The sequence below is a fragment of the Promicromonospora sp. NPDC052451 genome, assembly GCF_044547525.1.
Taxonomy (GTDB): Bacteria; Actinomycetota; Actinomycetes; order Actinomycetales; family Cellulomonadaceae; genus Promicromonospora.
Genome location: NZ_JBIUAP010000012.1, coordinates 87,341 through 189,867 on the forward strand (window position 1 = coordinate 87,341; position 102,527 = coordinate 189,867).

The window sequence follows — 102,527 nt, forward strand, 5'->3', positions numbered from 1 at the left end:
GGGTGTGGCCGCGCCCCCCCGGGCGGGGGGCCCCCCGCGCGGCCCCCCCCCGGCGGGGGGGCCCCCCCCCCCCGGGGCCCCCCCCCACGTCTCGTAGGGTCGTCCCATGACGTCGACTGAACTGCCCGCCCCCGAGCCCGTGACGCCGCCGGAGCGCGAGGTGCTCACCTGGGAGACCTTCCCCGACGCGGTCCGCGACCTGGCCCACCAGGTGGTGGACAGCGGATTCGTACCGGACGTGGTGATCGCCGTGGCGCGCGGCGGCCTGGTACCCGGCGGTGCGATGGCGTACGCGCTCGGCACCAAGGGTGTCGGCACGCTGAACATCGAGTTCTACACCGACATCGGCAAGACGCTCGACGACCCGCGCGTGCTGCCGCCCCTCATGGACACCTCCGACCTCCCCGGCGCGAAGGTCCTGGTGGTCGACGACGTCGCCGACTCCGGCCGCACCCTGGCGCTGGTCATGGACCTCCTGGCCAAGCAGGGCGCCGAGGCCCGCTCGGCCGTGCTGTTCACCAAGCCGCGCACGATCATCCAGCCCGACTACTCGTGGAAGGACACCGATCTGTGGATCACCTTCCCGTGGTCCGCCGAGCCGCCCGTGACGGGCGCGCGGTCGATCGAGGCGTGACGGGTGTGGCCGGCCCCGCCGGGGTCGGCCACCTCCGGGACACGAGGCGCCGACCGGCGGCATGAACCGCCAGGCTCACCAGGACGGTGAGGAGGACCGCGAGGGCCAGACCGGACGCGACGTCGTGCACGTAGTGGACGCCCGCGGCCACCCGGGCCCCGGCGACGGCCAGTGCGAGCGGTACGACAGCGGGCCACAGACGCGGCGCCACCAGCAGGCAGGCGACCGCGAGCGCCCCCGCGATCGTCGCGTGGTTGCTGGGCCAGGACCAGTCGCCCGGCACGGGACAGTCCAGCACGGTGGCGACGTCGACCGTGCGGCACGGTCGCTCCTCTGCGACGAGGACCTTCACCACCTCGCTCGTCGCGTATGCGGTGACGGTGCCGGCTCCGGCGGCGGCGAGCAGCCAGAAGGCGGGCCGGTCGCGGCGCCAGGTGACGAGCGCGAGGCAGGCCGTGACTCCGACGAGGAGCAGCAGCCCCTTGTCTGCGACAAGGCCCGCGAGGCCGGCGAGAGGTGAGGCGGCAGTCGCACCGGCGACGACCTCGAAGAGACGTTCGCGTGCGGGCCAGGTCAGCGTGGCGACGGTGGCCAGCACCACGAAGGTGCCCAGCGAGAAGGGCAGCACGGACCGCGGGACCGGACCTGGGACCGACACCGCGGAGCGGACCGGGGCATGGCGTGTTGTGGACATGTCGAGAACGCTAGGAATCGGCGGCGCCGTGCGGATCTGGCCTGGGTCAGGAACCAGCTATGACCTTGGTGGTAGTGGGCCGGCCCGAAGATCAGACCGGGGCCGGAGGCGGAGGATGCGGGGCGTCGGCGACGATGGTGCGGTGACCCACGAGCCCTGGACGCGCGACGTCGAGCACTCCCCCGCGCACCTGCCCGTGCGGCGCCTCGCCCTGCTCGTCGCGGCGGCAGCCTTCGCCGCGCTGCTGGTCCTCGCCGGGGTGAGTCCCTGGTGGATGGTCCCGCTGGCCGCGGTCGCCGCCCTCCTCGGGCTGCTGCGCGGCGGGGGACGGCTGGGGGTCGTGGCCATGGCTGTCGGGGCCGCCGCGGGCGCAGGCGCCGTGCTGGCCGGGTGGGCCGACCTCCGTGACGCGCTGGTCGCCACGGCCCGTGGCGTCGTGACCGGTGTGCTCCCGTGGGCGGTGGCCCTGGCATGGCGCGCACGCCGGAACGCCGAGGCCGACGCGGCGTTGGCCCTCGTGCGCGAGCAGGACATGGAACGGCTGCGCGCCGAGACCGACCTCGCCCGGCAACGCCTGCAGCTCGCCGAGAGCCTGCACGACGACCTCGGGCACGCGCTCAGCCTGGTTGCCGTCAACCTGGGCCGGCTGGAGCTGGAGCTGGAGCGTGGCACGAGCGCCCCTCGGCCGTCGGGTGCTGCCGGCCCGGCCACCTCCGTGCAGGAGTCGGTCTCGCTCGCGCGGCGTCAGGTCTCCGATGCCGTCGCCCGGCTGGGCGCGTCCGTCCAGACGCTGCGCACGGGGCGGGCCGACGCGCGACCTTCGCCGGGCGGGCAGGCCGACGTGGAGACGCTCGTGCAGGAGGCGCGCCGGGCCGGCGCCGACGTCGTGCTCACCGCGCCGCCCGGCGACGATCTCGTCTCGGCCTACGGCCCGGCGGTGACCCGTGTGGTCCGGGAAGGGCTGACCAATGCCCTCAGGCACGCCCCGGGCCGGCCGGTCCGGGTCACGCTGGTACCCGGGGCGTCGCAGGCCTCCCCCGCGCCCGGCGAGCCGGAGGCGGGGGCACGTCGGCTCGTCGTGACCGTGAGCAACCCGCTGCCGCCGTCCACCGGCCCGGTGGAGCGCGATCACGAGCGAGCGGCGTCCGACGGCGGCACCGGGCTCCGCTCGCTCGCCGAGCAGGTGCGCAGGACCGGTGGATCTTTCGAGGCCGGCCCCCGGTCGGGCACCTATGTGCTGACCGCCGAGCTGCACCCCGTGCCGGAGGGGCGGTCGTCCGGCGGCGTGCCTGAGGACGGCGCGCGGCCGACAGACCACGAGCCCAGCCCCCGAGCCAGGTCGCCGCGGGACGCCCGCGCGGTCACCGACGGCCTGGCCCGCGCCCGGCGGCGAGGCGGAGCGCTGCTGCTGGCCGCGGTGCTGGTGCCGTCGGTCGCACTGGTGGCGGTCGCGACAGCGATCCAGCTCGCGGACAACCTCGACGCCCGGCGTGCGATGCTCGGCCCGGCGGCGTTCGCCAGGATCGACGTCGGCGACGCCCGGGCCGACGTCCAGCCGCTGTTGCCTGGTACGACCCTCGATCCGCCGCCCGGTGCCGACCCGGCCTGCGACTACTACGCCGTGACCGCCGACCCGCTCGACGATGCGTCGGGTGACGCCTATCGGATCTGCTGGGCGGAGCACCACGTCACGTCGGCCGACGTCGTGGTCGGAGTCGCGCGGTGAGTGCGGCACCCCGGACCGCACCGCTCCGGGTCCTCCTCGCTGACGACGAGCCCCTGGTGCGCGCAGGCCTCGCCGGAATCCTCGGGACCGATGACTCGGTCCGTGTCGTCGCGGAGGTTTCCTCCGGCGAGGAGACGCTGGCGGCTGTCCGGGCGAACCGTCCGGACGTCGTGCTCCTGGACGTCCGCATGGGACCGATGAGCGGTCTGGACACTCTGGCGGAGATCCGGCGCACCACCGGCTCTCCGTCGTGCCTCATGGTCACCACGTTCGGTGAGGACGAGTACGTCGCCGAGGCGATCCGGCTGGGCGCCGACGGGTTCGTGCTGAAGTCCGGCGACCCCCGCGAACTGCTGCTCGCAGTACACGCGGCTGCGGAGGGCGGCGCCTACTTCTCCCCGGCGGTCTCGCGTCGCCTGCTGCAGACCGGTATGGGCACCCGTTTCATCGCACGGCAGCATGCCCGGGAGCGCTTCGAGCGGCTGACGCCGCGTGAGCAGGAGGTCCTGGCTCTGGTCGGTGACGGTCTCTCGAACGCCGAGATCGCTCGGCGGCTCCACCTCGCCGAGGGCACCGTGAAGGTGCACGTCACCTCGATCCTGCGGACCACCGGTGCGCGGAACCGGGTGGAGGCGGCACTCATCGCGGCCCAGGCTGCCGCCTGGTAGCGGCGGCCCTGCAGCCGGGTCAGTACGCGTACCGGCGCACCCGCTCCGGGTGGATGACGACGCGCAGCAGCTCCCCGGCCAGGATCGAGGCGAGGTCGCGGGCCCGGTCCCGGTCGTCGAGGTCCCAGTACCGCGCGGCCAGGCGGGAGGCGAGGTCGTGCGCGCCGTCGGCCTCGACGGTGGCCGGGCCGGCGACGGACACCCACCGTTCGCGCTCCCCCACGGGGGCCGCGACGACCAGCGAGGCGCGCGGGTCGCGCGCCAGGCGTCGCACCTTCACCGAGCCCGCCTCGGTGAAGAGCTGGACGGTGCCCTCGGCGGTGGCCTCGAACCACACCGGCCGGGGTTCCGGCGGCTCCGCCGCACCGGCCACGGACAGGAAGCCGTACAGCGGGCGCCCGAGGAACTCGAGGTCGGTGGCGGTCAACGGGCTGGTCTCTGCGCTCATGCGCACGATTCAACGGCACACCCCCGGCCGGTTCAACCACGCCCGGGCTCGCCTGCCCCGCCGGACGGGGACGCGGTCGGGCACCGTCGTGTGCAGCGGCTGCAGCGGCCCGGGCGCGATCTCCAGGGCACCCTGCGCCAGCGTGCAGACGGCGAGGAGCACGCCGATGGTCGGCGAGTACCGGGCCGCGACCAGGAGAGCTGCGCCGAGCACGACACTCGCGACGATCCACGGCGCGTGCCGGCCCCACCCGGACCTGGTCCGGTCGGACAGCGCACCCGCCAGGGGCGCCAATGCGCGGCATCGTCCAGGCGCACGGCGGCGAGGTGCACGCCGAGCACGCGCCGCAGGGCTTCCGGCTGAACGTCGCCCTCCCGGCACGACGCCCGCCCGTGCATGACAGAGGCCCGGAACCGCAGGAATCTGCGGTTCCGGGCCTCTGGTCAGCCGCTGTGCGCGACCGGCTCCCGACGGGGCGTCAGAAGTCCCAGTCGTCGTCCTCGGTCTCCACGGCCTTGCCGATCACGTACGACGAGCCAGACCCCGAGAAGAAGTCGTGGTTCTCGTCCGCGTTCGGCGACAGCGCCGCGAGGATCGCCGGGTTGACGTCGGTGTCCTCCTTGGGGAACAGCGCCTCGTAGCCCAGGTTCATCAGGGCCTTGTTGCCGTTGTACCGCAGGAACTTCTTGACGTCCTCGGTCAGCCCCAGCTCGCCGTAGAGCGAGTCGGTGTACTCGACCTCGTTCTCGTACAGCTCGAAGAGCAGGTCGAACGTGTACGCCTTGAGGTCGTCCTGCTCGGGCTGCGTCAGCTTCGCGAGGCCCTTCTGGTACTTGTAGCCGATGTAGTACCCGTGCACTGCCTCGTCACGGATGATGAGGCGGATCAGGTCTGCCGTGTTCGTGAGCTTGGCCCGCGAGGACCAGTACATCGGCGCGTAGAAGCCGGAGTAGAACAGGAACGACTCGAGCATCGTCGAGGCGACCTTGCGCTTCAGCGGGTCGTCGCCCCGGTAGTAGTCGAGGACGATCTCCGCCTTCTTCTGCAGGTGCTCGTTGTTCTCGGACCACTCGAAGGCCGCGTCGATCTCCGGCGTCGACAGGAGCGTCGAGAAGATCGAGGAGTAGCTCTTCGCGTGCACGCTCTCCATGAAGGCGATGTTGGTGTACACCGCCTCCTCGTGCGGGGTGAGCGCGTCCGGGATCAGCGACACCGCGCCGACCGTGCCCTGGATGGTGTCCAGGAGGGTCAGGCCGGTGAAGACCCGCGAGGTCATCGTCTTCTCGTGCTCCGAGAGCGTGTTCCACGACTGGATGTCGTTGGACACCGGCACCTTCTCCGGCAGCCAGAAGTTACCGACCAGACGGTCCCAGACCTCGAGGTCCTTCTCGTCCTCGAGGCGGTTCCAGTTGATCGCCGTCACGCGATCGATGAGCTTGAGCTTGCCGGTTGGCGACATGGGAGTTCCTTCAGAGACTACGGTCGGCGGGGATCTGGCAGAGGGTGCGCGTCACAGCATGCAGGAGACGCAGTTGTCCACCTCGGTACCCTCCAGCGCGAGCTGGCGCAGGCGGATGTAGTAGAGCGTCTTGATGCCCTTGCGCCAGGCGTAGATCTGCGCCTTGTTCACGTCGCGCGTGGTCACCGTGTCCGGGAAGAACAGGGTCAGCGAGAGGCCCTGGTCGACGTGCTGCGTCGCCGCGGCGTACGTGTCGATGATCTTCTCGTAGCCGATCTCGTACGCGTCCTGGTAGTAGTCCAGGTTGTCGTTCGTCATGTACGGCGCCGGGTAGTAGACGCGGCCGAGCTTGCCTTCCTTGCGGATCTCGATCTTGGCCGGCACCGGGTGGATCGACGACGTCGAGTTGTTGATGTAGCTGATCGAACCCGTGGGCGGCACGGCCTGGAGGTTCTGGTTGTAGATGCCGTGCTCCATGACCGAGGCCTTGAGCGCACGCCAGTCGTCCTGCGTCGGGATCGCCACGCCGGCGTCCGCGAAGAGCTGCGCGACCCGCGCCGTGGCCGGCTTCCACTCCTGCTGGACGTACTTGTCGAAGTACTCGCCCGTCGCGTACTTCGAGTCCTCGAACCCGCCGAACTTCTGCTTGCGCTCGATCGAGAGACGGTTGGACGCCGCGATCGCGTGGTAGGCCACGGTGTAGAAGTAGATGTTCGTGAAGTCGACACCCTCCTCCGAGCCGTAGTAGATGTGCTCGCGGGCGAGGTAGCCGTGCAGGTTCATCTGGCCCAGGCCGATGGCGTGCCCCTGCTCGTTGGCCAGCTTGATCGACGGCACCGACTCGATCGAGGTCTGGTCGCTCACCGCCGTCAGCGCGCGGATCGCCGTGTCGATGGTGCGGCCGAAGTCCGGCGAGTCCATCGCCTTGGCGATGTTCAGCGAGCCCAGGTTGCAGGAGATGTCCCGGCCGACCGTGTCGTAGGAGAGGTCCTCGTTGAACGTCGACGGGGTCGAGACCTGGAGGATCTCGGAGCACAGGTTCGAGTGGGTGATGCGGCCCTTGATCGGGTTCGCCTTGTTCACCGTGTCCTCGAACATGATGTACGGGTAGCCCGACTCGAACTGCAGCTCCGCGAGCGTCTGGAAGAAGTCGCGGGCGCTGATCGTGGTCTTGCGGATGCGGTCGTCGGCGACGAGCTCGTCGTACTTCTCGGTGATCGAGATGTCGGCGAACGGCTTGCCGTAGACACGCTCGACGTCGTACGGGCTGAACAGGTGCATGTCCGCGTTCTTCTTGGCCAGCTCGAACGTGATGTCCGGGATGACCACGCCCAGCGAGAGGGTCTTGATGCGGATCTTCTCGTCCGCGTTCTCCCGCTTGGTGTCGAGGAACCGCATGATGTCGGGGTGGTGGGCGTGCAGGTACACCGCGCCCGCACCCTGGCGCGCACCGAGCTGGTTCGCGTAGGAGAAGGAGTCCTCCAGGAGCTTCATCACGGGGATGACGCCCGAGGACTGGTTCTCGATGTGCTTGATCGGCGCGCCGTGCTCGCGGATGTTGCTCAGCAGCAGCGCCACGCCGCCACCGCGCTTGGAGAGCTGCAGTGCGGAGTTGATGCCGCGCGCGATGGACTCCATGTTGTCCTCGATGCGCAGCAGGAAGCAGGACACGGGCTCGCCGCGCTGCGCCTTGCCGACGTTGAGGAAGGTCGGCGTCGCCGGCTGGAAGCGCCCGGAGATGACCTCCTCGACGATGTCGCGCGCCGTCTGCTCGTCACCGTCGGCCAGGCCGAGGGCGACCATCGCGACGCGGTCCTCGAAGCGCTCCAGGTACTTCTTGCCGTCGAACGTCTTGAGCGTGTACGACGTGTAGTACTTGAAGGCGCCGAGGAACGTCTCGAAGCGGAACTTCTTCGAGTACGCGAGCTGGAACAGCTCCTTGACGAACGCGCGGGAGTACTTCGCCAGCACGGTCGGGTCGTAGTACTGGGCCTCGACGAGGTGGTCGAGCTTCGCGTCCAGCGTGTCGAACTCGACGGTGTTCGGGTTGACGTGCTGCAGGAAGTACTGGCGGGCCGCCTCACGGTCCTTCTCGAACTGGATCTTCCCGTCCGGACCGTAGAGGTTGAGCATGGCGTTGAGCGCGTGGTAGTCGAGCTGGAGAGACTCCAGCGGGATCTCGCTCAGGCCCTCAGTCAGGCTGAGAGACTCAGTGGTTGTTGCTGCCAAAATCGTCCCAATCCGTTGCGGACGCGCGTGACGTCCTGCGCCGTTCCCAGTAGTTCGAAGGCGTAAAGATAGGGGACATCACACTTCGCAGCGATGATGTCCCCGGTGATGCAGTACGCAGCCCCGAAGTTGGTGTTCCCCGCGGCGATGACGCCGCGGATGAGCGACCGGTTGTGTTCGTCGTTGAGGAACTTCCTCACCTGCCGCGGGACGGCCCCGCCCTCGTTGCCGCCACCGTAGGTGGGGGCCATGAGGACGTAGGGCTCGTCCACGCGCAGGAAGCCGTCGGCCGGGCGGAGCGGTATCCGGTGCACCGGCATCCCCAGCTCGTCGAGCGCGAGCTTCTGGACGAACCGGTGCGTGTTCTCGGACACGCTGGAGAAGTAGACGAGAGAACCCACGTCACGCCCCCTTGCCGACGTAGCTGTGGTGCTGGTCAGGCCGAAGCGGCCTGGAGCGCGGCGACCGCGCTGATCTGGTCGGGGCGAAAGCCCGACCAGTGAGTGTCACCGGCCACGACGACCGGTGCCTGGAGGTAGCCGAGGCCGCGAACCATCTCGAGCGCCTCGGCGTCCTGCGTGATGTCCACGACCGTGTACTCGACACCCTTGCGATCCAGTGCCCGGTACGTCGCGTCGCACTGCACGCATGCCGGCTTGCTGTAGACCGTGACGCTCATGTCCGCCTCCTCTGACCTCGAAGAACACCCGTGAACTTACGTCGGTGTGCTTTGTTCGCGGGTCTGCGTCTCCCGCTGAACCAAACACTACACCTAGTGTCTGACGCTCGCTCGCTTACGACATGTTGTGGTTGGTGACGAACGGCGCACTACGGCACAGCCGCCCGGAACGCTCAGGGACCATGCTGCCACGAGCCTCTGACACTGCACGGCAGGCGGCACGCCGGGCTTTCCCGGGCGGTTCCGGGAGGCACCTCCGGGGCGCGCGAAGACGCACCTCGCGGGGCTCGGAGGGGTCCGAAAATCAGATCCGGACGACGGCGTGTCGCGACCGCTTGGGCGTGTCGCGCCGGCCCGCGCGGCACGCGGTGCGAAATGTCACAGCGCGTGCCAGCCCGCCTCGTCGTGACCACCCGGGAGGTCCGCGTCCGCGGCGTACGGCGTGCGCGTCAGGCAGAACGTCCCCACGTCCAACGCGACCACACGTCCCTCCCGTTCCACGCCGCGGAGCGTCTCTCCCTGCCAGTACCCGGCCGTCACGCCCACCCAGGTGCCGGGCTCGGCACCGGGCTCGAACTCGGTACCGCGCCCGCTGGACACACCGGCCAGGGCCAGCCGCCCGCCCACGGCGGTCAGCGTGTACGGCACGGGCCCCCAGTACCAGTCGCCCGCGAGCGCCGCGGCGCCCGGCACCGAAGCGGCAGCGGCACGCCCGGCACCCGCACCGGCGCGCCCGGCACCCGCGCCGGCTCCGCCGTCGTCCGACGCCCGGGAGCCCAGGCCGCGCCACGCGGCCAGGAGCCCGGTCCCATCGCCGAACCCGGCGGTGCTCGACCCGACCACCGCCACGGCGTGGCCCGTCGCGAGGTCCACCCGCAGGTCGGCGGTAAAGCCCGGGACCGACCCGGAGTGGCCCACGGTGCGCACGAGCTCCCCGTCCAGCACGTCCTTGCGCACCCGGACGCCCAGGCCGTACGCACCGGTCCAGGCCGTGCCGGGCTCGTCCACCACCACGCGCGGCGTCGTCATGAGCCGGCGGGCGGCCACGGGCAGCACGGCGTCGCCCGCGGCGCCCAGCGTGTCGTGGCAGGCCAGCCACATCCCGAAGCGCACCAGGTCCGACGGCGTGGACCACAGCTCGCCGGCCGGCCCCATGGCCAGGTAGGCGGGCACGGGCTCGGCGTGCACCAGGTCGGCGTGGGGGTGCACGGCGTAGCCCGTGACGTGCGGCCCCACGGGCACGCGACCGGTCGAGGTCATGCCGAGCGGCGTCCACACCTCGTCGCGGAGCACCTCGTCCCAGGCCCGGCCGCGCACGTCCTCCACGAGGCGGCCGAGCACCGCGTAGCCGACGTTCGAGTAGTGGTACCGGGTGCCCGGTGCGGCGAGCCGTGGCAGGCCCGAGGCCACGATCTGCCCCCAGGTCGAGCCCCCGGCCCGTTCCCACCAGGGACCCGCGGGCTCGGCGGGCAGGCCGGCACTGTGGCTGAGCAGCTCGGCCACGGTGGCGTCCGCTGCCGGGGCGTCGGGCACGTGCGCGCCGACGGCGTCGTGCAGCGTGATCTCGCCGTCCTCGACGAGTCGCAGCACCGCCACGGCGAGCATCGTCTTGGTCACGGAACCGATGCGGAAGGCGTGGTCCGGCGTCGGCCCGTCGCCCGGTGCGCGTCCTGCCGAGGCGGGCGCCGCGACGGCGTCCGCCCACAGCACCTCGCCCCCGCGCCCGACGGCCGCCGACAGTGCCGGCACCCGCCCGGCCGCCCGCGTCCGCTCCAGCCAGCCGGTCAGCACGTCACGGAGCTCGTTCATGGCCAGAAGGTATCCCGTCGCCGGCGCCGTCATCACCGGTGCCCGCGGGCCTCCTGCACGAACGCAGGGATCGTCGGCGCACACGCACGCGTGCACCGACGATCCCTGCGTTCGACGGACCGGACCGGCGGCGCCGGGTCAGGTCAGGGCGTCAGGCCGGGGCCACCTCGTCGACGGACGGCAGCACGTTCGTCGTGGCCAGCCGGCGGTACCAGTGCGCCGAGTCCTTCCACGTGCGCACATGCGTCTCGTAGTCCACGCGGATGATGCCGAACCGGCGGTCGTACCCGTAGGCCCACTCGAAGTTGTCGAGCAGCGACCACGCGAAGTACCCGCGCACGTCCACGCCCTGGTCCCGGGCGAGCCCGAGCGCCTCGACGTGGTCGTGCAGGTAGGAGACGCGCTCCACGTCGTGCACGCGCGCCACGCCGTCCTCGACCACGACGGTGTCCGCGAACGCGGCGCCGTTCTCGGTGACCATGAGCGGCTGGTCGGGGTAGGTGTCCCGGAGCGAGACCAGCAGGTCCGTGAGACCGGCGGGCTCGATGTTCCAGCCCATGGCGGTGTACGGGCCGGGCTGCGGCAGGAACTCGACGTCGTCGGCCGCGATCCACGGGGTGCCCGCGGAGTCCTTGTGCCCGTCGGCCTGCTGGCGCTCCCCCTCGCCGGAGTAGTGCCGCACGCGTGCCGTCGAGTAGTAGTTCACGCCCAGGACGTCGAGCGGCTGCCGGGCGATCTCCAGGTCGCCGTCCTGCACGAACGACCAGTCGGTCACCGAGGCGGTGTTCTCCAGCAGGTCGGCCGGGTAGGCGCCGTCCAGCACCGGCCCGAGGAAGGCCCGGTTGGCCAGCGCGTCGACCTGGCGGACGGCGGCCTGGTCGGCCTCCGACGACGGGTCGTCCGGCCGGAAGACGTGCAGGTTCAGCGTGATCGAGGTCTTGGCGGCGTCGCCGAGCACCTCGCGGATCTGCTGCACGGCGAGGCCGTGCGCCAGGTTCAGGTGGTGCACCGCCTGGAGCGCGGCCAGGGGCTCGGTGCGGCCCGGCGCGTGCACGCCGGAGCCGTAGCCCAGGTACGCCGTGCACCACGGCTCGTTGAGCGTGGTCCAGACGTCGATGCGGTCGCCGAGCTCCTCGGCCATCCTGCGCGCGTACCTCGCGAACGCGTACGCGGTCTCGCGGTTGGTCCAGCCGCCGGCGTCCTCCAGCTCCTGCGGGAGGTCCCAGTGGTAGAGCGTGACGACGGGCTTGACGCCCGCGGCGATCAGGCCGTCCACGAGGTCCGAGTAGAAGCGGATGCCCTCGGCGTTGAACTCGCCGGAGCCGCCCGGCTGCACCCGCGGCCACGCGATCGAGAACCGGTAGGCGCCCAGGCCCAGGTTCTTGATGTGCTCGACGTCCTCCTGCCAGCGGTGGAAGTGGTCGTCCGCGACGTCTCCCGTGTCACCGTTCAGCGTCTTGCCGGGGGTGTGCGAGAACGTGTCCCAGATGGACGGCCCGCGCCCTCCCTCGGTCGCGCCACCCTCGATCTGGTACGACGCGGTCGCCGATCCCCAGAGGAAGTCAGCAGGGAAACTCCGTGCACTCACAGTGCCACCTCTCCCGGGCCGGTGGCCCGAACGGTCTTGCCTTCGTTCTCGACGCTCCATTCGCCAGGAGCGTCAGCGCTGGTCACGTGCACGACGCCGGCCTCGTACCGCACACGGAACGTCGCCGGGGCGCCGGTGCCACCGGGGACCAGGATCTCTTCGTCGAACCCTTCGGGCAGACGGGTGCAGCGTAACGTCACGCCCTCGGCCCACGCGTAGTCGGGCCGGTCGTCGCGCGCGCCGACCGGCAGCACGGTGCCCGGTCGCACGAGCACGGGCAGGGTGTCGAAGCCGTGCTCCTCGGTGACCCAGCGCGACCCGGTGACGGTCGAGGCCAGGCCGGGCGCGGCGACGTCGGGCAGCCGGGTCCACTCCCCCTCCGGGAGGTAGTACTCCGCGCGGGACTCGCCGAACACGGGCGCGACCAGCAGCGACGGCCCGAGCATGTACTGCGTGTCCACGGTGGCGGCGGTCCGGTCGGCCGGGAACTCCAGCACCATGGGCCGCATCACGGGAAGCCCCGCTCCGGCGGCCTGGGAACCGGCCTGCCCGAGGTACGGCATCAGCCGCATCTTCAGCCGGGTGAACTTGCGCGTCACGTCGACGGCCTCGTCGTCGAACGCCCACGGCACGCGGTACGAGCTGGACCCGTGCAGGCGGGAGTGCGAGGACAGCAGGCCGAACGCCGTCCACCGCTTGAAGACGGCCGGGTCGGGCGTGCCCTCGAAGCCGCCGATGTCGTGGCTCCAGTAGCCGAACCCGGACAGCGACAACGACAGGCCGCCGCGCAGCGACTCGGCCATGGACACGAACGTGGACTCGCAGTCGCCGCCCCAGTGCACCGGGAACTGCTGCGTGCCCGCCGTCGCCGACCGGGCGAACAGCACTGCCTCGCCGGTGCCCCGCTCCTGCTCCAGCAGGTCGAACACCGTCTTGTTGTACAGGGAGGCGTAGAAGTTGTGCATGCGCTGCGGGTCGGACCCGTCGTGCCAGACGACGTCGGTGGGGATGCGCTCCCCGAAGTCCGTCTTGAAGCAGTCCACGCCCTGGTCCAGCAGCACGCGCAGCTTGTCCTGGTACCAGGCGGCGGCCTCGGGGTTGGTGAAGTCCACCAGCGCCATGCCGGCCTGCCACTTGTCCCACTGCCAGACGTCGCCGTCGGCCGTGGTGACGAGGTAGCCCTTCTCGGCACCCTCCTTGAACAGGTGGGACCGCTGGGCGATGTACGGGTTGATCCACACGCAGACCTTCAGGTCCCGCTCGTGCAGCCGGGTCAGCATGCCCTCGGGGTCCGGGAACGTGGCCGGGTCCCACACGAAGTCGCACCAGTGGAACTGCCGCATCCAGAAGCAGTCGAAGTGGAACACCGACAGCGGGAGGTCCCGCTCGGCCATGCCGTCCACGAAGCTCATCACCGTGGACTCGGAGTAGTCCGTGGTGAACGACGTGGACAGCCACAGCCCGTACGACCACGCGGGGACGACGGCGGGCCGCCCCGTCAGGGCCGTGTACCGGCGCAGGATCTCGGCCGGCGTCGGCCCGTGGATCACGTAGTACTGGAGCGACTGCCCCGGCACGGAGAACTGGGTGCGGCTGACCACCTCGGACCCCACCTCGAACGAGACGTGCTCGGGGTGTGCCACGAAGACTCCGTAGCCACGGTCGGTGAGGTAGAACGGCACGTTCTTGTAGGCCTGCTCGCTGGCGGTGCCGCCGTCCTCGTTCCAGATGTCGACGCTCTGGCCGTTCTTGACGAACGCGCCGAACCGCTCGCCCAGCCCGTAGACGTGCTCGCCCACGGAGAGCCCGAGCTGCTCGTGCACGAAGTCGCCGTCGGGCGTGCTCGCCAGCCCGACGCTCCGGGCGGACGACGTGGTGAGCACCTCGCCGCCGGCCACGAAGTCGACGCGCCACTCGCCGTCCGTCGACACGCGCGCGGTGAGGCCGCCCGAGGTGAGCTCGGCGGGGCCCTCGCCCGGGGCGGCCGGCGTCACGACCTTGACCACGCCCGGCTCCCGGTTGACCGCGAAGTGCGGCCCGGGGTCGCGGCGGCCCTGGTGGTGCTCGATGCGCACCCCGATCACGTCGTCCGCAGGAGCGTCGAACGTGACGGTCACGACCGGGCGGTTCAGGGTGTCGCCGCGCTTGGTGATGGGCGCGGTGGGCGCGTACACGGTGAGCGTCCCGTCGCCCGCCTCGACGGAGTCGATGTCGCGGGGGCGCAGCACCTCGACGCCGGGGCGGAACTGCCAGTAACCGTCGGTGAATCTCATGCGTGGGACCTCGTCGCTGCTCGGTGGGGCGTCGTCACTTGACCGCCCCGGCGGTCACGCCCCGGGTCAGGGTGCGCTGGAAGATCAGGAAGAAGATGACGGCCGGCACCAGCGACACGAGCGAGCCCGCGTTGATCGTCGGTGCATCCATCATGCGGTCGCCCTGCAGGGATGCCAGGGCGATGGGGATGGTCTGGGTGTCGTTGCTGGTCAGCATGACCAGCGGGATGAAGAACTCGTTCCAGGTCCAGATGAAGAAGAAGATCATCAGCACCGAGAGCGTGGGCCGCACGATCGGGAACACGACCTGCCAGAGGATGCGCCAGCGGCTCGCGCCGTCCAGCGCGGCCGCCTCCAGCAGCGCGGGCGGGAACGTGCCGAGCACGGACGACAGCAGGTACGTGCCGAACGCCGACTGGATGACGGTGAAGATGATGATCACCGACCACTGCGAGTTCGACAGGCCCACCGACTGGGCCATCGTGAACAGCGGGTAGATCAGGGCCTCCTGCGGCAGCATGTTCGCCAGCAGGAACAGCGCGATGATCCACAGCCGGCCCTTCACCCGGCCGATGCCGATCGCGTACGCGTTCAGCAGCGACAGCAGCGCTCCGCCCACGGCCACGAGGGCCGAGATGAACACCGAGTTCCACAGCTTGACCGGGAAGTCGGTGCGCTCCCAGAACGCGACCACGCCGTCCAGGTACAGCGAGGACGGCCACGACAGCGGTCCGTTGGCCGCGTAGTCCTGCGGCGACTTGAACGCGTTGAGCAGCATGATCCCGAACGGCGCGAGCACCGCGAGCCCCACGAGGACCGCGGCGGCCAGGACGAGCCAGCGGCCGGCGCCCCGGCGGTACCGGGAGTCGACGGCGGTGGCGCGCACCTGCGCGGGCCGCGGGTCCGTAGCGACAGCCATGTCAGATGCCCTCCCTCTCACGTCGTTCGGCCCGGTTCTGCAGGCCGAGGATCACCAGCGCGACGACCACGATCACGAGCGTGAGCACCGTGGCGATCGCGGACCCGTAGCCCACCTGGGACTTGTCGAAGAAGTTCAGGTACGAGTAGTAGCTCGGCACCAGGGTCGAGCTCTCGGGTCCGCCGCGCGTCAGCACGTAGATGGGTCCGAACACCTTGAGCGCCGCCACGGTGCAGGTCAGCGTCACCACGAACGTCTCCGGGCGGATCTGCGGCACGGTGATGGCCCGGAACCGGTCCCACCAGCCGGCGCCGTCCAGCTCGGCCGCCTCGTAGAGCTCCGGGTCCACACGCTGCAGGGCCGCCATGAAGATGACCACCGGGTAGCCCATCTGCACCCAGATGAGCACGAGCATCACCGAGGGCAGGGCCGTGTCGGGATCGCCCAGCCAGTTGGGCGGCGTCTCGACGCCGAGCCCGCGCAGGATCACGTTGAGCGCGCCGGTCTGGGAGTTCAGGATCCAGTTCCACAGCACGCCCGCCACGGCGACGGGCAGGATCTGCGGCAGGTAGTACGTGGCGCGCAGCACGGAGGAGACGCGCTCGCCGAACCGCCGCCCGAGGTAGTCGAACAGGACCGCCGCGAGCACCAGGCCCAGCAGCGTGGGCACGAGCACCATCGCGACGATCATCGCCAGCGAGTTGCCGAACGACGTCCAGAACTTGTCGTCGCCCAGCAGGTCCACGTAGTTGCCCAGCCCGTTCCACCGCAGCGGCGCCATCCCGCCGCGCCACTTGAACAGGCTGAAGTACACGTTGGTCAGCAGCGGGTAGCCGATCACCACGCCGAACGCGATCGCGCCGGGCAGCAGGTAGGGCAGGTACGCCACCCACTCCGCCCGACGGCGGCGCGTCCCGCGCGGCGCGCGCGGGCGGAGGTCCGCCCGCGCGCGCCGGTCGGTCAGGGCGGTGTCAGCCATCGAGCAGGTCGGCCTTGCCCTCGTCGTACGAGCTCTGCAGCCCGTCGAGCACCTCGGCCGGCGTCTTGGACCGGTTGACCAGGGACTGCAGCTCGCTGACGATCACGTCGTAGTAGCCGGCCACGGGCCAGTCGGGGTAGTACGCGAGGCCGTCCTCGTCGAGGATCGCCTGGAAGTTCTCGGTGAGCTCGCGAGTGCGCTCGTCCTCGATGACGGAGGCGTCACCGGCCACGGGCAGGCCGCCCTCGGTGGCCAGCACGTTCTGCACCTCGGGGCGCAGCGTGATGTCGATGAACTCCTCGGCCAGGCTCGGGGAGTCGGCGTTGGCGGGGACCACCCAGAGGTTGCCCGACGAGCCGGTGTGCAGCGAGTTGCCCGGGAAGTTGAACTGGCCCCAGTCGGCCTCGACCTCGGTGGCGAGGCGGCCGAACCACCAGGAGCCGCTGACCATGAGCGGGTAGGTGCCGTCGATGAACGAGACGCCCATGTCCTCGGCCGTGAGGGCCGCGGAGTCGGAGGCGATGTAGCCCTTCTCGATCCACTCGTCGAGCTTCTCCGTGGCCTGGGTCATCGCGTCGTTGTGGAAGTCGACGTCGTTCGCGAAGAGCTGGTAGTCGTCCACGAGCTGACGGTCGCCGTAGGCGAGCACGAGCTCGTACCAGAGCTGGCCCAGCGGGTACTCGGCCCCCGCCTCGGCCAGGGGCGTGATGCCCTCCTCCTTGAAGGCGGCCAGGACGTCCTCGAACTCGTCGAGGGTGGTCGGCACCTCCAGGTCGTGCTCGGCGAACATGTCCTTGTTGTAGTAGACGCCCACGAACTCGCCGTAGTTGGGCACGCCGTACCACTCGCCGGAGCCCATGAGGCCCTGCTCGTCGTAGGTGGCCGTGGTGGCGAGCGAGCCGGACAGCTTCTCGTCCCAGCCGCGCTCGGTGGCGGCGTCGGTCAGCGGGTTCAGCAGGCCCTGCGCGGCGAGCTGCCCCGCGGTGGCGTTGCCCTTGTTGAACTCCATGACGTCGGGCACGTCGTCGCCCGTGAGCACGATCTTGGCGTTCTTCTGGATCTGCTCGAACGTCTGCTTCTGGACGTCGACGGTGACGTCGGGGTTCTCCTCCTCGAAGATCTCGATGGCCTTGGCCCAGGCCTTGCCCATCGCCGAGTCGTCGTTCTCGTAGTGCCAGATGGTGAGCGTGCTGTCGTCGGTGTCGCCGCCGCCGGCGCTCTGGCCGGTACATCCGGTCAGAGCCAGGGCTCCGGTGAGCACGGCCGCCGCGACGGCCGTCGTCCGCTGGTGCTTCATCGCATCTCCTCGATGTTCGGTGCTCGACGCCGGCCGGCCCAGCGTCGTCACGGGCCGCCCCCGAACCTCTGCGATCGGGTTGTCGAAGCGGTTCAACACGCTAGCTCGTTGGTATCACTAATGTCTAGCCCCTCGGTTGGGGCCACTATGGGCTATGTTGTCGAAGCGCTTGCTCCCGTGAGGCACACTGCTACCAGACCGAGTGAGAGGCACCATGGCAACGATCGACGACGTGGCAAAGGCGGCAGGGGTCTCGGTCTCGACCGTCTCCTACGTGCTGTCCGGCAAGCGACCCATCTCCGCGCCCACCCGGGCGCGGGTCGAGCGGGCGATCGACAGGCTGGGCTACCGGCCGCACGCGGGCGCGCGGGCGCTGGCATCCGCCCGCACCACCGTGATCGCCCTCATGGCACCGCTCCGCGTCGGCGTGAACGTGCCCGTGATCATGCAGTTCGTCGCGGGCGTGGTCACACGGGCCCGGGACTTCGAGCACGACGTGCTGCTCCTGACGCAGGACGACGTCAGCGGCCTCGACCGGGTGCTCAGCGGCTCCATGGTCGACGCCCTGGTGATGATGGACATCGAGGCGGACGACCCGCGCGTCCCCCTGGTCGCGGCCGCCAAGCAGCCCACCGTGCTCATCGGCCTGCCGCAGGACCCGGAGGGGCTGAGCTGCGTGGACCTCGACTTCGAGGCCGCGGGCCGGCTCGCGGTGCGGCACCTGGCGCAGGCCGGGCACACCGACGTCGCACTCATCGGCTCCCCGCCCGAGGTGCTGCGGCGGCACACGTCCTACGCCGAGCGGCTGATGCGGGGGCTGCGTGACCAGGCCCGGGGCTCCGGCGTGACGGTCACGGTCGAGCCGTGCGACGCCACGCCGTCGGGGGCGGTGCAGGCCGTGGACACCCTGCTGGCGACCGCGCCGGAGACCACCGGGATCATCGTGCACAACGAGGCCGCCCTGCCCCACGTGCTCGCCCGCCTGGCCGAGCGCGGTGCGACCGTGGGCACCGACATGTCGGTCGTGGCGGTGTGCCCCACGGACGTCGCGCTGGCGCAGCGGATCCCGATGACCAGCATCGACCTGCCCGCCGAGGACATCGGCAAGGTGGCCGTCGACATGGTGATGGCCCGGCTCGGAGGCGAGCAGCCCTCCGAGACCAGGCTGCTCGCCCCGGTCCTCACCGAGCGGGAGAGCTCGGCCCCCGGACCGGGGCCGGGCGCGGCACGCTAGGCGTCGAACTCCCGGTCGAGGATCGCGTAGACCACCTCGGTGGACCACTCGCCGTCGCGCACGTCGCTCTCGACCAGGCGGGCCTCCTGCCGCATGCCCAGCCGCTGCGCCACCCGGACCGAGGCGCCGTTCTCCTCGTCGATGCGCGCGTAGACGCGGTGGAAGCCGTACGTGCCGAAGGCGAGGGCGAGGGTCGCGCGCGCGGCCTCGGTGGCCAGGCCACGACCTGCGGTGTCGGGCCGCAGGGCGTAGCCGAGCTCGGCCTGCCGCGGCCCGGCGGCCCACTTCAGCATCGTCTCGCCGACGACGGCGCCGTCCAGCTCGACGGCCAGCACGATGACGTCGCCCACGTCGTCGAACGGGGCCCGTGACCAGGCCCGGAGCTTCTGCTCGGCCGCGGCGCGGTCCCACGGCGGCTGGTACATGTAGCGCACGACGTCGGGGCGGGAGCGCCAGACGAAGAACGCCTCGGCGTCCTCCGGCCGGACCGGACGGAGCAGCAGACGGTCGGTGGTCAGGGGCCAGGCCGGTTCGGCGCGGAGGCCGGTACCGGCGGGACGGGAGCCAGGTGCGGCAGGTCTGGGGACGGACGCGGAAGAAGGCACGCTCCGACCGTAGCGCCCGGCGACCCGGCTGCCACCAGAATTGCGCGATATCGCCGGGCCGACGCCGCCACCCGGGGCCGGCCGCTCAGCGCACCTCGAACGGCACGCCCTCCCAGCCCTCGGGCACCTCGCGCGGCTGCCACGCCGGGTCGGGCGTCCAGTCGGCCCAGGCCTTGTCCCACCAGAGCTCGCCGGCATCCAGCAGCCCGGCGATCCGGGCACCCTCCGCGCGGATCTGCTCCATCCGGCCGGGGTAGCGCGCGGGGCCCGTCTCCTCGAACTCGGCGACGTCCTTGAACTCGTAGGTCTCGGCGTCGGCTCCCCACCAGACGTCCAGCTCGTGGTCGAGCGTGTCGAACCCCATCGGCGTCCGGCGGGGCGCGTCCTCGAGGTTGAAGTACCAGCCCTGGAAGGCACGCTGCGGGCCGTCCCAGAACAGGAAGAGGGAGTGCTCCACGCCGGCCCAGTGCAGCTCCAGCCGCCCGTGGCCCCGCCAGTGGGTGCTGCCCGCGAGCTTCCAGGGGTGCTCCCCCACCGGGAACGTGCCGGAGCCCGGGTACACCATCGGGGTGCCACCGGGCGTGTAGGTGACCAGCAGGTCGCCGTCGTCCTGGACGCAGACCTGCGGGATCGCGATCCACGGCTCGCCCCGCATGATCTCGCGGCGCACGACGGTCTGGCCGGGCTGGAACACGGGAGGCGTCATACCTCCGAACGCTAACAGCGCGGCGTTACGCGCCGGCGACATCGATGTCAACAGCGTCCGACCCGACGGCGACGTCGACGCCGTGCCGCAGCACCCGTACCGGACGCAGATCGGCGTCCGTGACCAGTACGTCGGCGCGGGCGCCCGGCACCAGGGTGCCGACCTCGCCGGCCAGCCCCAGCACACCGGCGGGCACCACGGTGGCGGACCGCACGGCGTCCACCAGCGGGACGCCACCCCGCACGGCGCACCGCACCACGTCGACCAGGTGGGCGGTGCCGCCCGCGATCGGCCCCTCCCCGGGAGCCGCCTGGGCCTCCGTGACGACGCGGGCGACGCCCTCGCGCACCTCCACCGACATCGGCCCCAGCTCGTACCGGCCGTCGGCCACCCCGGCCGCCGCCATCGCGTCGGTGACGAGCGCCACGTGGTCCGCACCCACCATGTCGAACACCGAGCGCACGGTGGCGGCGTCGAGGTGCACGCCGTCACCGATGAGCTCGACCACCATGTCGCCCCGGGCCGCCGCCGCCAGGCACGCGGCGATCGGTCCCGGCACCCGGTGGTGCAGGGGGCGCATGCCGTTGAACAGGTGCGTGGCCGTCATCGGGCCCCGGGTACCGCCCGCGAGCGCCGCCGTCACCTGCTCGATCAGCGCCTCGGCCTGCTCGGTGCTGCCGTCGGTGTGCCCGAGGGACGGCAGCACACCGGCCGCGGTCAGCGCCTCGGCCACGCCGCCGGGGCCGGTCACCCCGGGTACCTCGGGTGCCACGGTCATGGTGCGCAGGCTGCCGCGGGCCGCCCGGACCAGGTCGCGGACCAGGTCGGCGCTGCCTTCTTGCAGGTCAGCCGGGTTGTGCGCGCCTCGGCGCCGGTGCGAGAGGAACGGCCCTTCGGCGTGGATCCCCTCGATCTCACCGGCCGTGGCCAGCTCGGCCAGCACCGCCGCGCGGCGCAGCAGCACGTCCGGCTGGGCCGTCACGAGCGACGCGAGCAGCGTCGTGGTGCCGTGGCGCCGGTGTTCCAGCACGCCCACCATCGCCTCGTCGGCGGAGCCTGCGTCAGGGAACGAGGCGCCGCCACCGCCGTGGTTGTGCAGGTCCACGAGCCCCGGCAGCACGTACGTCCCGGGGGCGGGCGGCACCCGGTCGACGTCGGGCCCGAGGCCCGCAGCCGCGGCCTCGGCCATCGAGCCGGCGAACGTGACGCGTCCGCCCGAGGCGACGACGACGCCGTCGTCCACCACCGCGGACGGCTGGACCAGGCGGCCACGTACGACGAGGGGTTCAGTCATGCGGAACATCCTGCCAGCGTCCGGCGGGTGCTCCCCAGCCGCCCCGATCTGCGGCGGGACGCCCCTGCCGGGCGGAACCGCTTCGACTGAACCGGCCTGCAATAGTCACACCTGAAGCAAGGCCCGGATGCCCACCACCCGGGTTCCCCTGTTTTACCAAGCCTTGACAGGCCGAGTTTCGTCCGGAAATGATGACGACCATCATCGAAGCGCTTCGCCATGACGGCGCGGTGGTTCGTCGGACACGTCAAGGAAGATGTGAATGATGCGAAGGACTGTCTCGCTCGCGGCCACCGTCTCGGCCCTCGCCCTCACCCTCGCCGCCTGCTCGTCGGGCGCGGCCTCCGGCGGCGACGCCGGTGACGACGGCCCCGTCACTCTCGAGTACTGGGCGTGGGGCACCGCACAGCAACCCATGGTCGACGCCTGGAACGCCGCCCACCCCGACATCCAGGTGAAGCGGACCGACGCAGGCGGCGGGACCGACTCCTCCGCCAAGCTCGTGACCGCGACCCGCGGCGGCAACGCCCCCGACGTCGCCATCGTCGAGTACAACACCCTGCCGGCGATGATCGTCGCGGGCGTCGCCGCCGACATCTCCGAGCACGTGGACGGGCTCGACCAGGAGTTCGCCCCGGGCGTGTGGAGCCAGGTCACGTTCGACGGCGCCACCTACGGGGTGCCGCAGGACGCAGGCCCGCAGGCTCTCACCTACAACAAGGCACGGTTCGAGGAGCTCGGCATCGAGGTGCCGACCACGTGGGACGAGTTCGCCGAGGCCGCCGAGCAGGTCCACGAGGCCGACCCCGACACGTACCTCACGACGTTCGCCCCGGCGGAGTTCGGCGGGTTCGCCGGGCTGGCGCAGCAGGCCGGCGCCGAGTGGTGGTCGGTCGACGGCGACGCATGGACCGTGGACTTCGACGACGAGGCCTCGGTGGCGGTCGCCGACTACTGGCAGGACCTGATCGACCGGGACCTCGTGCTGGCCGAGCCGCTCCTGACCCCCGAGTGGAACGCCCAGGTCAACAAGGGTCAGGTGCTCTCCTGGCCGGCCGGCCTGTGGGCCGCCGGGGTGCTCTACGGCGTCGCCGAGGAGAGCGCGGGCGACTGGGCGATGGCCCCGCTGCCGCAGTGGACGGAGGGCGACCCGGCCGTCGGGTTCCAGGGCGGGTCCGCGGTCGTGGTGACGACGTCCACCGAGCACGCCGAGGCGGCCGCCGAGTTCGCCCGGTGGATGGGCACCGCCGACGAGGCCTCCGCGGCGCAGATCGAGCAGGGCCAGTACCCGGCGTCCCTGGCCGGGCAGGAGCTGACGCTGGAGAGCGACCCGCCGCTGCTCATGCCCGAGCAGGACGACTACTGGCAGACCGCCGCCCAGATCACGCAGGACACGATCCCGGAGATCAGCTGGGGGCCCAACGTGAACGTCGCCTCCAGCGCCTTCCAGGACGCGATGTCGGCGGCTGTCACGGGCGGCACGCCGCTGCGCGACGCCCTGACCGCGACCGAGGCCGAGGTGGTCGACGACATGACCACCACCGGCTTCGAGGTCACGCAGAAGTGACCGCCGTGCGCAGGCGCTGGGGAGCCCCGGTCCTCTTCCTCCTGCCCGCGGCGGTGCTGTTCGTCGCGTTCCTCGCGATCCCGATCGGCTATGCCGTCTACCTGAGCTTCCGCGGCATGCGGGTCTCGGGCGGCGGGCCCTTCGGCGTCCGCCAGGAGTCCTGGGTGGGGCTGGACAACTACGTCACCGCGTTCACCGACCCCGAGCTCCTCGCGGGGTTCGGCCGGCTCGGGATCTACGGGATCATCGCCGTGCCCCTCACCCTCGGGCTCGCGCTCACGTTCGCGCTGCTGCTCGACCTGCCCCGCGTGCGGGGCGCGCGGTTCAGCCGTACCGCGATCTTCATCCCGTACGCCGTGCCGGGTGTCGTGGCGACGCTCCTGTGGGGCTTCCTCTACCTGCCCTCCACGAGTCCCGGCAACTGGATCCTCGACCGGCTCGGCCTGCCGGGCGTGGACGCGCTGCACGGCGGGATGCTGTTCCCCTCGATCGCGAACATCGCGATCTGGGGCGGGGTGGGGTTCAACATGATCATCCTGTACACGTCCCTGCGGGGGATCCCCGCGGACGTGTACGAGGCCGCCCGGCTCGACGGTGCCGGCGAGTGGGACATCGCCTTCCGGATCAAGATCCCGCTCGTCGGGCCGGCCCTGGTCCTGACCGGTCTGTTCGCCCTCATCGGCACGCTCCAGGTGTACGGCGAGCCCACCACGCTGCGGCCGATGACGAGCGAGATCTCGCAGACCTGGGTGCCGCTCATGCTGATCTACCGCGACGCCTTCACCCGGGACGACCTGTCGCTGGCCGCGGCGTCGTCGGTCGCCCTCGCCCTCGGCACGCTGGTCGTGTCGCTCGTCCTGCTGCGCATGACGCAGAAGCGTTCGTTCGGGGAGTCCTGATGAGCACCGTCACCGCACCCCGGCCCGTGGGCACCCGGCCGCTCGCCGCCGACCGTCCGCGTGCCCGACGCCGCGGGGCCGTGCTGCCCGGCATCGCCCTGTTCCTCGGCGCGCTGTACTGCCTCGTGCCCGTGGTCTGGGTGCTGGTCGCCTCGACCAAGTCGAGCTCCGAGCTCTTCTCGACCTTCACCTTCCTGCCGGGCACCGGGCTGCTCGACAACCTGCGCGACCTGTTCGCCTACGGCGACGGCCAGTACGCGCAGTGGGCCCTGAACAGCCTCCTGTTCGCGGGGGTCGGCGCCGCTGCCTGCACGCTGGTCTCGACGATGGCGGGGTACGCGCTCGCCAAGTACGACTTCCCGGGGCGGCAGGCCGCGTTCTACGCGATCCTCGGCGGCGTGCTGCTGCCGGGCATCACGCTGGCCGTGCCGCAGTACCTGCTGATGTCGAAGATCGGCCTGGCCGGCACCTACTGGTCGGTGCTCCTGCCGTGCCTCATCTCCCCCTTCGGCATCTTCCTCGCCCGCGTCTACGCCGCGTCGGCGGTGCCCACGGAGACGATGGAGGCGGCCCGGATCGACGGCGCCGGAGACGCCCGGATCTTCGTCTCCGTGGCCCTGCCGATGATGGTCCCGGGCATGGTGACGGTCTTCCTGCTGCAGTTCGTCGGCATCTGGAACAACTTCCTGCTGCCGTTCATCATGCTGTCCGACGAGCGGATGTACCCGCTGACGGTGGGCCTGTACACGCTGCTGTCCAAGGGGTCCGGGACGCCGTCGCTCTACACCCTCGCGATCATCGGCTCGGCCGTGGCGATCATCCCGCTGGTGGTGATGATGCTCGTGCTGCAGCGCTACTGGCGTCTCGACCTGATCAGCGGCGGGCTCAAGGGATGAGCACCGCCGCGCACCACCGACCCGAGGAGCGACCATGACGGCCCCCTTCGACCCCGCGCGCCTGCTGTTCGGCGGCGACTACAACCCCGAGCAGTGGCCGCGGGACGTCTGGGCGCAGGACATGGCCCTGATGCGCCGGGCGGGCGTGAACACGGTGACCATCGGGGTGTTCTCCTGGGCCGCCCTGGAGCCCCGGGAGGGCGAGTTCGAGCCCGGCTGGCTGGACGACGTGGTGGCGCTCCTGGACGCGAACGAGATCGGGTTCTTCCTGGCCACGCCCACCGCCTCCCCGCCGCCGTGGTTCACCCGCGCCCACCCCGACGCGCTGCCGGTGCGCGCCGACGGCACGCGGCTCTGGCACGGGTCGCGCGACACCTACGCGATCAGTGCCCCCGCCTACCGTGCGGCCGCACGGCGCGTGGCCCGGTTCCTCGCGGAGCGGTACGGCGACCACCCGCGGCTGCGGGGCTGGCACGTGCACAACGAGTACGGCACGATCGACCACGGCCCGCACGCGGCAGCCGCCTTCCGGCGCTGGCTGCGCGCCCGGTACGGCACGCTGGAGGCCCTGAACGACGCCTGGTACACGGCCTTCTGGTCCCAGCGGTACGACGACTGGGACGAGATCGTGCCGCCCCGCGCCACGCAGTACCTGCACAACCCGGCCCAGCTCGTGGACTTCAAGCGGTTCTGCTCCGCCGAGATGCTCGCCGCCTTCACCGAGCAGCGCGACGAGATCCGTGCGGCCGGCTCCACCGCACCCGTCACGACGAACTTCATGCTGCCCACGTGGAACCACCTCGACCAGTGGGACTGGAGCGACCGGCTCGACCTCGTCTCCGTGGACCACTACCTCGACACACCGGGCCCCGACGGCGAGGCGCACGTCGCCTACGGCGCCGACCTGACCCGGTCCTGGGGCGGGGGGCCGTGGCTGCTGATGGAGCAGAGCGCCTCCGGTATCCGGCAGGGGCGGCGGCAGGTGTTCAAGGACCCCGACCGCATGATCCGCAACTCGCTCGGCTACGTCGCGCGCGGGTCCCAGGGCGCGCTGTTCTTCCAGTGGCGGGCGTCTGCCGGTGGCTCCGAGACGTGGCACAGCGCGATGGTGCCGCACGCCGGGCCGCGCAGCCGCACGTACGAGGGCGTCGTCGAGCTGGGCACCGTGCTGGGCCGCCTCCAGGAGATCGCGACGCCGCCCGACGACGGGCCGGTCGTGGCCGCCGACGTCGCGATCCTGTGGGACGCCGAGGGCTGGTGGTCGCTCGAGACGCCGCACCTGCCGAACGACGACCTCGACTACGCAGCGGAGGTCCGGGCCACCCACCGGGCGCTCTGGCGCGCCGGGGTGGCCGTGGACTTCGTGCGGTCCGGGGCCGACGTCGCGCGGTACCGGGTGCTGTTCGTACCGACCCTCATGGCGCTGGACGCCGCGACCGCGGCCTGGCTGACCCGGTACGCCGAGAACGGCGGGCACCTGGTCGTCGGCCGGTTCACCGGCGTCGCGGACGAGTACCAGCGCGTGGTCCCCGGCGGCTACCCCGGGCTGCTGCGGGACCTGCTGGGCGTCCGAGTCACCGAGCACCTGCCGCTGGCGCCCGGAGACACCCAGGAGCTGGACGACGGCTCGGTCGTCGCCCAGTGGACCGAGCGTCTGGAAGCGACCGGCGCGGACGTCGTGGCACGGTACGCCGAGGGCCCGCTCGCCGGCTCGCCCGCGGTCACCCGGCACGCCGTCGGGGACGGGGCCGCCGTGTACGTCTCGGCGGGGCTCGTCCAGGAGTCGTGGGACACGTTCGTCGCGGCGGTGCTGGCCGAGCGGGACGTGCGCGCGGTCGTACCCGAGGCGGTCGGCACCGGGCTGGAGGCCGTCCGGCGGCGCGGCGCGGCGGCCACCTACCTCTTCCTGCTGCACCACGGGGAGCGGCCGCTACGGGTCACGGGGGCGGGGCACGACCTCGTGTCCGGTACCTCAACCGAGCAGGGTGTCGTCGTCACGCCGGGCGGGTACGCCGTCGTCCGCGAGGCGCCGGGCGCCACGTGGACGGTGGAACCGCTGCCCGGGGGCTGACCGACACGGTTCCGTGCGGGATCGTCCCCGTGCCGGTCACGGTGCCCGGTTCGGGGAGGCCTCGCCTCGCCAGCCGTCCCGGGCCGAAGCCAGGCCGGGGCCGGGCCGAAGCCAGGCCGGGCCGGGGCCAGGCCTGAGCCAGGCCGGGCCGGGGCCAGGCGGAAGCCAGGCCGGGCCGGGCCGGGCCGGGGCTGGCGAGAAGGTGCCCCGCGGAGGCGTGTTGCCCCGTGTAGACGTTGTCTACTGCCTGCAACACACCTCCGCGGGGCACCTTCGGGCTCCCCTCACCTCAGGCCTCCGGCCGCACGTCCGGCCGCGGTCGCGAGTCAGAAACCGCCGGCACGAGTCAGAAGCCGCGGTCGCGGATCAGGAGCGGCGGGCACGGATCAGGTGCCGCCGGCACGGATCAGGAGCGCCCGGCACGGGTCAGAAGAGGCGCGAGGTCGGGTCGTCGACGCCGCGCATGGCGTCGTAGTCCAGCAGGAGGGTCGCGATACCGCGGTCCTTGGCCAGGACCCGCGCCTGCGGCTTGATCTCCTGGGCCGCGTAGACGCCGCGGACCGGCGCCAGCAGCGGGTCGCGGTTCAGCAGGTCCAGGTAGCGCGTGAGCTGCTCGACGCCGTCGATGTCGCCGCGGCGCTTGATCTCCACCGCGACCGTGGCGCCGTCGGCGTCGCGCGCGAGGATGTCCACGGGACCGATGGCGGTCGGGTACTCGCGGCGCACCAGGGTGTGGCCGTCGCCGAGCAGCGCGATCTGCTCGGCGAGCAGCTCCTGGAGGTGCGCCTCCACGCCGTCCTTCACGAGGCCCGGGTCGATACCCAGGTCGTGGGCCGAGTCGTGGTGCACGGTGAAGAGCTCCACCTCGAGGCGGTCGTCCGACTTCGCGTGCTGGACGGTCCACACCTCGGTGACGCCGCGCTCGGCGGCCTCCGCGGAGGGCTCGCGCACCGCGAGCGTGCAGGGCGGGCTCATCCAGTTCAGCGGCTTGTACGAGCCGCCGTCGGAGTGGATGAGCACGCTTCCGTCGGCCTTGACCACGAGCAGGCGCGTCGCCTGCGGCAGCATCGCGGTCAGGCGGCCCGTGTAGAGGGCGGAGCAGTCGGCGACGACCAGCCGCATCAGAGAACCAGATCCTGTCGTCCGGGAGGGGCGGCCTCGAGCCAGGAGGCGAGGCCGAAGTAGTCGCCGGCGGCGAGGTCGAGCTCGAAGTCGAGCCCGTCGTACCGGCACTGCACGAGGTAGTGGTCGCCCTGACCACGCTCGTCGGGGTCCAGCGGGGTGCGGCCCGTGACCGTCAGCCGCTCGCGGTACCACGTGCGGGCCGGACGGGGCGCCAGCGACCAGCACCGCCACCACTCGATCCGGCCCACCGCGTACTGGGCGATGCCCGGCGTCCAGGAACCCTCGGGGTTACCGGCCGGCCGGGCGTTGCAGCTGAACGAGCCCACCCTGCGGGAGAGCGCCCGCAGCCGGGAGATGCCCGCCGCGAGCACGAGCGCGAGCGCGCCGAGCACCGCTATCGCGATCCATATGACGCCCGGCACTCGCGCCCCTCCCTCAGACCAGGGAGATCTCGTCGACCACGAGGGTGACGAGGTTGTCGTCCACGGAGACGAAACCGCCGGTGACCTGGGCCTCCAGGGCCGTCCCCGACGTCGTCTCCACCTTGACCGTGCCCGGGCGCAGCACGGCGAGCAGCGGCGTGTGGTTCGCCAGGATGCCCACCTGACCGTCCGCGGACGGTGCGCTCACCTGGACCGCCGCACCGCTCCAGACCTTACGGTCGCGGGACACGAGGTCCACGCTCAGCTCTGCCACGAGAGCTCCTTCCGATGTAGCGGGCGTGACGCCGCCCCCGCGAGGGTGCCCCGGAGGGCGGCGTCACGCACCGGGAACGTCCGAGGCGTCAGGCCCCGTACTCCTTCTGGATACGGGCCCAGTTCTCCTCGAGCATCTCGAGTCCACCGATGTTGTAGAAGGCCTGCTCGGCGATGTGGTCGAACTCGCCGTCCGCGATCTTCTTGAATGCCTCGATGGTCTCCGACAGAGGCACCGTCGAGCCCACCACACCCGTGAACTTCTCGGCCATGTAGGTGTTCTGGGAGAGGAACTGCTCGATGCGGCGCGCACGCGCGACGACCGTCTTGTCCTCTTCCGAGAGCTCGTCCACACCGAGGATGGCGATGATGTCCTGCAGCTCCTTGTTGCGCTGCAGGATCGACTTCACGCGGGTCGCGACGTCGTAGTGCTCCTGGCCCACGTAGCGCGGGTCGAGGATGCGGGACGTCGAGGCCAGCGGGTCGATCGCCGGGTACAGACCCTTGGACGCGATCTCGCGCGAGAGCTCGGTCGTGGCGTCCAGGTGGGCGAACGTCGTGGCCGGGGCCGGGTCGGTGTAGTCGTCGGCGGGCACGTAGATGGCCTGCAGCGACGTGATGGAGTGACCACGCGTCGAGGTGATGCGCTCCTGGAGGAGGCCCATCTCGTCGGCCAGGTTCGGCTGGTAGCCCACGGCGGACGGCATGCGGCCGAGCAGCGTGGAGACCTCGGAACCGGCCTGCGTGAAGCGGAAGATGTTGTCGATGAACAGCAGCACGTCCTGCTGCTGCACGTCGCGGAAGTACTCCGCCATCGTCAGCGCCGACAGGGCGACGCGCAGACGCGTCCCCGGCGGCTCGTCCATCTGGCCGAACACGAGCGCCGTCTTGTCGAAGACGCCCGCCTCCTCCATCTCGCCGATGAGGTCGTTGCCCTCACGGGTGCGCTCGCCGACACCGGCGAACACCGACACACCACCGTGGTCCTGCGCCACGCGCTGGATCATCTCCTGGATGAGGACCGTCTTGCCGACGCCCGCACCACCGAAGAGGCCGATCTTGCCACCCTGCACGTACGGGGTCAGCAGGTCGATCGACTTGATGCCCGTCTCGAACATCTGGGTCTTCGACTCGAGCTGGTCGAAGGCCGGCGGCTTGCGGTGGATCGGCCAGCGCTCGGTGACCTCGAAGCGCTCGCCCTCGGCGAGGTTCAGCACCTCACCGGTGACGTTGAAGACCTTGCCCTTGGTGATGTCACCGACGGGCACGGAGATGGGAGCGCCCGTGTCGGTCACCACGGCGCCGCGGACCAGGCCGTCGGTCGGCTTGAGCGCGATGGCGCGCACCAGGGAGTCACCCAGGTGCTGCTCGACCTCGAGGGTCAGCGTGAACTTGTTCTCGCTCTCGCCCTGGTTCGACAGGTCGATCTCGACGGTGAGCGCGTTGTAGATGTCGGGGATCGCGTCCTCGGGGAACTCGATGTCCACGACAGGGCCGATCACCCGGGCGACCCGGCCGGTGCCGGGGCCGCTCGTGTGCTCGACCGTGGCTTCCACGGTGGTGGCGGTCATACTTGCCTCGCTTCGGTGGGCCGGAGGGTCCTCCGGCGGGGAGTCTGTTCGGTCTGTTCAGGACGCCAGGGCGTCGGCACCGGAGACGATCTCGCTGATCTCCTGGGTGATGTCGGCCTGGCGGGCCTGGTTGGCCAGTCGGGTGTACGTGCGGATCAGGTCCTCGGCGTTGTCCGTCGCCGTGTGCATGGCACGCTGGCGGGCGGCGAGCTCGGAGGCCGCGGCGTCGAGCAGCATCGCGTAGATGCGCTGCTGCACGTACCGCGGGAGCAGCTCGTCGAGGACCGCCTCGGGAGACGGCTCGAAGTCGTAGAGCGGCAGGGCCTCGTGCTCGTCGGCCTCGCTCACACCCTCGACCACCTCGAGCGGCAGCATGCGCACCACCCGGGTCCGCTGGGTCACCATGTTGACGAACTGCGTGGAGACCACATGCAGCTCGCTGACGCCACCCTCCGGCTCGTCCGCGAGGAACACCTCCAGCAGCGTCTCGGCGATGTCCTCGGCGGCCTCCGGCGTCGGCTTCTCCGACCCGTAGGACCAGGTCTTGGTCAGCTCCCGCCCACGGAAGGCGTAGTACGCGATGGCACGGCGGCCGGCCACGTAGAGCAGGACCTCCTTGCCCTCGGACGTGAGCTGCCCGACGAGCTTCTCGGCCTCACGGACGATCGCCATCGGGTACGAGCCGGCCATGCCGGAGTCCGAGGACACCACGAGCACGGCGACGCGGTTGCCGCCCTCCTCCCGCGTGAGCGGGTGGTCGACGTCGGTGTGCGACGCCACGGCGGACACCGCACGGGTGATCGCCTGCGCGTACGGTGCCGCCGCCGCGGCCGCCGCCCGGGCCTTGCCGATGCGGGAAGCCGCGATCAGCTCGCGCGCGCGGAAGATCTTCTTCAGCGACTGCGTCGACTTGATCCGCGCCTTGTAGACGCGCTGAGCTCCACCGGCCACGGTCAGGCCTTCTTCTTGACGACGATCTGCTCCTGCTGGACGTCCACATCGCCCTCGACGTCGCCGCCGACGAGCGCCGTGCCGTCACCGCGCTGGAATCCGGCCCGGAAGTCGTCCACGGCGGCGCCGAGCGCCTCCTCCGTGTCCGCCTCCAGCTTGCCCGTCTCCAGGATGGTCGGCAGCACGTCGGTCTTGCGCCGCAGGTGGTCCAGCAGCTCGGACTCGAAGCGCCGCACGTCCTCGACCGGGACGTCGTCGAGCTTGCCCTTGGTCCCGGCCCACACCATGGCGACCTGGTCCTCGACCGCGTACGGCGTGTACTGCGGCTGCTTGAGCAGCTCGGTCAGCACGGCACCGCGCTGCAGCTGGGCACGCGAGGACGCGTCCAGGTCGGACGCGAACATCGCGAACGCCTCGAGCGACCGGAACTGCGCCAGCTCCAGCTTCAGCGTGCCGGAGACCTTCTTCATCGCCTTGATCTGCGCGTCACCACCGACTCGCGACACCGAGATACCGACGTCCACGGCGGGACGCTGGTCGGCGTTGAACAGGTCGGACTGCAGGAAGATCTGACCGTCGGTGATGGAGATGACGTTCGTCGGGATGTACGCCGACACGTCGTTCGCCTTGGTCTCGATGATCGGCAGACCGGTCATCGAACCCGCACCCAGCTCGTCGCTCAGCTTGGCGCAACGCTCCAGCAGGCGGGAGTGCAGGTAGAAGACGTCACCCGGGTAGGCCTCGCGGCCCGGCGGACGGCGCAGCAGCAGCGACACGGCACGGTAGGCCTCGGCCTGCTTCGACAGGTCGTCGAAGATGATCAGGACGTGCTTGCCCGAGTACATCCAGTGCTGGCCGATGGCCGAGCCGGTGTACGGGGCCAGGTACTTGAAGCCGGCCGGGTCGGACGCCGGAGCCGCGACGATCGTCGTGTACTCCAGGGCGCCGGCCTCCTCGAGCGCGCCACGCACCGAGGCGATGGTCGAGCCCTTCTGGCCGACGGCGACGTAGATGCAGCGGACCTGCTTGGTCGGGTCGCCGCTCTCCCAGTTCGCCTTCTGGTTGATGATGGTGTCGACCGCGATCGCCGTCTTGCCGGTCTGGCGGTCGCCGATGATCAGCTGACGCTGACCACGGCCGATCGGGATCATCGAGTCGATCGCCTTGATGCCCGTCTGCAGGGGCTCGTGCACCGACTTGCGCTGCATGACGCCCGGCGCCTGCAGCTCCAGGGCACGCGTGCCCTCGGTCTCGATGGCGCCGAGGCCGTCCACCGGGTTGCCCAGCGGGTCGACGACGCGGCCGAGGTAGCCCTCGCCCACCGGCACCGACAGCACGTCACCCGTGCGGCGGACCTCCTGGCCCTCCTCGATACCGGTGAACTCGCCGAGGACGACGACACCGATCTCCCGGACGTCCAGGTTCTGCGCGAGGCCGAGCGTGCCGTCCTCGAAGCGCAGCAGCTCGTTGGCCATCACGCCCGGGAGGCCCTCGACGCGGGCGATGCCGTCCGCGGCGTACGCGACGCGGCCCACCTCCTCGGCGGCAGCTTCCTGGGGCTCGTAGGCCTTCACGAAGCTGTCCAGTGCGGCGCGGACCTCGTCCGGCCGGATCGTCAGCTCAGCCATTGCTCTTCTCCTGTCGTGGCCGCGAGAGCCGCGGCGGAAGGTTCTTGTTCACGTTTTCAGCCGGCCAGACGACGCGACGCGTCAGCAAGGCGCGACAGGACGGTGGAGTCGACGACGTCCGCGCCGACCTGGATGCGCATGCCCCCGACGATGGCCGGGTCCACCGTGACGTTCAGCTGCACCGGCCGGCCGTACGAGCGCTCGAGCACCGCGCCGAGGCGCTGCTCCTGCTCGCGGGTCAGGACCGTCGCGCTGGTCACGGTGGCGACGAGCCGCTTGCGGCGTTCCGCCGCGATGTCGCCGAACCAGCCGAGCGTCTGCACGAAGCGCCGGCCGCGCAGCGACGAGGTCGCCCGCCGAGCCAGGCTCTGGGTCACGGTGTCCACCTTGCCGGCGACCAGCGCGTCCACGAGAGCCACCCGGCGGTCGGGCGCCGTGGTGCCGTCCGAGAGGATCTGCTTGGCCTCCCGCTGGCCGTCCAGGGCCCGCGTGAGGCGGAACAGCTCGTCCTCCACGGTCTCCAGCGCGCCGCGCGCCTCGGCGGACGCCAGCACGGCGTCCACGCCGAGGCGCTCGACGGCGTCGGCCAGGTCCGCGTCGCCCGCCCAGCGGGCCCGGACCATGCCGGACACCAGGTCCACCACGCGCTCGTCGAAGCCGTTCAGCAGGTTGGCCACCAGGCCGGCCTTGGCCTCGCCCTCACGCGACGGATCGGCGAGCGAGCGGCGCAGCGCGGCCGAGTCGTCCAGCGCGGACACCAGGGTGAGCAGCTGCTCGCCCAGGCTCAGCGCGTCCGCACCCGCGGCACGCAGCACCGGCTCGAAGCGCTCCTGCGCCTCCTTCAGCGATGCCCCGCTCGTTCCCCGCATCACGCCTCCTTGCTTGCCGGGCTGCTGCTCGCGACGGACTGGCTCGCCTCGAGCTCGTCGAGGAAGCGGTCCACCACACGGGACTGCCGGGCCGAGTCCTCGAGGGACTCGCCCACGATCTTCGACGCGAGCTCGGTCGCGAGCGACCCGACCTCGGTGCGCAGGGAGACCACGGCGGACTGCCGCTCGGCCTCGATCTGGCGGTGCGCCGTCTCCGTGATGCGCTCCGCCTCCTCGTTCGCCTTGGCCCGCAGCTCCTTGACGATGGCCGTGCCCTCGGCACGCGCCTCCTCACGGACCTGCGCGGCGTCGGCCCGAGCCTCGGCGAGCAGCTGCTGCTGCTGCGCCAGCGCCTCGTCGGCCTGCTTCTGCGCGGCCTCGGCCTTCTCGATGCCACCCTCGATGAGGGCGGCACGCTCGTCGAGCACCGCGTTCATGCGGGGCAGCACGAGCTTGTAGAACACGGCGGCGATGACCACGAGGATCACGGCCGACCAGAGCAGGTCGTAGCCGGCGGGCAGGAACAGGTCGATGCCCGCGGGCTCCTCTTCTGCTGCCATGACGGCGGCAGCGCTCGGGAGCGCAGCCATCACGCGGCGGGGAAGAGGAAGCCGGCAACCAGGCCGAGAAGCGCGAGCACCTCGACGAAGGCGACACCGAGGAACATGGTGGCGCGGAGCTGGCCGGCGACCTCGGGCTGGCGAGCCATGCCCTCGATGGTCTTGCCGATCAGGATGCCGAGACCGATACCCGGGCCGGTGGCGGCGAGGCCGTAGCCGACAGCGTTCAGGTTACCGGTGACCTCGGCGAGAGTGATGGCGTCCACGTACGTCTTCCTTCCGTTGGGCGCCGGACCGGTGTGGTCCGGCGTCGCGTGGTGTGCGAAGGCGCTGGTGCGCCCGTCGCGGGTTTTCCAGGTGAAGCTATGCAGCGCCGCCCGGAGGAACGAGCACCGTCAGTGCTCCTCCTCCAGCGACATGTTGATGTAGACCGCGGCCAGCAGGGCGAAGATGTACGCCTGCAGGAACGCGACCAGAAGTTCGAACAGCGTCACGAAGATGCCTGCCGGGAGGGTCAGCACCCCGAACGCCATCAGGCCGGAGCCGGCCGAGTCGATCAGGAAGAACTGGGTGGCGGCGAAGCAGAGCACGAGCATGATGTGGCCCGCGACCATGTTGGCCACCAGTCGGACCGCCAGCGAACCCGGCCGGATGACCAGGAGCTGCAGCAGCTCGATCGGCGTCAGGATGAAGTAGATCGGCCACGGCACCCCCGGCGGGAAGAGGTTCGCCTTGAGGTACCCGCCCAGACCGTGCTTGCGGATGCCGACCGCCCAGTAGGTGACGAACACCCAGAGCGCGAGGAGCAGCGGGACGCCGATCCGGGAGGTACCGGCCAGGTTCAGGCCCGGTATCACGCTCGTGACGTTGAACGCCAGGATGGTCAGGAAGATAGTGGTGAGCATGGGCACGAAACGCCGGGCGTTCTCCTTGCCCAGGATCTCCTCGCCGATCTGCACCCGGACGAAGTCCAGGAGGAACTCGACACCGGCCTGGAAGCGGCCCGGCACCACCTTGGCGCGGCGCGCGGCGATCACGAAGACCGACAGCAGCACCAGCGTGGCGATGATGCGGATGATCCAGATGCGGTCGATCTGGAAGATGGTGCCCTCGAAGAGGATGCCCGACGGGAAGAAGTCGGCGATCGACGGCGTGTGGAAGCCGCCCTCACCCTCGTGGCCTTCTGTGGCGGCGAGGATTACGGACGTCGCATACGTGGACAGGAGGACTCCCAGGTGGTCATTAGGCCCTGCGCGCGTCACCGCAAAGGGGCGGAACGGGCGCGCCATCGGGCCTGGCCGTCATGGATTCGTCGTAAGCCTAACCTATGTCCCGCGTGAATCTGGCCGCGGAACGGCATGGCACGGCCCCTTGTGACTTATTGCGCAACCTCGGGACCGGTCCGCTGCGCCCCACGACGGCCCGTCAGGCGCCCGCGCCCGGCTCGACGTAGGGGACGCGGGCGTTCCTGACTGCCCGGTAGTCGAGCAGCGCCGAGCCGACGGCGCCCAGCAGCAGCACCACGAACAGGACGATGCGGTCGTAGAAGTCGAAGCGCGTCAGCACCGCCATGACCACGACGAGCACGACCATCTTGGCGATCCACCCGCCCATCACGACGGCGCCCATCGTGACCGCGCCCTTGCCCACGGTCCAGAGCATCGACAGCACCGTGGCGCCGCAGAAGAACGCGGCCAGGGCGGCACCGATCAGGCCGCCCCAGAGACCCGGCAGGCCCGCGATCAGCAGCCCCGCGAGCGACCCCAGCACGGCGAGCCCGGCCACCAGGACGAGGCTGTCGCGCAGGGCGGTGCGCAGCATCGCCTGCTCGGCGCCGCGTGCGGCGTGGGGGGCGTCGGGTACGTGCTCGGTCATTCGATGGTCTCCTTGATGGTGGTGGCACCGGGGCGGACGCCGCCCTGCGGTGCGGACTGCGCGGTCACGGGGGTCCCGGCCCCGACCCCGGCCGGGACCTTGGGGACCTGGCCGGACAGCGCGACGTCGTCGTCCAGGAAGCGGCCCCGGTGGCGCAGCGGGCCGAGCGTGGCCAGCAGCGCCAGCACCACGAACACGCCGGTCCAGACGAGCACGATCTCCCAGTCCCACAGCACCAGCGCCGCGGCGCTGAACGCGAACACGGCGGTCCAGACGTACAGGATCACCACGGCGCGGCGGTGCGAGTGGCCGAGGGCCAGCATGCGGTGGTGCAGGTGCATGCGGTCGGGTGCCATGGGCGACTTGCCCGCGGCCAGCCGCCGGATCACGGCCAGCCCCATGTCGAGCAGCGGGAGCATGAGCACCGCCACCGGCAGCAGCAGCGGGATGAACGCCGGCAGGGCCTGCGCGCCGGTCATGACCTCCGGCTGGACGTTGCCCGTCACGGTGATCGCGGCGCCGGCCATGACGAGGCCGATGAGCATGGAGCCGGCGTCGCCCATGAAGATGCGTGACGGGAAGAAGTTGTGGGGCAGGAACCCGACACAGGCACCGACGAGCACGGCCAGCATGAGCGAGGCGAGGCTCGCGAAGTCGTCCGGCGTGGCCTCCGCCGTCAGCCGGTAGGTGTAGAGGAAGAAGGCGGTCCCGCCGATGGCGATGATGCCGGCGGCCAGCCCGTCGAGCCCGTCCACGAAGTTCACGGCGTTCATCGCGACCACGACCACGAGGACGGTCGCGGCGAGCGACATGCGCGAGGAGGGGATGGTCGTCCCCGCGATCGGCAGCGTGATGAGCTGCACGCCCTGCAGCGCCATGAACCCCGCCGCCAGCACCTGGCCGGCCAGCTTGGTCACCCAGTCGAGGTCCCACTTGTCGTCGGCCCAGCCCAGGGCGCACACGATCGCCGCGCCGCCCACGATGCCCCACACCTGCGAGACCTGCCGGGCGTCGAACACCCCCGAGAGGAACGGCATCTGGGAGGCCAGCAGCACCGCGACCACGATGCCGATCAGCATGGCCAGCCCGCCCAGGCGCGGGGTGGGCACGAGGTGCACGTCACGGGCCCGGACGGCCGAGATGGCCGAGGTCTTCAGCGCCACCCACCGGGCAAAGGGCGTCGTCAGGAACGTGACCGCGGCGGCCACGAGCATCAGGAGCAGGTACACCCTCACTCGTCGTCCTCCGGCTCACCCGCCGCGGCAGGCTCCGGTCCCTCCTCGGGCGTCGCCTGAAGACCCTCGACGTCGGCCACCCGGCGCAGCTCGTCGAGCGAGACCGCGCCCTCGCGCACGACGCGCAGCGTGGGGCCGGTGGCGTCCACGATCGTAGAGGCGACGCCGCCGGGCGCTTCGCCGCCGTCCAGGTAGACCGCCACGGACGCACCGAGCTGGCGCTCCGCGTCCGCCACGTCCTGCGCGGCCGGGCTGCCGGACTTGTTGGCGCTGGAGACGGCCAGCGGGCCGGTGCGCTTGAGCAGGGCCAGCGCCGCCGGGTGGTCCGGCATGCGCAGCGCCACCGTGCCACCCGTGTCGCCGAGGTCCCACTGCAGCGAGGGCTGCGCGCGCAGGATCACGGTGAACCCGCCGGGCCAGAAGGCGTCGACGAGGCGGCGGGCGTCCTCGGGCACGTCGGTGGCCAGGCCGTCGAGGGTGGCCACCTCCCCCACCAGCACGGGCGGCGGCATCTGCCGGCCGCGGCCCTTGGCCGCCAGGAGCGCGGCCACCGCCTCCTTGTCGAACGCGTCGGCACCGATGCCGTACACGGTGTCGGTGGGCAGGACCACGAGGCCGCCCCGGGAGATCGCATTCACTGCCTCGTCGATCGCGGGGCCCCAGGTCTGGGGGTCGGTGGCGTCGAGCACGGGCTGCACAGGCACACTCACGCGGGCCAGTCTTTCACGATCCTGGACTCCGGTGGAGCCGCACGGCGTGCGACCACCATCCGGGGCCGTCCCGTCAGGTCCTTGCGGGTCTCGGGCTCCTCGAAGGCCGGCCGTCCTTCGGCGTCCGTCGTCGCCGCGACCATGGCACGGGCCGCCTCCGCCTGGACCTCGGCGTGCTCCATGACGTAGAGCCCGCCCGGTCGCAGCAGGCGCGCGGCGGCCGCCGTGATGCCGCGGGGCACCTCCAGGCCGTCGGGGCCGAGCCCGTACAGCGCGACGGCCGGATCGTGCTCCGCGACCTCCGGGTCCACCGGCACGGCGTCCGAGGGCACGTACGGCGGGTTCGAGACGACGACGTCGGCCGTCCCGTCGATCCCGTACAGCGCGGTGCGGGCATCGCCCTTGACCAGGCGGACGATCCGCTCGGGCGGGTCGTCCGGTGTCGTGCCGGCTCCGGGCGCACCGCCGTCCCCAGGCGTCCGGCCGGCGGCGGCCGCGCTCAGCGCGTCGACGTTGCGCTCCGCCCAGGCGTGCGCGTCCTTGTCCAGCTCGACGGCGTGCACGCGCGCCCCGGGCACCTCGGTGGCCACGGCCAGGGCGATCGCCCCGGACCCGGTGCACAGGTCCACGACGACGGCGCCCGCACCCGCGCGCTCGGCCGTGACCTTGGCCGCCTCGTCGACGGCGACCTGGGCCACCTCCTCGGTCTCGGGGCGGGGCACGAACACGCCGGGGCCCACCGCGAGCTCCAGGTGCCGGAACGCGGCACGCCCGGTGAGGTGCTGCAGGGGTTCGCGGGCGGCCCGGCGCGCGACGAGGGCCTCGAACGCACGCACCGCGTCGTCGGGCACCTCGCGGCCCAGCACCGCCAGCCGGCGCACCTCGGACCGGTCCACGCCGAGCGCGTGCGCCAGCAGCGCCTCGGCATCGGCGCGCGGCGACGCGACCCCGGCGTCGGCCAGCTCCTCCTGCGCCCACTTCAGCAGCTGCGCGCTCATCGCACTCCTCCGGCCACGGCACGAGCCTGCCCGACCGCACCGGACGGCGCCAGACCCGCCGTGATCCGTCCGGCGGGGACGGCCGTCGTGCCCCGGCCTCCGGGCTCAGGCACCTGCCGCCTCCGCGAGCCGTGCCGCCTCGTCGGCGTCGATCGCGGACCGCACCACCGGGCCCAGGTCGCCGTCCAGCACCTGGTCGAGGTTGTAGGCCTTGTAGCCGGTGCGGTGGTCGGCGATGCGGTTCTCGGGGAAGTTGTACGTGCGGATCCGCTCGGAGCGGTCCACGGTGCGCACCTGCGAGCGGCGCAGCTCGGCGGACTCGGCGGCGGCGGCCTCCGCCTGCGCCGCCAGGAGGCGGGCGCGCAGCACGCGCATGGCCTGCTCCCGGTTCTGCAGCTGCGACTTCTCGTTCTGCATCGAGACCACGATGCCGGTGGGCAGGTGGGTGATGCGCACCGCGGAGTCCGTGGTGTTGACGGACTGGCCGCCCGGCCCGGAGGAGCGGTAGACGTCGATGCGCAGGTCGTTCTGGTCGATCTCGAGCTCACCCGGGTCGTCCACCTCGGGGAACACGAGCACGCCCGCGGCCGAGGTGTGGATGCGGCCCTGCGACTCCGTGACGGGCACCCGCTGCACGCGGTGCACGCCGCCCTCGTACTTGAGGCTGTGCCAGACGCCGTCCTCGGGGCCCTGCACGCTCTTGGCCTTGATCGCCACCTGGACGTCCTTGTAGCCGCCCAGGTCGGACTCGGTGGCCTCCAGGACCTGCGTGGACCAGCCGCGCTGCTCCGCGTACCGCAGGTACATGCGCAGCAGGTCGCCCGCGAACAGCGCGGACTCCTCCCCGCCCTCGCCCGCCTTGATCTCGAGGATGACGTCGCGGCCGTCGTCGGGGTCGCGCGGGACGAGCACACGGCGCAGCCGCTCCTCGGCCGCGGCCTCCGCCTCGCGCAGGCCCGGCAGCTCCTCGGCGAACGACGCGTCCTCGGCGGCCAGCTCGGCGGCGGCCTCGGCGTCGTCGTGGGCCTGCTCCCACGCCTTGTAGGCGCCCACCACCTGGTTCAGCTCGGCGTAGCGCCGGCCGAGGGTCCGGGCGCGGCCGGGGTCGGCGTGCACGGCGGGGTCCGCCAGTGCCGTCTCGATCTCGGCGTGCTCGCTGAGCAGCGGCCCGACACCGGCAAACGCTTCGGTCACGATCTCTCCTCGGTACTACGGCTGGGGTCCGGGCAAAGCAACAGCGCCGGTGGTCCGGTGCCCGACTGCCCCTGGAGAGGTTGTCGGACCGGACCACCGGCGCTGCGGAGTCGCTACTTGTCGGCGGCCTTCTTGCCGTAGCGCGCCTGGAACCGGGCCACGCGGCCACCGGTGTCCATGATCTTCTGCTTGCCCGTGTAGAACGGGTGGCAGGCGCTGCAGACGTCGGCGCTGATCTTGCCGGACGTCTCGGTGCTACGCGTCGTGAAGGTGTTGCCACAGGTGCAGGTGACCTGGGTGACGACGTACTCGGGGTGGATTCCAGCCCTCATGGTGCTCCTTGGTTGTGATGCCGCTGGGTCGCCCTGCAGAACCGCAGGCGCGTGAACCAGCGAGCCAGCCAGTCATTCTGCCACTACCTCGCCCGGATGGGCGAGGCAGCGGGGTGTGACGTGGACCGTCCGGATCAGACGGTCTCGCCGACGTTCTCGTCCTCGGTCAGACCACCCGGCGTCGTCTTCTGCACGTGCAGCAGGAACTCGACGTTGGTCTTGGTCTTCTTGAGCTGACCGAGCAGCAGCTCGGCGGCCTGCGTCTGGTCGAGCGCGCCCATGACGCGGCGCAGCTTGTAGACGATCGCGAGCTCGTCCTTCGACATGAGGATCTCCTCGCGTCGCGTGCTCGAGCCGTTGACGTCGATCGCCGGGAAGATGCGCTTCTCGGCCAGGGACCGCGACAGGCGCAGCTCCATGTTGCCGGTGCCCTTGAACTCCTCGAAGATCACCTCGTCCATCTTCGAGCCGGTCTCCACCAGCGCGGTGGCGAGGATGGTCAGCGAGCCGCCGTCCTCGATGTTGCGGGCGGCACCGAAGAACTTCTTGGGCGGGTAGAGCGCCGCGGCGTCCACACCACCCGACAGGATGCGGCCCGACGCCGGGGCGGCCAGGTTGTAGGCGCGCGACAGGCGGGTGATGCCGTCGAGCAGCACCACGACGTCCTGACCCAGCTCCACGAGGCGCTTGGCCCGCTCGATGGCGAGCTCGGCGACCAGCGTGTGGTCGGAGGCGTGGCGGTCGAAGGTCGAGGAGATGACCTCGCCCTTGACCGAGCGCTCGAAGTCGGTGACCTCTTCCGGGCGCTCGTCCACCAGCACGACCATGAGGTGGACCTCAGGGTTGTTGGTGGTGATCGCGTTGGCGATCTGCTGCATCATCAGCGTCTTGCCGGCCTTGGGCGGCGCGACGATGAGGCCGCGCTGGCCCTTGCCGATCGGCGCGACGATGTCGATCACGCGCGGCGTCAGCTTGGTCGCCTCGGGGTTCTCCAGGCGCAGACGCTCCTGCGGGTACAGCGGCGTCAGCTTGGTGAACTCGGGGCGCTCCCGCGCCTCCTCCGGCGTCATGCCGTTCACGGTGTCCAGGCGGACCAGGGCGTTGAACTTGTTCACCTTGGCGTTGCGCCCGGTGGGCTGCTGCGGCGGCTCCTCGCCCTCGCGCGGCTGGCGGACGGCGCCGACGACGGCGTCACCGCGGCGCAGACCGGCCTTCTTGACCTGGTTCAGCGACACGTACACGTCGTTGTTGCCCGGCAGGTAGCCCGACGTCCGCACGAACGCGTAGTTGTCGAGGATGTCGAGGATGCCGGCGACGGGCAGCAGCACGTCGTCCTCGCGCACCTCGACGTTCTCGAGGCCCGCGACGTCCGGACCCTGGCGGCCGCGGCCGCGCTTGCGGTCCCGGCCCCGGTCCCGGCCGCGGCGGCGGCGCGAACCGCGCTCGTCGTCGAGGTCGTTGTTCCGGTCGGCGTTGCGGTCGTTGTTCCGCTCGCCGCCACGGTTGCTGCCGCGCTCGTTCCGGTCGGCACCGCGCTCGCCGCCACGCTCACCGGAGCGGTCGTTGCGGGAGCCCTGCCGGCCGCTGCCGGACTGGCCGTTACGGGTCTCGGAAGTCTTGTCGCCGTTCTGCTCGGCGGCACCCTGGCCGCGGCCGGAACGACGGCCGCCCTGCTCGCGCGGAGCGGCCACGGCCTCGGCGAGCTGGGCCAGGCGGGCGGCCTTCTCGGCCTCCGTGCTGGCGTCGGCGCGCACACCCGAGGTGGCGACCTCGGCGGCGGCGACCGGCGTCTCGGCGCGGGCGGGCTTGTCGGTGGTGGGCTGCTCCACGGTGGCAGCGGCACGGCTCGGACGCTTCGTCGCGCCGCCCGTCTTCTCGCGGATGGTCTCCACGAGGTCGCTCTTGCGCATCCTGGAGGTGCCCTTCACGCCCAGGTCTCCGGCGAGTGCCTGGAGCTCGGCGAGGCGCATGCTGCTCAGCGCTCCGGCGGTACGGCCGGCGGCTTCCTGAGCGTTATCGGTGGTGTCTGTCACGAAGGACCCTTCCCCCTCGAACTGCGGCTGATCGCGTGATCGCGGGCCGCGGGATAGTGGGCGTCCGGCACGAGATGGCCGAGGCGCGAAAAACCTCGCATCAGTGGTACGACGACGACGGCGGACGGGGGCGTTGTCTGCCTTCTCGCGAGATGCGGTAGCCGTGGGTCACGGCCTGCAACGGGCACGGCTGAGCAGCCGAGGTTCACTGGATCAGAACTCTGCCGATCAGGCGGTGAGGAACCGAGAAGATTCCGGGCTCCCGCCACCATGGCTCAGGACGTGCGATCCCGAAGGTTCACTGCATACTACCACCCCGTACTGCCCGTGATCATGGCCCGACACGGTGCGTTCCCGGACGACCCGTCGCACCCGCCGAGCCGGACGATAGCGCACCCGTGTTTCCGGAAACTCTCCGTGCGCGTGCACCGGTCATGTCGATTCCCGGACTCAACCGTCGCCAACCCGCCGACTCGTCCACCAGCTCCGCCAGGACCGCGTCACGACGGGCCCTGTGCTCCGGCCCGGCGAGCACCAGGACGGTGGGCCCGGCGCCCGAGACCGTGGCCGGCACGCCGGCCTCCCGCAGCGCCCGCAGCAGCTCGCTGGACGCCCCCAGGACGGCCGCGCGGTAGGACTGGTGCAGCCGGTCCTCCGTGGCGTCGAACAGCAGCTCCGGCCGCCGGGCGAGCGCCTCGACGAGGAGTGCCGCCCGGCCCGCGGTGAACGCGGCGTCGCCGTGCGACACGCGGGCCGGCAGGGCCGCGCGGGCCCGGGCCGTCGCCAGCCGGGCGTCCGGCACCAGCACGGTGGCCTCGATCGTGGGATCCACGTCCAGGCCGACGGCGCGCGGACCGTCGTCCGTGGTCCAGGCGACCGTGGCCCCGCCCTGGATGGCCGGGGCCGCGTTGTCGGGGTGCCCCTCGAACTCGGTGGCCAGCGCGAGCACCGTGGTGGCGTCGATCGCGCGCGGGTCGGCCAGCAGCGCACGCGCCGCGACGATCCCGGCCACGACCGCGGCCGACGACGAGCCGAGCCCCCGTCCGTGCGGGATCACGTTGTGGCACGTCATGTGGATGCCGGTCGGGACGGCCCCGGCCAGGTCCATGGTGCGGCGCAGCGCACGGACCACCAGGTGGTCCTCCCCCAGCGTGACCTCGCCCGCCCCCTCGCCCTCGACCTCGACGAGCACCTCGTCGCTCGCGACGAGCCGTACCTCGACCTCGTCGTACAGCGCGAGGGCCAGGCCCAGCGCGTCGAACCCCGGGCCGAGGTTCGCGCTGGTGGCGGGCACCCGGACCCGCACGTGGTCGGCGCCGAGCTGCATCAGAGCGACAGGGCGTCGGCGATCGACACGACGTCGGCGGAGACCCGCACGGGCTCCACCTCGCCGCCGTCGGGCGTGCGCAGCGCCCAGCCCGGGTCCTTGAGCCCGTGACCGGTCACCGTGATGGTGATGCGCGCCCCCGCGGGCACCAGGCCGCGCTCGTGGCGTGCCAGGAGGCCCGCGACGCCGGCCGCGGAGGCCGGCTCGACGAACACGCCGACCTCGGCCGAGAGGATGCGGTGCGCCGCGAGGATCTGCTCGTCGGTCACCGCCTCGATGACGCCGCCGGACGTGTCGCGGGCCTGCTCGGCCTGCTCCCACGAGGCGGGGTTGCCGATCCGGATGGCGGTCGCGATGGTGTCCGGCTCGTCGACCGGGTGCCCCTTGACGATCGGGGCGGCGCCGGCGGCCTGGAAGCCCCACATGGCCGGCGTACGGCTCGCGACACCCGCCTCGGCGTACTCGGTGAAACCCTTCCAGTAGGCCGTGATATTCCCGGCGTTGCCGACGGGCAGCACGTGGATGTCCGGGGCGTCGCCGAGCGCGTCCACGATCTCGAACGCGGCCGTCTTCTGGCCCTCGATCCGGTCGGGGTTCACCGAGTTCACGAGCTCGACCGGGTGGGTGTCGGCGAGCTTGCGCGCGGCCACCAGGCAGTCGTCGAAGTTGCCGTCCACCTGGAGCAGGCGCGCGCCGTGCGCCACGGCCTGGCTCAGCTTGCCCATCGCGATCTTGCCGTCCGGCACGAGCACGGCGCAGACCATCCCGGCCCGCGTCGCGTACGCGGCGGCCGACGCCGACGTGTTGCCGGTCGACGCGCACACCACGACCCGGGCGCCGCGCCCGGCGGCCGCCGAGATCGCGGTGGTCATCCCCCGGTCCTTGAAGGAGCCGGTGGGGTTCATGCCCTCGACCTTGACGTACACGTCGGCGCCCGTGCGCTCCGACAGCGCGTGAGCGGGGACGAGCGGCGTGCCGCCCTCGCCGAGCGTCACGATCTTCTGCTGCAGGTGGGCGGGCAGGCGGTCGGCGTACTCGGCGATCACGCCGCGCCACAGGCGTGAGGTGGGTGCGCCGGGAGCGGCGGACGGGAGGTTCGGTTCAGCGGGCAGCACGGGCACGGTTCAGCCTTCGACTCTCAGGACGGACGTGATCTCGCGGACCGGTTCGAGCGTGCGGACCGCCGCGATGGTGGCGGCCAGCGACGCCTCGCGGGCCGCGTGGGTGGTCAGGAGCAGCTCGGCGGTGCCCTCGGAGGGGCCGGTCTGGCGCACGGTGTCGATCGACACGCCGTGGTCGCCCACGACGCCGGCGACCTGTGCCAGCACCCCCGGCAGGTCGGCCACCAGCAGGCGGACCTGGTAACGCGTCACCGCGGCGTCGGGCGGGAGCAGCGGGCGGGCCGCATAGGTGGACTCCTGGGGGCCCTTGCCGCCGAGCACACGGTGGCGCGCCGCCGAGACGACGTCGCCGACGACGGCCGACGCCGTGGGGCGGCCCCCGGCGCCCTGCCCGTAGAACATGAGCGGGCCTGCGGCGTCCGCCTCGACGAAGACCGCGTTGAAGGCACCCTTCACACCCGCCAGCGGGTGGTCCAGCGGGACGAGCGCCGGGTGCACCCGGACGGAGACACCCTCACCGGTCTGCTCGGCGATGGCCAGCAGCTTCACGGCGTGCCCGGTCCGGGCCGCCCACGCCACGTCGTCGGACGTGATGCCGCGGATGCCCTCGCGGGCCACGTCGTCCGCCGAGACCCGGGTGTGGAAGGCCAGGCTGGCGAGGATCGCGGCCTTCGCCGCGGCGTCGTACCCGTCCACGTCGGCCGTCGGGTCCGCCTCGGCGTAGCCGAGCTCCTGGGCCTGCTTCACCGCCGCGTCGAGGTCCAGCCCGCTCGTGGCCATCTGGTCCAGCACGTAGTTGGTGGTGCCGTTGACGATGCCGAGCACGCGGCGCACGTGGTCGCCCGCCAGGGACTCCCGCACGGGCCGCACGATGGGGATGGCGCCCGCGACGGCGGCCTCGTAGTAGATGTCGACGCCGGCGGAGTCGGCCGCCTTGTAGAGCGTGGGCCCGTCCGCCGCCAGCAGCGCCTTGTTCGCCGTGACCACGGCCGCGCCGCCCTCGATGGCCCGCAGCAGCAGGCCACGCGCGGGTTCGGTACCACCGATCACCTCGACGACGATGTCCGCGCCGTCCACGAGCGACTCCGCGTCCTGCGTCAGCAGCTCGCGCGGGATCGCCGGGTCACGGGGCTGGGCCGTGCTGCGGACGGCGATGCCCACGAGCTCCAGCGGGGCACCCGCGCGGGCGGCCAGGTCGGCACCCTGCTCCAGCAGGATCCGGGCCACCTCGGTGCCCACGACGCCGCAGCCGAGCAGAACGACACGCAGCCCGCGCGCGGGCTCGGGGACGTGGACGGGCACGGCGATCCTGCTTTCGTCGGGGGACTCATCGAGGCGGGCGGTCCGGTCCGGTGCGGGCCCGCACGGAGAGCTCCGGCCGTTGCGATCAGGGTAACCGGACCGTCCGACACCGGAGACCGCTGTCTCACACGGGGAACGCCGAGGCGGTCACCCGGCGGGCGGGCGACCGCCTCGGCGGACGGACGGAGTGATGGCGGCCGTCAGGCCTCGTTGACCCCGTGGCAGACCTTGTACTTCTTGCCCGACCCGCACGGGCACTGCGCGTTGCGCGGCGTGCCGGGGAACGTCCGGCCGTCGCTCGCCACGGCGCTGGCCTCGCCGTGCAGCGCCGCACGCCGGCGGGCGCCGTCGGACGACTGCATGAACGCCGAGCCCGAGCCGTCCTCGCTCGGTGCCGAGTAGGTCAGCGGCTGCTGCCGGTTCGGGGTGTCCAGGCCCTTGGCCAGCAGGATCGGCTCGGTCGCCGCACCCGCCGCACGCCGCGGCCTGGGGGCCGGTGCCTGCTGCGCCGCCGCGGCCGGCTGCACCGCGGGGATCTGGGTCGTGGGCGGCGCGTCGGGCTGTCCGGTGCCCAGACGGCCACGCGGCGGCACGGGGCCGACGGTGGGCAGCTCCGGGGCGCCGTCGGCCTGCTCGGCGTCGGGCTGCTGCACCGTGACCTCGAGGTTGAACAGGAACCCGACCGACTCCTCCTTGATGGCGTCGGTCATCGCCTGGAAGAGCTGGAAGCCCTCGCGCTGGTACTCGACCAGCGGGTCACGCTGCGCCATGGCGCGCAGCCCGATGCCCTCCTTGAGGTAGTCCATCTCGTAGAGGTGCTCGCGCCACTTGCGGTCCAGCACGGAGAGCACCACGCGGCGCTCGAGCTGGCGCATCGCGGGCGACGTCAGCTCGTCCTCGCGTGCCTGGTAGGCCACGCGGGCGTCGGACAGGATCTCCTCCAACAGCATCTCGCCCGTGAGCCGGTCGAGGCCGCCGGCCTCCTCCGCGATCTCCTCCGGGGTCAGCGACACCGGGTAGACCGCCTTGAGCGCCGTCCACAGGGCGTCGAGGTCCCACTGCTCACCGGTGCTGCCGTCGGCCGTCGCGTTGGTGACGTAGTCGGTGATGGTGTCCGTCAGGAAGTGCTGCACCTGCTCGCGCAGGTCCTCCCCCTGGAGCACCCGCAGCCGCTCGGCGTAGATGACGCTGCGCTGGCGCGAGAGGACGTCGTCGTACTTGAGGACGTTCTTGCGGATCTCGAAGTTGCGGGACTCCACCTGGCCCTGCGCGGACATGATGCCACGCGTGACCATCTTGGACTCCAGCGGCATGTCGTCCGGGAAGCCCGCGCGGTTCATCATCGACTCGGCCAGGCCGGAGTTGAACAGCCGCATCAGGTCGTCCTGCATCGACAGGTAGAACCGGGACTCCCCCGGGTCGCCCTGGCGGCCGGAACGGCCACGGAGCTGGTTGTCGATGCGGCGGGACTCGTGCCGCTCCGTGCCGAGCACGTAGAGGCCGCCGGCCTCCTTGACCTCGTCGTGCTCGGCGGCCACGCGCGCCTTGGCCTTCTCGAGGGCCTCCGGCCAGGCCGCCTCGTACTCCTCGGGGGTCTCGACCGGGTCCAGGCCGCGCTCGGCGAGCTCGGCCACCGCGAGGTACTCGGCGTTGCCGCCGAGCATGATGTCGGTACCGCGGCCGGCCATGTTGGTGGCGACCGTGACGGCGCCCTTGCGGCCCGCCATGGCCACGACCGCGGCCTCACGCTCGTGCTCCTTGGCGTTCAGCACGTTGTGCGGCACGCCGGCCTTCTTGAGCTTGGCGCTCAGGAGCTCCGACTTCTCGACGCTGGTGGTACCCACCAGGACCGGCTGGCCGTAGGCGTGCCGCTCCACGATGTCGGCCACCACCGCGTTGAACTTGCCCTCCTCGTTCTTGTACACGAGGTCGGGCTGGTCGATGCGCTGCGGCGGCTTGTTCGTCGGGATCGGCACCACACCCAGCTTGTACGTGCCCTGGAACTCGGCGGCCTCGGTCTCGGCCGTACCGGTCATGCCGGACAGCTTGGCGTAGAGGCGGAAGTAGTTCTGGAGGGTGATCGTGGCGAGCGTCTGGTTCTCCGCCTTGATCTCCACCCCCTCCTTCGCCTCGATGGCCTGGTGCATGCCCTCGTTGTAGCGACGGCCCGCGAGGATACGACCCGTGTGCTCGTCGACGATCATGACCTCGCCGTTCAGCACGACGTAGTCCTTGTCGCGCTTGAACAGCTCCTTCGCCTTGATGGCGTTGTTCAGGAACCCGATCAGCGGCGTGTTCAGCGACTCGTAGAGGTTGTCGATGCCGAGGTAGTCCTCGATCTTCGCGATGCCCGGCTCGAGCACGCCGACGGTCCGCTTCTTCTCGTCGACCTCGTAGTCGACGGTGGGGACCAGGCGGCGCACCACCTTGGCGAACTCGTTGTACCAGCGGTTCGCGTCGCCGGCGGCGGGGCCGGAGATGATCAGCGGCGTGCGGGCCTCGTCGATGAGGATGGAGTCCACCTCGTCGACGATGGCGAAGTTGTGCCCGCGCTGGACCAGGTCGTCGGTGGACCACGCCATGTTGTCGCGCAGGTAGTCGAAGCCGAACTCGTTGTTCGTGCCGTAGGTGATGTCGGCCGCGTACATCTCGCGGCGCTGCGCCGGCGTCTGGCCGGACAGGATGACACCCGTGGTCATGCCCATGAACCGGAAGACGCGGCCCATCAGGTCACCCTGGTACTTGGCCAGGTAGTCGTTGGTGGTGATCACGTGCACGCCGTCGCCGCTCAGGGCGTTGAGGTAGGCGGCCGTGGTGGCCACCAGCGTCTTGCCCTCACCGGTGCGCATCTCGGCGATGTTGCCGAGGTGCAGCGCCGCGCCGCCCATGATCTGCACGTCGAAGTGCCGCTGGCCGAGCGTGCGGTGCGCCGCCTCGCGGATCGCCGCGAACGCCTCCGGCATGAGGTCGTCCAGGGTCGCGCCGTGCTCCAGGCGTTCCCGGAAGCGCGCGGTCTCCTCACGCAGCTCGGTGTCGCTCAGCTCGACAAAGCTGGGCTCCAAGCGGTTGACCTGCTCAGCCACGGAATGCAGCTTCTTCAGGACACGTCCTTCGCCGATGCGCAGGACCTTGTCGAGGATGGACACGCGGGTTCTCCCAGCTCGTCGTCACGTTTCGCCGTCGCCCATGGTAGGCCGTAAACCTGGGCCCGTGGCCCAGAGCCGGAGGCGGACCGGCGGGGTTCGCTCTCGGGGTAACGATCACGGGAAGCCCGCGGTTCCGGCGAACCGGTGTCCGCCCCGTGCGGCGGTACCAGATAAAGTGGGTCGCACCGCCCACCCGCCCGCGCTCGTGGGGCAGGCCGCACCGTGCTCTCCCTCGGGGTTCCGCCCCGGCAAGGCCACGACGGCCGGCGCCCGCGAACCCTGACAGGACGGTACGGACGTGCTCCTCGTACTGCTTGCCCACGGGGCCCTGGCTCTCGCCGCCCCCGCACTCGTCGCAGCCCTGGGCCGGCGCGCCTTCTGGGTGCTCGCCCTCGGCCCTGCGGCAGCCGCCCTCTACGCCCTGTCCCGGACCCGTGCCGTGCTGGACGGCGACGTCCCCACCGAGCACGTGCCGTGGATCCCCGCGCTCGGCATCGGCATCGACCTCCGGCTGGACCTGCTGTCGTGGGTCATGCTCCTGGTGGTGGGCGGCGTCGGCGCGCTGGTGATGCTCTACTGCGGCGCCTACTTCTCCCGCGAGGCCCGCGGCCTGGGCCGGTTCGGCGGGTTCCTCGTGGCCTTCGCCGGCTCGATGGCGGGCCTCGTCGTCGCCGACGACATGCTCCTGCTCTTCGTGTTCTGGGAGCTCACCACCGTCTTCTCCTACCTGCTGATCGGCCACTACGCGGACCGCACCTCGTCCCGCCGGGCCGCCATGCAGGCCATCGTCGTCACCACCGCCGGGGGTCTGGCCATGCTGGTCGGCGTGGTCGTGCTCGGCGTGACCGCGGGCACCTGGAGCGTCTCCGCCGTCGTGGCCGACCCGCCGTCGGGCCCCGCCGTCACCGTGGCCGTGGTCTGCCTGCTGGCCGGTGCCGCCACCAAGTCCGCGCTCGTGCCGACGCACTTCTGGCTGCCCGCCGCGATGGCCGCCCCCACCCCCGTCTCCGCCTACCTGCACGCCGCTGCGATGGTGAAGGCGGGCATCTACCTGATCGCCCGCTTCGCGCCGGCGTTCTCCGACCTGCCGGCCTGGCGTGTGGTCGTGCTCGTGCTGGGCGGCGCCACGCTCCTGCTGGGCGGGTACCGGGCGCTGCGCCAGCACGACCTCAAGCTGGTCCTGGCGTTCGGCACCGTCTCGCAGCTCGGCCTGCTGACCATGCTGCTCGGCTACGGCACCCGCGCCACCGCGCTCGCCGGGCTCGCCCTGCTCGGCGCGCACGCGCTGTTCAAGGCCTCCCTGTTCCTGGTGGTCGGCGTGGTCGACGCCGCCACCGGCACCCGCGACCTGCGCAAGCTCGCCGGCGTCGCCCGCCGGCTCCCGGTGACCGCGCTGGCCGCGACGCTCGCGACGGCGTCGATGATCGGTCTGCCGCCCTTCGCCGGCTATGTCGCCAAGGAGGCCGCGCTGGCGGCCTGGGCGCACGACGGCGATCCGCTGAGCACCGTCATGATCGTCGTGGTCGCGGTGGGCTCCGCGCTCACCGTCGCCTACGGGCTCCGCTTCCTCTGGGGCGCCTTCAAGCCGCGGCTGCCCGCAGCGAGCACGCACGGCCCGCCCGGCACCCCGGACGACGACGGCGCACCGACGACCGTGCACCCGCAGCCGTTCTGGATGGTGGCCCCGCCGCTGGTCCTCGCCCTCGGTGGCCTCGCCGTGGCGCTGGTGCCCCAGGTCGGCCAGGACCTGCTGGGCCGGCACGCCGACACCTACCCCTCGGGCGACCCCGGCCACCTCACGCTCTGGGACGGGTTCACGCCCGTTCTGGCGCTCACCGTCGCGGTGCTCGCCGTGGGCGCCCTCGCGTTCTGGCAGCGCGACCGCGTCGAGCGGCTGCAGGCGGCGCTCTGGTTCCCCGACGGCGCCGACGTCGTGTACCGGCGCATCATGCGCAAGCTGGACCGGCTCGCCAGCGACGTCACCGCGGGCACCCAGCGCGGCTCCCTGCCCTTCTACCTCGGCGTCATCCTGGTGGTCCTGGCGGTCGGTCCCGGGGTCGCCCTGGCCACGGGCCTGGTCGGCGCGAGCGGCGCGGACGCCCTTCCCGGCGCGGCGCTCACCGCCGACCGCGCCGACGTGCTCCGGCTGGGCCCCTTCGCGATCGTGCCGTGGGACAGTCCCGCCCAGGTCGCCGTCGTGCTCGTGATCGTGGTGGCCGCCGTGCTGACGGCCCGGGCCCGGCGCCGGCTCAAGGCGGTCTTCCTCGCCGGGGTCGCGGGCTACGGGAACGCCGCGCTGTTCCTGCTGCACGGCGCACCCGACCTGGCCCTCACCCAGGTCCTGTGCGAGACGGTGACGGTCGTCGTGATGGTGCTGGTGCTCCGCCGCCTGCCACCCCACTTCTCGGACCGGCCGCTGGCGGCCAGCCGCTGGGTCCGGCTCGCGATCGGCGTGCTCACGGGCCTGGTGGTCATGGCGTTCGTCGCCGCGGCCCCGCTGGTGCGCGTGCACGGGCCGATCTCGGTCGACTTCCCCGGGGAGGCCGAGACGTTCGGCGGCGGGCACAACGTCGTCAACGTGACGCTCGTCGACATCCGCGCCTGGGACACCGTGGGCGAGATCTCGGTGCTGCTGGTGGCCGCCACGGGCGTCGCGTCCCTCGTCTTCCTGCGCCAGCGCAGCGGCGACGTGCTGCGGCTCGACCCGGGAGGCGACGAGCCGGCCGACCCGACGGGGCGGTCCCGCTCCCGGCAGACGCGGCCGGGCACCTGGCTGGTCGCGGGGCCGACCCTGGACCCCGGCGCACGGTCGGTGATGTTCGAGGTGGTCACCCGCCTGCTGTTCTACCCGATGATCCTGTTCGCGCTGTTCCTGCTGTTCAGCGGGCACAACGCTCCTGGCGGCGGGTTCGCCGCCGGGCTGGTGGCCGGCCTCGCGCTGGTGGTCCGCTACCTGGCCGGCGGCCGGTACGAGCTCGGCGAGGCGGCGCCCGTGCACCCCGGCCTCGTGCTCGGCACCGGGCTGTTCCTGTCGGCCGGCGTCGGGCTGGTCGCGCTGCTCGCCGGCCAGGCCGCGCTCGAGAGCACGATCCTCGACCTGCACCTGCCGGTGCTGGGCGACGTGCACCTGGTCACCAGCCTGTTCTTCGACATCGGAGTGTTCCTCGTGGTCGTCGGCCTGGTCATCGACATCCTGCGCTCCTTCGGGGCCGAGCTGGACCGGCAGGCCGAACCGTTCTCGGCCCGCGGAGCCCGCGAGCGCGTGCCGTTCGCCGTCGCGGGCACCCGGTCCGGTTCCCGGGCAGGGTCCCGAGCCGGGTCCCGTTCGCGGACGGGAGAGGAGGACGCATGATCGTGCTCGACAACGTCCCCTCCGGGACGCTCCTGGTGGCCGTCGGCGTGCTGGTCGCCGCCGGGGTCTACCTGCTGCTGGAGCGGTCGCTCACGCGCGTGCTGCTCGGGTTCGTGCTGCTGGGCAACGGGGCCAACCTCGCGCTCCTGCTGGCCGGCGGGCGCGCGGGTGCGCCGCCCATCACCGGTGTCACCACCGAGCCCATGAGCGACCCCCTGGCACAGGCGATGATCCTGACGTCGATCGTCATCACCCTCGCCCTGGTCGCCTTCGTCCTGGCGATGGCGTACCGGTCCTGGCAGCTCCACGGCCACGACGAGGTCCAGGACGACCTGGAGGACACCCGTATCGCGCGGCTCGCGGTCCAGGACGCACCGTCCTACGCGGACAGCGACGCCGACGAGCCCGCCGCGACGCTGGACGACGAGGCGGTGACGGCCCGCGACGAGGTCGCCCTGCCCGACCCGGTGACCGACCCGCGGCCTCGCGGAGGTGACGACGCATGAACCTGTGGACCGTGCAGACCCTCGTACCGCTCCCCGTGCTGGTGCCGCTGTTCGCCGCGGGCCTGGCGCTCGCCCTGCACCGGCACGAACGTGCCCAGCGGATCATCTCCGTGGTGGCCCTGTCGGTGGCCGCGGCTGCCGCCGCGGGCCTGGTGGTCGCGGCCCAGGACGGCCCTGTCGTCAACGACCTCGGCGGCTGGGCCGCACCGGTGGGCGTCAACCTGGTGGCCGACCCGCTGGCCGCACTGATGCTGCTGGTCAGCAGCATCATGCTGCTCTGCGTGCTGCTGTACTCGATGGCGCAGGGCATCGCCGACGGCAACGACCGCACGGCGCCCGCCGCCAAGGGTGCCGAGGCGCTGCGCCGCACCCTGGAGGCACAGGACGCGGACGCCGACGAGTCGGGGCGCCGCGACGTCCTGCCGGTCGCGATCTTCCACCCGACGTTCCTGATCCTGGCGGCGGGCGTGGCGGACGCCTTCCTGGCCGGCGACCTGTTCAACCTCTACGTGGGCTTCGAGATCCTGCTGGCCGCCTCCTACGTGCTGCTCACGCTCGGCGGCACCAGCGAGCGGATCCGCGCGGGCAGCGTCTACGTGGTCGTCGCCCTGCTCAGCTCGATCGTCTTCCTGCTCGCGGTCGGCCTGGTCTACGCGTCGACCGGGACCGTGAACATGGCCCAGCTCGCCGAGCGACTGCCCGACGTCGACCCGGGGGTGCGGCTGGGCATCCAGGCGCTGCTGCTGCTCGCCTTCGGCATCAAGGCGGCCATCTTCCCGCTGTCGGCCTGGCTCCCCGACTCCTACCCGACGGCGCCCGCTCCGGTCACCGCCGTCTTCGCGGGCCTGCTCACGAAGGTGGGCGTCTACGCCATCCTGCGCACGCAGACCGTGCTGTTCCCGCAGAACGAGAAGCTGGAGGCGGTGCTCCTGGTGCTGGCGCTCGCCACGATGCTCGTCGGGATCCTGGGCGCCGTGGCACAGGACGACGTCAAACGTCTCCTGTCGTTCACGCTGGTCAGCCATATCGGCTACATGATCTTCGGCGTGGCGCTCGCCACCCAGGCGAGCACCGCCGCGGCCATCTTCTACGTGGTGCACCACATCACCGTGCAGACCGCGCTGTTCCTGGTCGTGGGGCTGATCGAACGGCGCAGCGGCACCACGTCGCTGGAACGGCTGGGCGGGCTGGCCACGATGGCGCCCGGCCTGGCGATCCTGTTCTTCGTGCCCGCGATGAATCTCGCCGGCATCCCGCCGCTGTCCGGGTTCCTGGGCAAGGTCGGGCTCCTGGAGGCGGGCGTGGTGGACGGCTCGGTGCTCGCCTGGGCCCTGGTGATCGGTTCGGTGGTCACGTCCCTGCTGACCCTCTACGCGGTGATCCGGGCCTGGAACAAGGCGTTCTGGCAGCCGTGCCCCGACAAGGAGAGCCTGCCGACGGCGGCCCCCCTGCCCTGGGGCATGGTCGGCCCGACCGCGGCCCTGGTCACCGTGGGCGTGAGCCTCACCGTGCTGGCGGGGCCCCTCTACGACTACGCGGAACGGGCGGCCGAGACGGCCATGGACGGTCGCACGTACGTCGAGTCGGTGTTCCCCGACGGGGCGCCCCGGGGCACGGGCGAGTCCAACGAGGTGCGGGACCACGTCGAGGAGGGCGCACCATGACCGGTACGAACATGACCGGTACGAACATGACCGGTACGGACCAGGCCGCCGCGGCGCAGGCCGCCCCCGGCACCGAGGGGCCGCGGCGCCGCTGGGCGCGGCGCCTGCGCAGGACGTGGCCCACGTCGGCCGTCGGCGCCGTGCTCTGGGTGCTCCTGTGGGGCGACCTGTCCTGGGCGAACCTGCTGTCCGGCGCCGTGCTCGGCGCACTGGTGGCCGTCGCTCTCCCCCTGCCCCCGGTGGGTACGTCGGCGACCGTCCGGCCGGGCCCGCTGGCTCGGCTGGCGGGCCGGTTCGTCGCGGACCTCGTGGTCGCCTCCTTCCAGGTGGCCTGGCGGGCGGTCGCACCGGGCCCGACGCCGCGTGGCGGGCTCGTGACCGTCCCGCTCCGCGCGACCTCGGAGCTGTTCGTCGCGACCACCGCCGGGCTGTCGTCCATGGTGCCCGGCACCGTGGTGGTCGACCTGGACCGGGACCGCGGCACGCTGCGGCTGCACGTGCTCGACCTCGAACGGTCGGGCGGGCCGGACGCCGTCCGGCAGGAGACGCAGGCCCTGGAGGAGCGGCTGCTCCTCGCCTTCGCCCCCGGCGACGAGCTGGCCCGCCTGGCCCTGGGAGGAGAGCGATGATGATCGCCGTCGCCGTGGTGGCCACGGTCCTGCTCGCCGGGGCGGCGCTGCTCGCCGTCGTCCGGATGGAGCGCGGACCCTCGATGCTCGACCGCACGGTGGCGTTCGACGTGCTGACGACGGCGCTCGTCGGCGCGGTCGCGGTCGAGGCCGCGCTGTCCCGCCGCACCGAGTCCGTGCCGATCCTGGTGGTGCTGTCGATGGTCGGGTTCATCGGCTCCGTGGCCATCTCCCGGTTCGCCGCCGTCGAGCCGCCCAAGAAGGACCACACGGACCGCGACCACCCCGACCAGCAGGAGAAGACGCCATGACCGTCGTGACCGATGCCCTGGCCGCCGTCTGCCTGCTGCTGGGTGCCTTCTTCTCGTTCTCCGCGGGGATGGGTGTCGTGCGGTTCGACAGCCTGCTGTCCCGCCTGCACGTGGTGGCCAAACCGCAGGTCCTGGGCCTGCTGCTGCTCCTGGCGGGGGTCGCGCTGCGGCTGCGGGACACCGGGTCGGCGAGCATGCTCGTGCTGGTGGCGGTGTTCCAGCTGCTCACCTCGCCCGTGGCCGCGCACATGGTGGGCCGGGCGGGCCTGCGCACCGGCAAGGTGGACCCGGCCCTGCTCGTCTACGACGACGCCCGGCCTGGCGGACGCCCCGCGGACGACGCCTGATCCGACGGGCGGGCTCAGGTCGTGCGGGCTCAGGTCGTGCGGGCTCAGGTCGTGCCGGTCACCTGCTCGGTGGCCGGCTCGTGGTCCGGGCCGTGTGCCCTGCCCCCGGCGCCCGCCGCGGTGCGCGGGGCCCCCGTGGCCGTCACCCGGCGTTCGGCCTGTGCGTCGCGCATCCGTTCGGCCGCGACGTAGCCGAGCGCCGCCTCGGCGGCCTCGTCGGCCAGCGCCTGTCCGGCGGTGCCGTACAGGAGGAACACCGCGTCGGCGCCGTGCCGCGCGAGCTCGGCCGCGTCGTCGTCGTACCGGGCGACCGCGGCCACCGTGCCCTCGAAGCCGCTCGCCCGGAGCTGGGACAGGGCGATGAGGTTGGCCGCGTGGAACGGCATGGCGAGGATCGCGAGCCGCACGGCACCCGCGCTGCGGACCCGGCCCCAGAACTCGATGTCCGTCGCGTCCGCCTGCACCACCGTGAAGCCCTCGGTGCGCAGCACGGCCACGCGCGCCGGGTCGTGCTCGACGCCCACCACGTTCATGCCGTAGTCCTGCCGGAGCTGGCGCACCGCACCGCGCCCCACCCGGCCCATGCCGAGCACCAGCGCCTCCGCGCCGGAGACGTCGATGAGCCGTTCCTCGCGGTGCAACCACTCGTTGGGCTTGGACGGGAAACGCCGGGCGAGCGCCGTCGCGAGCTCGTTGCCGCGGGTGTTGACGGCCGAGGACAGCACGAAGCTCGCGGCGACGGCCACCGCGAGCACGACGAGCCACTCGTCCTGCAGGAGGCCGGACTCCGAGCCGACCGCCACGACGATCAGGCCGAACTCGGAGTAGTTGGCCAGGACCAGCCCGGCCAGGATCGCCGTGCGCTTGCGCAGCCGCATCAGCCGCAGCAGCACCGCCGTCACGATCGCCTGCAGCGGCAGCATGAGCAGAAGGAGCAGGCCGATCATCCCGGCCTGCCAGGTGAGCTGCCCGGAGAAGCCGATCGAGACGAAGAAGCCGACCAGCAGCAGTTCCTTGACGGTGAACAGGTTGCGGGAGAGCTCGGTGGCCGCCGGGTGGCCGGCCAGGAGCATGCCCAGCACGAGCGCGCCGAGGTCACCCTTGAGCCCGACCGCGTCGAACAGCGCGTACCCGGGACCGAGCGCGACCGCGACGCCGAACAGCGCCTGGAGCTCGCCGTGGCCCACCCGCGACCAGATCCTGCGCAGCAGCCAGGCCCCGGGGACGAGCAGCACCAGGGCGAGCGCCCACGGGCTCGGCGGGTGGTCGGAGGCCACCGAGAGGAAGACGACGGCGATCAGGTCCTGCATGACCAGCACGCCGATCGCGATCCGGCCGTAGAGCGCGGACTGGTCGGACCGGCCGTCCAGCACCTTGACCACGAACACGGTCGAGGAGAACGACAGCGCCAGCCCGAGCAGCGCGAGGACCCCCAGGCCCTCACCCGCGAGCATCGAGAACCCGATCACGCCGAGCAGGCCGAGGAACCCGACCGCGATGGCGATACTGACCAGCAGGTGCGCCACGGTAGTGAACCAGACGTCCTTGCGCAGGAGCGTCTTGACGTCGAGCTTGAGCCCGATGCCGAACAGGAGCAGCGTGACACCCAGGTCTGCGATGGTCTCGAGGTACCCCGGGGCCTCAAGACCCGCCGCGTGCAGGGCGAACCCGGCCACCAGGAAGCCGACCAGCGGCGGCAGCCGGAGCAGCACCGCGCCCAGCCCGGCCGCGACCGTGGCCACCAGGAAGATCGCAGCGGTCCCCATGACCAGAGTTTAGTTGTCGCGTGTTTCAGGGAGTCGTCACGGCCGCCCGCAGCGCGGGTGAAAGAGTGCCCTTGGCCTCGACCGACACCCCCTCCAGGCCCAGCCACCGGGCCATCGCGCGCAGCTCGTGCGCCAGCCGGTCCGGGGTGGCGGCGGTGAGCTCCGGTTCGGCGTGCGCCGACTGCACCCGCAGCACGCCGGCCGCGCGGTCCGCCTTGAGGTCGACCCGGGCGGTGAGCCGGGAGTCCTCCAGGAACGGCAGCACGTAGTACCCGTCGACGCGCTGGGCCGCCGGTGTGTAGATGCCGATCCGGTACCGCATGCCGAACAGCCGCTCCAGGCGCGCGCGCTCCCACACGAGCGGGTCGAACGGCGCCAGGAGCGCCTGCCCCGTGGCCCGCCGGGGCCGTGCGGCGTCCCGGTGCAGGAACCACCGCTCGGTGCCGCCCGCCACCCGCGCGGGCACCAGCACGCCGTCGGCCACGAGGTCGGCCAGGGCCTGGTCCGCGACGGGCCCCTTCAGCCGGTAGTAGTCCTTGATCGCCCGGGCGGTGCCGATCCCCTGGGCCCGCGCGCCGAGCTCCAGCAGGGTGCGCTTGGCCTCGGCCTCGGGCACCTCCCCCAGGGCCGACGCCGGCAGGACCCGCTCCGGCAGGTCGTAGAGCCGCTCGAACTGGGCGTTGCGCCCCGCGGAGACCACCTCACCCGTGAAGAAGAGGTGCTCGACCACGCGCTTCTCCGTGCTCCAGTCCCACCACGAGCCCCGCTTGCGGCGCACGGAGCGCCCCTCGGACACGAACCGGTCGTGGATCTGCGAGGCCGACACCGGGCCCTCTGCGGCCACCAGGGCCCGCACCTCGGCCACCTGCGGCGCGTCGGGCAGCCGTACGCCGTCGAGCTCGCCCCAGTCGTACTCCTGCGCGAACCACCGGCGGCGGAAGGCCAGCAGCGGCCAGACCCCGGGCGGGACGTAGGCCGCGACGTGCGCCCAGCTCTCGACGAGGCGGCGGTCCGCGGCCGCCGCCCGGCTCGTGCGGCGGCTGTACCGGCCCGACGCCGTCGCCCGGTCCAGCAGGTCGGTGTCGTACGGTCCCAGCCGGGCGAACAGCGGTAGCAGGTGCGCCCGCGCGAGGACGTTCACCGAGTCGATCTGGAGCAGGCCGAGCCGGTCGATCACGCCCTGCACGTGCCGCATGGTGCGTGGCCCGTCGGTGCGCGCACGGTGCAGCCCCTGCGCGGCGACGGCGATACGCCGGGCCTGGTCGAGTGACAACGAGATCGGTTCCACACCCCCATCCTGCCCGGCACCACTGACACTCCCCGGCGACGGCTGTGGACAGGCGGCGCCCCCCGGCGCCGGCGGGCAGGGTGGTGGGATGCGCCCCGTCCGCGAGCTCGCCCGTCTGCTGCTGCCCGTCGCCTGCCCGTGCGGCGAGCCCGACGTGCGATGGTGCGCGCGCTGCGCCGCCCTCCTGTCCGGCGCGCCCCGCCGGGTGGAGCGGGGCGCACCACGGCTCGACCGGCTGGACGGCGTCGCCCCCGTACCCGTCTGGGCCCTCACCGCGTACACGGGGCCGGTGCGCGACGTCGTCGTGCACTGGAAGGACCGGGGGCGGGCCGACCTGGACGGGCTCCTCGCACCCGCCCTGCGGCGGGCCGCCGCACGCCTCGGGCCGGCGCTCGCGCCCGCGCTCGCCGGGCTGCCGGGCGACCCGCCCGCGGGCCCGGTCGCCGTCGTGCCCGTGCCCTCGACCGCGGCCGCACGCCGGGCCCGGGGCCGCGAGCCCGTCGCCGTCCTGGCCCGGGCGGTGGCCCGCGGCCTGCGGGACGGCGGCGTGCCCGCGGTGCTGGTGCCCGCCCTCGTGCGCCGGGGACGGGGACGGGACCAGGTGGGGCTGGGGGCCCGGGCACGCGGCCGCAACCTGGAGCGCGGCGTCCGCATGACGAGACGTGGGGCGCGCTCCCTGGGACGAGGGGCCATGTGCCTCCTCGTGGACGACGTCCTGACGACCGGGGCCACCCTCGCCGCCGTCGAACGCACGCTGGAACGGTGCGGGCACGACGTGCTCGGAGCAACTGTGCTGGCTGCGACGCCGGCCCCGGGCGACCGCCGCGGGAACCGGCCGGAACCGGCGTCCGGCGCGCATCCGGAGCCTGTGCCGAACCTGAAAGTCTGACAGAGAACTCTCAGGTTGTTCACTGATGGTTGGGGCTGTCGTTACCCAGGAGAGAGAGTTAGCCTGAACGTTCCACGGCAAGATCCGAGCCCCGGCGACGTCGGCAGGGCTCGCGCGACGGGGAGGTGGTTCGTGCCCGGCACCCGGCAGCAGGGGTGCCACATCGAGTAGAGACGGGTGCACGCCGCCGGCAAGGGACGGTGTGGCCCAGATTCCCGGAGCGGAGTGACGCACATGGAGATTGTCGTTGTCGGCAGGCACACGGAGGTGGCGGACCGGTTCCGCCAGCACGTCGAGGAGAAGCTCGCGAAGGTAGAGCTGCTCTCTCCTTACGTACGTCGGGTCGACGTGGAGATCACGCACGAGAACAACCCCCGGCTGTCCGAGAACCGGGAACGTGTGGAGCTCACGCTGCGCGCCAAGGGTCCGGTGATCCGCGCGGAGGCCGCGGCGGACGACCGCTTCGGCGCGCTGGACCTCGCCATCGACAAGCTGAACGAGCGGCTGCGCCGCGCCCGTGACCGGCGCAAGGACCACCGGAACAACAAGGTGCTCGCACCCGTGGACGTCCGGCCGCTCGACGAGATCCTCACCGACGAGTCCGGCAGCGAGCCCGAGCCCCAGATCTCGGCCCCCGCCGCGCTGTCCGAGCCCGGCGACTCCGTGGAGACCACCATCGGCGACTCCCCCGTGGTGATCCGGCAGAAGCTGCACCACGCCGACCCGATGACGCTCGACGACGCCGTCTACGAGATGGAGATGGTCGGGCACGACTTCTACCTGTTCATCGACAAGGAGACGTCCCGTCCGTCGGTGCTCTACAAGCGCAAGGGCTGGACGTTCGGCGTGATCCAGCTCGACAACCCCTGCGGCGCCGCCCCGGTCACCGACCTGACGTGATCCCCGGACGCGGCGGAGCCCACCCGGGTTCCGCCGCGTCGGTCGGGCCCGGTCAGCCGGGGTAGGCGACGAGGTCGACGTCCTCGGCGAAGGGCTGCCAGACGCCTGTCTCCTCGTGCTCCAGGTGGCCGCCCTCGGTGATCACCAGGATCCCCTGGTCCGTCACACCGGCCGCGAGCTGCTCGACGTCGGCGAGCCCCGTGAGCTGCCGGGCCGCACCACCCGTCCCGGCCAGCCCGCCGACCCCCGCCGTCCAGACGCCGGACGTGCCGTCCGCGGCCCGCGTGAGGAGCGCGAGCGTCGTGCTCCCGGACCAGCGGGCCTCCTCGATGTCGTCCACGGGCGCCGCGACGGACAGCCGCGGCGTGAGGCTGACCGGCTTGTCGGCCTCGTCGCGGACGATGCCCGCCACGTGCACCTGCGTACCCGACGGCGCCTCGCTCACGACCGCCACCCGCGACCCCTCCGGCGCCACCGAGACGCTGATGACCTTGCGGCCGGCGAGCCAGTCGGGCTTCAGGGAGAACTCGTCCGTCTCCTCGTCGCGCACGCGCAGCGCGCCCGTGCTGCCGCTGGTCCAGACGTAGCCGAACGTGTCGACGGACGGCGCCGCCAGGTCGCCTCCCTCGAACATCTCCACGGCCCCCTCGTCGCCGAGGCTCACGATCCGGTCCGTGCCGTCGCGCACGACGATCGGCGAGCCCGCGGGGCTGACCGCGAACGCCGTCGGGTCGCCGACGGCGGACAGGTCCGCCGTCGTCTCGTACGTCTCCAGCACCCCGTCGGTCACCAGCTTGATCTCGCCGTCCTGCACGGCCAGGGCCTGGCCGGCGGTGCCGGGCACGGTCACGTCGGCCGCGTCGACCGCGAGGCGGTTGGTGCCGCTGTACAGGTCCACGGGCACGGTCCGGCCGGCGCCCTCGGAGAAGGTCGCCGACAGCTGCGCCGCGATGATCGCCCGGTCCGTCGCCGGGGCCGCGCTGACCTGCTCGCTGAGCCGGACCGCGACGGCCTCCTCGCCGTCGGACTCCCGGACCGACGCCGAGCTGAGCTGGGTGCCCTCGGGCACGAGGGACTGCGTGGCGCCCTGCAGCCACTCGGGCGGACCGGCCAGCACCTGCTGCACCGCCACGCTGCGCCACTGACGCCGCGGGAACCAGCGCAGGTCGGGTACGAAGCTCTTCGCGTCCGTGGCGGCAGGGAAGTACAGCCGGGTCGCCCGGTACTGGTTCGCGAACAGGTTGGCGGGCACGATCACGCCGTCGTCCAGGACGGAGATGCGCCACTGGTCGCCGACCCGGACCAGGGTGAACCGGTAGCCGAGCTCGCGCGGGTCGCCCACCTCCGTGTAGGTCCCCACGCTGTCGACGGTGGCGATGGTGGTCGCGCGCACCACCACCTCGACGGTGTCCGCGCCCTCGATCTCCACGCCGGGATCGGTGAGCTGCGCCAGCGGCGCCTCGCGGACCACCCGCACGGCCGCCTCCGCGTCCCAGGTCACGGAGACGTCCTCCGTGAGGAACTCACGGGCGGTCTGGAACTCCTTCGGGGACGTCGCGGCGGCCGCCGCGGCGCCCAGGAACCCGGACACGATCGTCTGCGGGTCCGCGCCCGGGGTCGGGCCCTGCGGCAGCATCGCGATGTCCACCTGCGTGTCGACGTCCGCGTTGCCCTCCAGCACGGGGCCGGACGTCGGGATCCGCGCACAGGCCCCGATACCGGTGACGGTGGCCAGCACGACGACGGCGCCGAGAGCGGCGCGGACCGCACGGCGCATCAGTGCACCTCCACGTCGGTCGGCCGGTCGGTCGGCCGGTCGGTCGGCCGGTCGGGCGAACGGTCGGACGACGCCGCCGGGTCACCGGACAGGTCCGGGATCGCCGTCGGCGTCGGGCCCGTGGGCGGGCGCACCACCGGGACCTGCCCGGTCCGGGCGCCCGGCTCGTGCGAGGCAGGCGCGAGCGTGATCGGCGGCTCGCCGATCTGCACCCCGGCGCTGCGTGGCAGCGTGAGGCGGAAGCTCGCACCCTGCCCCGGCCGGCCCCAGGCGTCGAGGCGTCCGGCGTGCAGGTGGGCGTCCTCCAGGGCGATCGCCAGCCCCAGGCCGGACCCACCGGTGGTGCGGGCCCGCGCCGGGTCGGCGCGCCAGAACCGGTCGAACACGTGCTCCACCTCCTGCTTGGTCATGCCGACGCCGTAGTCGCGCACCACGACGGCGACCGACCGGTCGTCCTCCGCCACGGTCACCTCGACCGGGCGCTCCTCGGCGTGCTCGATCGCGTTGACCACGAGGTTGCGCAGGATGCGCTCGATGCGGCGCGGGTCGAAGTCGGCGGCCGCGTCGGCGTCGGGCAGGCGCACGGAGACCCGTACGTCCTTCGTCTCCGCCAGCGGCGACGCCTGCTCCACCACCGACATGACAAGGTCACGCAGGTCGCGGCGCTCGGCGTCCAGCACGGCGGCGCCCGCGTCGAAGCGGCTGATCTCCAGGAGGTCCGACAGGAGGGACTCGAACCGGTCGATCTGGCCCAGCAGCAGCTCGGCCGAGCGGGCGGCGTCCTCGTCGAGCTGGTCGCGGGACTCGTGGATGATCTCGCTGGCCATGCGGATGGTGGTCAGCGGGGTGCGCAGCTCGTGCGACACGTCGGACACGAAACGGCGCTGCATGGCGGACAGCTCCTCCATGCGCCGGATCTGGTCCTGCAGGCTCTCCGCCATCTCGTTGAACGAGCGCGCGAGGCTCGCCATCTCGTCGGTACCGCGGGCCCCCGGCATCCGCTCGGACAGGTGCCCCTCGGCGAGACGCTCGGCCACGGTGGCGGCCCGGGTCACCGGCGTGACCGTCTGGCGCGCCATGGTCCAGGTCACCACGCCGAGCAGCGCCAGCATGCCGAACCCGCCCGCGAGCAGCACGCGGTGCACGAACGACAGCGTCTCCTGCTCCGGCTCCATGGAGTAGAGGTAGTAGATCTCGAAGGTGGCGTCCGGCGAGGCCTGGACCGTCGAACCCACGATGACGCCGGGACGCACCTCGTTCGTGCCGTCCGGCGCAGGGATGGCCACGGCCTGGAGCACCTGGTCGTCCTCGGAGGCGACGTTCGCCTGGCGCAGCTCGTCGCTGATCACCACGTCGGTCAGGTCCCCCCGGGAGGCCACGTCCGACACCTGTGCGGTGCCGCCCGGCGCCTGCAGCAGGAAGTAGTCCTCCGCCGTGGACCCGCTCGTGACGGTGAGCGTCGCGATCGTGTCGAGCAGCAGCGTCTGCAGCTCGCCCCCCGACGTCGTCGACGCGGTCGAGAAGTTCTCCGACACCTGTGCCGTCAGGGCCGCGGTCTCGCGGTCGATCGCCGCGATCCGCTGTTCGTAGATGCCGTCCCGGACCGACGTCGACAGGTACAGGCCCAGCACCACGATCGCGGCCAGGCCGATGGTGAGCGCCGTGGCGACCACCCGGAGCTGCAGCGAGGAGCGCCACTGCGCGACCGCCCGGCGGGTGCCGCGGACCGTGACCACCCGGGCCCGTGCGACCACCCGGCGCAACCGCGCGGCCAGGCCGGAGCGCATCAGCGGGTAGCGCCCGCCTTGTAGCCGACGCCGCGCACCGTGAGCACGATCTCCGGGTTCTCCGGGTCGCGCTCGATCTTGGAGCGCAGGCGCTGGACGTGGACGTTGACCAGGCGCGTGTCGGCGCTGTGCCGGTAGCCCCAGACCCGCTCCAGCAGCACCTCGCGCGTGAACACCTGCCAGGGCTTGCGCGCCAGCGCCACGAGCAGGTCGAACTCGAGCGGGGTGAGCGCGATGCGCTCGCCCCCGCGCGTCACGGTGTGGCCGGTGACGTCGATCTCGACGTCACCCACCACCAGGCGCTCCGGTCCCGGGTCCTCGCTGCGGCGCAGCCGGGCCTTGATCCGGGCCACGAGCTCCTTGGGCTTGAAGGGCTTGGAGACGTAGTCGTCGGCGCCCGACTCCAGGCCCACGACGACGTCGAGCGTGTCGGACTTGGCCGTGAGCATGATGATCGGCACGCCGGACTCGGCGCGGATCTCGCGGCACACCTGCACGCCGTCCTTGCCCGGCAGCATGAGGTCGAGCAGCACGAGGTCGGGCTGGTGGGTGCGGAACATCCCCAGCGCGGAGTCGCCGTCGGCACAGAAGATGGCCTCGATACCCTCACCCTTGAGGACGATGCCGATCATCTCGGCCAGCGCTGTGTCGTCGTCGACGACGAGAACTCGTACCTTCATGCCCTCCAGTGTGCCAGGCCGGTCCAGCAAAGCCGGTCTCCGGCGTCCGGCGGCACCAGGTTCACCCGTGTCGGACGCACCACTCCCGGTGCGGCGGACCCGCACCCGGCCGGCGGCAGGGGGGACAACCCCCGCCCGGACCGGGCGGCCGGCACCATGGTCCGAGCACCCCCGCCGGGGCGAACCTGGCACCATGACGACCATGACCATCGACCGGCCCGCGGCCGGCACCGCGACCCGGCGCGCCGGGCACCGGGAACCGGGCTTCCTCACGGCCCCGTTCGCGAGCCGCACCTGGCGCGAGCAGGGCTATCTCGCCCTCGTGCTGCTCCTCGCCCCCTTCGCCTTCACCTACGCGGTGTTCGCGGTGAGCCTCACGGCGGGCATCGCCGTCACGGTGGTCGGCCTGGTCGTGTCGGGCGGCGTGGTGCTCGGCGGGCGCGGCTGGGGCGGCGCCTACCGTGGCCTGGCCCGCGACCTGCTCGACGTCGACGTCCAGGCGCCCGCGCCGTACGTGCGACCGCGCGGGTTCTGGCGCACCGTCGGTTCCCTGATCGGTGACGCCACGGGCTGGCGGGCGCTGCTGTTCATGGTCGTCACCTTCCCGCTGTCCGTCCTGTCCTTCGTCGTCAGCGTCACGTTCCTGGCCACCGGCCTGGGCGCGCTCACCTACGGCATCTGGTACCGGTTCCTGCCCGAGCAGCTCGGCACCGACGGTGAGCTGCACCGCGGGGCGCAGTTCGGCCCGGGGTACTTCGTGGACACGCCCCCGCGCATCGCGCTGGCCGCGCTGGCCGGTCTCGTGCTCCTGTTCTGCTGGCCCTGGATCACCCGGGCGTTCACGCTGCTGTTCCGTGTGCTGACCGCCGGGCTGCTGAGCCCCACGCGAGCGAGCCTGCGGGTCGCGGAGCTGGAGCGGTCGCGCACCGGCACCGTGGACGACGCCGACGCCCGCCTGCGCAGCATCGAGCGGGACCTGCACGACGGCACGCAGGCCCGCCTGGTCGCCGTGGCGATGCAGCTCGGCGAGGCGCGCGAGCACCTGGCCGACGGCGGCGACGTGACCCAGGCGGCCGAGCTCGTGGAGACCGCCCACACCTCGACCAAGGAGGCGCTGACCGAGCTGCGCGAGCTCGCCCGCGGCATCCACCCGCCGGCGCTCGACAGCGGCCTGACCGTCGCGCTCGAGACCCTCGCGGCGCGCTCGCCCCTGCCGGTCACGGTCGACGTCGACGCCGGCGTCGAGGCCCACGGCCGCCTGGCGCCGGCCGTGGAGTCGATCGCCTACTTCAGCGTCGCCGAGCTCGTCACCAACGCCGCCAAGCACGCCCGGGCCGCCGGGGTGTACGTGCTGGTCGAGTCCGTCGGCGGCATGGTGCGCATCCGGGTGCGCGACGACGGGCGCGGCGGCGCGCGCGTGGTGCCGCCCGACGGTTCGGGCCTGCGCTCCGGCCTGGCCGGCCTGGCCGAGCGGGTGCGCTCGGTGGACGGCACGTTCGACCTGTCCAGCCCGGTCGGCGGGCCTACGGTGGTGACCGTGACCCTGCCGAGCGCCACCAGCCCGTCGGAACCCGCATGACCAGGCCGGACGACCCGTCGCCGGGCCTGCGGGTGGTGCTGGCCGAGGACTCGGCGATCCTCCGCGACGGCCTCGCCGCCCTCCTGACGCGCCGCGGCCACGCCGTGACCGCGGTCGGCGACGGTGCGGCGCTGGAGGGCGAGATCGCCCGGCTCGCCCGCGAGGGGTCCCTGCCCGACGTCGTCGTGGCGGACATCCGCATGCCGCCGAGCTTCACCGACGAAGGGCTGCGGGCGGTGCTCGGCCTGCGCGGCCGGCACCCGGACCTGCCCGTCCTGCTCTTCTCGCAGTACGTGGAGACCCGGTACGCGAGCCGGCTGCTGGCCGGCGACGCGCGCGGCGTCGGCTACCTGCTCAAGGACCGGGTGGCCGACGTGCGCGACTTCGTCGACGCGCTCGGCCGGGTGGCCCGCGGCGCGACGGTGCTCGACCCCGAGGTGGTCTCCCAGCTCATGGGCTCCGCCCGGCAGGACGACGGGCTGGACCGCCTGTCGGCCCGCGAGCGCGAGGTGCTGGGGCTGATGGCGCAGGGCCGGTCGAACGGGGCGATCGCGGACCTGCTCCACCTGTCCTACGGGGCGGTGGAGAAGAACGTGGCAGCCATCTTCACCAAGCTCGACCTGCCGCAGGACGCCGCGGACCACCGCCGTGTCCTGGCGGTGCTCCGCCACTTGGGCGTCTAGCGGGCTAGAGTCTGCCCGCCGCCTTCAGGGCCAGGTACTCGTCGGCCAGGCGCGGTGCCAGGTCGTCGGGCAGCGCCTCCACCACGTCCGCGCCGTAGCGGCGCAGCATCGTGGTCACCGCGGTCCGCTCCAGGTCACCGCGAGCCGCGGCCGCGGCGTCGTAGACCTCGGCCACGGTCTCGCGGCCGGCACGCAGCCGTGCCACCTCCTCGTCCGCCACGGAGGCGACGACGACGGTGTGGTCACGGGCGAGCTGGTCCACCACGGGCAGGAGGCCGTTCTCGACGGCCGCGGGGTCCAGGGTGGTCAGCAGCACCACGAGCGCACGCTGTGTCATGCGGGTCCGCACCTGGGTGACCACGCCGGGCCAGTCCGTCTCCAGGAGCGCGGGCTCCACCGTGGCCAGCGACTCGGCCATCGCGGGCATGAGCCGCGGCCCGGCCGCCCCTGCCACGCGCGAGCGCACGGTGCGGTCGAACGCGACGAGCTCGACCCGGTCGCCCGCGTGCCCCGCCAGCGCCGCGAGCAGCAGGGCCGCCTCGATGCTGGCGTCCAGGCGCGGGGCCCCGGTGGAGTCCGCGGCGCCCACCCGGGCGGCGGACGTGCGCCCCGTGTCCAGCACGATCAGCACGCGCCGGTCCCGCTCGGGGCGCCAGGTGCGCACCACGACCTCGCGCCGCCGCGCGGTGGCACGCCAGTCGATCGAGCGGACGTCGTCGCCCACCACGTACTCGCGCAGCGAGTCGAACTCCGTGCCCTCGCCACGGATCTGCACCGCGGCGCGGCCGTCCATCTCCCGCAGCCGCGCCAGGCGGGAGGGCAGGTGCTTGCGGCTGGCGAACTCCGGCAGCACGCGCAGGCGGCCCGGTACCGGCAGGGTCACCTGACGGCCGGCCAGGCCCAGCGGACCCAGGCTGCGGATCGTCACGCCGCCGGCTGCCCGGTCGCCGCGCCGCGTCGGCACGAGCGTGGTGGGCAGGCGCGCGGCCTCGCCGTCGGGCAGGTCGACGTGGTGCCGGCCGGAGCCGCCCGACGCCGGCCGCACCCGCTCGCCGGTCCCCCGGCCCGGGCCCGCGCCCGCCGACGGCCCCCACGCGTCCCGGACGACGGCGCGCAGCCGCCGGCCGGAGACATTGCGGACCACGAGCTCGCTGACGGCCTCGGAGCGCAGGCGCACCGAGCCGGGTACCCGGCGCTGCACCGCGACGCGCCGCGGCGACGCCGCCAGCACGACGTCCGCGAGGCAGGCCAGGACCACCACCGTCGCCCACACCAGCACCGTCCCGTTCGCCGGGAGCAGGAGCACGGGGATCACGCCGAGCCCCATCAGGGCGGCGGCCCGCCACGTCACGACCATACGGGCCGCCTCAGCGCGGCACGGGCACGGAGGCCAGCACCGTGTCCAGCACGCCCTCGGCGGTGACGCCCTCCAGCTCGGCCTCGGCGCGCAGCTGCACGCGGTGCCGCAGCGTCGGGTGCGCCAGGGCCTTGATGTCGTCCGGCGTCACGAAGGAGCGCCCCGACAGCCAGGCCCACGCCCGCGCGGTGCGCAGCAGGGCCGTCGCGCCACGCGGCGAGACGCCGAGCGACAGCGACGGCGAGAACCGGGTCGCCCGGCACACGTCCACCGCGTACCCGAGCACCTCGCGCGACACCTGCACCTGGGACACCTCGGCGCGGGCCCGCGCCAGGATGCCGGCGTCGGCCACCGGCGTCACGCCGGCCGCGGCCAGGTCGTGGGGGTCGAAGCCGGCGGCGTGCCGCGCCAGCACCTCCACCTCCTGGTCCCGCTCGGGCAGCGGCAGCACGAGCTTGAGCAGGAACCGGTCGAGCTGCGCCTCGGGCAGGGCGTAGGTGCCCTCGTACTCGACGGGGTTCTGGGTGGCGATCACCAGGAACGGGTCGGGCAGCGGGCGCGGCGTGCCGTCCACCGAGACCTGCCGCTCCTCCATCGCCTCCAGCAGCGACGCCTGGGTCTTGGGAGGTGTGCGGTTGATCTCGTCCGCCAGCACCAGGTTGGTGAAGACGGGGCCCTCGCGGAAGGAGAACTCGGCGGTCCGCGCGTCGTACACGAGCGAACCCGTCACGTCGCCCGGCATGAGGTCCGGCGTGAACTGCACGCGCTTGGTGTCGAGCCGGAGCGCGGCCGCCAGGGTGCGCACCAGGAGCGTCTTGGCCACGCCCGGCACACCCTCCAGGAGCACGTGCCCCTGGCAGAGCAGGGCGATGAGCAGGCTGGTCACTGCGGCGTCCTGCCCGACGACGGCCTTGCCCACCTCCGTGCGGACGGCCGCCAGGGCGGAGCGGAGCTCCTGCGACGGGGCGGGCGGGGCGGTCGTCTCCCGCGGCTGCGCGGTGTCGAGGGCTGGCTGCTGGGGGAAGTCTGGTTCGGTCACGGGCGGTGGACCTCGCTCTCCAGGGTGTCGAGTCGGCGCGCGAGCTCGGCGAGCGCGGCGTCGTCAGCGGGGGGTGGACCGTAGAGCAGGTCTGCCACCTGCTGCGACGGGCGGTCGGTCGCGGCCACGACGGCATCGACCACGGTGTTGGCGTCGGACGAGCGGGCCAGGCCCAGCCGGGACGCGATCCGGTCGGCCGCGGAGGCGCGCAGCCCGGCGGCGGCATGCCCGCGGGCGCGCGCGGCGCGGTACAGGCGGGCCCGGCCGCGCGTGGCCTCGGCGGACCGGACCAGGACCGGGAGGTCCTCGACGACCAGGGGGCCCAGGCGGCGGGCACGCCACAGCGTGAGCAGCACGGCCGCGAGCACCACGACGAGGGCGACGGGCGCCGAGCCCGGCGGCATGAGCGCGTCGACCTGCCCGCGCTCGGCCGGCGTGGGCTCGTCGCCGACGGTGCTGACGTCCATCGGGTCGGGCACCAGCCACACCAGGTCCTCGTGCCCGCCGAGCATCCACAGCGCGAGGGCCGCGTTGCCGTCCTGGAGCACCGCGTCGTTACGGATCACCGTCGGGTCGCTGACCACGGTGACCGACCGGTCGGGGTAGTCCAGACGGGCGTAGGCGAACGCGCCCACGCCGTCGGGCCAGCACAGCACGGGGCGTACGGTGCCGGAGCCGTCGGAGCTGTCGTACAGGCCCGGCCGGAGCCGGAGCGGGCCCGCCGCACGCGCGGCCGGGTCGGCGCACTCCGGGTCGACCGGACCGGTCGACTCGCCGTACGTCGAGTCGACCGAGCCCCGGGTCAGGCCCGCGAGCATGCTGTAGTCCGGCTGCAGCACCACGAGGTCGGCGCCCGTCCGGTTCAGCGCCGAGATCTGGTCCTCGGCGAAGAAGGACGGGTTGGGGGTGATCAGGAGCGTGCTGTCCGGGCCGGCGGCCGCGGAGGCCTCCGCCACGGTGGTCACGTGCGTCACGCGCACCCCCTGGTCCCGCAGCACCTCGGCGACCGCCATGGCGCCGCCCTGCTCCGGGTTGTCCGGGGCGTACGGGGCGGCGGACGTCGCCGGGCGCACCACGGCGAGGAACCCGACCAGGAGGGCGACGGCCACGAGCACCGTGAGCGGCCAGCGCGCGCGACGCCACCTGCGGGCGGCCCGTGACCGGCCGGTGGTGTCGTCACCGACGACCACGGGCGGCTCGTCGGCGGGGCCGGTCTGCACGGCGGGCACCGCGGGTGGTGTCGGGGGCGCGGGGGCGGGCAGGGTCATGCGGGGACCTCCGGCCGGGCCGCGGTGACCTCGGCGTCCAGGGCGCGCAGCGCCGCGTCGTCGTCGGCCGTGGCGACCCGGTCGCCGTACTCGACGCCGTCGAACACGTCGGCGCCCGCGCGCAGGCGGTCGGCCTGGGCGGCCAGCCGCGCGCCCGCGTCGGCGGCGGCCTCCTGGGCCGTGCGGCCCGGTCGTGGCTCGATGACCACCCGTTCCTCCAGGGAGCGCACGACGGCGCGGAAGCGCTCCACGACCGCGGTGCGCCAGTCGCCCGCCGCCGCCGCGGCGTCGGCCGACGCGCGCAGCTGGGCCGCCGTGCGCGTGTCCTCGGCACCGAGCACCTGCGCCGACCGCGTGCGCTCGCGCCCGAGCCGCACCGGGCCGGCCACCAGCCAGGCGATCAGCACGATGACCGCCACGACCACCACGACCACGATCCCGAGCTGCGCCCCGGACATCGACGCGTCCGGCCAGTCGATCTCGTCCAGGCGCTCGATGACCCAGTTGATCGCGCGCACGAGCAGGGACTCGCGCTCGGCGTACTCGGGCTTCTGGAGCTCGCTGCCGAGCAGCTCGCGAGCGGTGTCCCGGTCGGGGACGACGGGCAGGTCGGCCCTCATGTCACTTGTCCGCCACGGCCGCCGCGGCCTGCAGCTGCACGTCCAGCCCCTCGCGTCGCATCCGGGTGTCGATGTAGAGCAGGGCGGTCACACCGCCGAGGAACAGCACGCTCATGCCGCCGCTGACCACGTAGGTGATGCCGTAGCTGACGGCGAGGCCGACGTCGTTGGACTGCACCATGAACACGCTCATCAGCAGGCTCACCGGGATGGACACGATCTGGCCGATGACGCTGAGGATGATCGAGGTCAGCAGGTAGATGCCCAGCACCCGCCAGAACGTGCCGCGGGTGAGGCGCCAGGCCCGTGCCACCGTCGCCCAGAAGCCGCCGCCCTCGACCGCGAGGGCGGGCGCGGCGAGCAGGACGCGGGTGAACAGCCAGACGCCGCCCACCACCGCGGCCGCGAGCGCCAGGAAGATGCCGATCACGCCGAGCGTGACGTCGACCGCGAACAGCCCGGCGACCACGGCCACGAGCAGGGCGTAGGCCACGAGCCAGGCGAGCAGGCTCAGGAGCGAGAACCCGATGAGGTACCAGGCACGCTTGCCGACGCGTCGCCAGGCCTCGGACACGGTGATCTTGCGTCCGATCACCGACTCGCTCACCGAGACCGCCATGACGCCCATGGCGAGCGGGGTGGCGAGCAGGAGCAGCAGGCCGGTGCCGAGCATCGAGCCGTAGGTCACGCCGAGGACGTCCTGGGTGAACCCGAAGTCCTGCATGGTCGGGTCGCTCTCGACCTCGGCGAACAGCCCGCCGAACAGGTCGGTGAACCACGTGGTGAGCGGGATGCTGAGCAGGGTGCCGATCGCGACGGCCACGACCACGACGATCGCCGTCAGGCCGAGGGTGACGGCGGGGTTGTGCCGGACGGCGCCGAACGCGCCGTCGTACAGCTCCCCGAGGCTGAGGGGGCGCAGCGGGACGATGCCGGGCTTGTCGGCCGGGGGCCGGTAGCCGGGAACCTGGGCGGTGGGCGGGGAGTACTGCCCGTACTGGCTCTGGCCGTACTGCCCGGCCGCGGGCGTGCCCGGCGCGGTGCCGTACTGCGGGGTGCCGTACTGGGGCGCGGCAGGCGTCTGCGGGGCGGCCGGGTCGTACCCGGGCGCGTACTGCCCGTACCGCGGCGGCTCGCCCCAGCCCGTGGGCTGGGACCCACCGGGCTGCGGCGGCGTGGGCTGCGCCGGCTGGTCGGGTGCGCTCTCGGGCGTCGTCATGGGGCCTGCTCCGGATGTCGTCTCGAGTCGTTCCTGCGCCGCAACCCTAGTACGCGCAACTGACAGCGGGCCGTGCGACCGGCACGGACGCCGGGGTCGTCACCCAGCCGTGACCACGGTGGCCCCGGACTCGTGCTCCGCGAGGTCACCGGTGGCGCCGGCCCGCACGGCGCGGCCGCCCAGCACGTACACGTAGGCCCAGAAGGCGGCGAGCACGATCGCGCCGATCACGATCTTGAGCCACCAGTACAGCTCCGAGCCGGTGACGAAGCCCTCGACGAGGCCCGACACGCCGAGTGCGACGGCGAGCCCGATGACCGTGGTGATCAGGGCGCGTCCCTCGGCGGCGAGGGCGACGGTGCGCCTGCGGTGGCCGGGGTCGATCAGCGTCCAGAAGAGCCGCAGGCCGGCCGCGCCCGCGACGAAGATGCAGGTGAGCTCCAGCAGCCCGTGCGGGGCGATGAGCGTGAGGAACAGGTCCAGCTCGTCGTGGGCCGCCATCATGCCGCCGGTGGCGCCCACCTGCACCGCGTTCTGCCAGAGCACGAGCAGCGTGAAGAAGCCGGTGATACCGCCCGCCACGGCCAGCGCGGCGATGCGCGCGTTGTTCGTCCACACCACACCGGCGAACTCGATGCCGGGGTCGTAGTAGGACGCGAACGCGTCGTTGACGTACTGCTCCTGCTGGGCCGGCGTCATCATGGCGTCGAGGGCGGCCGGGGTGGTGGCGACGTAGACCCCGGCGACGACGCCCACGAGCAGGCAGGCCGCCGTCACCGCGTGCGACCACCACCGGATCCGGTAGAACGCGGCGGGCAGCGACACCACCGCGAAGCGCACCACCTCGCGCCAGGCGGGTTCGTGCGCACCGGCGATCCGCGTGCGGGCGCGGTTCAGCACGTCGGACAGGCGGGTGACCAGCGCCGGGTCGGGCGCGGTGGACCGGACGGTCGACAGGTGCGTGGCCACCGACTGGTACAGGCGCACCAGCTCGTCGGACTCGGCGCCGTCCAGACGGCGCCGGCCGGAGAGCTCCTTGAGCCGGTCCCACTCGGCAGCGTGCACGGCGGTGAAGGCGTCGATGTCCACGACGGTAGTCTGCCGCACAGGAGTCACGACCCATCGCACCCCGACCGGAGGACCCGTGCAGGACGGCATCGTCATCGGCGAGGGCGTGGTGCTGGACGCGCGCCCGGCGTCGTTCATCACGCGCGCCATGGGCGCCATGCTCGACTTCCTCGTCATCGGCGTCGTCGTCTTCGTCCTGCTGGTCGTCGGTGGCATCTGGTTCCTGGAGACCGCGACGGCGAGCCAGGACGTGGCGCTCATCGTCTACTCGGTGGCCAGCGCCGTGATCGTGGTGGGCGTGCCGGTGACCGTCGAGACGCTGACGCGCGGCCGGTCGGTCGGCAAGCTCGCGTGCGGCATCCGCGTGGTGCGCGACGACGGCGGCCCGGTGCGGTTCCGGCACGCGCTGGTCCGCGCGCTGATCGGCGTGTTCGAGCTGTGGATGACGTTCGGCGGCATCGCCGCGATCGTCTCCCTGTCCAACGCCAAGGGCAAGCGGCTCGGCGACCTCGCCGCCGGCACCTACGCGGTGCGGGTGCGGGGCGGCAAGCCGCCGTCGGCCCCCGTGGTGATGCCGCAGTCGCTGGCCGCGTGGGCGCACACCGCCGACATGCGCCGGCTGCCGGACGGGCTGGCGCTGGCCGCCCGCCAGCTCCTGGGGCGCGCGGCGCGTCTCGCGCCCGAGTCCCGGGCGCGGCTGGCCGACGACCTCGCCGGCCGGGTGGAGCCGTACGTCGCCCCCGGGCCGCCGCCCGGGACGCACCCGGAGGCCTTCCTGCACGCCGTGCTCGCCGAGCGCCGGGAACGAGAGCTCGCCGCCGGCCAGCGGGAGCGCCGCCGGGCCGAGGAGCAGGCCGAGCTGCTGCACCGGCTCCCGTTCGCGGTGGCGGACCCGCCGCGCTGATCCCCGTCCCGACGACTCCCCGCCCGACCGTCCGCCCGACCGTCTGCCCGGCCGACCGTCCGGATCAGGCCCGTGGTACCGGGACCCGGCCGCGGGGGCGCAGGGCGTCACCGGCGCGCACCAGACCGGACTGGACCGCCCGGCGCAGCCGGGCCGACGTCGGGCGCTCGACGCCGTAGTGGATGGCGACCGCCAGGACCAGGCTCAGGGCCCCGGCCGCGAACAGCGCGACGGTCCGCGTGGTCTCGTGCGCCAGCACGTCGATCACCGCGTACCCGAACTGCGTGTGCACCAGGTACACGGGGTAGGTGAGCGCGCCGACCGTGCCGAGCACCGCCGTCACCCGCCGGGGCGGTGCCGTGCGGCCCCGCAGCGTCGTGGCCCAGACGGCGGCCACGCTCGCCAGGAGCACCAGCACCGTGACGACAGGGCTGACCGGTACGCCCTGGAGGTCGGAGGCACGTCCGGCGGCGTCCAGCACGCGCAGCACGCACAGCACCAGCCCGCCGGCGAGCAGCACGCTGGTGACCACGTCGAACCCGTCACGGTAGGCGAGGAACAGCAGCATGCCGACGGCGAAGTAGGGCGCGTAGTCCGGCACGAGCCACTCCGCGAGCCAGCGTGCGCCCGCCTCCTGCGCGGCCCAGCCCGCGAGCGGCCAGAGCGCCGCGAAGGCCAGCACCCGGTTGCGCGTGAGCGGGCCGAACGCGAGCACCACCAGCACCAGCAGGTAGAACTTGAGCTCCACGAGCAGGGTCCAGAAGACCACCTGCACGCCCGTCACCTCGAACAGGTCCTGCACCATCGTCAGGTTGACCAGGGTCTCCACCAGCGTGGTCTGCCGCCCTCCGGACCAGAACTGCTGCAGCCCCGCGGTCAGCACGATGCACGCCCAGTAGGCCGGGAACAGGCGGCCCACGCGCGAGGCCACGAACCCGGCGACGCCGCGGCCGTCCGCGCTGAGCAGGATGACGAACCCGGAGATCATGAAGAACAGCTCGACGCCCAGCCAGCCGTACCGGGTGACCTCGTTGAGCAGCGGGAAGGCGTGGACCGGGTCGGCACCCCAGTAGCTGGTCACGGTCGAGGTGGCCGTGAAGTGGTAGAGCAGCACCGCCGCCGCGGCGGCGAAGCGCAGGCCGTCCATGGCCACGAGCCGCCCGGAGCTCTTCCGGCCCGGGCCACCCGTGCCCGCGGTCGCGTCGGGCAGGCTGGGTGAAATGTCTGGGCGGGTCATCGCCGCCGACCTTAGATCACGGAACGGTAACGGTCAAAAATCACCCTACCGGAACGTCCGTTGCCGCGCGGGTCCGGACGGTCACGTCGGTGTACAGCTCCAGCATCCGCCGGGCGTGCGTCGCCGGGGCGAACTCGGCCCGCGCGCGTTCGGTGGCTCCCGAGGCGGCCACGACCAGGTCGGGCCGCCGGGCGAGGTCCACCAGGGCCGCGCTCATCCCCTCCTCGTCCACCGGCACCTGGATACCCGGTCCGGCCAGCCCCTCGCTGAGCGCGGGGTCGCAGTACAGCACCCCGCGTCCCGCGGTGACAGCCTCGACGATCGTCATCGGCTGGTTGTCGAACCCGTACGAGGTCAGGGCCGCCAGGTGCGCCCCGGCGAGCAGCCCCGGAATCCGGTCACGCTCCTGCCGGCCCAGGAACTCGATCTCGGCGTCGCCCGCGGCCTGGCGTGCCGCGGCGAGCTGGCTCCCGTCGCCCACGACCACGCCGTGCAGCCGGCCCGGACCCAGCCGGCGCTGCGCGGCGGTGAGCGCCCGGACGAAGGGCAGGACCCGCTTCTCCGGTTCGCAGCGGCCGATCCAGACCACGCGCAGCGGACCGTCGACCTGCTCCAGCGGCTGTGCCGCCGGGCCCGGCGGCGTGACGGTGTTCGGCACCACGGCCACGTGCTCCAGCCCGGCGGCCCGCAGGCGCGCCGCCTGGTGGGCGGAGGGCGAGACGACCAGGTCGGCCTGCCGGGCCACGCCAAGGGTCATGTTGCGCAGCGCGCTGTCGCCCGGCCGGTCCGCCAGGTGTACTCGGGTCGGGCGCAGTCCGGTGATGCCGCGGTGGAACGCGCGCACGAGCGCGGCGACCATCCGCTGGGGCCGCAGGTCCGTCTGCCAGAAGAACGTGTGCACGGTGTGCACCACCGGCAGCCCCAGATCGGCCGCCACGGCGGCCGCGGCGGCGGCCACGCCGAACTCGGAGTGGAGCTGGACCACCTCGATCCGGCGCTCGGTGAGCACGGCCGCCAGCCGGCGGCGCAGGCTCGCCGAGTTCGGCACCACGGGCAGCGCCAGACCAGGCAGCACCCAGCGTGCGGGCACCCGCTCGTAGGTCACGCCCTCGCCCAGTCCGGCGCGCACCGCGGCGGAGGCCGACGAGGGTGCGACGACCACCACCTCGGCTCCGTACTCCGTGAGCGCCGCGACCTGCTCGACGAGGGCGGTCTGCGCGCCGCCGAGGTAGTCCAGGGCGTAGTCGCAGACCACGGCGACGCGCCGGGGGCCGACGGTCATGCGGCCACCGGCGTCCCGCTCATCACCTTCTCGTAGAGCGCCTCGAAGATCCCGAGGGTGGCGCCCATCGCGTGCGCCTCGATAAGCTCGCGGCCGGCGGTGCCGTACCGCTCGCGGAGCGTCACGTCGGTCATCAGCGTCCTCAGGTGGCCGGCCAGGCCGGCCACGTCACCCGGCGTGAACAGCTCGCCGTTGGTGCCGGGCCGGACCAGGTGCGGCAGCGCCATCGCGTCGGCCGCGACCACGGGCAGCCCCACGGCCATCGCCTCCATGGTGACGATGCTCTGCAGCTCGGAGACGCCGGGCATGCAGAACACGTCGGCGGTGGCGTAGGCGGACATCAGGTCGTCGTCGGACACCCGGCCGAGGAACCGTACCCGGTGCGCCACGCCGAGCCGGTCCGCGAGCGCCTCCCAGGTGGCACGGCACGCGCCGTCGCCCACGATCTCCAGGCGGCCGGGCACGTCCGGGGCGATGCGGGCGAACGCCCGGATCAGCTCGTCGACCCGCTTCTCCTGGTCCAGGCGGCCGACGAACAGCACGGTCGGCTCGTACAGCGTGTCGGGTCCGCCGGGCGTGCTCCGGCGTGCGGCCACCGCGGCGCGGGCCTGGTCGTAGGACTCCGCGTCGATCCCGTTGGAGACGGGGAAGGCCGCGGTCAGTCCTGCGCGGCGGTTGATCAGCTCGACGGCGCGGGCGGTGGGCGCGGTGACGGCGTCGGCGCGCGAGTAGACGCGGCCGAGGTCGCGGTACATCCACTCGGCGAAGACGGAACGGAGCGGCCCGAACAGCGGCAGGTAGCCCACGATGTTCTCGGGCATGAGGTGGTTCGTCGCGACGAGCGGCACCTCCTCGCGCAGCGCCTGCTGCACGACGGCACGGCCGAGCAGCATGTGCCCGTTGGTGTGCACGACGTCCGGGCGCACGTCCCCGAAGACCTTCTTCACCTCGGAGGACACCTCCCAGGGGAGGCACACCCGCATCGCGTCGAGCCCGGGCATGCGCCGCGAGGCGAGGCGATGGACGACGACGCCGTCGCGCATCTCGACGCCCGCGCCGCCCGTGGGCGAGGGGGCGACGACGTGCACCTCGTGGCCGCGGCCCGCCAGCCCGGCGGAGAGCCGGTCCGCGAAGCGTGCGGCGCCGTTGACGTCGGGGGCGAACGTGTCGGCGGCGACGAGGATCCGGAGCATGTTCACTGTAGGGACTCCCATGATTCCGCCCCGGGTGGGGCTGGTCTGGACGATGCGCGTTCAGGCGTTCAGGGTCAGGCTCTGGGCGGCTCAGGCTCCGACGGCGAGGGTGTCCTCGCGCTCGGCGCGGGCGGCCACCGCATCCGGGTGATGGTGGGCAAGGGTAAGGACTCCGACCGTCGCGGTGAGGGCCGCAGCGCCGAGGATGACCCAAGCCGTGACCGGGGTCGACGATCCCTCGCCGAGCAGGACGGCACCCAGCAGGACGGCGACGATCGGGTCGACGACGGTCAGGCAGGCGATGACGATCTCCGGCGCACCGGCGTGGTAGGCGTGCTGTACGAGCCACGCACCGACAGCGAACGCGACGAGGGCGCCGGCGGCGCACCCCAGCACGAGCGGCGACAAGATCCCGGTGTCGGCAGCGGCCTGCGCCGCGACCCGGACGAGCGCGGAGAGGAGGCCGTAGGCGACGGCGACGGCGCTGGCGAGCGCGAGGCAGCGCAGAGGCCCCTGGCCGCTGCGGGACAGCCCGGCGACGGCGAGGACGGCGACGAGCCCCATGACGACGAGGCCGGCCACGAGGGTCGCCGCAGCGGTCGGGGTGTGCGTGGTGGCCGAGCCCGCCGACGCCACGACGAAGACGACCACGCCCCCGACGGTCAGTGCGGCGCCGAGCAGGACACCGCGCGAGGGCCTGCGGCGGGCTCGTGCGGCCGAGAGCAGCACGGCCAGAGGGACGGCGAGGACGCCGACCGGCTGCACCACGCGCAGCGGAGCCAGCAGGAGGGCGAAGCCGTTGACGAGCGACCCGATGCCGGCGAGCCCCGCGCCCTGGAGCCAGCGCCGTCGCCGGACGATCGCCAGGAGGTGCCGGGTGCTGAGGTTCCGCCCCGCGAGCTCGCCGGGACGCGTCGCCCCGCGGGTCCCGTCCAGCACGTCGGGGTGCTCGGTGGTCGTCACGGCGTGGTGCTGGAGCACCGAGGCGACCGCGAAGCACACCGCTCCGACGAGCGTGAGGCCGATGGCGAGGATCGTCATGGGCTCCATCTTGACCGGCCCGGCACTCGCCAACCATAGGGGTCTCCCCCTATTCATCTGGGGTTCACCCCCGACCTTTTCGTCGGGTTCACCCCCGGGTCGTCCCGGCTTTCGTGAATGCCTCGGTCATCCCCGTGATCTGGGGCGTCACGGGTGGCTAGGCTCTCGGGAATGGCACGCCGACCGCTCCCCTCCCCGTACGCGGCGCTGATCGCCGCGACCCCCGTGGCGCGCTCGCAGCTCGCGCTGCGCGGCGGCACGACGCACGTGTGGCAGTACGGGCCCGACGACGCCACCGACCACATGGTGGCGCTGCACGGGTTCCGCGGGGACCACCACGGGCTCGAGCCGATCGTGGCGCACCTGCTCCGGCAGCGCCCGGGCCTCCGGGTCACGGTGCCCGACCTGCCCGGGTTCGGCGCGTCGCCCGCGCTGCCGGGACGGCACGACGTGCCCGCCTATGCCGCCTGGGCGCGCGAGCTGCTCCGGGAGGTGGCTCGCGACGGGACGTCGGTGCTGCTGGGCCACTCGTTCGGCTCGGTCGTCGCGGCCGCAGCGATGTCCGGCGCGGCCGTGGCCGATGACGCACCGGACGCCGGACACCTGGCGCGAGAGCTCGTCCTGATCAACCCGATCCCCCGGCCGCCCCTGTCGGGCCGAGGCCGGGTGAGCACGGGGGCGACCGCTGTCCTGCACGACCTGGCCGGGGCCCTGCCCGAACCGACCGGTACCGCACTCCTGCGGCACGCCGCGCTCACCCGGGTCGCGAGCGTCGCCATGGTCCGGACGCCGGACCGCGCGCTGCGCCGCTGGATCCACGAGGAGCACGGACGGTACTTCGCCGGGTTCGCGACCCGGCGCTCGCTCCTGGAGTCGTTCCGCGCCTCGATCACCGGCAGCGTCCGCGAGTGGGCGGCGGACATCGACGTGCCCACCCTGCTCGTCGGCGGCTCCCGGGACGACCTGGCGCCGGTGCGCGACCAGCGGGAGCTGCTCGCCCTGTTCCGTGACGCGCGCCAGGTACTCGTTCCCGGCGTCGGCCACCTGACGCACTACGAGACGCCCGGCGCTGTGGCCCGGGAGGTCGCCGGCTTCCTCGGCCTGCGCGGCACCGCCTGACGGAGATCAGCCCCCGAACAGCGGCGCCACCGCCTTGATCAGCTCGTTCCCGCCCAGGACCAGGAACATCGCCGCCACCAGCACCAGGATCACGTTGACCCACCAGCGGTTGCGCCACTGCGCCGGCACGGCCTTCGAGTTCATGAGGAACAGGAGCGTCAGCGCCAGGAACGGCATGAACAGGGAGCCGAGCGCGCCGTAGAGCACGACGAGCAGGATCGGCTTGTCCAGGAACAGCAGCAGCATCGGCGGGAACGTGAGCCACAGGATGTACCAGCGGTAGTAGGTGCCGCCCGCGCCCCGGCGGCGGTCGTCGGCGGGCAGGTTGCGCATGGTGGCCACGAAGTCGGCGAACATGAGCGACACGCCGTGCCAGACCCCGATCACCGACGAGAACGTCGCCGCGAAGAAGCCCACCAGGAACAGCGGCGCCATGAACGCGCCGTACCGCTGGGCCAGCACGTCCGCGACGTCGACCAGCCCCTGCTCGCCGTCGGCCACGGCCAGGCCGGCCGAGTACAGCAGCTCCGAGCCCACGATCAGCATGGAGATCACGAAGACGCCGGACATCACGTACGCCCAGGCGTTGTCGAGGCGCATCACGCGCATCCACCGTGGCGTGTCCCAGCCCTTCTCGGTGAGCCAGTAGCCGTAGGCGGCCAGGGTGATCGTGCCGCCGACGCCGCCCGCGAGGCCGAGCGTGTTCAGCACGGCACCCTCCGGGATGATCGGCACGAGGCCGGCCGCGATCTCACCCAGGTTGGGCGTGGTCAGCACCGCCGAGCCCACGACGGTCACGAACATGACGCCGATGAGGACCGCCATGACGTTCTCGAACGGCTTGTACTTGCCGAACCAGACCAGCAGCAGGCCGGCCACGCCGGCCAGCATGGCCCAGTACCGCACCTCGACCCCGGGGAACAGCCCGTTCAGCGCCAGGCCCACGCCGGACATCGCCGCCGCGCCGTAGCTGAAGCCCCACACCACCACGTAGACGCCGAAGTAGACGACGGCCCACAGGCCGAGCGACTTCCAGCCGTCGAAGATGGTGCGCCCCGTCGCGAGCGTCCAGCGGCCCGCACCCTCGACCAGCGCGATCTTCACGACGACGCCGAGGATCACCGCCCACAGCAGCGCGTACCCGTAGTTGCTGCCGGCGACCATGGTGGCGACGAGGTCACCGGCGCCGATGCCGGTCGCCGCCACGACGAGGCCGGGACCGATGATCCGCCAGCGAGGCTTCTCGACCGCACCCTCGTACCCGGCCTGAGCCGTCGCCTCCGTGCCGCCTTGGCGCAAAGTGACCTCATTGTCCTTTTCCATGGCGTGACTCTACCCAGAGGATTCACCCGCCGGAAAGCCTGCGCCCGGCCGCGTCACGAGGGCGTGGACCGTGTCACCGAGGTTTAACAGGACTGCAACACATTGCATACACACAGTTGGATCAGCGAGTGATTGTATGCAATCGTCCCTGTCAGACCCGGATTGGATTCTCCCAGTGCGCACTCCTCCGCCGCGGCTGCGCGGCCCGCTCGCCCCCGCCGCCGGTCTCCTGGCCGCGGCCCTCGTCCTGTCCGGGTGCCAGGAGGTGCAGACCAGCACCGGACCCGCCCAGGAGACGACCGACGTCACCGGCACCTCCCTGGAGGGCCGCACGATCACCGAGGGCGGCGACCTCGTCATGGCGCTGTCCGCCGAGCCCGACGTGCTCGACCCCACGACCTCCTCGTCGCTCTACACGCGCTACGTCATGGAGACGATGTGCGAGAAGCTCTACGACATCGACGAGGCGGGCGAGATCGTCCCGATGCTGGCCACGGAGCTCCCCGAGGTCTCGCAGGACGGTCTCACGGTCACGTTCCCGCTCAAGGAGGGCGTGCAGTTCGCCGACGGCACCCCCTTCGACGCCGACGCCGTCAAGACCTCGATCGAGCGCCACCTCACCAAGGAGGACTCGTCCCGGCGCAGCGAGCTCGGCCCGATCACCGAGGTGACGGCCGTGGACGAGCACACCGTCGAGATCGACTACGAGACGCCGTTCGCCCCGCTCACCGCGGTCCTGGCCGACCGGGCCGGCATGATCATGTCGCCCACGGAGCTGGAGAAGGCCGGCGACGACTTCGGCGAGCACCCCGTGTGCGTGGGCGCCTTCAAGTTCGTCGAGCGCGTGCCCCAGACGTCCATCACCGTCGAGCGCGACCCCCTGTACTACGACGCCGAGAACGTGCACCTGGACTCGATCACCTACCGCATCATCACGGACGCGAGCATCCGCGCCGCGAACCTGCGCTCCGGCGACGTGCAGGTGGCCGACACGATCTCGACCCAGGACCTCGGCGAGCTGGAGAACGACGAGAACGTCGGGCTCCTGGAGGTCGGCTCGCTGGGCTACCAGGCGATGACGGTCAACGTGGGCAACACCGACGGCGTCGGCAACCCGCCCGGCCAGATCGACACGCCGATCGCCACGGACCCGCGCGTGCGCCAGGCGCTGTCGATGGCGGTGGACCGCGAGCAGCTCGTGAAGTCGGTCTTCAACGACCGGTTCGACCCGGCCTGCTCCCCCATCTCCCCCGCGTCGCCGTTCAGCACCGACGCGAGCGAGGCCTGCCCGGAGCACGACCCCGAGGGCGCCAGGGCGCTCCTGGAGGAGGCGGGCGTGGAGGTGCCGTACGAGATCGAGATGAAGGTGACCAACACCCCCGACACCCTGCGCCTCGCGCAGGCCGTCCAGGCGTCGGTGGCCGACGGCGGCTTCGAGCTGACGATCGTGCCCGTCGAGTACTCCTCGCTGCTGGAGGTCCAGGAGCAGGGCGACTTCGACCTGCTGCAGCTCGGCTGGTCGGGCCGCGTGGACCCGCACGGCAACATGTACAACTTCCTGTCCACGGGCGCCGGCAACAACTACTCCGGGTACAGCAACCCCGAGGTCGACGACCTGCTCACCGAGGCGGCCACCGTGATCGACCCGGCCGAGCGCGCCGACCTGTACGGGCAGGTCGTCACCCAGGTCCAGGAGGACGCCCCGATCATCTACCTCTACCGGACGCGCAACCTGACCGGCCACGCCGACGAGGTCGCGGGAATCTCCACCTACGCCGACGGCGTGGTGCGGCTCAGCCACGCCGCGTTCGTCGAGGCAGGCGAAGGCTGAGGATGCGTCGTTATCTCCTCGTCCGCCTCGGCCAGTCGGCGGTCACGCTCCTGCTGGCGTCGATGGTCATCTTCCTGGGCGTGCGCATGCTGCCCGGCGACCCCGCGCTCGCGATGGCGGGCGAGGAGGCCACGCCGGAACGGCTCGCGATGATCCGCGCCGACCTGGGCCTGGACCAGCCGGTCTGGGTGCAGTACGGGAGGTTCCTCGCCGAGGTCGCCTCGGGCGACCTCGGCGAGTCCACCCGCACCGGGGCCTCGGTCGCCGACATGATCGGCGCCACGCTGCCCGTGACCCTCTGGCTGTCCCTGTACGCGATCGTCGTCGCCGTCGTGACCGGCGTCGCGCTCGGTCTGCTCGCGGAGCGCTACCGCGGGCGCTGGCCCGAGTGGATGGCGAACGCAGCGGCCCTGACCAGCCTGTCCGTGCCCAACTTCTGGCTCGGCATGCTCGCCATCCTGTACCTGTGCGTGGGTCTGGGGCTGTTCCCGGCGTCGGGCTACGTGCCGTTGACGCAGGACCCGCTGGGCTGGCTGCTGCACCTCACCCTGCCCGCCCTGATCCTCGGCACCGGGCTGGCCGCCGTCATCATGCGGCAGACCCGCGCGTCCATGATCGAGGCCATGCGCACCGACTACGTGCGCACCGCCCGGGCCAAGGGCCTGGGCCGCTCCCGGGTGCTGCTGCGGTACGGGCTGCGCAACTCCCTGATCGTCGTGGTGACGATCGCCGGGCTCCAGCTCGGCGGCCTCATCTCCGGGGCTGTGGTGACCGAGCAGATCTTCGCCCTGCCCGGCTTCGGCAAGCTCACGCTCGACGCCGTCTTCCAGCGCGACTACCCGGTCATCCAGGCCGTCGTCGTGCTCACCACGGTGGGGTATGTGCTGGTCAACCTGGCCGTGGACGTCCTGTACTCCGTCATCGACCCCCGGATCCGGGTGGGAGGCCGCTCATGACCGTCATCGAGCACAGCGATCTCGCGCCCGACCCGGCGCCCGCCGTCGTCGGCCCGCGGCGCCTGCTGTCCCGGCTGCGCACACCGCAGGCGATCACGGGCGCCGCGATGCTCGCCGTCGTCGTGCTGGCCGGGCTCCTCGCGCCCCTGCTGGCGCCGCACGGACCTGCCGAGGTGCACTTCGACGCACCGTTCCAGGTGCCCGGCACGGTGGGTTACGCGCTCGGCACCGACGACCTGGGCCGCGACATCCTGTCCCGGATGATGTACGGCATCCGGGCCTCGCTCATGGTGGGGGTCGTGGCGGTGGGCCTCGCCGTCGTCGTCGGCACGCCGCTCGGGCTGGCCGCCGGGTACTGGCGGTGGCTGGACGGGCCCGTCTCCCGACTGACCGACGTGACCCTGGCGTTCCCGTTCCTCATCCTCGCGGTGGGGCTGGCCGCCATCAACGGCCCGAGCCTGGCCGGGGCCGCGATCTCGCTCGGCATCGCGCAGGTGCCCACCATGGTGCGCGTGGTGCGGGCGGAGACGCTGCGGCTGGCGGAGAGCCCGTTCGTGCTGGCCGCCACCGCGATGGACGCGTCCGGTCCGCGGATCCTGGCCCAGCACATCCTGCCCAACTGCCTGTCCGCGATCATCGTCCAGGCCACGGTCATCATGCCGACGGCGGTGCTGGGCGAGGCCGTGCTCTCGTTCCTGGGGCTCGGCATCCAGCCGCCCACGCCGAGCCTGGGCATCATGCTCTCGGACGCGCAGCAGTACCTGGGCCGCGCGCCCACCGCGGCGCTGTTCCCCGGTCTCGCGATCGTGGCGCTGTGCCTCGGCTTCAACCTCCTCGGGGACGCCCTGCGCGACGCCCTCGACCCGACCACCGACCGTAAGTGAGCGTCATGACGTCCTTCACCCCGCCCGCAGCCGCCGCCACCCGACCCGACCTCAAGGGCACCTTCGGGATGGTGGGGTCCACGCACTGGATCGCCACGGCGAGCGCCCAGGCCGTCCTGGAGCGCGGCGGCAACGCCTTCGACGCCGCGGTCGCGGGCGCCTTCGTGCTCCATGTCGTGGAGCCGCACCTGAACGGGCCCGGCGGTGACATGACCGGCGTCTTCGTGACGGCGGACGAGCCGGCGCACCCGCGGGTGCTGGTGGGCCAGGGCCCCGCACCCGCCGGCGCGACCATCGAGCACTACCGGTCCGAGGGCCTCGACCTGGTGCCCGGCTCGGGGGCGCTGGCCGCGGCGGTGCCGGGCAGCGTGGACGCCTGGCTGCTGCTCCTGCGCGACCACGGCACGTGGGACCTGGGCGACGTGCTGGCCTACGCGATCGGGTACGCCCGCGACGGGCACCCGGTGCTCGGCCGGGTCAGCGCGACCGTCGCCCTGGTCGCCGACCTGTTCCGCGACCACTGGCCCACCTCGGCCGCCCGCTGGCTGCCCGACGGCGAGGTACCCGCCCCGGGCACCATCGTCACCAACCCGGAGTACGCCGACCTGCTGGACGCCGTGGTCGCCGCCGGTTCCGGGGCCACGGACCGGGCCGAGGCCATCGACCTGGCGCGCGCCGCCTGGCGTGAGCGCGTGGGCGCGGCCGTCGAGGAGTTCGTCGCCACACCGCACCGGCACGCCGACGGCGCCGACCACGCGGGCGTCATGACCGCCGCGGACGTGGCGGCGTTCGAGGCGTCCTACGAGGACGCGACCACCGTGACCTTCCGCGGGTACACGATCGCCAAGACCGGCGCGTGGGGCCAGGGCCCCGCGCTGCTGGCCACGCTGAAGATCCTGGAGGGGCTGGACGACGCCGCCCTGGACCCGTCCACGGAGCTCGGCGCCCACACGGTCCTGGAGGCGCAGAAGCTCGCACTGGCCGACCGCGACGTCTGGTACGGCGACCCGGCGGCCGACGACGTGCCGCTGACGTACCTGCTGAGCGAGGAGTACGCGGCGCGGCGCCGGGCGCTGATCGCGGACACCGCGAGCCACGAGGTGCGTCCGGGTGACGTGCCGGGCCGCCCGACGCCGCCCGTGCCGGTGCTGCGCACCGAGTACGCCACGAGCGCGCCTGCCGGGTCGCTGCCGGGTGCGCCGGGCGGCGGGGCAGCCGCAGGAGTGGGCGAGCCGACGGTGGAGGTCTCGACGGGCCCGGCCCGCGGCGCGGAGCCCGACTCCCCCGAGCACACCGGCGCCACCCGCGGCGACACCTGTCACATCGACGTCGTGGACCGCTGGGGCAACATGGTCTCGGCCACGCCGTCGGGCGGCTGGCTGCAGTCCTCCCCCACGGTGCCCGGCCTCGGCTTCTGCCTGGGCACGCGGCTCCAGATGACGTGGCTGGACGAGGCGTCGCCGTCGGCGCTGACGCCCGGGCGGCGGCCGCGCACCACGCTGACGCCCACCCTCGTGCTGCGCGACGGTGAGCCGCTGATCGCGCTCGGCTCCCCCGGCGGCGACCAGCAGGACCAGTGGCAGCTCCTGTTCCTGCTCCGCGTCCTGGTAGGCGGGTACACGCCGCAGCAGGCGATCGACGCGCCCGCCCTGCACACGACGTCGTTCCCCGGCTCGTTCTGGCCGCGCACCTGGACGCCGGGCGGCGCCGTCGTGGAGGACCGGCTGGGCGACGACGTCATCGCGGGCCTGGAGCGCCGCGGCCACGTCGTGACCCGCGCCGGGGACTGGGCGCTGGGGCGTCTGTCCGCCGTGACCCGCGACCCGGCCACCGGCCTGCTCGGCGGGGCCGCCAACCCGAGAGGAGCACAGGGCTATGCCGCAGGACGCTGACACCACGCGCGCGTCGAGCTCGCCTGCCCTGAGCCTGTCGGACGGGTCGAGACCACCTCTCCTGCGCGTACGCGGCCTGAACGTGTCGTACGGCGACACCCCCGTCGTGCGCGACGTCGACCTCGACGTCGCGCGCGGCGAGCGGGTGGCGATCGTGGGTCAGTCCGGCTCGGGCAAGTCCACGGTGGTCGCCGCGCTCCTGCGGCTGCTGCCCGGTGCGGGCCGCATCACGGGCGGCACGATCCAGCTCGACGGCGAGGACCTCGCCGCGGCCGGCGAGGCGCGCATGCGCGCCGTCCGCGGCAGCCGGATCGCGCTGGTGCCGCAGGACCCGGGGACCAACCTCAACCCGGCCATGCGCGTGGGCGACCAGGTGGCCGACGCGCTGCGGGCCGACGGCCTGCGGGGCGCCGCCGTGCGCCGGCGCGTGGTCGAGCTGCTCGACGAGGCCGGCGTGCCCGAGCCGGAGCGGCGTGCCCGGCAGTTCCCGCACGAGTTCTCCGGCGGCATGCGGCAGCGTGTGCTCATCGCGACGGCGCTCGCCCGGGCACCGGAGCTGCTGCTGGCGGACGAGCCGACCTCCGCCCTCGACGTCACCGTGCAGCGGCGCATCCTCGACCACCTGGTGGCGCTGGCCGAGGCCCACGGCACGGCGATGGTGCTGGTCACGCACGACCTGGGCCTGGCCGCCGACCGCGCGGACCGGGTGATCGTCATGCTCGACGGGCAGATCGTGGAGCAGGGCACGCCCGAGCAGGTGCTGCGCGCCCCGCAGCACGAGTACACCCGGCGGCTCGTCGCGGCGGCGCCCGCCGTCGTCGCCCGCACCGAGGAGCGGACGCCGCCGGCCGGGGGCGTGGGCGACCGGGGCGAGGACGACGCCGTGGTCACCGTGCGCGACCTGGTCAAGGAGTACCGGGTGCGCGGGCGCGGCGGGGTGCTGCGCGCCGCCGACCACGTGACGTTCGCGGTACCCCGCGGCGGCACGACGGCGCTGGTGGGCGAGTCGGGCTCGGGCAAGACGACCGTCTCGCGCATCCTGCTCGGCCTGGAGACGCCGACCTCGGGCGAGGCCCTGGTGCACGTGCGGGGCGCCGAGGGGCGCAGCATCGCCGGGGCGTCGCGCGCGCAGCGGCGGGAGCTGCGACGCCGGGTGCAGCCGGTCTTCCAGGACCCGTACGCGTCGCTCGACCCGACGCACACCGTGGAGCGGGTGATCGACGAGCCCCTGCGGATCTTCGGCATCGGGGACCGGGCGTCCCGCGCGGCGCGGGTGGCCGAGCTGCTGGACCAGGTGGCGCTGCCGCGCGACGTCGCCCAGCGGCACCCGGGCGCGCTGTCCGGCGGGCAGCGCCAGCGGGTGGCCATCGCGCGGGCGCTGGCCCCCGGGCCGGAGCTGCTGGTGCTCGACGAGGCCGTCTCGGCGCTCGACGTGCTGGTCCAGGAGCAGATCCTGGACCTGCTGGCTGACCTGCAGGAACGGCTCGGCGTGTCGTACCTGTTCATCAGCCACGACCTCGCGGTGGTGCGCGGCATAGCGGATAATGTGGTGGTACTGCGGCAAGGCCGCGTCGAGGAGCAGGGGTCCGTCGACGACGTGTTCCACGCACCGCGTGCCGACTACACCCGAGACCTGCTAGGAGCCATCCCCGGTGCCGCCTTCGCCCGATGAGCCCGCGCTCGCCGTCCCCGCCGAACCTGCCGGGCCCGCCGGGCCCGTGAGGCCGGTGTCGGTCCAGGACGCGATCCGGCGCGACATCATCGCGGGCGTGCTGACGCCCGGCGCCCGCGTCACCGAGGCGTCGCTGGCGCAGCGGTACGACGTCTCCCGGGTCCCGGTCCGGGAGGCGCTGCGGGGGCTGGAGAGCGAGGGGTTCATCGACTCCCGCCCGCACGTCGGTTCCCGGGTCGCGCCCATCCCGGCGGGCGACGCCGACGACCTCTTCGCGGTGCGCGAGGCGCTGGAGGTGGCCACCGCACGCGGCGCCGCCCGCCGGGCGGCGGCGCTGTACTCGGGCGACGAGAGCCCCGAGGACTGGTGGCGCATCCGCCGGGAGATCGCCGGCCTGCTCGACGCCGGGGACGCGCACGTGGCGGCCGACGACCTGGACCCGCTGGTCGCGATCAACGACCAGATCCACATCGCGATCTCCGAGCTCAGCGGCAGCGCCACCCTGACGCGGCTGCTGCGCCAGCTCTCGTGGAAGATCGAGTGGCTCTACGCCGCGGACATGCAGTCACGGGGCAAGCGCCTCTGGCCCGACCACCGCGTGATCGTGGGCGCCATCGACGCCGGCGACGGCGAGCGGGCCGCCGAGCTCATGGCCGCGCACGTGCGGGAGTCCCGCATCGGGTACCTGCTGCGGTACGGCGTCACGACGCCGAGCTCCGACCCCGAGGTGGCGGCCGAGGTGGCCCGGCGGTCAGCGACCGCCTGACCGGCTCAGCCCGAACATCCGCCGGGGCGCGAGCGACCGCAGCAGGGCGTCGAGCGCCGGGCCGTCCCGTTCCACGTCGAACACGTAGTCCGCGTGGAACGGGTTGTAGGCCGTGCCGTCCTCGCCCTCACCGGGGGGCACGGGGTCGCACCAGAAGTAGTGCAGGTCGCCCCCGTACAGGGCCGCGATGTGGTACTCGTTCGTGGCCCAGTAGCTCTTCGAGGCCAGCACGACGCGCGTGGCCGGGCCCGCCGAGAACACCGTGTTGATCAGTCCCGAGCCGGCGTACCCGGCGATCGTGGTCACGGTCGAGAACAGCCGGGCCTGGTCGGGCAGCGTGAGGTCCTCGGGGTAGACCACCGTGAAGCCGGCCTTGCGGAACCGCCGCTCCACCTCGTCGCCGTTGAGGCAGCGCCGGCGCGCCGCGGCCCGCCGCGAGACGAAGACCCGCTGCGGCAGGGGTGCGTCCCCGGCCCTCGGCAGCAGACCGGCCACCACCCGCGCCCAGACGTCGCGCGCCACCGGGCTGAGGAACCGCGGCTGCTGGAACGCCTGGGTCGCCGTGACCAGCCGCTCGGCACGGACCGGGCCGGTGATCACGTGGACCCGTTCGGGACCGATGCCGAACGCCGCCAGGAGCTCGTACGTGTAGCCGGGCACCTCGCCGGTCTCCGTGCTCGGGCTGAGGAGCACCTTGAGGTCGGGGTACTCGGCCAGCGCCGCGTCCCAGGCCCACAGCTTGGACAGGTCGTGCGTGATGACGTGCCCGTAGTGGCCGGGCACCTGGTTGTCCAGGTGGTAGTAGGTGCCCGGCAGGTCTGCGGGCGCGCCGTCGTCCGCCTCGAGCGCGGAGAAGTCGGGGCCGTGGTACCGCATGCCGAACGTCTTGCGCGCCGGCTGCCAGGGCAGGAAGTAGGACGTGGGCAGCAGCAGCCGTTCCAGCACCGCGACCTGCTGCGGGGCCACCAGCACGTCGTCGTAGGCCGTGCAGGTGAGCTCGCCCACCTCGATGGTCCTGCTCAGCCGTTCGGCGGCGAGCCCGGCGTCGCTGGACCAGACCGTCGACGCCGACTCGTGCCGCTCCGGCGCGACGCGCGCGATCACCCGCGGTTCGACGCCCCGGGCCGCGAGCGCCACCCGGGTGTCGTCCACGCCGAGCTTGATCACGTGCTCCCCGCTCTTGCGCAGCACGAGCAGCTCCTCGTCGACGGCGACGCCCGCCAGCGCGCGCCCGAGGCCCAGCTCGAGGGCCGTGCTCAGGGCGCGCCGCCGGGGCGCCGGCAGGGCCCGGCGGCGGGCGAGCTCGCGGACCTCGTCGACCAGGTCGCCGTCCTCGGGCCGGTGCCCGGGCTCCTGGCGCGTGACGTACCGGCCGCCGTCGGCCAGGGTGAGGAACGCGCGGTGGAACGTGGCGCGCACGGCCTCCGGACGGCCTGCGCGCAGGTCGACGACCAGGTCGGCCGGCACCAGGCCGGCGAGGGCGAGCAGCACGTCGTGGTCGTCGTCGAACCGCAGCAGACCGAAGGCCGGGTTCCGCACGTCGGGCAGCCACCCCTCGGACAGGACCGTGAGGTCCGCACCGGGGTAGCGCTCCCGGACGCGGCGGCCCAGGACGACCGGGCGGTCGTCACAGATCAGGACGAGGGTGCGGACCTCCGTGGGGGCGACTGCTCGTTCCAGGGTGTCGAGCAGCCGGCGGGTGACGGCCGGCTGCTCGCGCTCCGAGCCGGTTTCGGGATCGCTCATCGGTACCTTCGGGCAGGGGACGCCGGACCAGGCTCGGCCGGCCCGCCCATCGTCCGTCGGGCCCCACCGACCCGCCACAGCAGCCGGTGAAGAGGCCGGCCCCGAGGTCAGAACGCCCGGTGCGTCCAGCGGCCCGACAGGAGCGTGCCCGCCACCGGCATCTCCCGGAGCGCCACCGCGGCAGTCTCCGCACCGGCCGTCAGCGGGTCGGCGTCCAGCACCACCAGGTCGGCGGGTGCTCCCGCCGTCGGGCGCAGGCCGCGGCCGTCGGTGGAGGCCGCCAGGGCGGTCGCCAGGCCGATCCGCTGCTCGGGGTGCCAGGCCGGACGACCGTCGCGCGTGCGGCTGACGGCCGCCGCGACCGCGATCCACGGGTCGAGGGGTGCCACCGGCGCGTCCGAGCCGAGAGCCAGCACGGCCCCGGCGCCGGCCAGGGCGCCGTACGGGAAGGCGCGGCCGGTGCGGCCGGCCCAGTGCCGGTCGGCGACGTCGCGGTCGTCCAGGGCGTGCTCGGGCTGGACGGACGCGACGACGCCGAGCTCGGCGAAGCGCGCCAGGTCGGCGTCGTCGAGGAGCTGCGCGTGCTCGACCGAGCCGCGTGCCCCCGAGGCGGCGAAGGCGTCCAGGGCGAGGGTGTTGGCGTGGTCGCCGATCGCGTGGATGGCGCAGCGCAGGCCGCCGGCGTGGGCGCGCCGCATGAGCGGGACCAGCTCGGCCGGCGGCACGGAGAGGATCCCGTGCGCCTCGGGCCCGGTCAGGCCCGGGTAGGGGTCGTGGCAGTAGGCGGTGCGGGTGTTGAGCGAGCCGTCGGTCACGACCTTGTAGGGCCCCTGCTCCAGCAGGCCGCCGGTACCGGGCAGCACGTCGCCGGTGCGCAGTCCCTCGGCGAGCACGTCGTCCAGCCAGGACGTCCAGACACCGGCGCGCACGCGCAGGCCGTCGAACCCGGCACCGAACCGGCGCCGCCAGGCCGTCAGGTTGTCGGTGATCTCCAGGTCGACGACGCCGACCACGCCACGTGCGGCCGCGGCCGCGGCGGCGTCGGCCACCCAGGCGTCCGCGAGGTGGTCCGGCACCCGGTCCACGGCGGCGGCCAGCGGCAGCCACTCGGCCTCGCGCAGCACCCCGGTCGGGTGGGTCCCGACACCCACGAACCGCAGGCCGGCCGTGCTGAGCCAGGCGCAGTGCAGGTCGCCGGAGACGAGCACGACGGGCGCCTCGCCCACTGCCTCGTCGAGCAGCGCGGCGGTGGGGACGTCGGGCCACAGCCCGTCCCGGAACCCGTAGCCGACCAGCGCCGTGCCGGGCTCGGGCGGCCGCTGCGCGAGCCGGTCGCGCACCAGCGCGACGACCTCGGCCGCCGATCCCGCGCCCGACAGGTCGAGCCGGCGTCGCACGAGTGCCCACTGCGTGAGGTGCACGTGCGCGTCCCACAGGCCGGGCAGGACGAACCGCCCGCCGAGGTCGACCCGCTCCACCCCGCTGTCACCCGGCCGTCCGGCCGCCGCGACACCCGCAACCACCCCGTCCCGGACCAGCACGTCGACGAGCCCGTCCGCGGGGCCGTCCCCCACCAGGCGGGCGTTCGTCAGGAGCAGAGCCGTCATGGCGCGTCCGCCGGGCGGCGGGCCAGCTCCGCGCGGACCTCGGCCGCGAGCGCCGGCTGCGCGTAGCGCGGGTCCGTCTCCAGCGCCGTCACGACCCGTTCCACCACCTCGCGGGGCTTGTCCTGGCTCAGCTTGGCCTTGCCCTGCCAGCGGACGACGCGCAGGCGGAACCCGGCGGCGCCCTTGGCGATGCGGTGCGCGTACTCCTCGACGGCCGGGAGCCGCACGGGCTCGGGCATGACGGACTCGTACCGGTCGACGGTGTCGGACAGCACGGCGTACGTCTCCTGCGGCCCGAGCAGCTCGACGGTGCAGTACAGGTGCACCGCGAGGTAGTCCCAGGTGGGTACGGCCGGCGTCATCGCGTACCAGCCGGGTGAGACGTAGCCGTGCGGACCCTGGACGATCAGCAGCGACTCGCGGCCGCTGTCGAGCGAGTGGAGCACCTCGTCGGGCCGGCCGACGTGGGTGAGCAGGCTCATCGGCTCGCCCGGCGCCGTCTCCTCCAGCAGCACGGGCAGGTGGGAGGCGACCGGGGCGCCGTCGTCGGCCACGGAGACGAGGGTGGCCCAGCCGTGGTCACGGACGAGGTCGCGCACGCGAGCCTCGTCCTGGATCTCGTAGTCGCTCGTGTGGATCACAGGGGTATCGAACCACTCCCGGGGGTCCTGGACGTGTGACCGCCGCGTAAAACTTTCATTTCCTTCTGAAACTTCATTGACCTTGATCGGCGAGGTGCGCTCAACTGTTCGGCACCCGAGCAGGACCCGGTGCGCGAGAGCGCACTACCCGTGGAGGAACCATGAACCCGAGACACCGGCCGCTCCCCCCTCTGGCGACCGTCCTCGCGCTGACGCTGGCCCTGTCCGCCTGCGGCACGGCCGGAGCCGACGACGACGCCGGCACCGGCGGCGGCGGATCGATCAGCGTGGCCGTCACCGACCCGCTGCAGACGATCCCCGCCCGTCAGACCGTCGCCTACGACCTGAACATGGCCGTCTGGTCACCCCTGACCTGGGTCGACGCCGACGGTGAGCTCACCTACGTGGCCGCCGAGTCCATCGAGTCGGACGACGCCACCACCTGGACGGTCACGCTGCGCGACGGCTGGACGTTCCACGACGGCACGCCGGTCACCGCCCAGTCGTACGTCGACTCCTGGAACGCCGTCGCCTACGGGCCGGACGCGTTCGAGAACTCCGGCCAGCTCGCCGGGATCAAGGGGTACGACGACCTGAACCCGGCCGAGGGCGAACCGAAGACCACCGAGATGTCCGGCCTGGAGGTGACGGGCGACCTGACCTTCACGGTGACGCTGGAGGGCCCGGACGGCCAGTTCCCGATGCAGGTCAGCCAGGCGCAGACCGCCATGTACCCGATGCCCGCCTCCGCACTGGAGGACATGGACGCCTACAACCGGCACCCCGTGGGCAACGGCCCGTTCGCCGTGGTGGGTGACTACGTGGAGAACGAGCCCATCGAGACCGAGGCGTACGCGGACTACCAGGGCCCGGAGCCGACGGTCGACGCCATCACGTTCGTGCCGTACGCCGACGCCACCACCGCGTACACCGACGTCCAGGCTGGCAACATCGACGTCGCGAGCGTTCCGGCGGCGCGCCTGCCGCAGGCCTCCGCCGACTTCGGCGACCGCCTGTACACGTTCGACGCCCCGGGCATCTCCTACCTCGGGCTGCCGCTGTGGGACGAGCGGTACTCCGACGTGCGGGTGCGCCAGGCCATCTCCATGGCCATCGACCGCGACACCATCTCCGACGTGGTCTACGGCGGCCTGTACACGCCGGCCACCGCGTTCACGCCGGCCGTCGAGGCGGGCACGCCCGAGGGCATCTGCGGCGAGTTCTGCGAGTACGACCCGACCGCCGCCAAGGCGCTGCTGGACGAGGCCGGCGGGTTCGACGGCACCATCGACATCTACTTCCCGGGCGGCATCGGGCTCGACGAGCTGTACAAGGCCATCGCCAACCAGCTGCGGCAGAACCTGGGCGTCGAGGCCGTCGCCACGCCGAGCGCCGACTGGGCCGAGTTCTCCGAGAAGCGCACGGCCGGCGACATCGACGGGCCGTTCTTCTCCCGCTGGGGCGCCCTCTACCCCAGCCAGCAGAACACGCTGCGCTCGTTCTACGTCGAGAACGGCGGCTGCCCCAACTGCATCCCCTACTACGAGGACGACGTGGCCGACCTGATCGCGGCCGCCGACGCCGAGGCCGACCCGGACGCGGCGGCCGAGGCGTACGCGGCGGTGCAGGAGCGCCTCCTGACGGACTTCCCCGCGCCCCCGCTGTTCTTCGAGACGTACTCCTACGTCACCTCCGAGCGGGTCGCCGAGCTGCCGACGTCGGCGGTCGGCAACCCGACGTTCTCCGCCGTCGTGCTCGCCGAGGGCGCATGAGCCGCCCGCTGGCCGACGGGGGTCTCGACGCGGGCCTGCTCGACGACGTGCTCGACCGGGCCCGCGCCGTCCCCCCGACCACCGACTTCCCCACCGTCGACGCCTTGCTGGACTGGTTCGCGGCCCTGGCCGACGACCACCCGGCGCTCGTCCGGCGGCGGCGCGTGGGCACGTCGCGGCTCGGGGAGCCGATCGAGATGTTCTCGGTGGGCGACGGGCCGCGGCCGCACCTGCTGTTCGCGGGCGTGCACCCCAACGAGCCCATCGGGTTCCGCACGCTGCAGCACCTGGCCGCCGAGCTGGTGGCCGACCCGGGGCTGCGCGCGGCCACGGACGCCACGTGGCACCTCGTGCCCTGCATCGACCCGGACGGCACCCGGCTCAACGAGTCCTGGTTCGGCGACCCCGCCGACCGGGCCGCCTACGCGCGGGGCTTCTACCGCCCCGCGCCGGCGGAACAGGTGGAGTGGACGTTCCCGTTCGCCTACGAGGACGCGTACTTCGACGACGTGATCCCGGAGACCCAGGCGCTCATGCGCCTGATCGACGAGTTGCGCCCGGAGCTGATGGTCAGCCTGCACAACGCGGAGCTCGGCGGCGTGTACTACTACCTCAGCGAGGACCTGCCCGACGCCGTCGGGCCGCTGCACGCCGTGCCCGCGGCGCTGGGCCTGCCGCTCGACACGGGTGAGCCGGAGTCGCCGGCGCTGGAGCGGCTCGCCCCTGCGGTGTACCGCGCGGGCTCGACCCGGGACGAGTACGACTACCTGAGGTCGCTCGGCCTCGACGCCGCGTCGCTGGTCGGCGGCGAGGGGTCGGCGGCCTACGCCCGGCGGCACGGCACGGTCACCCTGATCGCCGAGCTGCCGTACTGGTCGCACCCGTCGGCGGACGACACGAGCGAGACGTCCGCCGACTACGCCGACGTCGTCCGGGCCAAGGCCGAGGCGCTCGTCGAGCTCGGCACCACCTTGACGGGTCTCCTGGACGAGGCCCGGGACGACCTCACGCTGCGCAGCCCGTTCCTGCGGGCCAGCGAGGCGTTCGTGCCGATGATGACCCAGTCCGGCACCAGCGAGCTCGCCCGCGCCGCACGGCTGCCGGCACGGCCCGCGACCGGCGCCGAGGTGTTCAGCAGCGAGGAGGTGGTGCGGATGTTCCGGCTGCGGTTCGGCGGCATGCTCGTCCGCGCGCTGGAGGCACAGGCCGGGGCCGGTCTCGCCACGGCCCGGCTGCGCCGCGTGCACACCCGGGCCCGGGCGGTCTACGACGCGTGGCTCGCCGACGCCCAGGCCGTGACCGGCCTGGAGGTGCTGCCGGTCGAGCGGCTCGTGGGCGTGCAGTACGGCGCCACGCTCGCCGTGTCGCACGTGCTCGCCGCCCGGGACGGCCGGGCGGGCACCGGGGGCGGACGCCGATGACCCGGCGCATCGCCCGGCGTCTGGGGGACCTGCTCGTGGTCTTCCTCGGCGTGACGCTGATCATCTACCTCATGGTGTTCGCCCTCCCCGGGGACCCGATCGCCGCGCTCGGCGGGGACCGGCCCCTGGCACCGAACGTGGTGGCCGAGCTGCGCGAGCGGTACCACCTGGACGAACCCGTGCTCCAGCAGTACCTGCGCTACCTCGGCGGGCTGCTCCAGGGCGACCTCGGCACCACGTTCCAGGGCCAGTCCGTGGCCGACCGGATGGCGCTGCGCTGGCCCGTCACCATCACGCTGGCCCTGACCGCCTGGGGCATCGAGGTGCTCCTCGGCGTGCTGCTCGGCCTGTTCGCCGGGCTGCGGGCCGGCACTGCCGGCGACCGCCTCGTGCTGGCCGGCACCGTGGTGGCCACCTCGATCCCCGTGTTCGTGCTGGCCGTGTCCGCGCAGCTCTGGCTCGGCGTGGAGCTCGGCTGGTTCCCCGTCGCGGGCACCGGCGAGGGCTGGCCGACGGCGTACCTGCTGCCCGCCGCCGTCGTCGCCGTGTTCGGGCTCGCCTCCGTGGCCCGGCTCATGCGCGGCTCCGTCATGGAGACGCTCCGCACCGACTTCGTGCGCACGCTGCGGGCCAAGGGCCTGCGCGAGCGCCAGGTGGTCGGGGTGCACGTGCTGCGCAGCTCGTCGATCCCCGTGCTCACCTTCCTCGCGATCGACCTCGGCTACCTGCTGGGCGGCACCGTCGTCGTGGAGGGCGTGTTCAACCTGCCCGGTGTCGGGCAGCTCCTGTTCCAGGCGATCCGCGCGCACGAGGGACCCACCATCGTCGGGGTGTCCACGGCGCTGATCCTCGTGTTCCTGCTGACCAACCTGCTCGTCGACCTGCTCGCCTCCGTCCTCGACCCGAGGATCCGCCATGACTGAACCGCTGCGTGAACCCCTGACCGAACCCTCTGCTCCCGGGGACGCGCCGGCCGCCGTGCGCCGCGGTGCCTGGCGCACCCTGCGCCGTCGGCCCCTGTTCTGGGTGGCCGCGGGCGTGCTGGTCGTGCTCGCGCTGGTCGCCCTGGTCCCGTCGGCGTTCGCCGGCTGGTTCGGCCACCCCGACCCGCGGGCCTGCGACCTGGCCGCGAGCGCCCAGCCGCCCGGCGCCGGCCACGTGCTCGGCACGGACGTGCAGGGCTGCGACGTGTGGGCGAACGTCGTGTACGGCACCCGCGCGTCCCTCACCGTCGGGCTGCTGTGCACCGCCCTCGCCCTGCTCGTCGCGCTCGTGGTCGGCACCCTGGCCGGGTACTACGGCGGCGTGCTGGACCGGGTGGTCGCCCGGCTGACCGACGTGTTCCTCGGGTTCCCGTTCCTGCTCGGCGCGGTGGTGGTGCTGACGTCGGTCGGCACCCGGTCCGCCGTCACAGTGGCGCTCGTGCTCGCGCTGTTCTCGTGGCCCACCATGGCCCGGCTCGTCCGGGGCTCGGTGCGCGCGGTGCGCGACGCGCCCTACGTCGAGGCGGCACGGGCCATGGGCCTGCCGGACCGGCGGATCGTCGCCCGGTACGTGCTGCCGAACGCGCTCGGCCCCGTGCTGGCGGTCGCCACGACGATGGTGGGCGGCGTCATCGTCGCGGAGTCCACGCTGACGTTCCTGGGCCTCGGCCTGAACGCGCCGTCGATCTCGTGGGGCCTGCAGCTCTCCAGCGCGCAGTCCTACTTCCAGACCTCGCCGCACATGCTCGTGGCGCCCGGCGTCGTGCTCACCGTCACCGTGCTGGCGATGATCACCCTGGGTGACGTGCTGCGCGACGTCCTCGACCCCAGGGGTCGATCGTGAACCCGGCTCCTAGGGTGGCCCCATGACCAGCCACACCCCCGCTGACCAGCCCTCCGACGAGCTGACCCTCGACGCCGCCGCCGAGCACTTCGTGGAGCAGTTCGCCCTGACGTGGACCGCCTCGCACAGCCCGCGCATGGAGGGCCGGATCGTCGGCCTGCTGATGATCGTGGACCGGCCCTACCTGTCCTCGCAGCAGATCGCCCACCTGCTCAAGGCGAGCGCCGGGGCGGTCTCCACCGGGACCCGGCGGCTGGTCGAGACGGGGTTCGTCAAGCGGCACTCGGTACTCGGCGACCGGCAGCACTACTTCCGCGTCGAGGACGACATCTGGGGCAGCTTCCTGGCGGGCGAGCGGGCCTACCTCGGCCACCTGGGCCGGGTGATCGACGACGGCCTCGCGATCGCCGGCGACGCCGAGGGCCCGCACAAGCGGCTCGTCAACGCACGCAACTACATGGAGTGGCTCGCCGGCTACCACCGCAAGATGCTCGCCGACTGGGAGGCGTACCGCGACGCCCAGCCGGCCGACGGAACAGGAGAACCGTGACCGACGCCGCCCCCGCGCCCGTGCTCGTGCCCGCGCCCGTGCTCGCCGTCCGCGACCTGACGGTCACCTTCCGCGTCGACGACGGGCGCGCGCCCGACGTGCACGCCGTACGAGGTGTCTCCTTCGACGTGCTGCCGGGTGAGGTGCTCGCCGTCGTCGGCGAGTCCGGCTCCGGCAAGAGCGTGACCTCGCTCGCCCTGCTGGGCCTGCTCGGGCGGCACGCCACCGTGGGCGGCAGCGCGCTGCTGGGCCGCGAGGGCCAGGAGCCCACCGAGCTGATCGGCCTCGACCGGCGTGCCCTGCAGGACGTGCGCGGCCGGCGCGTCGCGATGGTCTTCCAGGACTCGTCGAACGCGCTCGACCCCGTGTTCACCATCGGGTTCCAGCTCGACGAGATGCTGCGGCGGCACGCGCCCGACCTGACCCGCGCGCAGCGCCGCGACCGCGCGGTCGAGCTGCTGCGCATGGTCGAGCTGCCCGACCCGGCCGGGCGCCTGCGGTTCTACCCGCACCAGCTCTCGGGCGGTCAGGCGCAACGGGTGATGATCGCGATGGCGCTGGCCTGCGACCCCGAGGTGCTGCTCGCCGACGAGCCCACCACCGCGCTCGACGTGACCGTCCAGCGCGAGGTGCTCGACGTGCTGCGCCGGCTGCGCGAGCGGGTGTCCACGTCGATCGTGCTGATCACGCACGACATGGGCGTCGTGGCCGACCTCGCCGACCGCGTGGTGGTCATGCGGCACGGCGAGGTGGTCGAGACCGCGCCGGTGCGCCGGCTCTTCGCCGCGCCAGAAGCGGCCTACACCCGCCGGCTCCTGGCGGCCGTGCCGCGTGTGGGGACCCCCGAACGGCCGAGCGGCGCCGTCCGGACGGACCGGCCGGCCCTCGCGTTCGAGGACCTGGTGGTCGAGTACCGCGACCGTCGCGGCCGCACGGTGCGCGCCGTCGACGGGGTCACGCTCGACGTCCGCCCCGGCGAGATCGTCGCCCTGGTCGGCGAGTCGGGGTCCGGGAAGTCGTCCATGGGGCGCTGCGCGCTGGGCCTGGCCCCCGTGTCCTCCGGCACGGTGAGCGTGGTCGGCACGCGCCTCGGCCAGGACCCGCCGCGGGCCGTGCGCGCCGCCCGGGCGCGGGTCGGCGTGGTGTTCCAGAACCCGGCCGCCTCCCTGAACCCGCGGTACTCGATCGGGGAGTCGGTCGCCGAGCCGCTGGCCGTGCACGCGGGGCTGCGCGGTGCGGAGCTGGAACGGCGCACCGCGGAGCTGCTGGAGAGCGTCGAGCTGCCGGCGTCCTGGGTGTCGCGGTACCCGCACGAGCTGTCCGGCGGACAGCTCCAGCGCGTGTCCATCGCACGCGCGATCTCGCTGGGCCCCGAGCTGCTCATCGCCGACGAGCCGACGTCGGCCCTCGACGTCTCCGTGCAGGCCACGGTGCTGGAGGTGTTCCGCGAGGTGCAGCAGTCGCTCGGGTTCGCCTGCCTGTTCATCAGCCACGATCTGGCGGTGGTGGACGAGCTCGCCGACCGCGTCGCCGTGCTGCACCAGGGCCGGCTGGTCGAGTCGGGGCCGCGGACGCGGGTGCTGGGGCAGCCGGAGCAGGACTACACCCGGCGGCTGCTCGCGGCGGCACCGGTCCCGGACCCGGTGGCGCAGGCGGACCGGCGGGCGCTGAGTGCGCGGTAGCCAGGTGCAGGTTCCTGCAGGCGGTCCACGCTCGTCACAGGCATGCTCGTCACATGATGAGACGAGGAATGGTAGCCGTGCTGACCTTGCTGACCCTGGTGTTCGCGGCGCCGGCGCAGGCCGCGACCGTCGAGTACAACGTGGCCGTCAGCAACGACATATCGTGCAGCATCGTCCTGCAGAAGAGCTGGGGCTCGGGCTGCTACCGGCAGAACGGCGACTACTTCTGGGTCACCGATGACAGCAAGGACGGGTACACCACGGGTGTGATCTGGCGGCACCCGAGCAGCGGCCGCGAGGGCATCTGCCACCACAAGGCCGGCGCGGCCGGCGGCGTCCGGACCTGCAACAAGGACTTCCCGGAGAACACGAAGATCCGCTGGCGGATCGCGCGCTGCAACACCGACGCCTACACCTGCAAGCACCCGGGCCACTGGAGGACCACGTCCGGTGTCATCGAGGAGACCACCTGACGGTCCTTCGCGGCGCCGACTGGAGCCTGACAGGTCGCCGGCGGGCACCTGTCAGGCTCTGCCATGCCGCCACGGGTGATCAGAACGGCGGTTCCTCCGGCAGGACGCGATTCCTTTGGAGTGCCGGACCGCCCGTCTGGTCGTGATTCCCGCTGGTCGGCCGTTCCCGTGTTCCCAGGCGGCGGCGGAGGTCGTCGGCGAGGCTCGTGACGTCGCTGCTGATGGTTGGTCCGTCGCTGACGGCGGGCCTGTCGCTGACGGCGGGTCCGTCGCCGAGGGCGGGCCTGTCGCTGACGGCGGGTCCGTCGCTGACGGCGGGCCTGACGCTGATCGTGAGGTCGGTCCGCGTTGCGGGTCGTGTGTAGGTGTGGCCGGTGGGTGCGGTCCAGGTGGTGGTGCCGGTGGTGGGGTTGCGGGTGGGGGTCCAGCCGTGGTGGGTCTTGGCGAGGTGGTGGGCGCGGCACAGGGGTTGCAGGTTGTGGGCGCGGGTTTGTCCGGGGGTGTCGGGTGGGGTGTCGGGTGGGGTGTCGGTGGGGTTGTGGTTGTAGGGGTGGATGTGGTCGAGGTCGGCCCAGCGGGCGGGTCGGTCGCAGTGGGGGAAGCAGCAGGTCTGGTCGCGGGTGGTCACGGCTT

General features: G+C 72.8%; 90 protein-coding genes. 33 read left to right on the forward strand and 57 right to left on the reverse strand.

The window, feature by feature from the left end; translation table 11 throughout:
* Nucleotides 1–106: 106 nt before the first annotated feature.
* Complete coding sequence (locus ACIG47_RS20065; protein WP_397415058.1) at nucleotides 107–634, forward strand: phosphoribosyltransferase; 528 nt, start codon at nucleotides 107–109, stop codon at nucleotides 632–634.
* Here the strand turns inward: ACIG47_RS20065 and ACIG47_RS20070 are convergent.
* The gene (locus tag ACIG47_RS20070; RefSeq protein WP_397432871.1) at nucleotides 576–1,328 is read right to left on the reverse strand and encodes a phosphatase PAP2 family protein; all 753 of its coding nucleotides are present in this window, start codon (nucleotides 1,326–1,328) and stop codon (nucleotides 576–578) included. The genes ACIG47_RS20065 and ACIG47_RS20070 overlap by 59 nt on opposite strands.
* Nucleotides 1,329–1,470: 142 nt before the next feature.
* Between ACIG47_RS20070 and ACIG47_RS20075 the strand changes: the two genes are divergently transcribed.
* Together ACIG47_RS20075 and ACIG47_RS20080 are read left to right on the forward strand one after the other, a co-directional pair.
* Nucleotides 1,471–3,054, forward strand: a complete 1,584-nt coding sequence (locus tag ACIG47_RS20075) for a sensor histidine kinase (RefSeq protein ID WP_397432872.1) — start codon at nucleotides 1,471–1,473, stop codon at nucleotides 3,052–3,054.
* Nucleotides 3,051–3,722 (forward strand): response regulator, encoded by a 672-nt coding sequence (locus ACIG47_RS20080; protein ID WP_397432873.1) that lies wholly within the window; start codon nucleotides 3,051–3,053, stop codon nucleotides 3,720–3,722. The genes ACIG47_RS20075 and ACIG47_RS20080 overlap by 4 nt, the downstream gene beginning before the upstream one ends.
* A 19-nt stretch (nucleotides 3,723–3,741) precedes the next feature.
* On the opposite strand, the gene ACIG47_RS20085 is transcribed toward ACIG47_RS20080, so the two are convergent.
* From ACIG47_RS20085 to ACIG47_RS20140, 12 genes are all read right to left on the reverse strand, one after another.
* The gene (locus tag ACIG47_RS20085) at nucleotides 3,742–4,170 is read right to left on the reverse strand and encodes a pyridoxamine 5'-phosphate oxidase family protein (RefSeq protein WP_397432875.1); all 429 of its coding nucleotides are present in this window, start codon (nucleotides 4,168–4,170) and stop codon (nucleotides 3,742–3,744) included.
* A 9-nt stretch (nucleotides 4,171–4,179) separates the two neighbouring features.
* A complete protein-coding gene (locus ACIG47_RS20090; protein ID WP_397432876.1) occupies nucleotides 4,180–4,464 on the reverse strand; it encodes a hypothetical protein in 285 nt (94 codons plus the stop codon).
* Nucleotides 4,465–4,648: 184 nt separating this feature from the next.
* Nucleotides 4,649–5,629 carry a class 1b ribonucleoside-diphosphate reductase subunit beta gene (gene nrdF / locus ACIG47_RS20095; RefSeq protein ID WP_397415029.1) on the reverse strand — a complete coding sequence of 327 codons (981 nt, stop codon included), beginning with the start codon at nucleotides 5,627–5,629 and terminating at the stop codon, nucleotides 4,649–4,651.
* Between the two features lie 51 nt (nucleotides 5,630–5,680).
* Nucleotides 5,681–7,762: a class 1b ribonucleoside-diphosphate reductase subunit alpha gene (gene nrdE / locus ACIG47_RS20100; protein ID WP_397432941.1), complete on the reverse strand. Its 2,082-nt coding sequence runs from the start codon at nucleotides 7,760–7,762 to the stop codon at nucleotides 5,681–5,683.
* A gap of 62 nt (nucleotides 7,763–7,824) precedes the next feature.
* The gene (nrdI, locus tag ACIG47_RS20105; protein WP_397415027.1) at nucleotides 7,825–8,259 is read right to left on the reverse strand and encodes a class Ib ribonucleoside-diphosphate reductase assembly flavoprotein NrdI; all 435 of its coding nucleotides are present in this window, start codon (nucleotides 8,257–8,259) and stop codon (nucleotides 7,825–7,827) included.
* A gap of 35 nt (nucleotides 8,260–8,294) precedes the next feature.
* Nucleotides 8,295–8,537, reverse strand: a complete 243-nt coding sequence (gene nrdH / locus ACIG47_RS20110) for a glutaredoxin-like protein NrdH (RefSeq protein WP_020017613.1) — start codon at nucleotides 8,535–8,537, stop codon at nucleotides 8,295–8,297.
* Between the two features lie 378 nt (nucleotides 8,538–8,915).
* Complete coding sequence (locus ACIG47_RS20115; protein ID WP_397432877.1) at nucleotides 8,916–10,346, reverse strand: serine hydrolase domain-containing protein; 1,431 nt, start codon at nucleotides 10,344–10,346, stop codon at nucleotides 8,916–8,918.
* A 151-nt stretch (nucleotides 10,347–10,497) separates the two neighbouring features.
* The gene (locus ACIG47_RS20120) at nucleotides 10,498–11,934 is read right to left on the reverse strand and encodes a GH1 family beta-glucosidase (protein WP_397415021.1); all 1,437 of its coding nucleotides are present in this window, start codon (nucleotides 11,932–11,934) and stop codon (nucleotides 10,498–10,500) included.
* A complete protein-coding gene (yicI, locus tag ACIG47_RS20125) occupies nucleotides 11,931–14,207 on the reverse strand; it encodes an alpha-xylosidase (protein ID WP_397432878.1) in 2,277 nt (758 codons plus the stop codon). The genes ACIG47_RS20120 and yicI overlap by 4 nt, the downstream gene beginning before the upstream one ends.
* A gap of 34 nt (nucleotides 14,208–14,241) precedes the next feature.
* Entirely contained in the window at nucleotides 14,242–15,126 is an 885-nt protein-coding gene (locus ACIG47_RS20130; RefSeq protein WP_121387747.1) for a carbohydrate ABC transporter permease, read from the reverse strand.
* Nucleotide 15,127: 1 nt separating this feature from the next.
* Nucleotides 15,128–16,105 (reverse strand): carbohydrate ABC transporter permease, encoded by a 978-nt coding sequence (locus ACIG47_RS20135; protein ID WP_397432880.1) that lies wholly within the window; start codon nucleotides 16,103–16,105, stop codon nucleotides 15,128–15,130.
* Complete coding sequence (locus ACIG47_RS20140) at nucleotides 16,098–17,402, reverse strand: ABC transporter substrate-binding protein (protein ID WP_397432881.1); 1,305 nt, start codon at nucleotides 17,400–17,402, stop codon at nucleotides 16,098–16,100. Before ACIG47_RS20140 ends, ACIG47_RS20135 begins: the two co-directional genes overlap by 8 nt.
* Nucleotides 17,403–17,616: 214 nt before the next feature.
* Between ACIG47_RS20140 and ACIG47_RS20145 the strand changes: the two genes are divergently transcribed.
* On the forward strand, nucleotides 17,617–18,636 hold the full coding sequence (locus ACIG47_RS20145; RefSeq protein ID WP_397415006.1) for a LacI family DNA-binding transcriptional regulator: 1,020 nt from the start codon (nucleotides 17,617–17,619) through the stop codon (nucleotides 18,634–18,636).
* Here the strand turns inward: ACIG47_RS20145 and ACIG47_RS20150 are convergent.
* The 3 genes from ACIG47_RS20150 to ACIG47_RS20160 form a co-directional block, all read right to left on the reverse strand.
* Nucleotides 18,633–19,241, reverse strand: coding sequence for a GNAT family N-acetyltransferase (locus ACIG47_RS20150; protein ID WP_397432882.1), 609 nt, complete (start codon nucleotides 19,239–19,241; stop codon nucleotides 18,633–18,635). The two genes, ACIG47_RS20145 and ACIG47_RS20150, sit on opposite strands and share 4 nt — an antisense overlap.
* 85 nt (nucleotides 19,242–19,326) lie before the next feature.
* Complete coding sequence (locus tag ACIG47_RS20155; RefSeq protein WP_397415000.1) at nucleotides 19,327–19,947, reverse strand: DUF402 domain-containing protein; 621 nt, start codon at nucleotides 19,945–19,947, stop codon at nucleotides 19,327–19,329.
* 25 nt (nucleotides 19,948–19,972) lie between these two features.
* On the reverse strand, nucleotides 19,973–21,250 hold the full coding sequence (locus ACIG47_RS20160) for an N-acetylglucosamine-6-phosphate deacetylase (protein ID WP_397432883.1): 1,278 nt from the start codon (nucleotides 21,248–21,250) through the stop codon (nucleotides 19,973–19,975).
* Nucleotides 21,251–21,503: 253 nt separating this feature from the next.
* On the opposite strand from ACIG47_RS20160, the gene ACIG47_RS20165 reads away from it, so the two are divergent.
* From ACIG47_RS20165 to ACIG47_RS20180, 4 genes are read left to right on the forward strand one after another with little or no spacing between them, the layout of a single operon-like run.
* On the forward strand, nucleotides 21,504–22,808 hold the full coding sequence (locus ACIG47_RS20165) for an ABC transporter substrate-binding protein (protein WP_397432884.1): 1,305 nt from the start codon (nucleotides 21,504–21,506) through the stop codon (nucleotides 22,806–22,808).
* A gap of 5 nt (nucleotides 22,809–22,813) precedes the next feature.
* Nucleotides 22,814–23,707, forward strand: a complete 894-nt coding sequence (locus tag ACIG47_RS20170) for a carbohydrate ABC transporter permease (protein ID WP_397432885.1) — start codon at nucleotides 22,814–22,816, stop codon at nucleotides 23,705–23,707.
* Nucleotides 23,707–24,603: a carbohydrate ABC transporter permease gene (locus ACIG47_RS20175; protein ID WP_397432887.1), complete on the forward strand. Its 897-nt coding sequence runs from the start codon at nucleotides 23,707–23,709 to the stop codon at nucleotides 24,601–24,603. Before ACIG47_RS20170 ends, ACIG47_RS20175 begins: the two co-directional genes overlap by 1 nt.
* A 34-nt stretch (nucleotides 24,604–24,637) precedes the next feature.
* Nucleotides 24,638–26,674 carry a beta-galactosidase gene (locus ACIG47_RS20180; protein WP_397432888.1) on the forward strand — a complete coding sequence of 679 codons (2,037 nt, stop codon included), beginning with the start codon at nucleotides 24,638–24,640 and terminating at the stop codon, nucleotides 26,672–26,674.
* 426 nt (nucleotides 26,675–27,100) lie between these two features.
* On the opposite strand, the gene nucS is transcribed toward ACIG47_RS20180, so the two are convergent.
* From nucS to secA, 21 genes are all read right to left on the reverse strand, one after another.
* Nucleotides 27,101–27,796: an endonuclease NucS gene (nucS, locus tag ACIG47_RS20185; RefSeq protein WP_397432889.1), complete on the reverse strand. Its 696-nt coding sequence runs from the start codon at nucleotides 27,794–27,796 to the stop codon at nucleotides 27,101–27,103.
* Complete coding sequence (locus ACIG47_RS20190) at nucleotides 27,796–28,221, reverse strand: DUF2550 domain-containing protein (protein ID WP_397414979.1); 426 nt, start codon at nucleotides 28,219–28,221, stop codon at nucleotides 27,796–27,798. The genes nucS and ACIG47_RS20190 overlap by 1 nt, the downstream gene beginning before the upstream one ends.
* A 13-nt stretch (nucleotides 28,222–28,234) precedes the next feature.
* Complete coding sequence (locus tag ACIG47_RS20195; RefSeq protein ID WP_253837753.1) at nucleotides 28,235–28,495, reverse strand: F0F1 ATP synthase subunit epsilon; 261 nt, start codon at nucleotides 28,493–28,495, stop codon at nucleotides 28,235–28,237.
* A gap of 88 nt (nucleotides 28,496–28,583) precedes the next feature.
* On the reverse strand, nucleotides 28,584–30,065 hold the full coding sequence (gene atpD, locus ACIG47_RS20200; RefSeq protein WP_397414975.1) for a F0F1 ATP synthase subunit beta: 1,482 nt from the start codon (nucleotides 30,063–30,065) through the stop codon (nucleotides 28,584–28,586).
* 57 nt (nucleotides 30,066–30,122) lie between these two features.
* Nucleotides 30,123–31,016 (reverse strand): F0F1 ATP synthase subunit gamma, encoded by an 894-nt coding sequence (locus ACIG47_RS20205; RefSeq protein WP_397414972.1) that lies wholly within the window; start codon nucleotides 31,014–31,016, stop codon nucleotides 30,123–30,125.
* A gap of 2 nt (nucleotides 31,017–31,018) precedes the next feature.
* Nucleotides 31,019–32,644 (reverse strand): F0F1 ATP synthase subunit alpha, encoded by a 1,626-nt coding sequence (gene atpA, locus ACIG47_RS20210; RefSeq protein ID WP_397414969.1) that lies wholly within the window; start codon nucleotides 32,642–32,644, stop codon nucleotides 31,019–31,021.
* Between the two features lie 56 nt (nucleotides 32,645–32,700).
* On the reverse strand, nucleotides 32,701–33,513 hold the full coding sequence (locus tag ACIG47_RS20215) for a F0F1 ATP synthase subunit delta (protein ID WP_397432890.1): 813 nt from the start codon (nucleotides 33,511–33,513) through the stop codon (nucleotides 32,701–32,703).
* Entirely contained in the window at nucleotides 33,513–34,103 is a 591-nt protein-coding gene (locus tag ACIG47_RS20220) for a F0F1 ATP synthase subunit B (RefSeq protein WP_397414963.1), read from the reverse strand. The genes ACIG47_RS20215 and ACIG47_RS20220 overlap by 1 nt, the downstream gene beginning before the upstream one ends.
* Nucleotides 34,103–34,339, reverse strand: coding sequence for an ATP synthase F0 subunit C (locus ACIG47_RS20225; protein ID WP_192861434.1), 237 nt, complete (start codon nucleotides 34,337–34,339; stop codon nucleotides 34,103–34,105). The genes ACIG47_RS20220 and ACIG47_RS20225 overlap by 1 nt, the downstream gene beginning before the upstream one ends.
* A gap of 129 nt (nucleotides 34,340–34,468) precedes the next feature.
* A complete protein-coding gene (atpB, locus tag ACIG47_RS20230) occupies nucleotides 34,469–35,362 on the reverse strand; it encodes a F0F1 ATP synthase subunit A (RefSeq protein ID WP_397414960.1) in 894 nt (297 codons plus the stop codon).
* A gap of 136 nt (nucleotides 35,363–35,498) precedes the next feature.
* Complete coding sequence (locus ACIG47_RS20235; RefSeq protein ID WP_397432891.1) at nucleotides 35,499–35,948, reverse strand: hypothetical protein; 450 nt, start codon at nucleotides 35,946–35,948, stop codon at nucleotides 35,499–35,501.
* A complete protein-coding gene (locus tag ACIG47_RS20240; RefSeq protein ID WP_397432892.1) occupies nucleotides 35,945–37,183 on the reverse strand; it encodes an MraY family glycosyltransferase in 1,239 nt (412 codons plus the stop codon). Before ACIG47_RS20240 ends, ACIG47_RS20235 begins: the two co-directional genes overlap by 4 nt.
* On the reverse strand, nucleotides 37,180–37,887 hold the full coding sequence (locus ACIG47_RS20245; RefSeq protein ID WP_397415196.1) for an L-threonylcarbamoyladenylate synthase: 708 nt from the start codon (nucleotides 37,885–37,887) through the stop codon (nucleotides 37,180–37,182). Before ACIG47_RS20245 ends, ACIG47_RS20240 begins: the two co-directional genes overlap by 4 nt.
* Nucleotides 37,888–37,889: 2 nt before the next feature.
* Nucleotides 37,890–38,891 (reverse strand): N5-glutamine methyltransferase family protein, encoded by a 1,002-nt coding sequence (locus ACIG47_RS20250; RefSeq protein ID WP_397432893.1) that lies wholly within the window; start codon nucleotides 38,889–38,891, stop codon nucleotides 37,890–37,892.
* A gap of 105 nt (nucleotides 38,892–38,996) precedes the next feature.
* The gene (gene prfA, locus ACIG47_RS20255) at nucleotides 38,997–40,085 is read right to left on the reverse strand and encodes a peptide chain release factor 1 (protein WP_397414951.1); all 1,089 of its coding nucleotides are present in this window, start codon (nucleotides 40,083–40,085) and stop codon (nucleotides 38,997–38,999) included.
* Between the two features lie 113 nt (nucleotides 40,086–40,198).
* Nucleotides 40,199–40,417: a 50S ribosomal protein L31 gene (rpmE, locus tag ACIG47_RS20260; protein ID WP_119142620.1), complete on the reverse strand. Its 219-nt coding sequence runs from the start codon at nucleotides 40,415–40,417 to the stop codon at nucleotides 40,199–40,201.
* A 134-nt stretch (nucleotides 40,418–40,551) separates the two neighbouring features.
* Entirely contained in the window at nucleotides 40,552–42,450 is a 1,899-nt protein-coding gene (rho, locus tag ACIG47_RS20265; protein WP_397432894.1) for a transcription termination factor Rho, read from the reverse strand.
* Between the two features lie 331 nt (nucleotides 42,451–42,781).
* Complete coding sequence (gene thrB / locus ACIG47_RS20270; protein ID WP_397432895.1) at nucleotides 42,782–43,777, reverse strand: homoserine kinase; 996 nt, start codon at nucleotides 43,775–43,777, stop codon at nucleotides 42,782–42,784.
* Entirely contained in the window at nucleotides 43,777–44,892 is a 1,116-nt protein-coding gene (gene thrC, locus ACIG47_RS20275) for a threonine synthase (protein ID WP_397432942.1), read from the reverse strand. The genes thrB and thrC overlap by 1 nt, the downstream gene beginning before the upstream one ends.
* Before the next feature lie 9 nt (nucleotides 44,893–44,901).
* Nucleotides 44,902–46,200, reverse strand: a complete 1,299-nt coding sequence (locus ACIG47_RS20280) for a homoserine dehydrogenase (RefSeq protein WP_397432896.1) — start codon at nucleotides 46,198–46,200, stop codon at nucleotides 44,902–44,904.
* A gap of 200 nt (nucleotides 46,201–46,400) precedes the next feature.
* Complete coding sequence (gene secA / locus ACIG47_RS20285) at nucleotides 46,401–49,346, reverse strand: preprotein translocase subunit SecA (RefSeq protein ID WP_397432897.1); 2,946 nt, start codon at nucleotides 49,344–49,346, stop codon at nucleotides 46,401–46,403.
* Between the two features lie 298 nt (nucleotides 49,347–49,644).
* Here secA and ACIG47_RS20290 point away from each other — a divergent pair, with 298 nt between their 5' ends.
* From ACIG47_RS20290 to mnhG, 6 genes are read left to right on the forward strand one after another with little or no spacing between them, the layout of a single operon-like run.
* On the forward strand, nucleotides 49,645–52,698 hold the full coding sequence (locus ACIG47_RS20290) for a Na+/H+ antiporter subunit A (protein ID WP_397432898.1): 3,054 nt from the start codon (nucleotides 49,645–49,647) through the stop codon (nucleotides 52,696–52,698).
* Nucleotides 52,695–53,204 carry a Na(+)/H(+) antiporter subunit C gene (locus ACIG47_RS20295; RefSeq protein ID WP_397414939.1) on the forward strand — a complete coding sequence of 170 codons (510 nt, stop codon included), beginning with the start codon at nucleotides 52,695–52,697 and terminating at the stop codon, nucleotides 53,202–53,204. The genes ACIG47_RS20290 and ACIG47_RS20295 overlap by 4 nt, the downstream gene beginning before the upstream one ends.
* Nucleotides 53,201–54,868: a Na+/H+ antiporter subunit D gene (locus ACIG47_RS20300; protein WP_397432899.1), complete on the forward strand. Its 1,668-nt coding sequence runs from the start codon at nucleotides 53,201–53,203 to the stop codon at nucleotides 54,866–54,868. The genes ACIG47_RS20295 and ACIG47_RS20300 overlap by 4 nt, the downstream gene beginning before the upstream one ends.
* Nucleotides 54,865–55,497: a Na+/H+ antiporter subunit E gene (locus tag ACIG47_RS20305; RefSeq protein ID WP_397432900.1), complete on the forward strand. Its 633-nt coding sequence runs from the start codon at nucleotides 54,865–54,867 to the stop codon at nucleotides 55,495–55,497. Before ACIG47_RS20300 ends, ACIG47_RS20305 begins: the two co-directional genes overlap by 4 nt.
* Complete coding sequence (locus tag ACIG47_RS20310; RefSeq protein ID WP_397414932.1) at nucleotides 55,494–55,808, forward strand: monovalent cation/H+ antiporter complex subunit F; 315 nt, start codon at nucleotides 55,494–55,496, stop codon at nucleotides 55,806–55,808. The genes ACIG47_RS20305 and ACIG47_RS20310 overlap by 4 nt, the downstream gene beginning before the upstream one ends.
* On the forward strand, nucleotides 55,805–56,155 hold the full coding sequence (gene mnhG, locus ACIG47_RS20315; RefSeq protein ID WP_397414929.1) for a monovalent cation/H(+) antiporter subunit G: 351 nt from the start codon (nucleotides 55,805–55,807) through the stop codon (nucleotides 56,153–56,155). Before ACIG47_RS20310 ends, mnhG begins: the two co-directional genes overlap by 4 nt.
* A gap of 44 nt (nucleotides 56,156–56,199) precedes the next feature.
* Here the strand turns inward: mnhG and ACIG47_RS20320 are convergent, their stop codons facing one another.
* Nucleotides 56,200–57,921 carry a cation:proton antiporter gene (locus ACIG47_RS20320; protein ID WP_397432901.1) on the reverse strand — a complete coding sequence of 574 codons (1,722 nt, stop codon included), beginning with the start codon at nucleotides 57,919–57,921 and terminating at the stop codon, nucleotides 56,200–56,202.
* Nucleotides 57,922–57,946: 25 nt separating this feature from the next.
* A complete protein-coding gene (locus ACIG47_RS20325) occupies nucleotides 57,947–59,209 on the reverse strand; it encodes a winged helix-turn-helix domain-containing protein (protein WP_397432902.1) in 1,263 nt (420 codons plus the stop codon).
* 88 nt (nucleotides 59,210–59,297) lie between these two features.
* On the opposite strand from ACIG47_RS20325, the gene ACIG47_RS20330 reads away from it, so the two are divergent.
* Complete coding sequence (locus ACIG47_RS20330; RefSeq protein WP_397432903.1) at nucleotides 59,298–60,098, forward strand: ComF family protein; 801 nt, start codon at nucleotides 59,298–59,300, stop codon at nucleotides 60,096–60,098.
* A gap of 234 nt (nucleotides 60,099–60,332) precedes the next feature.
* The gene (hpf, locus tag ACIG47_RS20335) at nucleotides 60,333–60,998 is read left to right on the forward strand and encodes a ribosome hibernation-promoting factor, HPF/YfiA family (protein WP_397414920.1); all 666 of its coding nucleotides are present in this window, start codon (nucleotides 60,333–60,335) and stop codon (nucleotides 60,996–60,998) included.
* A 52-nt stretch (nucleotides 60,999–61,050) separates the two neighbouring features.
* Here the strand turns inward: hpf and ACIG47_RS20340 are convergent, their stop codons facing one another.
* Genes ACIG47_RS20340 through mtrA form a run of 3 tightly spaced genes read right to left on the reverse strand, consistent with a single transcriptional unit; the run spans nucleotide 61,051 to nucleotide 65,242 of the window.
* Nucleotides 61,051–62,775, reverse strand: a complete 1,725-nt coding sequence (locus ACIG47_RS20340) for an LpqB family beta-propeller domain-containing protein (protein WP_397432904.1) — start codon at nucleotides 62,773–62,775, stop codon at nucleotides 61,051–61,053.
* The gene (gene mtrB, locus ACIG47_RS20345) at nucleotides 62,775–64,562 is read right to left on the reverse strand and encodes an MtrAB system histidine kinase MtrB (protein ID WP_397432906.1); all 1,788 of its coding nucleotides are present in this window, start codon (nucleotides 64,560–64,562) and stop codon (nucleotides 62,775–62,777) included. Before mtrB ends, ACIG47_RS20340 begins: the two co-directional genes overlap by 1 nt.
* Nucleotides 64,562–65,242, reverse strand: a complete 681-nt coding sequence (gene mtrA / locus ACIG47_RS20350) for an MtrAB system response regulator MtrA (protein ID WP_171103320.1) — start codon at nucleotides 65,240–65,242, stop codon at nucleotides 64,562–64,564. Before mtrA ends, mtrB begins: the two co-directional genes overlap by 1 nt.
* Before the next feature lie 193 nt (nucleotides 65,243–65,435).
* Between mtrA and ACIG47_RS20355 the strand changes: the two genes are divergently transcribed.
* Together ACIG47_RS20355 and ACIG47_RS20360 are read left to right on the forward strand one after the other, a co-directional pair.
* Nucleotides 65,436–66,821, forward strand: coding sequence for a sensor histidine kinase (locus ACIG47_RS20355; protein ID WP_397432907.1), 1,386 nt, complete (start codon nucleotides 65,436–65,438; stop codon nucleotides 66,819–66,821).
* Entirely contained in the window at nucleotides 66,818–67,504 is a 687-nt protein-coding gene (locus tag ACIG47_RS20360; RefSeq protein ID WP_397432908.1) for a response regulator, read from the forward strand. The genes ACIG47_RS20355 and ACIG47_RS20360 overlap by 4 nt, the downstream gene beginning before the upstream one ends.
* Before the next feature lie 4 nt (nucleotides 67,505–67,508).
* Here the strand turns inward: ACIG47_RS20360 and ACIG47_RS20365 are convergent, their stop codons facing one another.
* The 6 genes from ACIG47_RS20365 to ACIG47_RS20390 form a co-directional block, all read right to left on the reverse strand.
* Entirely contained in the window at nucleotides 67,509–68,861 is a 1,353-nt protein-coding gene (locus tag ACIG47_RS20365; protein ID WP_397432910.1) for a DUF58 domain-containing protein, read from the reverse strand.
* 10 nt (nucleotides 68,862–68,871) lie between these two features.
* Nucleotides 68,872–69,801, reverse strand: a complete 930-nt coding sequence (locus ACIG47_RS20370) for an AAA family ATPase (protein WP_397432943.1) — start codon at nucleotides 69,799–69,801, stop codon at nucleotides 68,872–68,874.
* A gap of 95 nt (nucleotides 69,802–69,896) precedes the next feature.
* Nucleotides 69,897–71,168, reverse strand: a complete 1,272-nt coding sequence (locus ACIG47_RS20375; RefSeq protein WP_397432911.1) for a DUF4350 domain-containing protein — start codon at nucleotides 71,166–71,168, stop codon at nucleotides 69,897–69,899.
* Complete coding sequence (locus ACIG47_RS20380; protein WP_397432912.1) at nucleotides 71,165–71,788, reverse strand: DUF4129 domain-containing protein; 624 nt, start codon at nucleotides 71,786–71,788, stop codon at nucleotides 71,165–71,167. Before ACIG47_RS20380 ends, ACIG47_RS20375 begins: the two co-directional genes overlap by 4 nt.
* A gap of 1 nt (nucleotide 71,789) precedes the next feature.
* Nucleotides 71,790–73,007 carry a hypothetical protein gene (locus ACIG47_RS20385; RefSeq protein ID WP_397432913.1) on the reverse strand — a complete coding sequence of 406 codons (1,218 nt, stop codon included), beginning with the start codon at nucleotides 73,005–73,007 and terminating at the stop codon, nucleotides 71,790–71,792.
* A 99-nt stretch (nucleotides 73,008–73,106) separates the two neighbouring features.
* On the reverse strand, nucleotides 73,107–74,096 hold the full coding sequence (locus ACIG47_RS20390) for a stage II sporulation protein M (RefSeq protein ID WP_397414899.1): 990 nt from the start codon (nucleotides 74,094–74,096) through the stop codon (nucleotides 73,107–73,109).
* A 55-nt stretch (nucleotides 74,097–74,151) separates the two neighbouring features.
* On the opposite strand from ACIG47_RS20390, the gene ACIG47_RS20395 reads away from it, so the two are divergent.
* On the forward strand, nucleotides 74,152–74,979 hold the full coding sequence (locus ACIG47_RS20395) for an RDD family protein (RefSeq protein WP_397432914.1): 828 nt from the start codon (nucleotides 74,152–74,154) through the stop codon (nucleotides 74,977–74,979).
* 64 nt (nucleotides 74,980–75,043) lie between these two features.
* Here the strand turns inward: ACIG47_RS20395 and ACIG47_RS20400 are convergent, their stop codons facing one another.
* The 4 genes from ACIG47_RS20400 to ACIG47_RS20415 form a co-directional block, all read right to left on the reverse strand.
* The gene (locus ACIG47_RS20400) at nucleotides 75,044–76,216 is read right to left on the reverse strand and encodes an acyltransferase family protein (protein ID WP_397432915.1); all 1,173 of its coding nucleotides are present in this window, start codon (nucleotides 76,214–76,216) and stop codon (nucleotides 75,044–75,046) included.
* Nucleotides 76,217–76,256: 40 nt separating this feature from the next.
* Nucleotides 76,257–77,498, reverse strand: a complete 1,242-nt coding sequence (locus ACIG47_RS20405; protein ID WP_397432917.1) for a glycosyltransferase — start codon at nucleotides 77,496–77,498, stop codon at nucleotides 76,257–76,259.
* A complete protein-coding gene (locus ACIG47_RS20410; RefSeq protein ID WP_397432918.1) occupies nucleotides 77,495–78,712 on the reverse strand; it encodes a glycosyltransferase in 1,218 nt (405 codons plus the stop codon). The genes ACIG47_RS20405 and ACIG47_RS20410 overlap by 4 nt, the downstream gene beginning before the upstream one ends.
* Before the next feature lie 69 nt (nucleotides 78,713–78,781).
* Complete coding sequence (locus tag ACIG47_RS20415) at nucleotides 78,782–79,732, reverse strand: hypothetical protein (protein ID WP_397432919.1); 951 nt, start codon at nucleotides 79,730–79,732, stop codon at nucleotides 78,782–78,784.
* A gap of 171 nt (nucleotides 79,733–79,903) precedes the next feature.
* Between ACIG47_RS20415 and ACIG47_RS20420 the strand changes: the two genes are divergently transcribed.
* Nucleotides 79,904–80,851, forward strand: coding sequence for an alpha/beta fold hydrolase (locus ACIG47_RS20420; protein ID WP_397432920.1), 948 nt, complete (start codon nucleotides 79,904–79,906; stop codon nucleotides 80,849–80,851).
* A gap of 6 nt (nucleotides 80,852–80,857) precedes the next feature.
* Here the strand turns inward: ACIG47_RS20420 and ACIG47_RS20425 are convergent, their stop codons facing one another.
* Nucleotides 80,858–82,174, reverse strand: a complete 1,317-nt coding sequence (locus ACIG47_RS20425; RefSeq protein ID WP_397432921.1) for an Nramp family divalent metal transporter — start codon at nucleotides 82,172–82,174, stop codon at nucleotides 80,858–80,860.
* Nucleotides 82,175–82,349: 175 nt separating this feature from the next.
* Here ACIG47_RS20425 and ACIG47_RS20430 point away from each other — a divergent pair, with 175 nt between their 5' ends.
* The 6 genes from ACIG47_RS20430 to ACIG47_RS20455 are packed head-to-tail and all read left to right on the forward strand — an operon-like array spanning nucleotide 82,350 to nucleotide 90,175.
* Nucleotides 82,350–84,005 carry an ABC transporter substrate-binding protein gene (locus ACIG47_RS20430; RefSeq protein ID WP_397432923.1) on the forward strand — a complete coding sequence of 552 codons (1,656 nt, stop codon included), beginning with the start codon at nucleotides 82,350–82,352 and terminating at the stop codon, nucleotides 84,003–84,005.
* Nucleotides 84,006–84,007: 2 nt separating this feature from the next.
* Complete coding sequence (locus tag ACIG47_RS20435) at nucleotides 84,008–84,961, forward strand: ABC transporter permease (RefSeq protein WP_397432924.1); 954 nt, start codon at nucleotides 84,008–84,010, stop codon at nucleotides 84,959–84,961.
* Entirely contained in the window at nucleotides 84,958–85,845 is an 888-nt protein-coding gene (locus ACIG47_RS20440; protein WP_397432925.1) for an ABC transporter permease, read from the forward strand. The genes ACIG47_RS20435 and ACIG47_RS20440 overlap by 4 nt, the downstream gene beginning before the upstream one ends.
* A gap of 5 nt (nucleotides 85,846–85,850) precedes the next feature.
* Nucleotides 85,851–87,737 (forward strand): gamma-glutamyltransferase family protein, encoded by a 1,887-nt coding sequence (locus ACIG47_RS20445; RefSeq protein ID WP_397432926.1) that lies wholly within the window; start codon nucleotides 85,851–85,853, stop codon nucleotides 87,735–87,737.
* The gene (locus tag ACIG47_RS20450) at nucleotides 87,721–89,409 is read left to right on the forward strand and encodes a dipeptide ABC transporter ATP-binding protein (RefSeq protein ID WP_397432927.1); all 1,689 of its coding nucleotides are present in this window, start codon (nucleotides 87,721–87,723) and stop codon (nucleotides 89,407–89,409) included. The genes ACIG47_RS20445 and ACIG47_RS20450 overlap by 17 nt, the downstream gene beginning before the upstream one ends.
* Nucleotides 89,390–90,175 (forward strand): GntR family transcriptional regulator, encoded by a 786-nt coding sequence (locus ACIG47_RS20455; protein ID WP_397432928.1) that lies wholly within the window; start codon nucleotides 89,390–89,392, stop codon nucleotides 90,173–90,175. The genes ACIG47_RS20450 and ACIG47_RS20455 overlap by 20 nt, the downstream gene beginning before the upstream one ends.
* On the opposite strand, the gene ACIG47_RS20460 is transcribed toward ACIG47_RS20455, so the two are convergent.
* The 3 genes from ACIG47_RS20460 to ACIG47_RS20470 form a co-directional block, all read right to left on the reverse strand.
* Nucleotides 90,161–91,921, reverse strand: a complete 1,761-nt coding sequence (locus ACIG47_RS20460) for a glycosyltransferase family 61 protein (RefSeq protein WP_397432929.1) — start codon at nucleotides 91,919–91,921, stop codon at nucleotides 90,161–90,163. The two genes, ACIG47_RS20455 and ACIG47_RS20460, sit on opposite strands and share 15 nt — an antisense overlap.
* 107 nt (nucleotides 91,922–92,028) lie before the next feature.
* Nucleotides 92,029–93,528, reverse strand: a complete 1,500-nt coding sequence (locus ACIG47_RS20465; protein ID WP_397432930.1) for an amidohydrolase family protein — start codon at nucleotides 93,526–93,528, stop codon at nucleotides 92,029–92,031.
* Nucleotides 93,525–94,169, reverse strand: coding sequence for an FMN-binding negative transcriptional regulator (locus tag ACIG47_RS20470; RefSeq protein ID WP_397432931.1), 645 nt, complete (start codon nucleotides 94,167–94,169; stop codon nucleotides 93,525–93,527). The genes ACIG47_RS20465 and ACIG47_RS20470 overlap by 4 nt, the downstream gene beginning before the upstream one ends.
* A 161-nt stretch (nucleotides 94,170–94,330) precedes the next feature.
* On the opposite strand from ACIG47_RS20470, the gene ACIG47_RS20475 reads away from it, so the two are divergent.
* The 7 genes from ACIG47_RS20475 (at nucleotide 94,331) to ACIG47_RS20505 (ending at nucleotide 101,894) form a co-directional block, all read left to right on the forward strand.
* On the forward strand, nucleotides 94,331–95,941 hold the full coding sequence (locus ACIG47_RS20475; protein ID WP_397432932.1) for an ABC transporter substrate-binding protein: 1,611 nt from the start codon (nucleotides 94,331–94,333) through the stop codon (nucleotides 95,939–95,941).
* Nucleotides 95,938–97,362: a M14 family zinc carboxypeptidase gene (locus ACIG47_RS20480; RefSeq protein WP_397432933.1), complete on the forward strand. Its 1,425-nt coding sequence runs from the start codon at nucleotides 95,938–95,940 to the stop codon at nucleotides 97,360–97,362. Before ACIG47_RS20475 ends, ACIG47_RS20480 begins: the two co-directional genes overlap by 4 nt.
* Nucleotides 97,359–98,285, forward strand: coding sequence for an ABC transporter permease (locus ACIG47_RS20485; RefSeq protein ID WP_397432934.1), 927 nt, complete (start codon nucleotides 97,359–97,361; stop codon nucleotides 98,283–98,285). Before ACIG47_RS20480 ends, ACIG47_RS20485 begins: the two co-directional genes overlap by 4 nt.
* On the forward strand, nucleotides 98,278–99,189 hold the full coding sequence (locus ACIG47_RS20490) for an ABC transporter permease (protein ID WP_397414851.1): 912 nt from the start codon (nucleotides 98,278–98,280) through the stop codon (nucleotides 99,187–99,189). The genes ACIG47_RS20485 and ACIG47_RS20490 overlap by 8 nt, the downstream gene beginning before the upstream one ends.
* Nucleotides 99,190–99,211: 22 nt before the next feature.
* On the forward strand, nucleotides 99,212–99,739 hold the full coding sequence (locus ACIG47_RS20495; protein ID WP_397432935.1) for a GbsR/MarR family transcriptional regulator: 528 nt from the start codon (nucleotides 99,212–99,214) through the stop codon (nucleotides 99,737–99,739).
* On the forward strand, nucleotides 99,736–101,421 hold the full coding sequence (locus ACIG47_RS20500) for a dipeptide ABC transporter ATP-binding protein (protein WP_397432937.1): 1,686 nt from the start codon (nucleotides 99,736–99,738) through the stop codon (nucleotides 101,419–101,421). The genes ACIG47_RS20495 and ACIG47_RS20500 overlap by 4 nt, the downstream gene beginning before the upstream one ends.
* A 77-nt stretch (nucleotides 101,422–101,498) precedes the next feature.
* Entirely contained in the window at nucleotides 101,499–101,894 is a 396-nt protein-coding gene (locus tag ACIG47_RS20505) for a hypothetical protein (RefSeq protein ID WP_397432938.1), read from the forward strand.
* A 79-nt stretch (nucleotides 101,895–101,973) separates the two neighbouring features.
* On the opposite strand, the gene ACIG47_RS20510 is transcribed toward ACIG47_RS20505, so the two are convergent.
* A partial coding sequence (locus ACIG47_RS20510; RefSeq protein WP_397432939.1) for an HNH endonuclease signature motif containing protein occupies nucleotides 101,974–102,527 on the reverse strand: 554 nt, incomplete at its 5' end.

Bases quoted from the DNA above. Each gene is read 5' to 3' on its own strand.
- ACIG47_RS20310 (WP_397414932.1), top strand. From the start codon at position 55,494: ATGATGATCGCCGTCGCCGTGGTGGCCACGGTCCTGCTCGCCGGGGCG.
- atpD (WP_397414975.1), bottom strand. From the start codon at position 30,065: ATGACCGCCACCACCGTGGAAGCCACGGTCGAGCACACGAGCGGCCCC.
- ACIG47_RS20300 (WP_397432899.1), top strand. From the start codon at position 53,201: ATGAACCTGTGGACCGTGCAGACCCTCGTACCGCTCCCCGTGCTGGTG.
- ACIG47_RS20460 (WP_397432929.1), bottom strand. From the start codon at position 91,921: ATGAGCGATCCCGAAACCGGCTCGGAGCGCGAGCAGCCGGCCGTCACC.
- ACIG47_RS20450 (WP_397432927.1), top strand. From the start codon at position 87,721: ATGCCGCAGGACGCTGACACCACGCGCGCGTCGAGCTCGCCTGCCCTG.
- yicI (WP_397432878.1), bottom strand. From the start codon at position 14,207: ATGAGATTCACCGACGGTTACTGGCAGTTCCGCCCCGGCGTCGAGGTG.
- ACIG47_RS20145 (WP_397415006.1), top strand. From the start codon at position 17,617: ATGGCAACGATCGACGACGTGGCAAAGGCGGCAGGGGTCTCGGTCTCG.
- ACIG47_RS20405 (WP_397432917.1), bottom strand. From the start codon at position 77,498: ATGACCGTCGGCCCCCGGCGCGTCGCCGTGGTCTGCGACTACGCCCTG.
- ACIG47_RS20465 (WP_397432930.1), bottom strand. From the start codon at position 93,528: ATGACGGCTCTGCTCCTGACGAACGCCCGCCTGGTGGGGGACGGCCCC.
- ACIG47_RS20130 (WP_121387747.1), bottom strand. From the start codon at position 15,126: ATGGCTGTCGCTACGGACCCGCGGCCCGCGCAGGTGCGCGCCACCGCC.
- ACIG47_RS20495 (WP_397432935.1), top strand. From the start codon at position 99,212: ATGACCAGCCACACCCCCGCTGACCAGCCCTCCGACGAGCTGACCCTC.
- ACIG47_RS20385 (WP_397432913.1), bottom strand. From the start codon at position 73,007: ATGACGACGCCCGAGAGCGCACCCGACCAGCCGGCGCAGCCCACGCCG.
- ACIG47_RS20155 (WP_397415000.1), bottom strand. From the start codon at position 19,947: ATGACGCCTCCCGTGTTCCAGCCCGGCCAGACCGTCGTGCGCCGCGAG.
- ACIG47_RS20360 (WP_397432908.1), top strand. From the start codon at position 66,818: ATGACCAGGCCGGACGACCCGTCGCCGGGCCTGCGGGTGGTGCTGGCC.
- mtrB (WP_397432906.1), bottom strand. From the start codon at position 64,562: ATGCGCTCCGGCCTGGCCGCGCGGTTGCGCCGGGTGGTCGCACGGGCC.
- ACIG47_RS20380 (WP_397432912.1), bottom strand. From the start codon at position 71,788: ATGAGGGCCGACCTGCCCGTCGTCCCCGACCGGGACACCGCTCGCGAG.
- ACIG47_RS20330 (WP_397432903.1), top strand. From the start codon at position 59,298: ATGCGCCCCGTCCGCGAGCTCGCCCGTCTGCTGCTGCCCGTCGCCTGC.
- ACIG47_RS20420 (WP_397432920.1), top strand. From the start codon at position 79,904: ATGGCACGCCGACCGCTCCCCTCCCCGTACGCGGCGCTGATCGCCGCG.
- nrdE (WP_397432941.1), bottom strand. From the start codon at position 7,762: ATGCTCAACCTCTACGGTCCGGACGGGAAGATCCAGTTCGAGAAGGAC.
- ACIG47_RS20175 (WP_397432887.1), top strand. From the start codon at position 23,707: ATGAGCACCGTCACCGCACCCCGGCCCGTGGGCACCCGGCCGCTCGCC.
- atpA (WP_397414969.1), bottom strand. From the start codon at position 32,644: ATGGCTGAGCTGACGATCCGGCCGGACGAGGTCCGCGCCGCACTGGAC.
- nrdH (WP_020017613.1), bottom strand. From the start codon at position 8,537: ATGAGCGTCACGGTCTACAGCAAGCCGGCATGCGTGCAGTGCGACGCG.
- ACIG47_RS20115 (WP_397432877.1), bottom strand. From the start codon at position 10,346: ATGAACGAGCTCCGTGACGTGCTGACCGGCTGGCTGGAGCGGACGCGG.
- ACIG47_RS20480 (WP_397432933.1), top strand. From the start codon at position 95,938: ATGAGCCGCCCGCTGGCCGACGGGGGTCTCGACGCGGGCCTGCTCGAC.
- ACIG47_RS20320 (WP_397432901.1), bottom strand. From the start codon at position 57,921: ATGGGGACCGCTGCGATCTTCCTGGTGGCCACGGTCGCGGCCGGGCTG.
- thrB (WP_397432895.1), bottom strand. From the start codon at position 43,777: ATGCAGCTCGGCGCCGACCACGTGCGGGTCCGGGTGCCCGCCACCAGC.
- ACIG47_RS20250 (WP_397432893.1), bottom strand. From the start codon at position 38,891: ATGAGCGCGCAGCTGCTGAAGTGGGCGCAGGAGGAGCTGGCCGACGCC.
- ACIG47_RS20435 (WP_397432924.1), top strand. From the start codon at position 84,008: ATGCGTCGTTATCTCCTCGTCCGCCTCGGCCAGTCGGCGGTCACGCTC.
- ACIG47_RS20375 (WP_397432911.1), bottom strand. From the start codon at position 71,168: ATGACCCTGCCCGCCCCCGCGCCCCCGACACCACCCGCGGTGCCCGCC.
- ACIG47_RS20220 (WP_397414963.1), bottom strand. From the start codon at position 34,103: ATGGCTGCGCTCCCGAGCGCTGCCGCCGTCATGGCAGCAGAAGAGGAG.
- ACIG47_RS20215 (WP_397432890.1), bottom strand. From the start codon at position 33,513: ATGCGGGGAACGAGCGGGGCATCGCTGAAGGAGGCGCAGGAGCGCTTC.
- ACIG47_RS20340 (WP_397432904.1), bottom strand. From the start codon at position 62,775: ATGCGCCGTGCGGTCCGCGCCGCTCTCGGCGCCGTCGTCGTGCTGGCC.
- rpmE (WP_119142620.1), bottom strand. From the start codon at position 40,417: ATGAGGGCTGGAATCCACCCCGAGTACGTCGTCACCCAGGTCACCTGC.
- ACIG47_RS20235 (WP_397432891.1), bottom strand. From the start codon at position 35,948: ATGACCGAGCACGTACCCGACGCCCCCCACGCCGCACGCGGCGCCGAG.
- ACIG47_RS20070 (WP_397432871.1), bottom strand. From the start codon at position 1,328: ATGTCCACAACACGCCATGCCCCGGTCCGCTCCGCGGTGTCGGTCCCA.
- mnhG (WP_397414929.1), top strand. From the start codon at position 55,805: ATGACCGTCGTGACCGATGCCCTGGCCGCCGTCTGCCTGCTGCTGGGT.
- ACIG47_RS20425 (WP_397432921.1), bottom strand. From the start codon at position 82,174: ATGGAAAAGGACAATGAGGTCACTTTGCGCCAAGGCGGCACGGAGGCG.
- atpB (WP_397414960.1), bottom strand. From the start codon at position 35,362: ATGGCGCGCCCGTTCCGCCCCTTTGCGGTGACGCGCGCAGGGCCTAAT.
- ACIG47_RS20365 (WP_397432910.1), bottom strand. From the start codon at position 68,861: ATGGTCGTGACGTGGCGGGCCGCCGCCCTGATGGGGCTCGGCGTGATC.
- ACIG47_RS20400 (WP_397432915.1), bottom strand. From the start codon at position 76,216: ATGACCCGCCCAGACATTTCACCCAGCCTGCCCGACGCGACCGCGGGC.
- ACIG47_RS20085 (WP_397432875.1), bottom strand. From the start codon at position 4,170: ATGAGCGCAGAGACCAGCCCGTTGACCGCCACCGACCTCGAGTTCCTC.
- ACIG47_RS20485 (WP_397432934.1), top strand. From the start codon at position 97,359: ATGACCCGGCGCATCGCCCGGCGTCTGGGGGACCTGCTCGTGGTCTTC.
- ACIG47_RS20295 (WP_397414939.1), top strand. From the start codon at position 52,695: ATGATCGTGCTCGACAACGTCCCCTCCGGGACGCTCCTGGTGGCCGTC.
- ACIG47_RS20180 (WP_397432888.1), top strand. From the start codon at position 24,638: ATGACGGCCCCCTTCGACCCCGCGCGCCTGCTGTTCGGCGGCGACTAC.
- ACIG47_RS20065 (WP_397415058.1), top strand. From the start codon at position 107: ATGACGTCGACTGAACTGCCCGCCCCCGAGCCCGTGACGCCGCCGGAG.
- ACIG47_RS20415 (WP_397432919.1), bottom strand. From the start codon at position 79,732: ATGACGATCCTCGCCATCGGCCTCACGCTCGTCGGAGCGGTGTGCTTC.
- ACIG47_RS20135 (WP_397432880.1), bottom strand. From the start codon at position 16,105: ATGGCTGACACCGCCCTGACCGACCGGCGCGCGCGGGCGGACCTCCGC.
- mtrA (WP_171103320.1), bottom strand. From the start codon at position 65,242: ATGAAGGTACGAGTTCTCGTCGTCGACGACGACACAGCGCTGGCCGAG.
- ACIG47_RS20305 (WP_397432900.1), top strand. From the start codon at position 54,865: ATGACCGGTACGAACATGACCGGTACGAACATGACCGGTACGGACCAG.
- ACIG47_RS20410 (WP_397432918.1), bottom strand. From the start codon at position 78,712: ATGGGAGTCCCTACAGTGAACATGCTCCGGATCCTCGTCGCCGCCGAC.
- nrdF (WP_397415029.1), bottom strand. From the start codon at position 5,629: ATGTCGCCAACCGGCAAGCTCAAGCTCATCGATCGCGTGACGGCGATC.
- hpf (WP_397414920.1), top strand. From the start codon at position 60,333: ATGGAGATTGTCGTTGTCGGCAGGCACACGGAGGTGGCGGACCGGTTC.
- ACIG47_RS20355 (WP_397432907.1), top strand. From the start codon at position 65,436: ATGACGACCATGACCATCGACCGGCCCGCGGCCGGCACCGCGACCCGG.
- ACIG47_RS20160 (WP_397432883.1), bottom strand. From the start codon at position 21,250: ATGTTCCGCATGACTGAACCCCTCGTCGTACGTGGCCGCCTGGTCCAG.
- ACIG47_RS20165 (WP_397432884.1), top strand. From the start codon at position 21,504: ATGATGCGAAGGACTGTCTCGCTCGCGGCCACCGTCTCGGCCCTCGCC.
- ACIG47_RS20440 (WP_397432925.1), top strand. From the start codon at position 84,958: ATGACCGTCATCGAGCACAGCGATCTCGCGCCCGACCCGGCGCCCGCC.
- ACIG47_RS20445 (WP_397432926.1), top strand. From the start codon at position 85,851: ATGACGTCCTTCACCCCGCCCGCAGCCGCCGCCACCCGACCCGACCTC.
- ACIG47_RS20490 (WP_397414851.1), top strand. From the start codon at position 98,278: ATGACTGAACCGCTGCGTGAACCCCTGACCGAACCCTCTGCTCCCGGG.
- ACIG47_RS20140 (WP_397432881.1), bottom strand. From the start codon at position 17,402: ATGAAGCACCAGCGGACGACGGCCGTCGCGGCGGCCGTGCTCACCGGA.
- nucS (WP_397432889.1), bottom strand. From the start codon at position 27,796: ATGCGGCTGGTCGTCGCCGACTGCTCCGCCCTCTACACGGGCCGCCTG.
- ACIG47_RS20475 (WP_397432932.1), top strand. From the start codon at position 94,331: ATGAACCCGAGACACCGGCCGCTCCCCCCTCTGGCGACCGTCCTCGCG.